Raw genomic sequence first — 115,343 nt, forward strand, 5'->3', positions numbered from 1 at the left:
CTTTTAAAGCCTTAGCTTCACTGGGTAAGACACTGGGAGCTTGGAAAGATGAAGTCGCCAGAATGTGGCGGTTTAGTAAATCAAATGGAATCACAGAAGGGTTTCATCGCAAAATGAAACTCATTCAGCGAAGAGCTTATGGGTTTAGAAATTTTGAAAATTATAGAGTGCGTGTTAAGGTGCTCTGCGGGTGATTAATAGCTGCCCCCTTAAATGGGAAAGAGCCCAAAATATAGGTTAAGGGTTAAGGTTTTGTGTTCTTGATTAGTGCCCCCGGATTTGGGGATGAGCCATATAGTTTCATAAAATCCGTCTACATTGTGTCTACATGAGATTTTCTATTTTTTTGAAAACTACCGTAACTACTTGATTTTATTGGTGGGCCCACTAGGACTTGAACCTAGGACCAACGGATTATGAGTCCGCTGCTCTAACCAACTGAGCTATGGGCCCGTGAAGGAGGTATTGTAATCGCTATTATAATAGAACTCCATATTTTTGTTACTTTTTTGCGTGAATAGGATGCTCTTAGTCAGAGCAGTCTATTCACTTATGGATTGGATTATTTATCAGGATTCATCACCTTCAAGGAAGCTGCGTAATTTTTCTGAACGTGAAGGATGGCGTAGTTTACGCAGTGCCTTGGCTTCAATTTGACGAATTCGCTCACGGGTAACGTCAAATTGTTTGCCAACCTCTTCCAGAGTGTGATCGGTATTCATTTCAATACCGAAGCGCATGCGTAATACTTTGGCTTCACGAGGTGTGAGTGTTTCCAGGATCTCAAGCGTGGCTTCACGCAGACCTTCTGAAGTCGCGCAGTCAATCGGGGATTCAATGTTATTGTCTTCAATGAAATCACCAAGATGAGAATCTTCATCATCGCCAACTGGGGTTTCCATCGAAATGGGCTCTTTGGCAATTTTTAGCACCTTGCGGATTTTATCTTCATTGAGATCCATTTTTTCTGCCAACTCTTCAGGGGTGGCTTCACGGCCTGTTTCCTGCAGAATTTGCCGGGAAATGCGATTTAATTTATTGATTGTCTCTATCATATGCACCGGAATACGAATGGTGCGTGCTTGATCCGCAATTGAGCGGGTAATCGCCTGACGAATCCACCAGGTTGCATAAGTCGAGAATTTATAGCCTCGTCGGTATTCAAACTTGTCTACCGCTTTCATCAAGCCGATATTTCCCTCTTGAATTAAGTCAAGGAATTGCAGGCCACGGTTGGTGTATTTTTTGGCGATGGAAATAACCAAACGTAAATTTGCTTCAACCATTTCTTTTTTGGCGCGTCGTGCCTTGGCTTCACCTATAGACATTTTACGATTAATGTCTTTGATTTCACTGATGGTTAAGCCAAACTCTTTTTCAAAATCGGCCAATCTTAATTGTATTTTCTTGATTTCTTCGGAATATTCTTCAAGGCGTTGCAAATCAAGCTTTTTCTCGTGTTTGGTCGTTAATCGTTCTAACCATTGAACGTCGGTTTCTTGTCCTGGAAATGTGTCAATAAATAATTTTCTTGGAATACGAGCTTTTTCAATGCAAATGCGCATGACATTGCGCTCAAATTCGCGGATGTTATTACGAAGTACACGAAAATGCCGGGTTAACTTGTCAACTTCGCGTGAAGTTAATTTTAGTTTTAAAAATGAGTCCGACATAACCTCTAATAATTCAATGGTTTGTTTTGAAGTGCGACCATGTTTTTTCAATGATGTCATCGCATTTTCAAAATTATGCTGTAATTCATCAAAATAAATCTTGGCCTGCTCAAGACTTGGTCCTTCATCGTCATCCGAAATATTGCCATCATCACCGTCATCGCTCTCATCTTCTATCAGGCTGGTATCAGGCTCAGCGTCTTCTTGTTGATTTTCATCCAGCATGGAACCAATATTAGAAGGTGGTGCTTCTTCATCTGCATCAGAAAAACCACTAATAATTTCACTTAAGCGGACTTCTTCTGCAAGAACCCGTTGATAGTCTTCCAACACCAACTCAACGGTTTCAGGGTAGTGGGCTAGCGATTTTAAGACTTGATAAATGCCTTCTTCTATTCGCTTGGCGATGCGAATTTCTCCTTCGCGTGTCAATAATTCGACTGTTCCCATTTCACGCATATACATGCGGACCGGATCTGTAGTACGGCCAGTTTCTTTGTCTACCGAGGCGAGGACTGCCGCCGCTTCCTCAACATCTTCTGGCGCTTCTTCCGTCGTTCCTAGGAGTGCTAGTTCATCTTCGCTGGGAGGTTGCTCGAATACCTTAATGTTCATACCTTCGAGCATGCTGATGATGACATCGAAATGTTCAGTATCGACGATGTTAGGTAATAAATCGTTAATTTGAGCATAGGTTAGGTAATTTTGATCCTTTCCCAAGCTGATGACTTTTGTAATCTGTGAGCGTTGTTGTTCTTGATCATTCATAATATTGGACATATTTTACAGAATTAAAAGCTAAAAAATTGGTTTAATTATAAACTGCCTTGGATAAACATACCAGTTATTCCAAATTTATGTTTTCATTATGCATATCTTTGTGTCGTTGTTTTAACATTTCTTGTAATTGTAGACGATCAGTTTCAGTTAAGCTCTGATTGCGGGCTTTTTCCAGTAATTTCTGGATTTTTTTTTCCTGATTTTGTTTTGCTAAAAAGAGCACAATATCCATAAATTCTTTTGCTTGAGCTTTTTCAGGAACTAGATGATCCCAAGCCGCTAATTTATTTAGAGCATCAAATACGGGTGTTTCACGCCACGATTCCACTAATGCCGCAGTGCTTATGCCTGGATTTTGAGCGACTCGATGAATCATTGCTTGTAACATTTCTTGCTTTGGTCCATCAAGAATAATCGAATGCAGCTGGTCAGCACAATTGTGGTATATCTCCGGGTGCTGTACAAGTAGGGCAATGGCAACACGTATTGGCGAGCGGGTAATATTGACCTTGGCATGGGGTATTGCCTCATTTTTTTTATTTTCAATTAATTGATGGATGCGATGAGGTTCGATACGAGTAAGCCGAGCCAATTCATCGATCATTAATTGTTGGTAGGGGCCTTCTCCCATTTTAAGTAAGTAAGATTTGGCTGCGTTTACAAGTTGACTTTTACCGGCAAGTGTTGTGGTATCCAGAGATTTTGTAATGGTCGAGAAGAAAAATTGGTTGAAAGGAATCGCCTTATCCATTTGTTTAAGGAAGCCTATTTTTCCTTCTTGACGCACTAGACTGTCTGGATCATGCCCTTCGGGTAAAAAGATAAAGCAAGTTTCAAGTCCAGCATTAAGATAAGGTAGGCTGCTTTCTACGGCGCGCCAAGCTGCTCGGCGGCCAGCATCATCTCCATCAAAACAAAAAATAATGCGCTTAGTATGTTTGCTTAATAGGTGGATATGATAAGCGCTTGTTGCTGTGCCAAGGGTTGCGACGGCATTGGAAATTCCATGCTGGGACAAGGCAATAACATCCATATACCCTTCAACAATAAGAATACTGTCCAGATTGGATTGATGACGAATCACTTGATATAAGCCATATAATTCACGATTTTTCTGAAAAAGAATGGTTTCAGGAGAGTTGAGATATTTGGGTTTTTGTTCAGGATCAATGGCTCGTCCTCCAAAACCAATGATGCGGCCATGAGGGTCATGAATAGGAAATGTGATGCGATGTCGATAGCGATCATAGGTCGAACCGTCTTCTTTTAAGATAAGCATTCCTGTCGTTATCAAATCTTTTTTATTGTATTTGAATTGTTTTTCAAGCGTATGCCATCCAGAGGGTGCATAGCCCAGTTGATATAAATGCGCTACTTCGCCACTAACTTTTCTATGCTTTAAGTACTCGATAGCAGGATGTCCAATGCTTTTTAGTGTTTGCTGATAATAATTGGCAACGTGATGCAGTAATTGATGAAGATTAGGCGACTGTTTTTTTGAGGTGTTATCTCCTTCACGGGGTACTTGCATGCCAAGGCGTGTGGCTAATGTCTCTACCGCCTCAACAAATCCTAATTGAAGGTAATTCATAACAAAGCTGATGGCATTGCCACTGGCACCACAGCCAAAGCAATGGTAAAACTGTTTTTTAGATATCACATTAAAGGATGGTGTTTTTTCATTATGAAAAGGACAGCAGGCGATATGGCTATTTCCCCGCTTTTTGAGAGAGACATAACCATCAATTAATTCGACAATATCTGTGCGATTAAGCAATTCATCAATAAATGGACGGGGGATTAAGCCACTCATAACAAGACTTTCTCCTGCAAAGAAAAGAAAATCAATAGCAGTCAGGAAAAACTAATGGAAACAGCATCAAACATCAGCGCAATGGCTTAATTAAAAAAGCTGAATGAGTAGTTTTAGCTAACTTAGTTTGGCTTTGATCGTTGCGCTCACTTGACCCATATCTGCACGACCTTGTAATTTAGGTTTTAATTGAGCCATAACCTTACCCATATCACTCATTTTTTGAGCGTCAACCGCTTTTAAAGCATCGTCAATGAGCTGATTGATCTCAGTCATGGTGAGTGGTTCAGGTAAGTAGCGTTCCACAATTTCAAGTTCAAATTGTTCCTGCTGTACTAAATCATCACGGCCTGCTGATGCAAACTGACTGATTGATTCCTTTCGTTGTTTTGCCAATTTATCCAGAATAACGAGCATTCTGGCATCATCAATCTGGATTCGTTCATCCACTTCTATTTGCTTTATGGCAGCCGTGATCAGACGCAAGGCTTCAAGCTGCCTTTTGTCCTTGGCACGCATAGCGTCCTTGAGATCATGATTGATTTGGTCTTTAATAGGCATGTTTACTTGCGTTTACGCTTACTGCTTAACTTAGACGAAACTTCCCGCGACATTTTCTTCAAATGGCGTTTTACAGCAGCGGCTTGCTTGCGTTTACGTTCAGCCGTTGGTTTTTCATAAAATTCTCGTCGACGCAATTCAGTTAAAATTCCTGCTTTTTCACAAGCACGCTTAAAGCGACGTAATGCGTATTCTGGATTTTCGCCTTCTTTCACGCGAACGGTAGGCATTCAATGGTCCCCAATTTATTTATACAATAGGCTGGCAATTCTAGTTGTATGAAGCGCTGTCGTCAAGTTTATTTGTTAATCAATAGCATCAATAGTGCAATCTATTTAAGATAGTTCTTAAATAAATCAGTAGCTAGTATAATGCCTGTGGTTTTTTATTGCTTTTATAAAATATAGGTGATGCATGCGGGTATTGGGGATTGAATCGTCTTGTGATGAAACTGGTGTGGCAATTTATGATTCAAAGCAAGGTTTATTGGCTCATACTCTGTATTCACAAATAAATATACATCGTGGTTTTGGGGGGGTCGTGCCAGAATTGGCATCGCGTGATCATGTAAAGCATCTGGTAGCTTTGGTTGATGGCGCATTATATCAGGCTAAATTAAATAAAACTCAACTGGATGCAGTGGCTTATACCGCTGGTCCTGGTTTAATTGGTGCCTTGCTTACTGGTGCTTGTTTTGCAAAAAGTTTTGCATTTGCTCTACAGATTCCTGCATTAGCAATTCATCATCTAGAAGCTCATTTGCTGGCCGCTAAAATGGATACGCCTGAGCTGCATTTTCCCTTTATCGTCCTTTTGGTCTCAGGAGGGCATACGCAGCTACTCGAGGCTCGTAGGTTAGGGGAATATCGGATATTGGGCGATACGCTCGATGATGCAGTGGGTGAGGCGTTTGATAAAACAGCAAAATTAATGGGAATTCCTTATCCTGGAGGAGCAGAACTTGCGGCACTTGCTGATCAGAGTAAGGATGACCAGGCATCAGTATTTTCTTCATTTCCACGCCCTATGACAGACCGACCTGGTTTGGATTTTAGTTTTAGCGGTCTTAAAACGCATGCATTAATAACTTGGAATAAAAGTCAAAAAGACAATAAGGCGCGTGCAGGTATTGCAAAGGCGTTTCAAGAGGCTGTTGTAGAAACGTTAGTCATAAAATGTCGCAGAGTACTTGAGCAGACTGCCTACCATCAGCTTGTTGTTGCCGGAGGCGTTGGCGCTAATCGCCATTTACGTGCTTCTCTTGAGCAATTAATGATGGATATGAATGGCAAAGTTTATTTTCCCCGTATGGAATATTGTACCGACAACGGGGCTATGGTGGCTTATGCTGGATGTCAACATTTATTGAATGGAAAACAGGATAATGGTTTGGACATTACGGTTCGGGCTCGTTGGCCATTAGCGGAAACGTCCTAAGCTACTTTTTCTCGGTTTGTGTTTGTTGTTGTTCAATGATGACTTCTGCATTTTCAATTGGTTTAGGCTCATCATTTTTTTGTGAATATTCAGCCGTATTAATTTCTTCAGTGGCGCGCCGCCGGAAAATGATTTGGGGTTCATTACCATCGATGAGCCTTGTAATATTACGGCGGTGTTTGTAGAGAATAAAAACAGCAATGAACATTAATGGAAGAAAGGCATCTGAATTGCCAACGGCAAACAGAGAATAAAAAGGTGCAAATGAGATGGCCATAATAGACGCAAGCGATGAGTAGCGACTGAAATTGGCAATGGTAAGCCATGTGGCAATGATCATTGTACCTAGAATAAAATGCAGTCCAAGAAATGCCCCTAATGCTGTGGCAACGCCTTTACCCCCTTTAAAATTGAAAAAAATGGGGTACATATGGCCAAGAACCGCTGCAAGACAGGTAAAGCTAACGGTAATAACACCGGCGCCCAGCAGTTTGGCAAGCAGCACTGGTAATAATCCTTTCAGCATGTCAGCAAACAAAACAATGATCGCATATTGTTTTCCGGCTATACGCAGCACATTTGTTGCGCCAGGATTTTGTGAACCTTCTGTGCGTGGGTCGGGAAGAGCAAAGAATTTACATACGATGACAGCGGAACATACAGAACCGACAAGATAACCAACAAGGGTAGTAAAAAGAAATAACAGCACTGTAACCATATTATCTCCATGTCATTTTTCCGAAATGGGAAAAACTTGTATTTTAAATTATATCAACTGGCAGTTCTGTTGCGTTGCGAGTATTATCCTAGAAAAAAAAAAATTTGTGAAGTCATTTTAAAGTATAGCTATAATTGAATTTGTTTAAAAAATTATTCTTTTTAATCGGGTAAAAATAACGCTTGCAGGTCATTGGTATAACGCCGTCCAAAAGGAGTGACTTGCCAATGGGTTTCATGCAATTGAATGAAACCTTGCGAATGAGCCTCCATAAGTTTTGAGTATAATGCATCAAGACTTAATCCAGTACGTTCTTTAAAAAGTGATAAAGAGATAGATTGTTGCAAACGCGTGGTATTGAGCATAAATTCAAACATACGATCGTCAGGCGTTACTTTTTCCAAGGCAGCACAGAAAGGTTTCTTGTTGGATAAGAAATCGTTGGGTTGACGCAGCTTACGTGTTCGATAGATAGTTCCATCGTCCAGGGAAATCTTACCATGGGCTCCGGCACCAATGCCAAAATAATCCCCATAAAGCCAATAATTAAGGTTATGTTGACAGGATTTTCCTGGCTGGCTAAACGCTGAAATTTCGTATCTTTCATAACCATTTGATTTTAATAATTTTAATCCTTCTTCTTCTAGAGTGTACGTGATTTCTTCCGTCGGTAGTTTGGGTGGGGCATTATAAAATACCGTATTGGGCTCAATGGTTAATTGGTACCAGGAGAGATGCTCCGGTTGATAGGAAAGAGCGGTTTGTAAATCATTGATTCCTTCTTTAAGGGTTTGATTAGGTAAACCGTGCATTAAATCGATATTAAGGTTATCAAAGCCTGCTTGACGCGCGCGTTCAATGGCAGTATGTGCTTGTTTATCATTGTGGATTCGGCCTAGCTGTTGTAAATGTCCAGCGTTAAAACTTTGTATTCCCAATGATAAACGATTTATTCCTAACTTGCGGTAATCATGAAAGCGTCGTTCATCGATTGTTCCAGGATTGGCTTCCAGAGTAATTTCAATGTTGCTTGCAAATACAAGGAGTTTTTGCACTTCATCAAATAATTTTTCATAGGCTTTAGCTGACAATAGGCTGGGTGTGCCGCCACCGATAAAAATTGAGTTAATGGTTCGACTGGGAAAATGAGTCAAGTCATGTTTCAGATCATCGATTAATGCACTAATGTATTGGTGTTCAGGTAAGTTTTTCGGGCTTTTATGGGAATTGAAATCACAATATGGGCATTTTCTTATGCACCAAGGGATATGAATATATAGAGATGAAGGCACCATAGATTTGCAAAATGGACTGGCGTGTTTAGACTAGCGATAGTATCATAAGCTGCCATTAACATCGACTCGATTACTAAGAGCTTGTTAAAAGAGCCTAACAATAACGCATTTTGCGTGAGTGTTTAAAAATATACTCTGTTGGATGAGTGTTTTAGAGCATGTTGTCATGAGAATTAGAGCAAACGAACATTAAGCGCGACTTGCAGCGCTTTATCTCATGACAGCACATTGCAGGTTAAAGGTTAGGATAGGTCCTAAGATAAGAACCTCAAAAAATGTGCAGTATCACGGCACAACGAAGAATCATAATAAGAATTTTTGAGAGGAAATAATATGAATAATAGAGTGAGGGTCGCAATCACGGGTGCTGCTGGACACATTGGCTATGCTTTGTTGTTTCGAATTGCATCGGGGCAAATGTTTGGTCCCAATACAGATATTGAACTGAATCTATTGGAATTAGAACAAGCTCTGCCTGCTCTGGAAGGTGTTGCCATGGAGCTTGAAGATTGTGCTTTTCCTTTATTGAAACATGTCGTATGCACGTCTGACTTAAAAAAAGGCATGGATGGTGTGAACTGGGCATTGCTGGTTGGTTCGGTTCCACGCAAACAAGGCATGGAGCGTTCAGATTTATTACAAGTGAATGGTGGTATTTTCATTAATCAAGGGCGAGCCATCAATGATTACGCCAGTGATGATGTTCATGTATTTGTCGTTGGTAATCCTTGCAACACCAATTGTCTGATTGCCAAGCATCATGCCAAGGATGTGCCGGATGATCGGTTTTATGCAATGACCACCTTGGACGAATTGCGTGCCCGTGCCCAGCTGGCAAAAAAAGCCGGTGTTGATATTACCGCAGTAAGCCAGATGACGATTTGGGGGAATCATTCTTCAACGCAATTTCCAGATTTTTATAATGCCAAGATTGATGGAATATCAGCCGCTAAGGTGATTGATGATGAACAGTGGTTGCAAGAAACGTTTGTCCCAACCGTTCAACAGCGAGGCGCTGCTGTTATAAAAGCTCGTGGCGCATCTTCTGCAGCATCAGCAGCCAACGCCATTGTCGTCGGTGTGAATCATTTAGTTAAAGATACACCTGCTGGCGAATCTTTTTCAATGGTGTGTAGTTCACAAGGGCAGTATGGTGTGGATGAAGGTTTGATGTTTTCTTTTCCATGCCGTCGCGAGCACGGTGTGGTGCGTCGCGTTGGCCTTGAGCATGGAGTAGTCAGTGTGGTCGAAGGGTTGACTTTTAATGACTATAGTCAAGCTCGTTTTGATGAAACTTTAAATGAGCTGCGTAGTGAGCGCGATGCAGTGAAATCTTTAGGGTTGCTTGATTAATTAAGCGTATTTCCCCCCATATTGCAAAGCAATATGGGGGGAAAACTCTATGGCCAGGAGGTCAACAAATTGCTAATTTGCCTTAAACACAAGTAAGGTCCAGCCATCCTGAATAAACGTGTTTTGCAAGGTAAACTGGTCTTGATAGCCTGTGATTACTTCAGATGTTTGTTCTTCCAAAATTCCCGATACAGCAAGAATCCCTTGTTTTTTAAGTAATTCATGGAATCGTGTTTTTAATGCAAGCAGAGGTGATAATAAAATATTTGCTATGAGTAAATCTGCTTGTGCGGTAAGCGATTCAGGAAAGCCTATGGTTAATCTTTCTTCGGCAATTAGATTTTTTTGAGCATTATTTCGTGTTGCTAGCAGTGCTTGTTCATCAATATCCACGGCATTTACGTGTTGGGCGCCAAGCTTCAATGCTGCCAGTGCCAAAATTCCGGAACCACATCCGTAATCAATCACGGAGCGATGATTAAGGATGGTCTGTTCTAGCCAGGTAAGACAGAGTGCTGTTGTTGGGTGAGTCCCTGTGCCAAAGGCTAAGCCTGGATCAAGAATTAAATTGGCAGCATTTGGGTCAGGAGACGTTGACCATGATGGACAAATCCATAAGCGTTTGCCAAAACGCAACGGTTTAAAATCACTCATCCAAGCCCGTTCCCAATCTTGTTCGGGTACGGGTTGTATGGTAGGAGATAAATGAGTATTGCTGGAGATTAATTGTTCTAATGCCAGATTTGCCTCATGAGCTTGAGCATACAATGCTTGGATAATGACGTTAGGCCATAAGGGAGTAGTGCCTAATTCAGGCTCTAGAATAGGATCATCTTGTTTATCTGTCAGTGTAATGGATAAAGCCCCACTTTCTTCTAGCAGTTCATTAAGGCTATCCACCTCATCACGGCGACATTCAATTTGCAGTTGCAGCACAGCTTATTCCTTTAACAATTTTTCTAAATAATGAATGTTTGTACCGCCTTTTATAAAACCTTTGTCATGCAAAATACGTTGATGAAGTTCAACATTGGTTTTGATTCCTTCAATGATAATTTCATCTAAGGCATTTCTCATGCGAGCAAATGCCTCATTGCGAGTTTCACCATAACTAATCAGCTTGCCTATCATGGAATCATAGTTGGGAGGTACGGTGTAACTGCTGTAAATATGGGAATCAAAGCGAATGCCGGGGCCTCCAGGTTGATGCAATAAACGAATTGTACCGGGTGAAGGCATAAACGTTTTAGAATCTTCGGCATTAATTCGGCATTCAACGGCATGCCCATGCCATTTGATATCATCTTGTTTTAGAATGAATGGCATATTACTGGCAATTTTGATTTGTTCCTTAATTAAATCAATGCCGGTAATGAGCTCGGTGACGGGGTGTTCAACCTGAATGCGGGTATTCATTTCAATAAAATAGAAACAGTCATCTTGGAATAGAAACTCAAACGTTCCGGCACCACGATAATGTAATTCACGACATGCATTAACAACGCGTTCGCCTATTTCTTTGCGTAAGGCGGATGTAATACCAGGAGCTGGTGCTTCCTCAATGACTTTCTGGTGACGTCGCTGCATTGAACAGTCACGTTCCCCCAGATGGACAGCATTGCCTTTCCCATCACCTAGTACTTGGAATTCAATGTGACGAGGATTTTCCAAAAATTTTTCCATATAGACCATAGGGTTGCCGAAGGCTGCTTTGGCTTCGCTGCGGGTGAGAGCTATCGCATTTAAGAGATTAGCTTCACTATGGACAACGCGCATACCACGACCACCACCGCCGCCTGCTGCTTTAATAATAACTGGATAGCCAATGTTGCGGGCCAGGGATAAATTCAACTGATCATCGTCTAATAACGGACCATCTGAACCTGGGACGCAGGGAACGCCGGCTTTTTTCATCGCATCGATTGCAGATACTTTGTCACCCATCAAACGAATGGTTTCAGGGCGCGGACCAATAAAACAAAAACCGCTTTGTTCGACAATTTCGGCAAAGTCGGCGTTTTCCGCAAGAAACCCATAGCCAGGATGGATGGCCACTGCATCGGTAATTTCGGCCGCTGAAATAATAGCAGGTATGTTTAAATAGCTTTTTTGAGAATTAGCAGGTCCAATACAGACGGTTTCATCGGCAAGGCGTACGTGCAGCAAGTCTTTATCCACTTCTGAATGCACGGCTACAGTCTGTATACCGAGCTCTTTACAGGCGCGCAAAATGCGAAGTGCTATTTCGCCGCGATTGGCGATAACAATTTTACTCAACATAAATCCAACCCCTTATTCGATGGTAAATAAAGGTTGGTCATATTCGACCGGTTCACCGTTGGCAACATGGATGGCAGTGATAGTACCGGCACGGTCAGCTTCGATTTCATTAAACATTTTCATCGCTTCTATGATACAAAGGGTATCCCCGGCTTTTACGGATTGACCAATGGTGACAAATGGGGCTGCGTCAGGGGATGGTGCCGTATACATGGTCCCTACCATCGGTGAGCGCACTTTATGGCCAGAGGTAGTAGCCTCAGCGGATTTTGATTCCGCTGCAGTAGAAGTCACTGGCGATGCCATTGGCTGAGGTATAGCTGTAGGCATGTTGAACGGTCTGACTTGCGGCACTTCTGGTGCATAGCTGTGGCGGCTAAGGCGTACTGATTCTTCACCTTCCTTGATTTCAATTTCAGAAATGCCGGTTTCTTCCAATAATTCAATAAGTTTCTTTATTTTACGTATATCCATTGCTAGGGACTCTCTTTACTTAGATTCATTTATTATGGCTTGTAGTGCCAGTGAATAACCATAAGGACCAAAACCACTGATGACTCCTTGGGCTATATCGGAAAAGTAGGAGTGGTGGCGAAAAGATTCGCGTGCATGTATATTACTGATATGCACTTCAATAAAAGGAATTTTTACAGCCAAAAGCGCATCACGGATTGCAATGCTGGTATGCGTATAAGCGGCTGGATTAATGATAATATAGCTTGCTTGTTCTTCCTGGGCTTGATGGATAGCATAAATAAGTTCTGATTCACTGTTGCTTTGTTTTGCCATTAATACAAAGCCATGTTTATCAGCTTGATGTTGAAGTTGCTCATTCAGTTGATTCAATGAGGTGTGGCCATAAACGGAGGGTTCGCGTAAACCTAATAAATTCAGGTTGGGGCCATGAAGGACAAGTATTTTTTTCATTAAAAGTGTAATTGCTTACAAGAGTGTCGAAATTTTGCCTGAAATTCAGGAGTATGTCCATATGTGCGAGGATATCGACATAATGTCAGCATGTTAGCTTCAAGTTCTCTGGACTTATAAACCTAAAAACATCAGATATGGTGACGATAGTAGCGAGGCAATTTCATGACAACCCATATTACCGATGTAACATTACGTGATGCACATCAATGTTTAATTGCAACCCGTTTGCGTACAGAAGATATGTTGCCTATTTGTAAGAAAATGGATCGTGTCGGTTTTTGGGCTATGGAGGTTTGGGGAGGAGCAACGTTTGATTCTTGTTTGCGTTTTCTTAAAGAAGATCCTTGGCAGCGATTACGACAGCTGCGCAAAGCAATTCCTAATACGCCGTTGTCTATGTTGTTGCGAGGGCAGAATTTGCTTGGATATCGTCATTATGCCGATGATGTTGTTCAGGAATTTGTACGATTGTCAGTGAAAAATGGTGTTGATGTATTCCGGGTGTTTGATGCGCTTAATGACGTTCGTAATTTGCAAGTTGCTATTAACGCAATTAAGAAATATAAGCGGCATGCACAAGGTGCAATTTCTTATACAATCAGTCCTGTACATACTTTGAAAAATTTTGTTGATTTAGGCAAAGCAATGGCTGATATGGGGTGTGATAGTATAGCAATTAAAGATATGGCTGGATTATTGACCCCTACAGCCACCGTCGAATTATATCAAGCTTTATCTGAGGCGACGAAATTACCTATCCATCTTCATAGTCACTCGACATCCGGTCTTGCCAGTATGTGTCTTTATCAGGGCGTTGTTTCGGGTTGTCAACATATTGACACGGCTATCTCTTCCTTTTCCGGTGGCGCTTCTCATCCGGCAACGGAGTCATTGGTCGCTGCATTAGCTGGTACTCCACAGGATACGGGTCTGGATTTAAATTTATTATTGGACATAAGGGATTATTTTCAGGAAATAAGAAAGAGATATCATCAGTTTGAAAGTGAAGCTCAGTGTATCGATCCTAGAGTGCAGTTATACCAGGTTCCTGGAGGAATGATTTCTAATTTGTATAATCAATTAAAAGAACAGCAGGCTTTAGATAAAATGGATGCGGTGCATGCTGAAATCCCTAAGGTTCGCCGTGATCTGGGATACCCACCCCTGGTAACGCCAACCTCACAAATTGTAGGTACGCAAGCTGTCTTGAATGTTCTCACAGGTGATCGCTATAAAACGATTACCAATGAAGTCAAATTATATTGTCAGGGAAAATACGGTGCAGCACCAGGAAAAATTAGTACCAACTTACGTAAAAAAGCTATTGGAAGAACTGAGGCAATTGATGTTAGGCCAGCTGATTTGCTGTCGCAGGAGCTGGGTCGTTTACGTCAAGAGATAGAGGATTTGGCTGAGAGTGAAGAAGATGTATTATCTTATGCGATGTTTCCTGAAATTGGTCGATTGTTTCTGGAAGAACGCAAGCATAATGCATTAAAGCCAGAACCCTTAATACTTGCTCCAGAGACGCAAAAGCAGAGAGGATTGTCGGAATTTGATATTGGTTTGCATGGTGAGAGTTACCATGTCAAAGTGGCTGGTTTTGGGGTAAGAGAGCAAACCAGGCAAGCTTTTTACTTATGGGTGGACGGGGTTCCAGAGGAAGTTATTGTTCATTATGTTGCATCTGATAAACCAGAAAATAGCGTTTCTTCATCTGCAAGAGAATTGGGGCCAGGGGATATAAGGGTTGCAATGCCGAGCGTTATTGTCAATATTCAGGTAAAGCCAGGGGATAAAGTGGTTGCTGGCCAAGTGTTGCTTGTGGTAGAGGCAATGAAGATGGAGACGGAAGTTCAGGCACCACAATCTGGTGTGATAAAAGACGTGCTTTGCCAGAAAGGCGAGCGAGTTACACCGGAACAAGTTTTAATTCACTTGTCTATAGACACTTGATGATGTTGCCATGCGACGTTTCCTGATTTGCCTCGTCACCACATAGAATATAGGTTCTATGCCTCGCATACAGTGTGAATAAGCCAATTTTAATCTGAAGACTCGCTTATTTGCTGGTTAGTGCTATGCTTTTCCTTGCTGTTGTTGTTTTTGTAGGTTGCTGGTTTGAAATAAACAACAAGAACGCTTGATAAATATAAGATATCGAAAGGCGTTTATAGCTTAAGGAGATAAGAAATGCACTGCCACGTTCGTTTAACCTCTGCAGCTTTTTGCCTTACAATGGTTTTGCCGTTGCCTCTGATAGCAGCACAGGCTGTTGTGCTGAATAAATCCTCGTTAGGAACATTGCAACAGAATTTTTCATTCATCTTTACGAAGGGCGCTCGTCCGCTATCTGCGGCAATGAATACATTAGAATTAGTCAAAGAACGTACTGATAAAAATCAAATCACCCATGTGCGCATGCAACAGCATTATGCCGGAGTTCCAGTATTTGGGGGGTATGGTATTCTTCATAGCGTACAACCTGCCAGAAATCTTTTAGGTGCTAATAATAAGATTACGATGAATGGTGTCATCTATAAGGGATTAGAGATTGAGTTAGGAAATCCTTCGCCCACCTTTATGCAAAATGCAAATGTTGTTTTACAACAGTTTAAAGAACAATACCAAAAGTTTCCTACAAGCGAAGAAGAAGTTATGCCAATGGTGTATATTAATGACAATCATCAAGCATTTTGGGCCTATAAAGTCAGTTTACTCGTGCAATACAGGGATAAAATACCAGCACGACCAACGGCTATTATAGATGCAACGACTCATACTCCTTTCATTCAATGGAATGATATCAAGACGGCTGCAATGGCCAATGCTAAAGGTGTGGGTTTTGGTGGTAATGAGCGCACTCGAAAATTCGAGTTTGGCAAAAATCTTCCTTACCTTGCTATCAAACGTGATAAGGCCGTTGGGATTTGTTACATGGAGAATCCTGGTGTAAAAGTAGTGGATATGCAACATTCTTATAGCAGTGTTAATAAACCAATGCAGTTTGCCTGTCGTCAGAGCGATCCATCTCGTCCAAATACGTATTGGACTGGCTATCAAGCGGATGGTTATGATTGGGAGAACGGTGCTTATTCACCGACCAATGATGCATTATACGCGGGCATGGTTATTAACCGGATGTATAAAAAATGGTTTGGCGTTGCTCCTTTAACTACAGCAGGAAAACCAATGCAATTGGTGATGCGTGTGCATTATGGGTCTGGTTATGAAAATGCGTTCTGGGACGGTAAGCAAATGACCTTTGGCGATGGCGATACCATGATGTATCCTTTGGTTTCTTTAGGCGTTAGTGCGCATGAAATTAGCCATGGTTTTACGGAACAACATTCCAATCTCGTCTATTTCGGTCAAGCCGGAGGCATGAACGAAGCATTTTCTGATATGGCAGCACAGGCGGCGGAGTATTACTCTAAGCGCAGGAACAGTTGGAAAATTGGGGCTGAAATTATGAAAAAAGATAGTGGTTATAGGGCATTACGCTTTATGGCAAAACCAAGTTTAGATGGTGCTTCAATTGACAAAGCCGATGAATACTATAGTGGTTTGGATGTTCACTATTCAAGCGGGGTATATAATCGTTTATTCTATCTTTTAGCGCATCAGCCTGATTGGAATACGCGCAAGGCATTTGATGTAATGGTCAAAGCCAATATGGATTACTGGACACCTTATTCATCCTTTGATGAAGGAAGTTGTGGGGTGATTAGTGCTGCTCAAGATCTTGGTTTACCCATCGAGCCAGTAAAAAAATCACTGGATATGGTGGCTATTGATTATCAGCAATGCGAAGATATTTCTTTCAGATCGCTGGCAGGCCAAGTTCTTACCAAGGGTGAAACCGCATGAAGTTTATTTACTTAAATCAAAATAATGGCCTATGCTAAAACAATATTGAATAATAAGGCCATCTATCTTTTAGTGGATGGCTTATCAATATTGAATTAGGTAGATTTTAATGCAGCATGCTAAGCAGACAGTATCGCTAATTACATATAATATTCATAAGGGTTTTGGCCTCGGTAAGGTACGTTTTTTGTTGCCAGAAATGAGGACAGCGATTGCTGCATTGAACCCTGATTTTGTGTTTCTTCAAGAAGTTCAAGGCGAACATCGACGTCGCGAAAAGCGCATCGAGGCATGGCCTGAGTCGCCACAATTTGAATACATCGCCGAGGAAATATGGCCGCACTATATTTATGCTAAAAACGCAGTTTATCAGTCGGGGCACCATGGCAATGCTATTTTGAGTAAATATCCTTTTGAGCGTTTCGAAAATATTAATTTATCGACAATAAACCGGGCTTCTAGGGGAATATTGCATAGTCAATTAATTTTGGATGATGCACAGAAAACTAAGATTCATTTGTTGTGTGTCCATTTAGGATTATTTAAAGCGGAACGCAAAGAGCAATGCAAGACATTAATGCTGCGTATTAGCGAAGCAGTCCCGGAAGATGAGCCTTTATTGATGGCCGGCGATTTTAATGATTGGCGTATGCATTTATCCAGACCATTAGCCAATGAGTTAGGCATTGAAGAAGCCTTTTTTTCCGTTGAGGGGCAGCATGCCCGTTCTTTTCCAGCAATAAGACCTTCTCTTTGCGTTGATAGAGTGTATTTTCGTGGAATGGACGTGTGTGAAGTTCAGTGTTTGCAGGGTAAGCCATGGCGAATGTTGTCTGATCATGTACCATTGTTCGCCCGCTTTTCCTTATTATCAGGCTCCAAGTCTAATTAATTTATAGATCTATGGGCATCGAGAGGTTGGGTTATGCCCAACCATCTGATGATTTTATTACTCCATCGTCTGCTGATATTCTCCTAAACAAGCCTTGCTATTTAAGCGGGCACGTTTAAGTAATGCTTTTTGAGCCTGTTCAATATTTTCTTGTTTTCCCCCCCACGCGTGCAAACAATCTTCCTGAAGTGCACGTCCATAGGAAAAACTTAATAGCCAAGGTTGTTTGCCGAAGCTGTTAAGGGCATTTAAATTTTCTGTTGCTTGTTGAGGAGTTTGCCCCCCTGAAAGAAAGTTGATGGAAGGCACGGCAGCAGGAACATGATTACGAAATACACCAAGTGTATAATCAGTAATTTCTTCTGGAGAACTAAATGGTTTAACTTCTTTGCCACAAGTAATCATACTGGGTTTTAAAATCATGCTTTCTAATTCTACTTGATGAATAAATAAGGCATGAAAAAGCTCATGTAATATGAGTTCTGAAGCTTCGGTACAATGCTCAATGCTATGATCGCCATCCATCAAAACTTCGGGTTCTACAATCGGTACAATCCCCACGGATTGGCAACAAGCTGCATAGCGGGCAAGAACTTCAGCACCAGCTTTAATGGCGGTGAGAGTGGGAGCAAACTCGGAAATAGAATAAACATTACGCCATTTGGCAAATCGGGCACCTTTCTCTTTAAAATGCAAGAGTCGCTCTCTTAAACCATCAAGTCCTTGGGTGATTTTTTCTCCTTCCGTATTAGCCAAGTCAACGAGACCTTTGTCTACTTTGATGCCAGGAACGATGCCTTTTTTGCTGAATAGTTCGACAATGGGAACCCCATGCTCGTCTGTATGTTGGAACGTTTCTTCAAATAAAATGACTGCATTGACGTATTTTTCTAAATCAGCTGTGGTTGCCAGCAGTAGGCGGTAATTGCGACGATTTTCCTCATTGTTGTCGGTATTGATGGTTGCAAATCGTTTGCCAATAGTGCTGTTGCTTTCATCGGCGGCTAAGATGCCTTTTCCTATTTGTAACAACTGCTCCATTGTTGCGGATAATTCTTCATAATGCATGATTTAGTAGTCTCCTGATAGAACAATGATAGATGACTGTGTTATTTGCCAGAAATGTATTTTTCCCGAATGATGTTTTGCATGGCAAACCCTTTTTCTTTGAGATAGGAAAATGATTCATCGATCATGCCGGGGTTTCCACATAAATAGATGATATCTTCTGTGGGATTAAGAGCTAAATCGTCAAATGAACTTTGTACATAGCCAATACGCTCATAAGTTTGTTTATTTTCCTGAGCTTCCCGACTTAGGTGTATGCGAAACTCAACTCGCGGAAATAATGTGACTAAAGTAAAGAATTCATCGCCATATAAAATATCTTCCCGCTTTTGTACGCCTTGCAGAATGATTATATTAAGTTCTGGATTTATTTGTAAACGGCGTTTTAATTCTGGAATCATGGCACGATAGGGTGTTATTCCCGTACTGGTGGCAACGAAAATATAGCGTTTTGGCATGTCGTCTTTCAAGATTAAACGACCAAAAGGGCCATTAATGTGAATGGTATCACCAGGTTTCAAATTAAAAAGCAATTCAGTGCCGGGACCGCCCTCAACATAACCTGCAGCAAATTCAATTCGATTATCCTGAGCAGGGGCATTTGCAACACTATAGCTACGGCGCAGTAATTTACCATCCCGTTCAAAATGGAGCGTGATAAATTGTCCCGGAAGGTAATGAAAAGCAGGTTCCTCACTGCTGCGAAAAATAAAATGCTTGACCTTAGGCGACAGCATAAATGCTTCTTCTAGGACGATAGGAAAGGTCTTCACCGACATAATAAATTTATCTGATACAAAAAAACTACTAATATAGGGGAAAAATTACACTTTGCAAGACTTATGATCTTCTTAATTCTCTTCATAACTACAAGATTAGCATAATTTCTCGGATTCATTTTAGATAAAATGCCGCATTAAGAGTTGATAAATAAGATAATTGTATTTCAGGCAGTCGCTTTTTTGTTCTATGCTGTGATAAGAAGCAATGATAAATTGGCTGCTCGCAGTTTCTTTGGTGATGGGTATATAATTAATCTATGAATGTTGATATTGTTGAAATGATTGGCAATCTCAGCCAATCACTTATACCAGTTCAAGCATTAGTTTCAGGCTTAGGTTATCTTCTTGGCCTATTATTTATGATAACTGCAATAGGGAAGTTGAGAAAAATAGGTGATGCTAGAGCACGTGGTGGTTCTCATGAAAAAATGTTTGTTCCTTTAGCGTATTTAATGGGGGGAACTGCGCTTATTTTTCTGCCTTCTGCCGTTACTGCATTATCCACGACAGCGTTTGGTTCGGGAAATACAGAATGGGGGTATTCTGACTATAATCCTTATGATATTTATAGCGCGATGCGGGTTGTCATACGAGTGGCGGGTTTGATATGGTTCGTGCGGGGTTGTGTTTTATTGGTTCATGCCAGCGAGCCGGGAGTGCAACATGGACCTAAGGGGCTAACCTTTCTTTGTGCCGGTGTTTTGGCAATAAACTTTGAAGGAACAGTAGGGGTTATCAATTACTTTATCAATAGACTAATCAGTTTAACTCAATCTTCAGTGAGTCTTGGTGGGGGATGAGCAAGTGATCTTAATTTTTTAGGAGTGGAGTCTATGAAACGGATATATTGGGGAGGGTTTTTAAGCCTGCTGTTTTTGTCAGCCGCGTTTGCAGCTAATGAACAAGTGCTTAAGCCTAGCTTGATCCTAAATCATCTTAAGGTAGCTGCTCCACACACGCAAGCTGGCGATGAACTTTATTTTGATATCACGGCGTTTTGGGCTGATAAGCCGAGAAAATATTATCAAGTTCCTAAACCGCCAAAATATTGGGCCTCGATCGAAAGTGATAAAATTAATTCTGTGTCTTTATGGTCTGAACCGGTCAAACCAGGTCAAGTAGTCATTCTCCTTATATCGCTTATGGATATTGATGTGCTACCCATGAATCCGGATGATATGCTTGGTATCATTCGAGTAAGATTAAAAAATGTAGATGGCGTCTTACATGCTACTTGGAGTATCCCAAACCGCTCTGTCGGTCCTGAGACCATCATGGGACAAACCGGTGATATTCAAAAGTTTGAATTGTCTGGAGCAAGTGGAAAATATGAAGTTTATTTATCATTAAAAAATCAAATAAACTGATAAGCAAAATAATTCCATGGGCTATTGCTCTTCTTCTCCACAAATTTTAAGATTATTTGCTTTTGCGAACTCTAAAATGGCTTGATAGATTTGGGGACTGGAGTCTTTAAGTTTAGGGTCTAATAGCACGCATTTGTATCCTTCATGGTTTACACTAGGTTGCAACAGTGGGGAGTAATGTATTCGGCTGTTTTTGAATGTTGCCATTGTTCCACTCATGCGTTCTGCCCAATCGCTAGGGCGAAAAGGCTTGCCATGAGTGGTAATGCCTTCGATGATGATTTTTTTATCTTTAGATTCTGACATTTTTGCTACATAATAAAAACAGTATGTTTAGTATAGCATCATCTGTGTTGCTACAAAAATGTTCATTTACTCATCTATAATGAGGCTTATAGTGAAACATAAAGAAAATCGTTCGGGAATTTATCTTTTACCCAACCTTTTAACGACAGCAAGCCTGTTTGCCGCATTTTATTCTATTGTTGCTTCACTGAAATTCCGTTATGAAACCGCGGTAATTGCAATATTTATTGGTATGATTGCAGATGGTTTAGATGGCAGAATTGCTCGTTTGACACATACCCAGACCGCATTTGGTGCTGAATATGATAGTTTATCGGATATGGTGACGTTTGGCGTAGCTCCTGCGTTGCTTTTGTACAGTTGGAGCCTGCATCAATTAGGTAAATTAGGATGGCTGATAGCATTTATTTATACGGCAGCCGTTGCTTTGCGTCTTGCACGATTTAATACACAAGTTGAAACTGCAGATAAACGCTATTTTCAAGGGCTTGCTTGTCCACCGGCAGCCGCTATCGTGTCTTCTTTTGTCTGGTTATGCCATCAAAACCATTGGGAATATTTTGGAGTTGCCATCATAACTGCATTTCTTGCAGTTATGGCCGCTATTTTGATGGTCAGTAACGTACGTTATCATAGCTTTAAGGAAATTGATTTTAAAGGTAAAGTCCCTTTTTTATATGTACTTGGCGTTGTTATTTTATTTGTCGCTATTGCCGCCTATCCAGCTTTAATTTTATTTCTTGGGTTTATGTTTTATGCGTTATCTGGCCCTTTGCAAACGTTGGCAGCATTACACCGCGTGCGAAAACAGCGTCGTCAAGTTGCAGATGCTAGGCGTGATAATTCGGGAAATAGCGATAAAACATAGAACCCACAAAACGGCTTTCTGGTTTCTTTATAGCTCGGAACTTATTCAGTCTCATCAAAACGATTGTTGACAAGCGCTACGATTGCTTTTGTCATTTCTTCTTCGTCTGGGCCATCGATCTGTAAAATAAGTTCGCTTCCTTTATTAGCAGCAAGCATCATAACACCCATGATGCTTTTTCCATTCACGGTTTGTGTGTCTTTAGTAACATCAATATGACTTTGAAATTTTGCGGCTGTGGACACAAATTTTGCTGAAGCACGCGCATGCAAGCCCAGTTTATTAATAATGGTTACTTTAGTTCTTATCATAGCCGCTACAATGTATCATGTGATTTTTGGTACTGCAACCCCGAAGAGCTTGCCTGCAAGTAGAGAATATAAAGCATCGCTGCTTTTTGCCTTGCGGCAAGCGTCTCTGAATTCAGGAATACTGAAATGTTTGATGATATGTCCTAAGATTTGCAAATGTTGATCATTTTGATTTTGTGGAACAACTAAGCCAAGAACCAAATCGATAGGCTGTTTATCTGTAGCACCAAAATCGACTGGGTTGAGTAATTTAAGAAAACAACCATAAGTTTGGTGAATGGTCTCAGACCGTATATGCGGAATAATGACGCCATTTCCGATGGTGGTGCTTCCCAGACTTTCCCTTTTCCAATAAGCATCGAATAAAACTTCGGTTTTCAGTTCAGGATCGTACTGGCTTAATATCTGACTTAATTTTAGTAAAACAGCGGTTTTACTTTGGGCCGTTGAATCTATGGATATACCGTTTGGGGAAAAAAGTTCACAAAATTGCATGGTTGAGGAAAGTAGCCATAAAAAGTTTCAATATTTTACTGTATGTTTATGAAAATAAACAATATGATCTTGTTCTTTATGTACGCCATAGAGAAAAAGTTCTCTATGGCGGTGGCTCATATAAAGCACTTCTTTTATGTTTGAATCTTTCTTTTGCATGAAAGCTGGTCCAATATTGGACTGTGAAAGAAATGATCGATGTGTCTCGTTTATTCACGATGTTTACGCATTTTTTCCTTATGTTTAATTAATTGTTTGTCTAATTTATCAACCAGACTATCAATTGCTGTGTACATGTCGTCAGATTCTGAACTTGCATGTAATTCACCTTTCGCTACTAATACGGTGGCTTCAGCGATTTGTCTTAGTTTTTCTACATCAAATACCACATTAATTGCTGTTATTCTATCAAAGTGTTTTTCTAGCTTGTCGAATTTTTCCTGCGTAAATGCTCGTAATGCAGGGGTAACATCCATTCGATGGCCTGTGAAGTTGATTTGCATAATATTCTCCTTCCATTATTAATACGAACTGCGAATTGATTTTCGTTTATGAGAGGGTGGAATTCCCATCTCTTCGCGATACTTGGCGACCGTACGACGTGCAATCTGGATACCTTGCGTGGCGATTTGTTTTGCAAGCATACTATCGCTTAAAGGAATTGCGGAATTTTCATGCTCGATTAATTTTTTTATGGCAGCACGAATTGCAATAGACGAACAGCCGCCTCCTTGCATGGTAAGAATATGATTCGAGAAAAAATATTTAAGCTCAAACATGCCTCGAGGTGTGTAAATATATTTTTGATCAGTGATTCTTGAGACGGTTGATTCATGCATATTGAGAGCCAAAGCCACTTCATTGAGAATCAGTGGTTTCATTGCTTCTTCGCCAAATTCTAAAAAATCCTGTTGATAGTCTACTATATAACAAGCCACTTTTAATAAAGTTTCTTGCCGGTTTTGTATACTTTTTAAAAACCAGCGCGCTTTTTGCAAATTATTTTTTAAGAATTTATCATCGGTGTTGTTTTTCCCCCGCTTGACCAGTGAAGCATATTGTGTATTGATGCTTAAATGAGGCAGTATGTTCTGATTCAAGATAACATGCCATCGAGTGCTTTTTTTTTCAACGATCAAATCTGGGATAACATATTCTGTATTCCCGGTGGGTATTGCACGGCCGGGTTTCGGATTCAGATGCTGAATAATATCTAGTATATTCTCCATTGCATATTTATTGATATGATAGATTTTCATGAGTTGCTGATAATGGTGGCGGCCAAGTAAATCAATATGATTCTCTATGATTTGTTTAGCAATCTTTACGTAGGGGGTTGTCTTGGGTAATTCATTTAATTGAATCAGCAATGTTTCAATAAGATTACTGGCTCCACAGCCAATTGGATCAAGATGTTGAATACGGTGTAAGACAACTTCAATTTCTTTCATGTCTAATGAATGAGAGCGACTGCTCAAACTGGTATGAAGATCAGCCAACGATAGAGTTAAGAATCCATTATCATCAATGGCATCAATAATAACTGTGGCAATCATCCTGTCTATATCCGTCATGGGACTCATATTTAATTGCCATCTTAAATAATCTTGCAAATCGGTTTTAGTGCCGCACATCTCTTCATACAGATAACTGTTTCCATTAAAGTGGTCGGTTTCTTTCTGCTTTACATGGAGAGATGACCATTGAGTCTCAAAGAATTCATCTTCTTTTTCCAGAATGTCCTCTTTTTCCAGCAGGACGTCTAGAGATTCATACTCCATTTCATTTGAAGTTGATTCCAGCATAGGATTTGATTCAAGTTGTTGTTGTATTTCATGCTGTAAATCAAGTGTAGAAAGTTTAAGTAATCGGATAGCTTGCTGAAGCTGGGGGGTAAGGATGAGCTGGTTTGTTAAACTCAGCTGCAGTGACGGCTTCATGTAAATCCTCTTTAATTTTAACGGTTATATTATCAGTTTAATCCATCCGAACCGATTATCCAGTTTATTCAGTGCATGGAATGCATTATTTTCAATCATTTTTATTAAAAATAATATAAAAATAAAAGATGATTAAGAATCTATCTTCAGAGTCGCAAACTGAGTCGATGCATTGGGTTTAGAGAACTGAGCAACTGCATAAAACCAACACATAGACTAAAATGGTAGGCTATGAGAGCAGGTTCTAAGAAATGATTTTGAGGGAAGTACAGAAAAATCTAGCTCCATCGACCGACGGAGCTAGATTCTAGAGATTATTTTACTTTTTTCTCTTTAAACAGTACATGTTTTCTTACAACGGGATCAAACATCATCAATTCCATTTTTTCAGGATGATTACGCGGATTTTTGGTCGTTGTTTTATAATAACCAGTACCTGCGGTTGATTCCATTTTAACTTTGACGGTCACGGCAGCCACAGCATTCCCCCTTTAAATTAAATTTTTTCGCCTTTGGCTCTAAGTTGATCAAGAACAGTTTTAATGCCCAACTTATCAATAATACGCATGCCTTTGGCACTGACTTTAAGAGTGATAAATCGATTCTCTTCTTCAATCCAGAAGCGATGGTTTTTAATATTAGGCAGGAAACGCCTTCTTGTTTTATTGTTGGCATGCGAAACATTATTCCCAGTAATTGGTCGCTTGCCAGTAACTTGGCATACTCTTGACATGGTTTACTCCAAAGTGCCCTGGCTTTAAAAAGCTGGCTTTGTTTAAAATCAGCAAATTGGCTGAATATGAATTACAGGTGGCGTTTTATAGCAAAAATTGGTCGAAGATGCAATGTATTGACGTGTTTTTTACTGATATACTTCGCGCGAACCACAAGTTTCGGTTAGTAATAAGAGCTTGTTTGCAAACCGTTCTAATTTAAATCAGGATTATTGATGCAAAGAACCATTAAAAGTTATGTGTTACGGGCTGGGCGAGTCAGTAATCGCCAGCAACAAGCCCTGGAAAAATGGTTAGGAGATTATGTCTTATCATGTGGCTCAACGTGGGATCTGGCAGAGGTATTTGGCCGAGAAGCCGAAACCATCGTTGAAATTGGGTTTGGCATGGGTTCTTCTTTATTAGCTATGGCAAAAGCGCGTCCAAACCTTAATTTTATTGGTATTGAGGTGCATAAGGCTGGTATAGGAAGTTTGGTTGCTGATTTACATGACCATTCAGTGAACAATATACGTATAGCACCATTTGATGCTGCTGAGGTTATTAAAACTTGCTTGCTGGACAATGAGTTGGCTGGTGTGCAAATTTTTTTCCCTGATCCTTGGCCTAAGAAGCGTCATCATAAAAGACGGTTAATTCAGCAGGATTTTATTCATCAACTCGTGAAGAAAATCAAAATAGGTGGATTTATACATTGTGCAACGGATTGGCAAGATTATGCAGAGCACATGCATACTGTTTTTATGGCTGCACCGAATTTGAAAAATCAACAAGAAGATGGAGGCTTTATTCCTAGGCCAGAAACTCGCCCCTTAACCAAATTTGAGGAAAGAGGTTATAAATTAGGCCATAAGGTATGGGATTTAGTATTTTTGCGTTGTAAATAACATTCATATGGAGGATGCAAGCTTTTTCCCGATATTTTACGTACATTTTGTGTAAAATTTTGATGTTTTTGCGAGATTCAGGTAAAATATAAGCCTGTGTTTTAATCCAGCTATATTTATGTTTGAAGCATATTTGGCATTGCTTGATACCATTAAACGAAAAAAATTTTCGCTTCTTGTTCATCAAGCAAGAAATGAAATTATAGCGACGCTGCGAAGTGAAAAATTCAGTGTCAGGATGCGTAAATATCTGGAAGAGATGAATGAAGAAGGTGAGCCATTTACCAATTTCTCTCTTGAACCAGGGCACGTTTCTCAAATTAAAAAAATAATCAATGCGCTTTATCATGCAGAAATCGCTTTGCAGGATTTGGAGTCTGTTAATCTCAGAGATGGCAATCGCAAGGTTGCTGATTTAGCCAAGTTATATAATCACACCATCCATCATATTTATCAGGCTTCTTATCTGATAACTCATATGGATGTTGATTTAAGTGAGATATTCAGCAAAGAATTTGCTGTATTGGTGCCTTTATTTGAAAAATTTCATGCTTATGCCAATAGTTATAAAGAAGAAACTCGCACGTTTTTAGGGGCTCTCAATTATCGCGAATTGTCACATAAAACAGGCATAATCAGCGGAATTGTGGTTGATCAATTGAAGCGACAGGATGGTCAGGTTGATTATGAATTCCTCACACAATTTACTGCCGTCTTGCCGGGGTATCTGGATCAATTAACCGCCTATATTCGACGTTTCTCAGAGCAAGTTACTACCCATGATCCAGTGTTTGACCAGAAAAAAATTGCGGAATTACAAAATCATGCACTGCTTTTATTAAATTCCCTTGATAATTTACGGGGAAATAACAACTTCTTCTTATCCTTGAGAGCACTGCATTATATTCATATTATTCGTCATACAATTACGTTGACGATGACTATTCTTGATCAAGCGGGGCATGCAAGTGAGACTTCGCAGGATGCAATTCGGGATAATTTGGCAAAGTTAAAATACAAATTATTACCCGAGCTATTTGGTTTCGTCGATAAAATTGAAGCTCAAGCGATGCTTGAGCCCGGTGTTTTATCGAAACCTTTGATGGCTCGTGTAACGCCTATGTTTCAATGGTTGATGGAGTATGTAAAAAAAGTTGTTGATTTTTCTCAAAAAGGAGAAGAGCTATTAACTATTGAAGATCCTAAATTTATTGCCTTAAGAGCAGAACAAACTTATCAACGGATTGCTGATGATGAGGAAAAATTGTTCATGCTGGCAGAGGCGAAAAAAGCCGCAAATGAATTTTTCAAAATCTTGAAAGATCCCAGCTATAAGAAAATGCGACTGGTGGATTTGCCGGATAAGATTAAAGAACAATTGATTTTCAAGTATAGATTGATGCAACCGTATATGGCGCGGGTCGATGCCGTCAAAAATAATGTGATCATCGCTGGTTTAACCCAAACTAAAGATTTCTTTACCACTTTTTCAGGTTGGCTAGGGCAATATTCCGATGGTATCGATGGGATTGTTGCACTAGAAGATGATTTAAATGCTGTTTTTGCAAAAGAGCGTATTTCTCGTTGGTTTCATCGCCAGTTAAATTTGGACATTATTGACTCAATCCAGCTCAATATGGATTCCTCGAAACTGTTTCCCTTCGCACCTAAATCTCGACCTTTGGCTGTGGACGAAGCGGTTATTTTGAGCGTAGATGAATCCAGTCCTTTGGTCTTTGAAGAAACCGATGGCAATAATCTGTTAATAAATCCGGATGCATTAACTTGCGAGCAAGCTCTAAAACTCTATCGATTTTATGAAATAAAAAGTACACAATGTGCAAATGCGCTAAAAGCATATCGTACATTTACTGAACTTTTAAGTATGCAAGATGATGCAACGTTTTTCGTAAAGCTTGACGTAAAACAAAAAAACCAACTCATTAACTTATACCGTCTATTTCAGCCATATCTCGTTCACCTTACGATGAATAAGAGAGAAGCAGACTATGATCAAAAAATGGTTCAGGCATTAACGGGAAACCCCTCCTTACGTACGACTATCCGTGTTGGTGATCTTCGCCGACTTGATGTTGCTATTCAAACGTGCTTTGTTGAAACAAATGAGCATTTTGAAGCTAAAAAACATGCCTGCGGATATTGGGCTGATTTATTATATCGAAAAGAAAATCGCGCTAAACCGCTGGTTCATGAAACAGGGGCAAACAGAGCACACTATGTTATTCGTCAGACTGAATACATACGCGTTCTGGCTGATTTCAGAAATTCTTTGCTGCAATTGACCCACGTATTTAATCATTCCGTTAGAGAGAAGTTGACGCCAGCGAAGGAAGGGCTGCCTTTTCCAGAATTGGAAGATATTCATAGCGCTTTAACCCAAAGCAGTCAGGTATTGATGCTGAAGCGGTTATTTAATGCCTTATATCACTTGGAGCAAACAGGCATTAATTTGAATGAGTTGAATGATAAAAGTACTGAAATTAATTATGTCCGACATATTCTCAAAGCCAGTTCCCATATTTATGAAATAATAAATCTTGGAAATGCATTACGTTCTGAACCTTATTTGGCTTTTATTGCACAGGATATTCTGCAAAATGTGCAGAAAAGCTATGTTGAACTGATGAAGCTTGCTAGGCCTTATATTTTTGAAACAGCAGACGAACAGCCGGATGAAAAGATACAGATTAATGGTAGTGTGCTTTATGCATTGAATGCCATGATGATTCTTCCGGAGCATATTGCGGTATTGCAAGGAGGAAAGGAGTTGCCGCTGGAAAGGATAAATGCCATCCAAAGACATGCTAAAAAAGTAACCGCCGATATTCAGCGAATTATTGTCCATTCTAATTCTTATGTCCGGTTATTTTTTGAAATACCAACGATGTATGGCTTGTTTAAGGAACTAAAAAGTAAGCTTTCCTTGATGGCATCTTCATCGCATGATGCGGTGCTTAATCATTTGGAAGATATGAGGAATGGATTACTTCCCCAAATTTTGATAGAAGCCGATCAATGGGAAGATAAGCTTGGATTAAATCCAGGTACTTTATCGCATTCAATTAAAGCCATATTGGATGAATTTTATCTTGGTTTGCTGGAGCCATTAGCGCTTCATTCCCGGCGTCATATTGCTTTGGCAACCAGTTTGGAACCGTTGGACAAGCGATTGGAAGCTGCACGGCAACGAGTGAACCAGGCAGAAATTGAACAAGCTAGACTCAGAGAAAAGCTTGAGAAATTAAAAAGATTGGCAGACGGCATTGTCCTTTATAAACGCTGTAAGGCAAGAGCTACAACAACGCTGGCAACCTTGCAACATCTTGAACGTTCGATGCAAGAAAGTTTTGTTGCTGTCTTGCCAATATTGCGACAGGAGACGGAATATTTTGATGTGAATTCCTTACCGGAAGAAGAGGATGGGGAAGTGCTGGACAAGGTATTAAATCAACGGGCACATGGTCCAGCCCTGCGGAATATTGAAGCATTGACTAAAGCCAATATCAGCCATTTTCAAGGATTGTACGCGTCTCACCAGCTTGCCATCGAAACAGCTAGAGAGAAATCAGTTTATTTGAATAAACAAAAGAAAATCCAGCAGGATTTCAATGCAAAATTTGTTGTAAATTATACAGAAAATGCTTTCGAACGTCATGCAGAAGCGTTGAGCTCCAGACCGTTTGGATTAGTTCATAGCAGCACGGAATATAAACAGAATCTTTTAAAATATCTTCAACGCATGAAAAAAGAAATTGTAGAGGTTGCGATACATGCTGAAGACATTAATAAAAAAATCAATGAACTATTGGCGGAAAAAATTAAACATTTTGAACAGGAAAATTATCAGAAATATTATCACTTGGAAGCCATTCGAGTAGCCATTGAGGAGTTTAAGATTTATCTTCATAGCACAAATATAGACTTGCAGAATAATAAAGCCATCTTTGAAGATATTGATACCTTAACAGAAAAAGGACAGTTGATTGAAAAATTGAATATCATAGCCAAAAATGAAAAGTTATCTGTTGAGGATAGAATAGAACAGCTTAAACAACAGACTGGCAATCCCGTTTTTAAAACAAAAATGCTTAAATATCATCACTATGATCAAGTTTGTTTCTCATGGTTAAAACAATGCGTTTTATCATTTTTGGAGTTGATTCATCTTTATACTCCTGGCTATAAAAAACAGCATAACAACCTTGTGAAGGCGGTTGATGAGCGTCCGGAAATAAGCCATTTAAGCACACGTTTCGGTTTGTTTTCTGCCCCACAGCGGCGTTATCACTTACCAGGAGAGTCAGCGGTAGAAGATGTACTGAGTGTGGTACCTGCTAGTAGTTTGGTATAATCGTTAACAAATTTGCGTCCCATAGTTCTTCCAGTCTATTTAGCTTACTGATTTGCTAAATAAATTTTTTATGAGCTGCTATTTGCAGTAAACTATATTACTCAAATTAATATTGTCTTGATGAATATAGAAATAGGTGCGAAATGCTGGATGTATGCTTTAGACTTGAGACTTTTTTATAAGTCTAAGCCTTATTACTTGCCTAATCGCACTGTACCCCATAAAATTCTACTTTTCTTTGCAAGGCGGGGGTAACAGCACATGGGGTGGAATGAGCCGGATAAGGACAAGAATAAAGATCCATGGAGTGGAAAAAATCAGCCGCCGGATCTGGATGAAGCGTTGAAACGTTTGCAGGACAAGCTTAAAAAAACATTCCTAGGTGGTTCTGGCAAATCTGATGGTGGGCGTTCTGGCACTAGCTCCGGCGGCGGTATTTTGATTGCCATTATTTTTTTAATTGCGTTCATACTGTGGGCTCTTTCTGGGATTTTTATTGTGGATCCTGCTGAAAAAGCAGCCATTCTTCGTTTTGGTAAATATGTAAAAACAGTTGGGCCTGGACCTCATTGGATTCCTCGAATCATTTCCTCAAAAGTGGTTGTTAATGTTGATCGTGTTTCTGACTACTCTTATTCAGCGCAAATGTTAACAAAAGATGAGAATCTCGTTTCAGTTGCTTTAGTGGTTCAATATCGTATTGGTGATCTTGAGGATTATTTATTTAATGTTGCTGATCCTATTGAAAGTCTACAACAAGCCACATCCAGTGCTCTCCGACAAGTTATAGGTCACACGACGCTGGATGAGATTATCACAGAAGGTCGCGAGGCATGGGGCAGTAATGTTCAAGAATCATTGATCAATATCCTTTCTGGCTATAAAACAGGGATTTTAGTCGTGAATGTTTCACCACAACCTGCTCGCGCGCCTGAAAATGTTCAGGATGCATTTGATGATGCAATTAAAGCTCAGGAAGATGAGAAGCGCTTTAAAGAGCAGGCCCGTGCCTATGAGGCACGGGTGGTGCCTATTGCTGAAGGAAATGCCATGCGGATTCTTGCGGAAGCCAAGGCCTATTCAGAGCAGGTTGTTTTGCGTGCAAAAGGTGAAACGGCAGAATTTCTGGAATTGTTACCAGAATATTTACGCTCACCTTTTGTAACTGGAGAGCGTATGTATTTAGAGGCAATGCAACAGGTATTATCCAGCAGCAGTAAAATTATTGTGGATGGCAAGTCTGGAAATTTATTGTATTTGCCATTAGAAAAGTTAATCGGACAATCTTTCTCTGGTAAAAATAACAATCATGAGTTGACTAAAAATGATAATTTGACAGAGCAAGACAGTGTGAGTACTTTGTTCGATGGCCGTGAAATCGTGCGGCCAACGGCGCGTCCGGGGAGGAATTATTGATGAATGCAATGAAAGCAATCCTAACCATCCTGGTTTTTATCTTATTACTGCTGATTTTTACCAGTGTGTTTACAATTACTCAAGGACAGCATGGAATCTTATTGCGCCTGGGACGATTGGTGGATGATCCCAAGACAAAGAATGTGAAAGTTTTGGCACCGGGGTTACATTTTAAGATACCTTTTATAGAATCGGTGCGTGTGTTTGATACACGTATACAGACATTGGATATTAAATCTTCGCGGATTGTTACCAAGGAGAAAAAGGATGTTTTGGTTGACTATTATGTAAAATGGAAAATTAATGATCTGGCTCACTATTTTAAGGCAACTGGAGGCAACCAATTTAAAGCAGAAACGCTGCTGGAGCAGCAGTTGAATACGTCTCTCCGTGCTCAATTTGGTAAACGAACAATTTCAGACGTTGTGTCGGGTGGTCGTGATGATGTGATGGTTGTGTTGCAGGAAAAAGCAGAGCAACAAGCCAATAAATTAGGAATTTATGTGGTTGATGTGCGCATTAAAGGCATAGAGTTGCCGGCAAGTACTAGTAATGCTATTTATCAGAGGATGCGGGCCGATATGCGAAAAATTGCCGAAAGGCATCGGGCAGATGGACAGGCTGCTGCTGAAGCAATTCAGGCTGCCGCAGATGCAAAAGTGACGGTATTAATCGCAAAAGCACGTAGTGAAGGGCAAAGCATACGTGCGCTTGGTCAAGCCAAGGCAGCTGCAATCTATTCACAAGCTTTTAGTAAAGATAAGGACTTTTTTGCACTTTACCGCAGCTTAAAGGCTTATGAAGGTAGTTTTAATAGCAAACAAGATATTTTGGTTTTAGACCAAAGCAATGTATTTTTTGAGTATTTTAAGCACGGATTGTCAAAAGGCAATAGTATTGAAGTCAGGAATTAACTATAATGCTTTTCTTGTAAAAAGGGTTAAGCGTACTTAACCCTTTTTTATTGGAGATGGGATCTGTGTTAATTAATTTTCTTTCAGCACTTGCTTTAGTATTTGTATTTGAAGGATTAATGCCATTTGCTTTTCCTGAAAGATGGAAAAAACTATTGTCAAGAATTACGGAACAGGATGAAAAAGTTATACGTATTTCTGGTTTTTTAAGTATGATGGTGGGCGTTATTTTACTTACAATCATACATCAATTCGTAAAATAAGAGTTTTATCATGGGTAAGAATGTTGTTGTTATCGGTACGCAATGGGGTGATGAAGGGAAAGGAAAAATTGTTGACCTTTTAACCCAGAATGCTCAAGTTGTTGTTCGCTATCAAGGCGGACATAACGCTGGACATACCTTGAAGATTAACGGAGAAAAGACTGTTTTGCGCCTTATTCCATCAGGTATGCTTCGTCCTTATGTTCAATGTTATATAGGCAATGGCGTTGTGCTGTCTCCCCAAGCATTGCTTGATGAAATTAGAGAGCTGGAACATAAAGGAATTGATGTGCGTAGTCGTTTGCATATCAGTCAAGCTTGTCCATTGATTTTACCTTCTCATATTGCTTTGGATAAGGCTCGGGAGTTGCATAAGGGAAAATCAGCAATCGGCACGACTGGCCGTGGTATTGGACCGGCTTATGAAGATAAAATAGCGCGCAGGGCTTTGAAAGTCAGTGATTTGCTTGATCAAGAACGCTTTGCAACTAAACTTTCTGAACTATTGGAATACCATAATTTTTTATTGACCAATTATTATCAGCAGCCAGCTATTGATGAGCAATTGTTATTGCAGGAATCCGCAGTTTGGGCGGAAGAACTCAAGTCATTGGTAACGGACGTCACTACCTGTTTGCATGAACATCGTAAAAAAGGCGATGCCATTTTATTTGAGGGAGCGCAAGGTGTTTATCTAGATATTGATCACGGTACCTATCCTTTTGTTACGTCTTCTAATACGTGCGTTGGCAGTGTCGTAAATGGCGCTGGATTTGGGCCGCGGTATTTGGATTATATATTGGGAATTACAAAAGCCTATACTACTCGTGTTGGCGGCGGTCCTTTCCCCACAGAGCTGCACGACGATATTGGACGTCGATTGGCTGAGCGGGGCAATGAATTTGGGGCAGTAACCGGACGCCCACGTCGCTGTGGCTGGTTTGATGCAGTTTTATTAAGACGCTCCATTGAACTTAATAGCCTTTCGGGCTTATGCATCACCAAGCTTGATGTATTGGATGGCTTGGAAACGGTTTGTATTGCCGTGGCTTATCGGGATGCTCAGGGCAAATTACTCACACGCCCTTCACCAGCGGCAGAGCATTTTGAGGGGTTGGAGCCTGTCTATGAAGAACTTCCGGGATGGAAGGAATCAACAGCGGATGTGACAGAATTATCACAGCTACCTGCCAATGCATTGGCTTATTTAAAACGTATTGAAGAATTGTTAGATATTCCTATTGATATGTTGTCGACCGGACCGGAACGTGATTCTACCATCATTTTGCGCGATCCTTTTTCCATTTAAGCACCTTTGTGTGTACCTGTCCCTCTTCATGAGGGACAAGCCATGTCTTAGCCTTCTTTGATAGCACCACAGGCTATGCGAGCACCGCCGCCGCCAAGCTCGGGCTTATCACTGTAATTATCTCCGCCCGCATGAATCATCACAGACGTGTTTTGAAGATCGCTGGTTTTTAAACGTGGTACCAAGGTGATTGTATTGGCTGTTCCATTTTTATTGACGTACAACACTGGCAAATCGCCTAAATGCCCTTGTCCATAAGGTCCTTGATGCGTGCCTGTTTTTTGTGGGTCAAAATGTCCGCCAGCCTCCATGCCTTTATCGCTGCAATCAGGATGTTGATGCAGATGGAACCCATGCAGGCCCGGCGGTAAATCTTTCAGATTTGGGGAAATCAGTAGACCGTATTCAGTGTCTTTAAAGACCACTTGTCCAAGTAACTGATGGCTACTGTCTGTAGTATAAATCTTGGCAGTAACTTCTGCAGCATAACTGGTGGTTATGCTTAACACAAAAGACGTAAAGATAACCGGTAGTTTTTTCATATTAATTCCCTATAATTCTTTTCCATGGCTAAGCATTATAGCATACAATTAATTTGGAATGTATGAATCATGCCTAGACCTATGCCTGGTCAGAGTATTCCATGTTTGATAAAATATTAAACTTTTTGTTTCTTCGGTGTCTAATCATGACGTCGTTTAAAATAAATTGCATGCTTGCTGCTACCATTGTATTGTGGTCTTCGGCATTTGTTGGCATACGCATCGGTTTAGTTTCTTTTACTCCAGGCTCGCTGGCCTTATTGCGCTTTCTTGTTGCGTCTATATGCATGCTATTCATTTATCCAAGCATACCATCGTATGGGAAAATACGATGGCGTGACCGGTTGCAACTTCTCTTATTGGGAACGGTTGGTATTGGTATTTATAATATTTGCCTCAATTATGGTGAGCTCAGCGTATCTGCTGGTGTGGCAAGTTTCATCATTGGATTAATGCCAATCATGACCTTGCTTTTGTCGATTGTTTTTCTCAAAGAGCGTCCAACGTTTAAGATGTATTTAGGAATTACTGTAAGTTTTTCAGGTCTTTTCTGCATGGGGCTTGCTGAGAAGGCGCATGCTTCAGCGGTTGGCCATGGCATACTGGCCATATTGCTGTCGGCGTTAACGGGCGCTGTATTTACGGTAAGACTTAAGCATTATCTTAACTATTATCACCCGATAAAAGTAGCTGCCTGGACAATATGGGGAGGAACGTTATTTTTGATGATGTTTACTCCTGTATTGCGGCACGAAATTCAAAGTGCATCGTTGAATGCGATCATCGCCAGTATCTATATGGGCATTTTTCCAGCTGCTCTCGCCTATATTGCCTGGAGTTATATTTTAAATTTCATGCCTGCCTCAAAAGCCGCCATTTATTTATATGCATTGCCGGTGGTTTCCACGCTTTTAGGTTTTACCTTGCTGAATGAGCAGCCTTCTTTTATTTCATTTACTGGCGGTTTGCTGGCTCTTACTGGGGCATTTCTGGCTTCTTATCAACGCCAGCATTTGCCTGCCGTTTTGCAAGAGAAGTCTGATAAAGAGATTTCCATGGAATGACGCCGATCATGCCACCCAAAGTAACTAGTACACAGGCGAGAAAAAGTTCAATAGAGGGTTTCGCCATTCCAAACAGAATTAAAAATAATATAGATAATATTGGATTTCCGTAAGATAAAATGGTCAACAGTTTAAAGTCACCCCGTTTGATGCCAAAATCCCAGAAAAAATAAGCTAGGCACTGCGTTGTCATGCCCATCATGATCAAAATTACCCATTGTTCCCATTGCGGTAAAATGGGGATTTCCAGATGAATATGAAGGAATAAAGAGCAAATTGCTCCAATGCCGCAATAAATTCCAATGATTTCTATTGGGGATTTGCCATAATGGCGGGCCATTAAAGTATAAGCTGACCATACTAAAGCATCGAGAAAGGCAAGGACATAACCGAATAAATATTGACGTTCAAATCCCTGATCATTCTGGCAAATTAAGATATAAATACCCGCAAATCCCATAGAGGCGGCAAGAAGATGACGAAAACTCAATTTTTCATCAGGTAAGAAACCAGTCAATAAAATAACAATAATAGGCCATAAGTAATTAATCAAATCAGCATGGGCAGCGGGGGCATGCTTAAAAGCAACGATGTAGAGTAAGTCATTACCATAAATACCAAGGAGGCCAACCGGCCATAAAAACCATGGTTGTTTTAATTTTGACCACTGGCGGTATAAAGTCAATTTGATGGAAGATAATAGAAAACTGACTGAAAATACGATGGCTAATGATTCAAATACAGGCAGTGATTTAATTTTTACTACGAAAGGAGCAGCTAGAGCCCAGAAAATAAGTGCACTGTAGCCTATTAGGGTAGGATATTGTTTGATTGGCATTCTGAAGCCGTATTCATTTGCATGAACAAGACATGTTAGCAATCGCATTCTTGATTATCAAATCTCGCATAATCCTTATTGATGGGTATATACTCATTTGTTTATTCTCTGACATGAAAACGATTATGGAATTATGTATTGATAATACCCCTTATAAAATGCTCTTTCAGCCATTGGATTTAGGGTTTACTCAGTTAAAAAATCGTCTTTTAATGGGGTCGATGCATACTGGGCTTGAAGAAGATAAGGAAAATTTGCAGCGATTGGCTGCATTTTACCGGGAGAGGGCACAGGGAGGCGTTGGCCTTATTGTAACAGGAGGATTTGCTCCAAACCGTTCTGGTCGCCTGGCGCCATTTTCAGCAAAGTTGACTTCCATAAAAGAACAACAACGTCATGAAATAGTGACGCATACGGTGCATGAATCAGGTGGAAAAATTGCTTTACAAATTTTGCATGCCGGTCGATATGGATACCATCCTTTCATTGTGGCTCCAAGCAGCATTAAATCGCCTATTAGTCCGTTTAAGCCTTGGGCGATGAGTAAACGTCGCATTTTAAAAACCATCAAGCATTATGCGCGATGCGCACGATTGGCAAAAGGTGCTGGTTATGATGGTGTGGAAATTATGGGGAGCGAAGGTTATCTAATCAATCAATTTATTGTGAAGCACACGAATCATCGCAGTGATGAGTGGGGCGGAGCATTTAGTGACCGTATCCGATTTCCTGTGGAAGTGGTTCGCCAAGTGCGTGAAGCGGTGGGTAATGATTTTATTATTATTTATCGTTTGTCCATGTTGGATTTGATTAGTAATGGCAGCAGCTGGGAGGAAGTCGTTGAATTGGCCAAAGCCATAGAGGGGGCTGGAGCAAGCATAATTAATACTGGCATTGGCTGGCATGAAGCACGTATTCCAACGATTGCAACGCTTGTGCCGCCAGCAGCCTTTACACAAGTAAGTAAACGTTTGAAGCCAGAAATCTCTATCCCTCTTGTGACCTCCAATAGAATTAATACACCAGAGTTGGCTAATGCGCTGTTAGAGGATGGTGTGGCCGATATGGTATCCATGGCAAGGCCTTTTCTTTCCGATCCATTATTTGTCGAAAAAGCCAGATTGGGCGACAGTAAGGCCATTAATGTATGTATTGCTTGTAATCAGGCGTGTCTTGACCAAGTATTTGTCAATAAAAAAGCGTCTTGCCTGGTGAATCCAAGGGCAGGAAATGAAACGGAGCTTGTTTATCAGACAGCAACACATCCTAAGAAAATTGCTGTGGTGGGCGGTGGGCCTGCCGGTCTTGCGTTTGCTGCAGTGGCTGCAGAACGAGGTCATCAGATCACGTTGTTTGAGAAAATGGATAAACTTGGTGGTCAGTTTAATTTAGCGACGAAAATCCCTGGAAAAGAAGTTTTTCAACATTCTATCAATTATTTTAGTCATCAGTTGGAACGGTTTCAGGTTGATGTTCATCTTAAGACTGAAGCTGAGCTTGATCATTTGGTGGCATTTGATGATATTGTTCTAGCTACTGGCGTAGAGCCTCGAATACCCAAGATACATGGCATCAATCATGAAAAAGTAATGACCTATATTGATGTGATTCAAGGTCGAAAAATTCCTGGGAGACGAGTGGCTGTTATGGGTGCAGGGGGGATAGGATTTGATGTTGCGGAATGGTTGACTCATAGACGACATGGTCAGGATCTTCAACCTTTTCTCGATGAATGGGGGATTGATATTACTGTTGAGCATCGGGGTGGGCTAAAAAAACCGAATATTCATCCAAGTCCACGCCAAGTTTATTTAGTTCAGCGCAAAAAAGAAAAAATGGGAAAACGTTTGGGTAAGACAACTGGTTGGATACATCGCTTAAGTCTAAAACACAAGCAAGTTCAAATGGTACCTGGTGTTACTTATGTGCGTATTGATGATGAAGGATTGCATGTGATCATGGATGAGAAGCCGCAGGTTTTGGCGGTTGATTCTATTATTATTTGCACAGGTCAAATTGAGTTGCGACCATTATTTGAACCATTGAAGCAGGCTGGGCGCTCAGTTCATTTAATTGGAGGTGCTTTCAAAGCGTTGGAATTGGATGCACGTCATGCCATTGATCAGGCATGTCGATTAGCTGCCTTGATTTAGAAATGGATTCCCGCTTGCGCGGGAATGACAAAAATATGAGCAGGTTAGTTATGATCGCCTATTATCTATCTAAAATGGCATGATCTTGCCTAGGATGGCTGTATTTTGCTTCTCGCCGGTTGAAAATAACAACTTCAATGTAACATGGTATGTGACATTTCTATTTTGCTGCGACACATAAAAATAAAATTAAAGTGCACAATGATGAAAATTTTGCTATTATAGTGAGCAATTTTTGCATTGTTTAGTCTATTTTTACATTATTTTGATTTCTAGGAAATTTATGACTCAAGAATTAACGACCTTCGCTTCGCTGGGATTATCGACTATTTTATTGCGAGCGTTGGATGATTTGCAATTTGTAACCCCTTCCCCTATTCAACAACAAACGATACCTTGGTTGTTACAAGGTCGTGATTTGGTTGGTTTGGCCCAAACCGGTACTGGTAAGACAGCGGCTTTCGCATTGCCTATCTTGCAATGTCTTGCTACGCATCAACTGGAAACACAAGCACTGATTATAGCCCCTACTCGGGAGTTAGCCATTCAAGTTGCAGAGCATTTTGAATCTTTAAGTGCACACCAATGCGGTATTCGGGTGGTTGTGCTTTGTGGAGGTCAAGATTATCGACCTCAATTGAAAAAACTGCGAGAAGGTGCACAAATTGTTGTAGGAACACCAGGTAGAGTGCTTGACCATCTTGAGCGTGGTACTCTGCAATTAGCAAACTTAAAGACTTTTGTATTGGATGAAGCCGATGAAATGCTACGCATGGGATTCATCGAGGACGTAGAAACCATTCTGGCAAAATTGCCTGCTAAGAAACAAATGGCTTTGTTTTCAGCAACGATGCCGACTCGTATCCGTCATATTGCCAGTCGTTATTTAAACGATCCTGTTTCTGTAGAGATTCGCACGGAAACGGCCACTGTAAAAAGCATTGAACAACGGTTTCTCTTTGCGTCTCAACATCAGAAGCCAGGGGCTCTACTACGCGTCCTTGCTGTTGAAGATCATCAAGGCGTTATTGTTTTTGTTCGAACCAAAAGTAGTGCCGATGAAATAGCCGAATTTCTCCAGCAACATGGCCATCATGCCATGGCGATTCATGGCGATCTGACACAAGCTTTGCGTGAGCGAATTATTGCTCAATTCAAGCAAGGTGCAATTGATATCTTGGTTGCGACGGACGTTGCTGCGCGTGGTTTAGATGTTGAACGTGTGACGCATGTTATTAACTATGATATTGCTCATGATTGTGAAACTTATGTTCACCGTATTGGTCGTACTGGGCGAGCAGGTCGCAGTGGGGTGACAATTTTATTTGTTACTCCAAAAGAAAGCAGAACACTTAATATTTTGGAGCGCCATATTCGTCAACGCATTGAAAAAATAAAAGTTCCAACGGACGAAATGATTCAGGCAGTCAGGCAGCAGCGTTTTTTATCGAAAATCAGCGTACGCCTGCATCATGAGCATTTGTCCGATTATTATCGAGTGATAGAGGATTTTATAAAGAAACATGATGTTTCCGCCGTCGATGTGGCAGCTGTTCTTGCCTTATTACTGAATCACGATAAGCCGTGGCAATCTGAATTGTCTCTTCCCAAACTGGAACAACAAGAGCATGGGGCAAAAAGAAAGCCTGTTGAATTCCGGAGTGAACGTAAAACAAGCAAATCGGAGAAGGGGCGAAGACGGTCCAATGATGAATACACGCAAGAATTGTTTCGACTTGATGTAGGGAAGGCTCATGGTGTAAAACCAGGCAATATTGTTGGCGCAATTGCAAATGAAGCTGGCCTGCAAAGCCGGTTTATTACGGGTTTAAAAATTCATGATTATTATTCAACGGTGCGATTGCCTAGTGGAATGCCTAAAGAGGTCATGCATGAGCTAAATAAGGCATGGGTTTGTGGCAGACAATTGAAATTGACTTCACTGGGAATGGATTAATTCAGCCGGAAATTAATCGGTCTTGATGATTCGACTCATTGATTGTGCTTCATCTTCAATACTATAATCATTCATTCCATGGATAAACCAAGAGTATGGCATGAAAATTTTGATTACTGCGTTTGCTTTATTGTTTTCTTCATTGATTTCAGCCACGCCGTTAAACAAAATAGTAGTCTTTGGCGATAGCTTGTCTGATAATGGCAATTTGCATGAATACATGAAGCGTCAGTTTCCTTCAGATCCACCTTACTTTCAAGGGCGCTTCAGTAATGGGCCCGTCTGGATTGAGTTATTGACGTCTGGTTATTTCCCAGATGATCTTCCTCCAAAATCCCCCGATGATCCTCCTCAACATCATCTCCAAAATTATGCGTTTGGAGGTGCGGGAGTTTTGGACGAAGAAGAGGATGATCCAGAATCTGCGCTATTTACGTTACGTCGTGAAATTGATAGTTATTTGCTTGCTCATCATGATAGAGCGGATGAAAATAGTTTATATGTAGTATGGATTGGTTCTAACAATTATTTAGCCATTCCAGAAGATTCAGAAAAAGCATTGAATACAGTGCTTGGAGGAATCCAAAGAGATATCAAGCGCTTGATTGAGAAAGGCGCGAGGAATATCCTTGTTGTCAATCTGCCAGATTTAGGTAAAACGCCTGCTGCGTATGACTTTAATGAAACGGAGCGTTTGTCTTATCTTTCCGAAGAGCATAACCGTCGATTGCGCAACAATGTATCCGAATTGGAAAGAGAGTATCCAGATGTGCGTTGGATATATTTGGACGTGGGTGAAATTTTCCATGATGCTATTACTTCACCGGAAAAATATGGGTTGTTTGCCAGCAAAATTGCAAGCACTTGCTATGATGTAGAAACGACTGATGAGCCTTCTTCTCAAACGATGTTAAAAATGGCATCCAAAGTGCAGGCACTTCATCATGGTGAGGGAAAAGATCCTTGTGAGGGATATTTATTCTTTGATCCAGTGCATCCTACCGCCTTGGCCCATCAGATTATGGCAGATATCTCAAAAACACTTCTGGATGAAAAAGGAGTTGAGTTCGGCTAACTCTTGTTTTTCCATTGCATGTCAAAGCTTAGGCAGAGAGTTCTCTGCCTTTCTTGCTGAAGCTCAAGAATGTGAAAAACTGCTATGCTAGTCATTCGAAGACGTCCACATTAACCCCATCCTTTGCTTGCGCAAATCTCTTCATACGCTTTGCGAATTTTCTGTGTTTTATCATTCGCCATTTTTATCATTTCTTCCGGTAAGCCTTTGGCAATTAGCTTATCTGGATGATTGCGGCTCATTAAGCGTCGATAGGCACGTTTTACTTCTTGTTTACTGGCGGTTGAGTTTATCTCAAGAATGGCATAGGCATACTCGAGGGTGTTTTTAGGAGAGGGTGTGTATGGTTGCTGTCTGTAAGAGGATTGATGATTAGAGTGTTGATGATTGGAACGATGGTTGAAATTCTCATAGAAACGGTATTGTTGTTGTAGCGGTGCAAAACCCAGATGGTTGAGGATAAGATTTATTAATTGAATCTTGTTGGCGGTTAGTCCGTCAATTTGGGCCGCTTGATATTGAATATCAATAAATAGTTTTAATAGTTCGGGATTATCTTGAGAAGCATTCTTTAGTAAAGTAAGCGTATATTTTAAATTGAAATTGCTTTTTTTACCTTCATTAAAAAAATGTTGTGCTGCTTTTTTTTGTTCGTGATTAAGACCCATTTGTTTCATTAAGGTTATGGCCATTTTTATTTCTTCTTCAGAAACGCGACCATCGGTTTTTGCGATATGCCCCATTGTGGAAAAGGTTGCTTCAAAAAAAATCTTCTGAACTTTTTTTCGCGTTTCTGCATAGTATTGCCAGTAAGGTCGGGAGAAATGTTGGGCAAGTCCCCGGTCAAAAAAATTACCGATAAGGATCCCAAATAAAGCACCGGCAGGGCCTGCCATTAAAAACCCAAAAAATGCGCCAATCAATTTTCCCCACCAGCTGTGGGTAGTGAATAATTGACGTAGATTCATTTTAAGCTCACGATTGTTAAGAGGTGACATTTCAAATACGTATTAAAGTGCATCAAAAAAAAACTTTTAGGTTTATTATTTTACAAAATAAATATAAAAAATACCATATTATAAAATAATAATTTTATATCATAATAGTAATTTTAGCTGTACTTCTTTGATATTGAGAGACAATAATTTTGAATTTTTTTTTACATTTAGTGGCGAGATCGCGGTACAATCTTTGATGTTTTCTCATAAAGAATAGGATTGCTGACATTTAATCCAAGCTTTGGGTAATCCGATTGTTTATGGAAGTATTATTTTCAATTAATAAAAGATCTTTCTTTGTATGCGCCGCTTTTATACATTTTTTCTTTACTTGCTGATTCCATTTTTAATCATCCGGCTTTATTGGAAAGGACGACGTCTGCCCCAGTATCGTCGACGTATTTCTGAACGTTTTCAATTGGGTGCTATTGAGCCATCTGAAGTGGATGTATGGATTCATGCTGTTTCTTTGGGAGAAGTAGTGGCAGTCACGCCAGTGATTGATGCTTTCTTGGAGAAAAAGTATCGGGTGATGGTAACTACAATGACGCCTACGGGGTCAGAACAGGTGAGCAAACGATTTGGACAGCGTGTTGCTCATCAATATCTTCCTTATGATTTGCCTTGGGCGTTGCGTCGTTTTTTTAAAAAAATAAATGCACGCATCGGTATTATTATGGAAACTGAATTATGGCCCAACGTCATTTTTGAAGCAAACAGAAGAAATCTGCCTTTATTGCTTGCCAATGCACGATTGTCGGATGATGCTTTTAAAAGCTATCAAAAAGTCAGGTTTTTCTTTAAGCCAATCTTGCAACAATTCACCGAAATTATGGCGCAAAGCGAAGAAGATGCAAGACGATACGTCGCATTAGGTGCACCTTCTCAGCACATGTCAGTACTTGGAAATCTGAAGTTTGACTTGCAAATAACCATTTCTAAAGACAAAAATTTCCCTCAATTTAAAGAAAAATGGGGGAAAGAGCGGGTGGTGTTTATTGCTGCCAGTACTCATGATAATGAGGAAGAGCAGTTATTAATTCGTCTGACTGAGCTGAAACAAGCAATTCCTTCACTGTTACTATTGATTGCGCCTCGCCATCCAGAGCGATTTCAAACGGTTTATAAATTAAGTAAGAAGCTTGGCTTTAATACGGCCTTGCGTAGTCAATTTTCTACTATTGATACGCATTCAGACGTCATTATATTGGATTCTTTAGGAGAGTTACTTGGCTTTTACCAATTAAGTGATTATGCGTTTGTTGGTGGCAGTCTCGTTCCCATTGGTGGCCATAATCTTTTGGAGCCAATTGCTATGCAAGTTCCTGTCTTTTCTGGTCCTTATGTCTCTAATGCCAAGGCCATCAGTCGGGATTTATGTGTTGCAGAAGCAATTCAGCTGGTTAAAGATGCCGATGAGCTTATGCAATCGATTTGCAACATGCATGCCCACCAGGCAATCAAGGAACGACAGGTTAGTAATGCAAACGCCGTGCTTCGTGCCAATCGGGGATCAGTAGCGCGTCTTATGAAAAAGATTGAAGCGATTTTAAGTCATTCAGACAAATCCATTTAATTATGGCCATGCAGGCATGTCTCTAACATGCCTGCGATCTATGGCTTGAAGACCAGAGTAATCAATTCCCTTGATTTTGTCGTTCTTTAATTTCAGACAGTGTTTTGCAATCGATGCATAAAGTCGCTGTGGGCCGAGCTTCCAGACGACGTAAGCCAATTTCGATACCACAGGCTTCACAATAGCCAAAATCGTCGTCATTCAGCCTTTCTAAAGCGTCTTCAATCTTTTTAATTAATTTTCTTTCACGATCGCGGGTACGTAATTCGAGACTGAATTCTTCCTCCTGGCTGGCGCGATCAGAAGGATCAGGAAAATTCGCAGCTTCATCCTTCATATGGGTTACTGTGCGGTCAACTTCTTCCATTAGAGATTGACGCCATGCCAGCAAAATTTTTTCTATATGTGCCAGCTGGTGTTTGTTCATGTATTCTTCGCCCTCTACTTCTTGATAAGGGGCAATGCCCATGCTACTTACTGCATCACTTTTCACGTTATGCTCACTCTCATTGTTTAAATCAATTAATTGCTCTGGCATATCAGCCTCCTGCTGCCGTGCATCCTGTCAACGAGCCCTTTGCCACTTGGCTTTTAATCCAGGCAAACAACCTATATCGAGTCTATGATAGTTCCAAGGATCTTGTTACTCCACTGAAAACCGCTAGGTATACCAAAAAACATGTTATTCATCAACTATAGCTTATTTAAAGTACAGATGCTTAACCATCAGTCCTGGCTATTTTACTTTTTAAACCATCCACCACTTACCCTGTCATTTCCTTGCATATCCTGCCAACATTGGACTTTATCATAACCTAATTGCGTTAATTTTGTTGTAACTTCGAGTTTTTGATCATATCCATGCTCTAACAGTAACAAACCATTCGGCTGCAAATGAGAGATGCTTTTCTGAATTAAGTGATTAAGTGCATCTAGGCCTTTGATTCCACTTACTAAGGCTTGATGCGGTTCGAAACGAACATCGCCTTGGGTAAGATGCGGATCTTGTTCAGCAATATAAGGCGGATTGGATACAATGGCGTCAAATAAATAGGGAGGAATCGTTGCAAACCAGTCTGAGCAAAAAAATCTTATATTTGTTAGGTCAAACATTGAGGCATTTGTATGCGCAATATGAATGGCGCTTGAGGAAATATCAGCAGCAATGATTTGCCAATTAGGCCGTTCTGAAGCAAGTGCTAGAGCAATTGCTCCGCTGCCTGTGCCTAAATCAAGAATCAAGGCTTGTGTTTTATTAGCAAGCAAGGTTAATGTTAATTCGACAAGTAATTCGGTCTCAGGTCTTGGAATCAAGGTATCTTTATTGACTTGTATTGGCAATGACCAAAATTCACGAATGCCTGTCAAGTAGGCAACAGGCGTGCCCATCTTACGTTGAGAGATTAATTGCTGGTAAGTTTGCCATTGGGATGCACTGAGTAAAACTTCAGGATAGGCATAGATAAAAGTACGTGGTTTAGTCAGGGTATGGGATAATAAAATTTCTGCCTCTAAACGGGCTGAAGGATTGTCTTTAGACAGACAATTTATTGCATGCTGCAGCGCGGTTTGAATATTGATTATCTCGGTGGTCGCTTGTTTTTTCACTCGATGTCTTCAAAAATGTAGATAGTATTTTATAGGTTTTATATGGCTTGAGGATACGCCCTAATAATCATGATTACCTAATTCAGCAAGTAATTCAGCATGATATTCTCGTTTTAAATGATCTATGATAACGGATAAATCACCAGCTATGATTTCCTGAAGTTGGTAGAGGGTAAGATTGATGCGGTGATCCGTTAATCGGCCTTGAGGAAAATTATAAGTACGGATGCGTTCAGAGCGATCGCCACTACCGACCATTAACTTACGTGTTTCTGCTTGTTGCTTGCGTTGTTTGCTTTGTTCAGCATCCAGAAGCCTGGTTTTCAATAATGCCATTGCTTTAGCGCGATTCTTGTGCTGAGAACGTTCATCTTGACATTCTACCACCAAACCGGTCGGCAGGTGGGTAATACGGATAGCCGAGTCGGTCTTATTGACGTGCTGACCACCAGCGCCGGAGGAGCGATAGGTATCAATGCGTAAATCATCGTGGTTAATTTCGATGTCATCAATTTCTTCTACTTCTGGCAATATGGCAACGGTACAGGCCGACGTGTGTACTCGTCCCTGTGATTCTGTTTCTGGTACTCGCTGGACTCGATGAGTGCCTGATTCAAATTTTAACTGGGCATAGACGCTATGGCCGCTTACTCGGGCAATCACTTCCTTAAAACCACCGTGTTCACCGTGGCTGGCACTAATAATTTCCACATGCCATCCTTGTGTTTCAGCATAACGACTGTACATGCGGAATAAATCTCCAGCAAAAATGGCGGCTTCATCTCCTCCTGTACCGGCTCGTACCTCAAGATAAACATTACGTTCATCTTCTGGATCTTTAGGAATGAGATGCCATTGCAGTTCTTCTTCCAATGATTCTGTCTTTGCTTCTGCTGCTTTTATTTCTTCGGCAGCCATTTCGGCGAGCTCTTTATCTTCACCTTCCAACAAGCTCTGTAATGAATAAAGCTCTTCTCGAGCTTGTTGATATTGTTGATAACAGGCAGCTATTGGTTCAAGCTGCGAATATTCTTTTGAAAGCATTTTAAATTGGTTTTGATCAGCAATAACACTTGCTTCTGATAACAGACGTCCAATTTCCTGAAAACGTTCATACATTTGTTCCAGTTTTGATTCAAGTGACTTTTTCATAGGAAGGGAGGTTGGTTGAGGTATTAAATAAATACTGCACAAGATCGAGTAAATCTTGGCGATTATCCCAAGCCGCTTGTCGCAAACCGACGGTAGGCGCGTGAGTTAATTTTTTGACCAAACGTTCACTAAATTCCGATAATATGGTGTATTGACAATGGCCGGCCGCTAGTTTTTGCATGGCTCTCTGCAGTTCCTGCTGTGCCATTTCTTGCATTTGACTGCGATAATTACAGATGATTTCCTTGGCTCTCAGTGAACGGTGCCAGCGAATATAATTTTCTAATTCGAAATCTATTAATCGCTCTGCTTGTAACGCAGCATTGCGACGTTCATCCATTCCTTTTTCAGTCATGGTTTTCAAGTCATCAATATTATAAAGATCCACCCCAGGCAGTTCTTTTATATTTACTTCTATATCGCGAGGGACAGCTAAATCCAGAAAGAACATAGGCATTTGATGACGATTATTCATTGCTTGTTCAACCAGATTTTTAGTAATAAAAGGCAAAGGACATGCCGTTGCAGAAATGACTACATCTGCTTGTGGCAAGTATTGTGGAATGTCGCTGATGGTCAATGCTTTACCGGTGAATGTTTGTGCGAGCAATTTGGCATTTTCGTGGCTGCGGCTGGCAACCATAAAATGCGATGCGCCCTGTTTATGTAAGTACTTGGCCACTAAGGATGCTATTTCACCCGAACCGATGATAAATACATTCAATGAATTAAAATCAACAAATCGTTGGCCAATTAATTGTACAGCGGCAAACGCAATAGATACTGGATTGTTACCAATGCCACTGAGATTTCTTATGCGTTTACTGGCATTGAATACATATTGGAAAACTTGACGCAAGCTACTTTTTATTGTGCCAGCATGACATGCATGCTGATAGGCTTGCTTCATTTGGCCAAGGATTTGAGGCTCACCTAACATCATGGAATCCAAACCACTGGCAACCCGTAAGGTATGACGAATGCCGTGGTGTTCATGGTGTATGTAAAAGTGAGGAGCGATAACATCGAGCGATACTTCTTGCTCTTTCGCCAACCAAGGCAAAATACTTAGGGGATCGTTGGTATCACAATAGATCTCGGTGCGGTTGCAGGTGGATAGAATGGCTGCTTCATTAACGGCAGGTAAACCCACGAGCCTGTTGAGCACAGTGTTTTGCGTAGACACTGGCAGCGCAACTTTTTCACGCACATCAATGGGTGCTGTTTTATGGTTTAGTCCGCAGGCTACAAACACTGGAGTTTATGGAGGTCATGTTTAATATACAATATAGGAATTGTATACTATTGGTTATTAGTTTTGTAGACTTAATCCTTTATTCAGTTGATTTGCTTAGAGCCTGTTAACAAGCGCTTAGTCATATCCTGTTGCACCCATCGAATAAATCCTAAAGTCCTTTCGATTTCAGCCGTTAAACTAGTTAGTCATTTTTTGTACAGGCTCATCCTGATAAGGGGGATATATGGAAATTATTTTTCAGGGCAAGCATGATGGAGATGAGGCAGCGAAAAGCTTATTGAATGTCATTCGTATGTTCAAAGAGCGTTATCACATCAGCCAATTCAGAGAAATGCATTTGACCGTGACGCTTGTTGATGAATCTGGAGAAGATGTGGAATTGGTTGACAGTGACACTGAAGAGGTTTATCGAACGTTTGAAGTTTATCGCGAAGGAGGCGAGTTGACTAGACGGCCCGGCCTGCCTGTGCTGAAATTAGTCGTTGATAATACTCGTTAATGGAGTAATTGTGCATATTGTATTGTCTTTACTGGCGATTGTCTTAGGATTGCTGTTGGTGGTTGGCTTGCATGAAGCTGGACATGCCTTGGCTGCTCGTGCATATGGTGTGAAAATCAGACGTATTTCAATTGGTTTTGGCAGGCCATTATTAAAATGGCAGAGCAAAAAAGGTTACGAATGGATATGGGCTTTGTGGCCTTTGGGCGGTTATGTGCAGTTACTTAATTCTCGTATTGAAGCCGTGCCAGTTCAAAATTATCCCTATTGTTTTGATAAAAAACCGATATGGATGCGGGTTATCATTTTATTATCTGGTGGTTTGGCAAATCTTGTGGCCGCGTGGATTGCTTTGTTAATATTTTTCATGATTGGATATCAGCAAACGGCTCCTGTTATTGCTTCGGTTTCTTCCTCAAGCATTGCTGCTGTAGCTGGATTGCAGGCCGAGGATCGGTTGTTCAGTATCGCTGGAAAAGAAACACCTTCCTGGCAGCAGGCTGGCATGCAATTCATTATGAATTTAGGGAAACCAGACGTCCAAGTTGTTGTAGAAAATAGCTCAGGGATAAAACGCTTAACAACATTAAATTTGAATCAATGGCAATATACTCATCAACATAATGCATTGTTAACTGGGATTGGTATTATTCCTGATTTGTCGAATGACCATCAGGAGCAAGTCCCTGGCAGGTCATTTTTAGAGGCCAGTTGCCAATCATTGATGCAAATCATACAGTTGCTGGTTTTTTTTCTAGTAGTATTGAAACAATTGGTATCAGGTGTTCTTCCTTTTGCTGTATTGCTTGGGCCAATCGGTATTTTTACAGAAATGGTCGTTTCATTCTTTGAAGGGTTAGCGGTGTTTTTATATTTTATTGCAACGATGAGTTTGGCCGTAGGATTAATTAATTTATTTCCTATTCCTGGTCTTGATGGGGGCTCTATTGTCTATGCGCTTGTAGAAGGAGTTCGGGGAAGGCCAATTTCCATTGCTCTTGAAGTGTTATTTCATCGTCTGGCCTTTATTATTTTTTGTGTCCTAATGGTGCATCTGGTGATGAATGATTTGCAACGTTATGTGCAGGGATCGTAAATACTTAATTTTATGGCAGATTAGGTTCTTCACTTACCATGATTCAAAGATCTGGTGCTAACTCAGGTGGAAAAGCTCGCGTGGGGAGCCTCTTCGGCTTCTGTCGCTAATCTTGTTTCTTCTTCCAAACGAGCTAGTGCTTTTTTCGCAAAGCGAGTTTGTTTTTCTCCATAACTTTCTGGCTCGACGAAGTATCGAAAAGGGTCACTGGCAACCAGTTCTCTTGCCTGGCAAGGCTTATAAAATGTCGTGGCTTTCGTCTCAGGCGTTAGTTCCAGCACACAATGCCTATTAATAAAAGAAGGAGTATAGGCATGGTCACAATATAACGCTTCCTCATAAGCTTCGACGACGGCCCCATTTTGATATAAAACAGCGGCATCTTCAGGGTTGACATAAATCGGTGTGTAAGTATCGTCGTCTGTTTTTCTATAAACATTGGATACTTTTGCACATGCATTCTGTCCTACAAATCCTATTATCTTTTTTTCAGGAAGCAAAAAGCTTAACATCCTGGCTGGTGAGTTAAAATAAATGGAGCTTTCTGCATTGTAATATTCATTCGCCGTAAAACAACCACTTAAAACAATATGATTAATCGTACTACCTGTGACTCTTTCTACCTGTCGGACAAATCGTGCAAAATTTAGCGTGGCCAATAATTCGGCGTTGGCACTTCTTGGGCCTGCAAATAGCCAACCAGGAGCGCCATGAGATTCAAGCCATAATGTAATTGATTCTGGTGGCTTTCCTCCTGTTCTGATAGCGATTTGTAGTTGTTCCTCATTCGCTAAGCCGTCGATTGAATCTGGGAAAGGCAATTTTTTAGCAGTATTTATTTTTCCGTAGCCAAGTTCAGATACAAATTTGATAGCAGCATCAAAATCGACTGATGTTCCTACTTCATCGTCATGAGGGGAGTGTACAACGAGTGCGACTGGTTTTTTTTCCCCGTTAATCCTGCTGTTTTAGGATGTAGGATTTTGTAGATTTCTTTCCCCATGGTCATTGTCCATCGTAAAATTAAAATTGATTCGGGCCTAAGTGTATCTTGCTTTTCTTAAGTCAATATTAACTGACGTCCTTATTTTTAAGCATGATGAATATATTAATTGCTATTTGATTTATTTTTGATATTATTATTTTTTTATTTCTTTTAGATTAATGATGCTTGCTTCAAACAATAAAACTCCAAACCAGACTGATGTTTATCTTAGTGACGTATTGTTCTTTGTGCGTTATGTTCCCGAAGCTATGGCCTGCACAGTTAAACACGCTGCCATTGGTGCATTGTTGGGGTGGGGAATCAGTTATGCTTGTTCATCCAGTTTACAGGCCTTTGCTGCACAACATCATGATGCCGTAGATATAACCAGGAATCATGTGCCTGATGGTGAGCAATTTCTTGGAATGTCGCGCCAAGCACAGTTCAACAAAGTGACTCCACCCATTTCAGACATCCTGCCTTTCTATGCAAGTGGTGTAGGCGCTTGTGCCGGTTTTTTCTATGGATTAAATAAAAAGTATCGAGAATATCCTGAGCGACTAAGGCAGGAGCGAGAGTCAAGAGAGGCTTCGCTTCACATCGTCTGAGTGGTTTCCTTATTTTTTTCATTCTTGCATAATGCTGGTCGCAAATGATTATGCTTGATTTTATTCTGATGTTGCTCTGGCGCAACACCAAACATCGACATGAGCCGCTCCTTGTTTTTTTAAAACGCCTGCGAGTTCGTTAGCCGTACTGCCTGTTGTTAATAAATCATCCACTAGAGTAATATGACGATAACGAATAGTTTTTGTTGTAAAAGAACCACGTAAGTTTTGCCGTCTCTGTTTGCCATCAAGACCTGCTTGAGACGCTGTGTTTCGTATTTTTTTACAGAGAAATAACTCATAAGGGAGCCTTAGATGAGCAGCGAGGTATTTTGTGAGCTCGTTTGCTTGGTTGTAACCTCTTTCTCGCAGTCGGCGGGGATGCATGGGAACAGGAATCAGGCATTGGGTGTTATGTAGGTCAGGGAGATTGTTTAACATTAAATCCGCGATGAACGCATTTAGATAAAGTCCCTCATAATATTTAAATTCATGCAATAACGTTCGCAGTGGTTCCTCAAAACGATAGCTGGCAATGACTCGATCAAATTTGGGTTTTTTTCGAATGCACTGACCACAGAGTAAAAATTTATCATCTAGCAATGGCATGGCGCAGATATGGCAGGCGGGACCTAAGGGAATAAAAAGTTCTAGGCAAGACTCGCAGATTGCTCTACGGTTTTGATGATACTGATTACATAATGAGCAAATAGAAGGTGGTCTTAGTATTTGTGCTATACTTATTTTTTTCTGACTCATGCGAGTTCATCCTTGATTGGCTTTTATCATAGCTCAGAAAATCCATGACATTGCTACGTATAGCAGATATATAAGTACAAAGCACACCAAATATCCATTAATACATCATGAATTTGAAATCCGAAATTTGCAATGCATTTAACATTCATGCAACAGAATATGAGCAGGCTGCCAAGATACAGCTAGAAATTGGCGAGCGCCTTTTTGAGCGATTACACTATTTGAAAATTACTCCGCGCTATGTTCTTGATTTAGGTTGTGGAACCGGGGTTTTTACTCAGCGTTTAAGAAAGCAATATCCACAAGCACAAGTAATAGGGTTTGATTTAGCTTACGCGATGCTAATGCAGGCAAAGTCGAAGCAGAAATGGCGGAAAAAATGGCCATTAGTGAATGGAGATATGATGGCCATGCCTTTCGTTTCTGGATTTTTTGATTTGGTCTTTGCTAATCAAGTGTTACATTGGGCGCAACCTCTATCCTCTGTTATTGGTGAATTAAATCGGGTTATGAATTCACAGGGATGTTTGATGTTTTCTACTTTAGGCCCTGATACGTTTCAAGAACTAAGATATTCTTGGGCTAAAGTGAATCAATATGCTCATACTAATGAATTTTTAGATATGCATGATCTTGGTGACTGTTTGCTGACCGAACAGTTCATTGATCCAGTGGTCGACATGGAGATGCTGACGGCACATTATACGTCTTTATCTCGTCTTGTTAGAAGCCTTAAATCTCAAGGGGTACGTAATATTAATCAGGCACGGAATCAAGGTTTGACTGGTCGACATGCGTGGCATAAATTTGAAGAGGCTTTTAGCGCTTTACGGACGGAAACTGGCAAATTTCCATTAACTTACGAGATTGTGTACGGTCATGCATGGAAGGGAGCACAACGACGTATGGATAATGGAGTAGAAACCACATTCTCTGTGGAGCGATTGCGAAAGACTGTAAAAAAATAATATTTGTAGCACTTTGATCTCATGACGACACGTTCTAAGGTGCTCAGTTGAGGAGAAAGTATGGAATTTGTCAGCCGTTACACATCACATCAACCTGACGATCAGGGCATGGTGCAATATTCGGCCGCAGAGCATCGTATTTGGCGCCTGTTATTCGACCGACAATGCAAATTGCTGGCAGGGCGGGCATGCAATGAATTTTTAAATGGATTAAAAAGTCTTGCCCTCACTGCAGACTCTATTCCGCAGCTACCCACGCTGACTCAGCGTTTGCAGGCATTGACTGGATGGCAAGTTGTTCCAGTTGCCGCTTTAATTTCCGCTCGTGAATTTTTTGAATTATTAGCGAGACGCCAGTTTCCAGCAGCGACTTTTATTCGGGTTGAAGAGGAGCTGGATTATGTGAAAGAACCAGATATTTTTCATGAACTTTATGGTCATTGTCCGATGCTGACTGATCCGGTATACGCTGATTTTATGCATGATTATGCCAAAACAGTGTTGCAGTTTCCCGAAGAGGATTGGCCGCTTTTGCAACGGTTATTTTGGTTTACAGTGGAGTTTGGTTTGATTAAGACTGCCCAAGGCATTAGAGCCTATGGAGGGGGTATATTATCTTCGATTAGTGAAACCGTTTATAGTGTTGAAAGTGATACAGCCATGCGGGTCTTATTTGAACCGGTTGCCGCATTCCGGATGCCTTATCGAATCGATAGGCTTCAACCCGTTTATTTTGTGATTGATGACTATCAACAACTTTATGACTTCGTTAAATCCGATGTGGGTAAATTACTTCAACGTGCGCGTGAACTAGGTGAATATCCTCCCTTTTTTCCAGTTAATAAAGATAATCCGAATATTCATATTCATGCCTGTTAGAGCGTTCAATCATTATTCGTTTTGTGTCGTAAGAGCAAAGATTAATAGGTTCCTGTACTTTGGATATGAGCATTATATTCGCTACCATTGTAATGAATGGTTACTCTTGTTAATATTTCTGCACCTTTTGTGTTCATTGACTGTTCTGTCAGGAGCATCACTTGATAAAAGTACTCATTGTTGATGACCATGCTTTGGTGAGAATGGGTATTCGACGATTACTGGAAGATCTGCCCGACGTAGACGTTGTCGGTGAAGCTGAAAGTGGTGAAATTGCTTTAGTATTGGTGAAAACACAGAAACCGGATGTTGTATTGCTCGATATGAAAATGCCTGGCATCGATGGTTGGGAAGTCACTAGGCGTCTTAAGAAATCCAATCCTCAGGTGAAGGTTATTGCGGTAACGGCAATGTGCGCTGAGCCATTACCCACGCGAGTATTGCAATTGGGTGCCATGGGATATTTGACTAAGGAATCAGGTGCGGAAGAAATGGCTGCAGCAATCCGGAAGGTGTACAAAGGTGAAAAATATCTAAGTGCTGAAATTGCCCAGAAAATGGCGATTAATAGTCTGCAGGCTCATCAGGAATCTCCGTTTGATTTGCTGTCTGAGCGAGAAATGCAGGTTATGTTAATGATAACAAGTGGTATGACAGTTCAAGATATTGCTGATCGGTTATTTCTAAGCAGTAAGACGATTAATGGTTATCGTTACCGTATCTTTGAAAAGTTGATGATAAAAAATGATGTTGAACTCACTTATCTGGCGATGAAACATCGAGTCATAGAACAACCAGACGATTCGTTAAAGGATAATTAATTATTCTATGTGTCAGGATGAGATTATTCATTTATCCCTTAGGCTGCATGGGTCTATTAAATAAAACTATCTTCGAATATGGAATTCATACAAAGCTGATTATTTTAGACGTATACTTTAAATAATGATCTAAAAAGGTTAAATGTGCTACGCTTTTATGAATAATCCCCCCTCACCGCATCATTTAAAGAATTTTCTTGCTCATTTGACAACCGAGCCAGGTGTTTATCGGATGCTTGATGCCGAAGGAAATGTGCTTTACGTTGGCAAAGCTGGCAATATAAAAAAACGAGTCAGTCATTATTTCAGTAAAGCAAATACGGGTGCAAAAACCCGTTCTCTGGTTAATCAGATAGCGGCAATAGAAGTCAGTATCACGCGTAGTGAAACGGAAGCATTTCTTCTTGAAAGCAGTTTAATTAAATCATTGCGCCCTAAATACAATGTGTTACTACGTGACGATAAATCGTATCCATTTCTCCATGTCACTGGTCAACATGATTATCCGCGCATGGAAATTATGCGCTGTAAAAATAAGCCCAAGAAAGGTGATTTTTTTGGCCCATATCCCAGTGTGACGGCGGTAAAAGAAACATTAAGTACCATCCAGAAAGTATTCAAAATCCGTAATTGCAGCGACAGCACCTTTAATAATCGTACACGGCCTTGTCTACAATATCAAATTAAACGGTGCAGCGCACCCTGTGTGGCTTATATATCCGAACGTGAATACCGACAATCGGTGGTTGATGCAATGCACTTTTTACAAGGTAGAAGGCGAGATATGCTTATCGAGCTGGAAAGCCGCATGGAAGAGGCTGCGAATCGCCTCGAATTTGAAGAAGCAGCTCGGCTTAGAGATCAAATTAAGAATCTGAGATTGGTACAGGAACAACAAGGCATGGTGCAATTGCAAGGTGAGGCGGATGTGATTGTCCTTGAAGCGCATCCTGGATTCGCATGCATTCAATGGGTGTCTGTGCGAGATGGCCAAATCATTGGTAGTCAGAGTTTTTTCCCTTCTGTACCTGAGCAGGCCCTAGAGGGTGAATATGAAGAAGCCGATTTATGGCAACAAGTTTTCACTGCGTTTATAACTCATTTCTATGTTGGTACGCCAGAAAGAATTCCTTCACTGATTCTGACAAATCATAAAATTCATGATCAACAAGCTCTGCAAACTTTGTTGAGCTCATTACGTGGTAAAGTATGCCGAATTCAGAGTAGACCGCGAGGAATAAAAGCTCGTTGGGTAGATTTTGCTTGCAACAATTTAGGAGTGGCTATCATGGAGAGAGCTGCTTCTGCCACGATGATGGCCAAACGATATGAAGCGTTACAGACAGTATTGAATATGTCCACGAACATTATTCGTATGGAATGTTTTGATGTGAGTCATACGCAAGGTGAAGCCACGGTTGCGTCTTGTGTTGTTTTTGATATAAATGGTCCATGTAAAAGCGAGTATCGCCGTTTCAATATAACAGGTATTCCTCCTGGTGATGACTACAAGGCATTGGAGCAGGCTATTCGTCGACGATTCAAAAAATTGGTGGCTGAACAAGCTCTGCCAAGCGTCTTGATTGTTGATGGTGGTAAGGGTCAAGTCACTGTAGCGGTGCGTGTCCTTCATGAGTTAAATATAAAAGACGTAAAATTATTGGGGGTCGCTAAAGAGCCATCACGCAAGGCAGGTTGGGAACAAATTATTCTTGCAGATGAATCGCAGGAAATGGTTTTATCACCTGATTCTCCAGCATTACATTTAATCCAATACATTCGTGATGAAGCACATCGTTTTGCTATTATGCTTCATCGCAAAAAAAGACAAAAAGCGGGTTTTGCCTCATCACTGGAGTCCATCGCTGGAATTGGTGACAAACGTCGTCAGGCTTTACTAAGACGATTTGGCGGCCTGCGTGAATTAGCCAGAGCACCCATTGATGAAATAGTCAAAGTGCAGGGAATCAGTGAAAGCCTTGCGACACGTATCTATCAGCATTTCCATTCTTAAATATTTTTACTTTAATCACTGAATTTAGCTAAACTTTTTCTGGAAACAGACGAAAATAAAGGTATGAACAACCTCATTATAGAGAAATTTCCTTGTATGAATGACAGAGAGGGAATTAGATCATGAACAAGAAAAAACTGGTCGTTGCAACAATGTTAACGTTTGTGGCGGTGGTTGCAAACTCAGCAGATAAGCCGCTTTATTATGGCACAGCGCTTTGCCAATATCCTCAATACGAATGCATTAAAGTAGGCCGCGGCCAAAGCTGGGAAAAGTTATTTCCTGATGAAACGCAACGTGATTTGGTTCAGCGACTTAATCGCAGTTACAATTATTTATGGCCTGGAAAGGAAATTGTTGTTCCCAAGAATCTTGATAAAGTCACCTTATTTGATCTGTCGCCTTTTCCACTAAAAATTCATCCACAAGAGAAAGTTAAACAAATTATTGTTGATCAGGATAAACTGGCTTGGGGCGCTTATGATGAAGATGGCCGGCTCGTTAAATGGGGCCCTATTTCTTCCGGCAGTGATAAATGTTCAGATAACAGCAGCCCAACTTGTCGGACTAAAACCGGTATCTATCGAATTTTTAGCAAGGAAAATGAACGCTGCAAATCAAATGTTTTTCCCATAGGACGCGGTGGGGCGAAAATGCCTTATTGCATGTATTTTCATAAAGGACTTGCCTTGCATGGCTCTGATGACATTCCAGGCTACCGCGCCAGTCATGGTTGTGTTCGGATGTTTACCAGAGATGCAAAATGGTTGAATCAAGAATTTGTAGAATTGTCGAGTGAACGTAATGAATTTTTAGGAACAAAAGTTGTAGTACGTCCAATCACTGGTGCTGGGAAACAATAATGAACATAACTTCGATAATGAAACTAAATTTTTTACAAATGGCCTCCATTATTTTATTAATGGCTGGGGTAATCTCGGCTAATGCTTCTTCTAAAGAGAAAGACGAATCTAAGAATCCCTTGGGATGTCGCGATGTTGGTTATCAGTTCCAACTAAAAATACTGGATATTTTTCCGGCCGAGGCAGGTGAGCGAAATTCATTGTACTTTATCTTTAATAAATTGGATAAGCCGATTAATCTTTATCAGATGCGTAATTTGGAAAGCTCACGTAGTGTTTATTTGAATCATGTGATTCGGCCTAAGCAATGGGCAGTATTGTCGACTTGTGAAAAACAACTTAAATACATTTGTACTGTTGATGATAGTAAATCACAATACGGTAAGATAGTGGATTGCGAACAAAGTGTACAAGTGTGTGAATACGCTCGAGTTAGATTCGGACTTAACAACCGGGGAAATCATTGGTTAGTGAACAGCAACACCAAAGGTGGGGCTGTGCGAGAAGTAGTGCATTACGGCATTATCCCGCAATAGCACTAACGATAGATTGATAAAAATGGCATTTTATCGTGGCACAATAATAAGGGGAATCAAATGAAATCGCTTATGCCATGGTTTTGTCTGGTTGCTGCTACTGGGGCAGCATTTGCAAATGATGATTTGAATGCTTATCGTCAAGGTCATTATATGCAGGCTGCAATGAAGCTTGGTGATGCTTCCGGAAAGGATCCTGTGGTTGATTATTACATGGGTCGCATGCGTTTATATGGGTATGGCCAATTAAAAAATAATACATTGGCATTACGACATTTCAAACAGTCTGCTGAAAAAGGATTTCTGCCGGCACAAAAAATCATGGCTAATTATGCTTTGCTGGAAGAAGATAACCCTGAGCAGGCACTTTATTGGTTTAAAAAAGCAGCAGATGCTGGTGATACCCAGGCGCAAATGTATTGTGCTGCTGCCTACCTGTATGGTTTTGGGGCGAAAAAAAATCCTGGCATGGCTAGAAAGTACTATATTGATGCGGCAAAAAATGGCAATAGTATTGCTCAATTTACTTTGGCAGACTATTTTCTTGCAAGCCGTCATCCGAAAAATAAAAGCCTTGGCTTAATTTGGTTAAACAAGTCGGTTGAACAAGGTAATCCTGAGGCACAATTAAAACTTGGAGAATTATATGCAAGCGGCAATCAGGTTAGCCGTGATTTGGATAAGGCCAAGGAGCTCATTGAATTAGCGGCCGCTCAGGATTATCTGCCAGCATTCTACACGATGGGGAAAATGGCTTATCAGCAAAAGGATTTGATGCAGGCAAAAGAGTGGTATACCAAAGCGGCAGACCGCAACTACATTCCAGCCCAAATTGCGCTGGCCAAATTATATTTGGAAAAAGACAGTCCTTTTCATGATGTTCATACCGGTTTTTTGTGGCTGCTAAAAGCCGCTCAAAACCATTCCACCGAAGCACAGCTTGCATTGGCCAAATTGTATGAAGAGGGAACGGTTGTAACGAAAGATGAGAATCTGGCAAAAGAATGGCGAGAAAAAGCCAAAGAGTCTGAAAAAGAAACGCCAGCGGATGTCAAAAGAAAAGTGGTTGCGTGGCTTAGTAACGGTAAGGCTTCCACGTTTGCGGCCAGCGGTTATCGTTTAGGAGGTATCTACAGTGCTTGGTATAATCCGGATGCATTAAAAGAAAATAATTACAATCAATCGCCGCAGATGATATCCATCGATCGCAATTCGCTTTATAAACCCAATTTCGTGATGGCTGAACCTAATGAGATTCTCATTAGTGAATATTATGATGCTTTGGCAGATTCTTCTGGCCAATTGGAATATTCAGACATTATCTTCCCTCGGTATCCAATGGGCCATAAGAACTATTTGGAATCAGGTGAGCCGCTTGTGCCTGATAGTCCGGTAATTGCTCAACAAGATAAACAAATACTCTATCCTCTGAGTCATGAAGATAAGGCATTTGATGATATGGACTTTATGACGCTGGCAGATGCTAATAAAAATGATGATAAGAGTGTGTACGAGCGGCTCTATGGAAAAGCGATTTTGGGCAATTCTAATGCCCAGTTTATATTGGGTCAGATGTATGAGCATGGGATTGAAGTCAAACAAGATGTTCAGGAAGCGATTAGATACTATCAATTGGCAGCAGCACAAAAAGATTTGCGTGCTGAATATAACCTGGGTCTTTTATATCTTGAGGGTAAAAAAATAGAGCCCAATTATCAACAAGGTTTATCCTGGTTAAGAGACGCGGCATTTAAAGGTAATGCACCGGCGCAATATGTGCTGGCTCGTCTGAATGAGCAGGGTTTCAGAGATTCAAATGGTAAAGAAGTGATCAAACCTAATTGGGATGAGGCCGTTGCCATGTATTATCTTGCTGCCTCTAATGATTATGGTTCAGCCCAGTTTCGTCTGGCGGAAATTCTCATTCGAGAAAAACATAAGGAAATGAGCGTTACTGAAAAAGCAAAAAGAAATCACCTGGTTAAGACTCTATATCAAGATGCAGTGGCCAGAGGGGTGAAACAAGCTGCTTTACCACTGGCTTTTTTCAATGCAATGGATAAGGATGTCAATAAGCAAACGGAAGCTTTTGATGTCGCAAAACTTGAGGCAGTCAAAGGAAACGGACAGGCGGCATTATTGCTGGGGATTATGTACGATCGCGGTATTGGTGCCGCAGTAAATCCCAGTGAGGCCATCTATTGGTATCAACAGGCTTCGATGAATCCAGTCAGTGCTTTTATTCTTGGAACTTATTATAGTCAGGGAAAAAATATTAGTGAGGATAGGGAAAAAGGAAAAGCGTTGCTGCAACAATCTGCTGATGCTGGTTTTTCTTATGCTAATCTTAATCTGGCAGTCTTAAAGCAGCAATCGGGAGAAGCATTTTTATCAGAATTGGACACAGCTCGTGCCTTAGGAAACAGCACTGCAGGCTTACTGTTAGCCGATTACTATTTGTCGCTTGCTGATGATGATACGAAAATGAAACAGGCACGGGATATTTATCATCATTTTGCCGAAAATGGCGATAAACTGGCGCAGTTAAAATTGGCTTTTATGTATGAGCAGGGATTGGGTGGTCCGGTGGATGCGGTGAGTGCTAAGGATTGGTATAGCAAGGCTGTGGAGCAAAATCAGCCTGTTGCACAATATTTACTTGGACGGCTCTATCATCTTGGCAAATTAACACCCTATCCAGATTATACAGAAGCTAAAAAATGGTATGAAAGTGCCCAAATAAATTATCCGCCTGCTGCGGTTGCCGCAGGGTTTATTTATGACACAGTAGATGATGATTATCAGCAAGCCTTACAAAAATATGAGATTGCCGCTTCGCAGGGTGAACCCGTTGCTCAGTTTGACTTGGGATTAATTTATGAACAAGGCAAAGGACGTCCCATTGATTTTGAGAGAGCCAAGGAATTTTATATCCAGGCAGCAAATCAGGGACATACTCAGGCCATGGTGCAATTAGCTGGTTTGTACTTCAATGGGTTGGTGGGGCCGCGTGATGAACAGCAGGCATTACATTGGTATAACATTGCCGCGGAAGCTGGCGATCATGAAGCTTTATATCAATTGGGATTGCTCTCTGAAACGGGTGTTGCAGTGAAACTTGATTTTACGGAAGCAGTCAATTATTACCAACAGTCGGCAGCCAAAGGCAATACAAAAGCCACACTCGCTCTTGCTCGCATGTATCAATATGGTTTGGGCATTGAAAAGAATAATCAGCAAGCGGCAGAACTTTATAAAAAATTGGCATCACTTGATAATCCTTATGCTCAATATCAGTTAGCAACCTTTTATTATGAAGGTACAGCAGGTGAGCGTTTACCTGAGCAGGGAAAACAATTACTACAGCAGGCGCAAAAAAATGGTAGCCAACAAGCAAAAAAGGTATTGCAATGGCTGGATGCTCAGGCGCAAGAGCGTTTAAGCTATATTGAACCTATTTCGTTCAATCAAGCCGTGGGTGTGTCTGGTCAGCCGGTTGATTTAATGTACCTGGATGCATTGAATGAGTGGAATCGTGGGGATGAGGAGTTATCCAGAAAGATTCTGAACCAAATTATGACGCAGTTTCCTCACTATGTCCCGGCAAAGCGAGTTTATGAGCAATTATCCCAGCAGGCAACAGCTGGCATTTTTAAGTCATGAAATAGTTCGGCTCATCGATTGGTTTGAGTTGCATGCCTGATGCAGATGGTTTTGTCTCAGTAATCAGAGGATTTTATTAAGTAGGGAGATGTTATGGCTAAGGTATCCATTGGGAATTATTTATTAATGCGTCTTACTGAGCTTGGTATTGAAGATGTTTTTGGTGTTCCGGGAGACTACAATCTTACCTTGTTGGATCACATTGTAAATTTCAAGTCATTACGTTGGTTAGGTAATTGTAACGAGCTAAATGCTGCTTATGCGGCGGATGGTTATGCGCGAATTAAAGGCGCAGCGGCGATTGTGACCACGTTTGGTGTAGGAGAATTGAGTGCTATTAATGGCATTGCTGGTAGTTATGCTGAGTATTTACCCGTGGTTAATATTGTTGGTGCGCCTGCAACCACCACCCAAAGACAACGCGCTATTATGCATCATACGTTTGGTACGGGTGATTTTAGTATTTTCATCGATATGTTTGAAAAAATATCGGCAGCAGTTGTTATTTTAGATTCTCCTGAAAAAGCGGGAAAGCAAATTGACGATGCCCTAGAAATTTGTTGGGTTAAAAAGCAACCCGTTTATATTAGTTTACCAAGCAATATGGTGGAAGTTGAAATTGAGGCTCCCCAAAAACGCTTGCATTTGACATATCCTGATTCTAATCCGGATGCTCTTGCTGAGCTGGTTGCAAGAGCGGCAAAATTAATACGTGATGCAAAATCACCGGTAATTTTGGCTGATTTATGTGCCGTCCGCCATAATATGAAGGCGATGATTCATGAATTACTCGATCAAACTAGTATTCCCTTTGCAACCATGAATATGGGGAAAGGGATTATTAATGAGTCACACAACAGTTTTATGGGGTCTTATAGTGGCGACTATAGTACTCCAGGTGTGCAAGAAAGAGTAGAAAAGGCTGATTGTATTATATCTTTTGGTACAGTTTTGTCAGATTTTAATACCGGAGGTTTTACTTGTAAGATTGATGCAAATGCAACCATTGAAATTCATAGCAATTATGTGAAGATTCATCATTCAGTTTATCCAGATGTTTATTTTAATGTTGTGATTCCTGCATTGATTCAAGCATTAAAAGGGTATAAGCATACAGAAAAAATCAATAATCCTAACATTTCTCCCTACCAGCCAAGTGATGAAAAAATTACGCAAAAACGTTTCTGGACCAATATGGCGCATTATTTTAAGAAAAATGACATTATTCTTGCTGAAACCGGTACCAGCATGTTTGGATTATTAGAGACATCGCTTCCTGATGATACAACGTTTATTTCACAACCATTATGGGGATCGATTGGCTATACAGTGGGGGCATTATTAGGTGCGGCAATTGCGGATCCTGCACGTCGGACGTTGTTGTTTGTTGGTGATGGTTCTTTTCAATTAACGGCGCAAGAAATATCAACCGTCATTAGACATAAATTAACGCCAATTGTTTTTTTAATTAATAATGATGGTTATACCATTGAGCGGGTTATTCATGGCCCGGAAATGATATACAACAATATTCAATCTTGGAATTATGCTGAATTACCAAAGATTTTTGGCCGGAATGTTTTTTCCGCTAAAGTTAGTACGGAAAATGAGCTTGCAAGTGTGCTTACACAAATAGAATCCCATCATGATAAAATGAGTTTTATTGAAGTGATGATGAGTAAAGAGGATTGTCCTGAAAATCTGCGTAAATTAGGTAAGGCGTGCGAAGTAAAAAACAAAGTCTAATCTCCACAAAACCTGGTTACCGCTGGTGCGTTAACCAGGCTACAATTCATCCAATCGGTAGCCTGGATAGTGCGAGCAATATCCGGGAATAACCTCTAATAAAACCCGGTTATCGCTCGCGTTAACTAGCCTACAAAGAAGAAGTGATGTGTTGTGATAATTCTTATAAGAAATAACAATACCGCCTTGATTTTTTGGCAAAAAGGCCTATATCTATAAATACCTCTGAACTTCATTTTTGCCATTTGAGCATTTTTGGAATTTATTGCTGGTTTTAATAAATGCTGATGTGGTAGTACGAATTCTGAGTAGCTTTTAGATTATATAACAAGGAGGAAAAACATGAGTCTTATCAAACGTGATCCACAACAATGGCCAAGAGATTATTTCAACACGATGTTGAATCAATTTTTACGTCCTTTTAATTTTGAAGAAGGGGCCGATGTAGAAACAACCTTGTGGAGCCCTGCTGTTGATATTAAGGAAAAGAAAGATAAATACATCGTTGTAGCAGATATTCCAGGTGTCGAGAAAGATGATATTCATATATCACTTGAAAACAATACTCTAACGATAAAAGGGGAACGGCGTAGCGAGAAAAAAGAAGAAAAAGAAGGTTATTCGCGAATTGAGCGAGTTCATGGCCAATTCTATCGCAGGTTCGTTCTACCCGATACAACGGATGAGTCTAAGATTCAGGCGAAATATAAAAAGGGCGTATTGGAAGTAATTATTCCTAAGAAAGAAAATGCCAAGGCAAAAAAGATAGACGTGCGTGTTGAAGATTAGAATTTCCGTCAGTGAACCGAACCGAAGAATCCGGTTCGGTTGTTCGGACTTAGAGCAACGGAAACGCTGGGTAATTACGCCGCCATCGCTTTTACGCGAGCACTGAGGCGGCTTTTAATGCGAGCGGCTTTATTCTTATGAATTAAACCCTTACCGGCCGCTTTATCAATAATAGGTTGAGCTTTGGAATAAGCAGTTTTTGCTGCATCTTTATCGCCGGATTCTACTGCTTTTAGAACATTTTTAACAAAAGTCCGGTACATGGAACGGGCACTGGCGTTATGTTGGCGTCGTTTGATATTTTGACGCGCACGTTTAATAGCTGACTTAATATTTGCCACTTACAAATCTCCGCTGAATCACATATAACAAAAAAGACTTTTATCATGCTTAATTTGAGAGAAATTGTCAAGATGTATATCCTTTATTATAAAAATTTAGCGGATGCATCGAACATTAACGATCGGGGATGCTCGGAGATGAAGTTGCCTTATCTCCGGATTCGGTTTTAATAAGCAGTGGTTCTGCGAGGGTAAATAGTGCAATTATATTAAGGACTCTGTTGCCATATATCCTTTCTATGACTGGTCGACGAAAGAAGAATCGTTCATGTTCTGCTGCTTTACTGTAACTGCCAGCATGTCGAATAAGATGTTCTAATAATGATGCAAGATTGCTGTCTTTGAGTTCGCTTTGATGCGCCTGGTATTCATCACCAAGTTCAAATACCAGTTTTTCCAATTTATACTTTGTATCTACGCTTAATAACTTTGTAAGATACTTTCCAAGGAAGGAAATTAATATAGGATTAGATGTTTTTGCTACAATATCTGCCAATAAGACTTCAAGAGCAGCACGATAAGCTAGAATGGAGTGTTGTTTGCGTTCAGCTATGGTTTTAAAAAAGGCATCTTTGGAAGGATGCGTTTTGGGAAAGTGTTGCATTTTTCTTCTTTGTGCTTGTAAATACGTTGTCCAATGGTGTTGCGTTTCAGGATCCAGCCAGGGTGGAGGTACTTTTACCAATCGCCCGGATTCTTTGTCAGTGCGCCAAAATTGCACATTATCTTTTAAATCTCCATAAAAACGTGCAATGAATTTTAATTCTGATTCTGTCACAGAGGTATCGGCGCGATTTCGATGACCACTTGAAAAATGCTCCATCTTTAAATCATCAAGAATATAGTGCACTTGCCTGTCATTTCTTTGGGCCCACAATAATCCTAATTTACAAATGATCTTATGTTCTGACCATCCCATAAAAAAAGGTTGATCATCTGTGGGATAGAGTGAAGGAGAAATGGCATGCAAAAAATCTTCAAAAAAGATCAGTTCTTTTTTACTGGCGCCATGCATATTATTTTTGTTGATCACCCAATCTGAAAAAGGATTGATAATAAGCAGTTGGTGATGGCTTTGTTGCTTTAAGACGATTTTAAGAGCTTCTTCTACGGGATTTCGTCCCTTATCACTCGGTAAGCCGTGGCTTAACCCATAGAGCAAATCACCAGGTTGAAATTCGTCAGCAAGTTCGCCAAGAAAAATTTTTTGACGACTGATTTCAGGATCTGCTCTCGTGATTTGTTGAGTGGTTGTAATATCATCAGGTTGTTGGTTTTTTGTGATGTCTATGGTAATGGAGGTAAATTCGCGAATTTGTTGTTGAATGAACAAACTCGTTTGGTAACCGATGTCATTTTCACTTAAATTCACCTCGGTGATTGTCGGATGTTCCAGGAGCGTTTGAAGCAGTAATAATGCTCCTTCATTGGATATGAAATTATTATCCAATTTTATTTTTTTTAAATGATGACAAGTGCGAAAAAGCACTAAAAGAAAGGGGATGTCAGTGTCTCTTAAGCGGCAATGACTAAGATCAATTTCCTCAATGTTTGGATTACGTTGTAATATAATCCCTAAAAATAAGGCTTGATCGCCTTTTTCCCAATGCTCAAATTTAACTTTGGTAATGCTTACATCGCTTTGTTCTGCAAAAAAAACTTGGCCTTCATAGTATTCGTTGTTTATATGAATACATTCTTCATCGTAAGAAAGTGTTTCTTGTAAATGAGAAACAAGGGATCTTGTTTCAGGCTCGGCTTTTGCTATCGTCAAAACGCCCTCTATTATTTTGAAGCGTTTCATCCGTTGTTCTCGTAACGTTCAATATATGTAATATTTTAGACCATAAGTTAAAAATATAACCAATTTGATTTTTTTATTGTTATTTAATGACTGAAATACTTGAGAAGAAATACCTTCAGCTTGCAGGCGGCTAATGGCATGATAGGTTGTGTAACGTTAATTCGTGTAAGTTGACCCGTTTGGGTATATCATAAGCCAATTTACTTCAGTAATTTCCGTTATGTCTGCGACAGAAACCATGTTACCAAAACGACAAAGTTTATTACGTTCCACTTCCCTCGTGTCAGCATTAACTTTCTTATCGCGGATGATGGGGTTCGCTCGAGATATGATCCTTGCGAATTTATTTGGTGCTCAAGCAGGGATGGATGCTTTTTTTGTTGCTTTTAAAATCCCAAATTTTATGCGCCGCTTATTTGCAGAAGGTGCTTTTTCCCAAGCCTTTGTACCAGTACTTGCTGAATATCAAAAAACAAGAAGTGTGGATGATGTTCGTATTTTTCTTGCGCGCATTGCTGGTAGCCTGAGCGCCGTACTTTCCCTGGTGACATTAATTGGCGTCATCGCTTCTCCTTATATTGTTTTTTTGTTTGCTCCCGGTTTTGGTGAAGATTCTGCACGCTCGTTGTTAGCTGCAGAAATGTTAAGATTGACATTTCCTTACCTCATGTTGGTTTCATTAACGGCCATGGCAGGCGCGATATTAAACACTTATGGCTATTTCGGGGTACCTGCTTTTACACCCGTGTTGCTTAATATTTGTATGATTGTTGCAGCCGTTTGGTTAAGCCCGCATTTTTCCCAACCGGTGATTGCATTGGCCTGGGGAGTATTAATAGCAGGCATCGTGCAATTAATATTTCAATTGCCTTTCTTATATCATCGCCGTTTATTGGTCAAACCCAGTCTAATCATGAACGATTCCGGGGTAAGAAGAGTTTTGAAGTTGATGGTTCCGGCTTTATTCGGTGTTTCTATTGCACAAATCAATTTATTAGTGGATACCATTTTCGCTTCATTTCTAAAGGTAGGTAGTGTTTCCTGGTTATTTTTTACTGACCGTTTAACGGATTTTCCTCTTGGTGTGTTTGGTGTTGCTATCGCTACGGTTATTTTACCGCATTTATCACGTCGTCATGCAGAGCAGAGTGTATCTCAGTTTTCACAGGCACTGGATTGGGGGTTACGTTTATTACTTTTGATAGGCATTCCTTCTGGTTTAGGTCTGGCTTTGTTTGCCATGCCGTTAATTGCTAGTTGTTTTGCTTATGGCGAATTTTCTGTGATGGATGTTTTGGAAACTCAAAAAAGTTTGTTTACGTTGGCACTGGGTGTGCCGGTCTTTATGATGGTTAAAGTCTTGGCTTCTGGTTTTTATGCACAACAAAATATCAAAACACCGGTCAAAGTGGGAGCGTTGGCTATGGTGGTTAATACATTATTGTGTGCGTTATTGATTGGACCATTGGCACATGCAGGATTAACCTTGGCCTCAACCATTGCCGGATATGTAAATTGCGGCATACTGTTGATCTTATTATTACGTAAAGAAATTTATCAACCATCTCCCGGTTGGAAGCGTTTTCTTCTGCAATTGTTAAGCGCCAATATAGCCATCAGTGTTTATCTTTTGTGGGCGGCTGGCGATGTGTCATTTTGGATGGCTAAGCCACTGCTTGCTCGCATAAGCCTATTGTTGGCCCATGTATTGGTAGCTGTATTCATTTATTTACTATGTTTGGGTTTTTGTGGGGTGCGGCCTGCGCAGTTTCGTGGCCAGATAAAGGAGTAAGCATGCAAGCAGAAATGTTTTATAGTACTGATGCCGAAAACAGTTTGCCAATCGTCTTAATGTCTAAAGTAGACTATGCCCAACATTTAGATGATTTATCTGAGTTTGAGCAAAATTGCTTAACTACACAGCAATTTAAAGGTGGCCTTGGCGACGTCGCTATGATCTCGAATGTGGATGGCATGGCAGTAAAAGCCTATATGGGCATGGGTGATGATTCTCAAGCTAAAGCGATTGCCCACGGCGCGACCCAACTGCCAGTTGGAAATTACCACATCAAACAACCTTTATCCAAAACGGCGCAACTGGCTTGGTCTTTGGCACAATACCAATTTGACCAATATAAGACAGCGAAGGCATCGCCAAGCGTTTTATTGGTAGAAAAAGATAGTCTTTCTTCTGTCTTAGCTGAAGCTTCTGCTGTGTTTTTAGTACGTGATTTAATCAATCGACCGACGAATGATTTAGGACCTGAACAATTGGCAGAAGTGTTTTCCAATTTAGCGCATGAACATGGTGCGGAATTTCAGCAATGGGTTGGCGACGAGTTACTTGCGAATAATTTTCCTGCCATATATACAGTAGGACGCGCAGCTGCTGCAGCACCACGGCTATTATCATTATGCTGGGGCAATGAAAGCCACCCGCGGGTGACATTGGTCGGCAAGGGCGTTTGTTTTGACACAGGAGGACTGGATATTAAACCACCGGTTGCCATGCGTTTAATGAAAAAAGACATGGGTGGCGCAGCACACGTGATTGGTTTGGCACAATGGCTCATGGCTTATAAGTTGCCCATTCGCCTGCAAGTGCTTATCCCTGCCGTTGAAAATTCCATCGGTACTCATTCTTATCGGCCAGGTGATGTACTGACCATGCGAAATGGACTTACCGTCGAAGTAGATAATACCGATGCGGAAGGACGGCTAGTATTGGCCGATGCTTTAGTAAAAGCTTGTGAAGACAAGCCGGAGGTATTATTCAATTTTGCAACCTTAACGGGTGCTGCTCGTGTTGCAGTTGGTACTGAAATGGCCGCGATGTTTACCAATAATGATGCATTGGCACAAGCCATCATAACCACTGCGAATGAAGTGGATGACCCTGTCTGGCGTATGCCACTATTTCCGGGGTATGCGAATATGCTTGATTCTGCCATTGCTGATTTAGCGAATGGCAGTGCTTCTCCTTATGCTGGTGCAATTACTGCCGCGTTGTTTTTACAACGTTTTATTGATGGACAAATTCCTTGGGCACATTTTGACATCATGGCGTGGAATGTTACCAGCAAACCTGGTAAGCCGGAAGGTGGGGAAGCTATGGCGATGCGTGCTGTTGCCCATTATTTGTTTCATCGCTATGGTTGACCTGAGCGCCATGTAGATATGAATTCTTATTCAGAATTCATATCTACATAGAACGCATGAGTGGATGTTGGGGCGTCGGCGTCGGCCTTTCCGCATCAGAAACGATAGAAGCAGCAGGGATTGTTTGGTGTCCAAATAGAGTATGCTGCCTATGGGTTGCATACTCCATCATGCTAAACTGGCAATGCTTATATAATTTATCCATATAGGGAGAGTGAATCTGATCTTGCTGTGCTTGCCGATAGGTCATTATGGCCATTTGGTTGTCGCCTCGATATAAACAAAGCTCCATAAACGCGGACCGGACGTAGTCGTTTGCACAATGGTGATTCAAGGCGGTTTGATAAAAGTGCTGGCTTAGCTGGTATAATCCGAAGCGTTCTCCTAAGAGGTTAATTATCTTGGAGATGGAGTATTGGTTTAAAACCAAGCCATTGCTACAAAAAGCATATAACAGCAAAACAGCCTCGCTAGGTGAGTGAGATTGTTCCAGTGCACTCATTAATTTCTGATTTTCTGCACGATATTTTCCATCCACATCCATGGTTGCCTTAATCGCCATTTTATTGAATAAAACAGAAAGATATCGTTCAAATTGTTCCGTTCCTTCAGCTTTTTGCAGAATGGTTGCCAAAGCATTTTGGACGTTACCGATGACTCTATGTTGAGTATTACGTAAGGGGATATGGAGATCATTCCATGTTCTTCCTACTTGATGCCAGACCATCAGAAAATCGATCGTATTTTCCAAGTCAAATTCGCCTAAGTTCCGTATTAGAGCCCGCATTACACGGTTTTGGAAGGTATCTACGGTACGTTGCTGACTATTAGTGATCGGAATATTAAGAGTAGCCCAAGTGTTACCCATGTTACTCCAAAAGCGCAAGAAATTGATGGTTTCATGAGCGTTAAAAAGTGGTAAGTTTATGAGTATCATCTTGAGAAGGTATTGTTGTAAGTTTCCTACGATTCTTTGATCGCCATCCATAACAGGAATATTCAAAGCTTCCCAATTTTTCCCAAGGTTTCCCCAAGCCCAAAGGAAGACAGTCAAATCATTGGTCGTGAACGATAAGAGGTTGCGAATTAAAGCATTGATGAGCAGAGCTTGAAAACTCCCTCTAATCTTATGCTGACTATCCAATAATGGCATTGCAAAGTCATCCCATGAACGATCCAATTTTGCCAGTCCCCAAAATAAGCTTGCTGTCTCATGTGCATTCATAGATGGAAGATGGACGGCAATCGCATTCAGCAGATGGCGTTGGAAGTTTCCTATGATTCTCTGGTGCTCATCGACAATTGAGACATCAAGTTCATCCCATGTTCTTTTCAGTTTTACCCAAGCCCAAATAAAATTAATGGTATTTTCTCTCGTGAAATGGGGGATATTACAAATCATTGCCTGCATCAAGAGTGATTGTAGATTTCCTACGACGTGTTGATGGATATCCGTGAGTGGAATGTTTAAATCGTCCCAGGTTTTTCCTATAGAAGCCCACGTCTGCATGAAAGAAACGATCTGATCATGATTAAAAGAAGGTGCATTGCTGATGATAGCTTGCATGATACGTTGCTGAATATTCCCAACGATTCTTTGTCGTTCATCGACGATGGGAATATTAAGATCTTCCCAGGAGTTACCTAATTTTACCCACGCTTGAATAAATTTTAAGGTGGCTTGTGCGTCAAATAAGGTTACATCGTCGGTCAGCATTCTCAATCCTGTGGCGATTAGATCGTTGGTATTAGGATGTGGTTGATTTAACATATGATGTTCCTTTTTAATTCTAGATGTCTTTATTTGAGTCATATGGAAATGTAATGTATCAGTATTTAAAAACCTAGGCAATGAATAAATCTTAAGTTGGTCAATTTTTAATTAATAGGATGAGTATGTATGTCGCATTGTTGGTGACGGTAAGCTCGGTAATGATTGCGACTGATTTCTTTCGCCGCATCATCGGGTGGCACGATTTCTATAATGCGGCGAAATCGTGCAAAAAAAGGAGGAATCATGGTTGCCATATTGAGAAGGATATCATTGAATCCGCGTGGTTCTGAGGTTAATTCATAGCCAATTTGTATGGATGGCGGGGGTTCTGGACCTTCTCCTTGGAGGTTATGGGGAATGAAGCTATCGTCTTTAAACGTCCACAAAAGCTCATCAAGCCGTTCAGCATCTTGCCGATTTTCACAAAAAACAAATACTCGATGGCCACGAAGATATGCTTTTTCCAACAAACGGCAGGCAAGCATCCAGTTTGCATAAGGTTGCTTGTTATTTAATAAATAAAAATCAATGCGAATTGGCGACATGGCGTAATAATTCTACTAGTAATGGCACAGGCCGGCCGGTGGCGTTACGTTTTTTGCCAGAAATCCAGGCGGTGCCTGCAATATCTAAATGCGCCCAGCGATATTTTTCAGCGAATCGAGAAAGAAAACAAGCCGCTGTGATGCTGCCGGCTGTGCGGTCAAAAGAAGCATTTACCATATCGGCGATGGGACTATCAATGGCTTCCTGATAATCGTCATCCAAGGGGAGGCGCCAAGCTTTATCCCGACTGTTGTCAGCAGCGGTTTCAATCAGTTGTGCCAGCTTATCATCTTTAGTCATAAAGCCGGTGTACACATTCCCCAAAGCAATCAACATGGCCCCAGTCAAGGTGGCTATATCAATGACAAGATCAGGCTTGAAACGTTCGGCATAGGTTAATGCATCGGCTAATACGAGGCGACCTTCAGCATCCGTATTTATGATTTCAATGGTTTGTTGTGAAAGGCTTGTGATAATGTCTCCTGGTTTAACGGCTGTTCCGCTAGGCATGTTTTCTGCACTTGCAACGAGTCCTATAACATTAATTGGCAGGTTTAACAAGGCACAGGCTTTGAGGGTTCCAAATACACTGGCAGCACCAGCCATATCATATTTCATTTCGGTCATCGCTTCACCAGGTTTTAAGGTTAAGCCGCCAGAATCAAAGGTAATTCCTTTCCCAATAAGGACAACCGGCGATGTGTCACCGGCCCCCAGATAATGCATCTCAATTAATTTAGGTGGTTCTTTGCTGCCTTGCGCTACGGCTAACAATGCCCCCATTCCCAGTTGATGCATTTCATTTTTTTCAATAATTTTTGTATGCAGCGTTTCATATTGTTTGGCAAGTTCTATGGCTTGCTCACCAAGGTAAGTAGGCGTGCAGATATTGGCAGGATAGTTGGCAAGCGTACGAGAAAGGCGTATTCCTTCCGCAATTGCTCGAGCCTCATGAATCGCATTTTCGCTTGCTTCTGGAAGAAAAAAACTAAGTGTTTCAAGGCGACGAGGTTTTTTATTTTTGCTTTTAAAATCAAGTAATTGATAGCATTGCGCATCCGTTTTCAACAGCATTTGCTGCATTTGCCAGTCAGGTGACTGTTTTTTAAGTGGTGGCATATAGATGGTTGCTTGAGAAAATGGTTGGTTGATTAAAATGCTAATAATATCCCGGATACGCTTATCTAGAATGTCTGTTGAAAATTGTTCTTTATGACCGCAGTGAATGAGTAATAAGCTGTGGCCGTTCATATCGGTTTGCCATGCTGTATCACCGTTTTCCATTAACCTGCTGGCAAGCCGCTGTAAAATGTCCTGATACGTTTTGTCAAAATGGTTAGTGAAATCAGGTAAGCTGCTGTCGCCAAAGATACCAATGACCAGGCATTCACAGGTTTCGAATGAAAAGCGCTTGGTTAATTGATAATTCATGTTATTCCTTATAAACAGATAAGAGAGAAAAACTGTGTTCTTAAAAGGTATTGAGTTTACTATAATTTGCTTCTCTTAGTAAAAAGTGTTAGGGCATAAAAATCGCATTTTCATCGGTGATGGGTATATAATGGCGAAGATTAGTCCACTCTTGTTAAGAGGCAAAAAACCGCGTGCTCATTTTTCGTTATCTGGCCAAAGAAGTATTTATCACCTTAGCATCGCTGACTACTATTTTATTATTGATTTTCATGAGCAATCAGTTCATGCGTTATTTGAGCCGTGCAGCTAGTGGGCAAATTCCAGCCATGTTTATCATGAAGCTCATGATGCTGGAACTTCCTAACCTGATGGGCCTATTGCTTCCTCTTGGCTTCTACGTGGCTATTTTAATTGCTTATGGTCGTTTATATGCTGAAAGTGAAATGACGGTATTGCAAGCTTGTGGTTACGGACCACAGCAATTGTTGAAACACAGCATGATTATGGCGTCCGTCGTGACGCTTATTGTTCTGGTTATTATGGTATGGGCTAGTCCAGTTATTGCGGTTGAGCGGGCAAAAGTACTCCGTACTTCTGGCGTACAAACGTTGATACAAACGATTGTCCCTGGGCGATTTCGCGAAATCCAACATGGAGAACGAGTATTTTATGTCGAGAAAATGAATGCCTCACATACGGTTGCGCAGAATGTTTTTATGGCTCAGCTTACTGAGAAAGAAGGCAAGCAGCAATGGGATATTTTATGGGCAGATAAAGCGTTTGCGGAAATGGATGAAAAAACATCAGAAGATTATATCATTTTCCAGGATGGTAAAGCCTATCAAGGCGTTCCTGGGCAGGCAGATTATCAGGTTGCTGAATTTGAGCGTTATCAGGCACGACTGCCTCATCCAGTAGTAGCTATAAAGGAGGACGTTCGTACGGCTAAAACAGCAAGTCTCTGGCCATGGAAGAATCCTGATTTACGCAAGGCTGCCGAATTACAGTGGCGTTTGTCCGTGCCTATTATGGTGTTAACCTTGACTTTGGTTGCAGTGCCGCTCAGTCGAGTGAATCCTCGTGCTGGGAAATATGCTAAATTATTGCCGGCCATTGTTCTTTATATCATTTATGCCAATTTTATGTTCATTGCCCGGGATTGGCTGATGGCTGGTAAAATCCCTATCTGGTTGGGTATGTGGTGGTTACATCTAACCGTAGCATTGATGGGAGGACTGCTTATCTGGCGAAATCGGGTCAAATTCTCATGAAACTGAAATTATTAGACCGCTACATTGCCAAAACTGTGCTGTCTGCGATTTTCTTGGTAACACTCATGCTGGCTGGTTTGCAACTATTTATTTTGTTTGTAAATCAGCTGGATGATCTTGGAAAAGCGCATTATGACATTATTCAGGCGGCATTTTTTGTGCTTCTGCAAATGCCCTATCAGGTGTATTTATTTTTCCCGATGGCAAGCTTACTTGGCAGTTTAATTGGCCTTGGTATTATGGCAAATCACCGTGAGCTTGTAGTGATGCGAGCGGCTGGCATGTCTATCGGGCAGGTAACGGCGGCCGTACTAAAAGCATCCTTAGTGATTATTGTTATTGTGACCATAACGGGTGAAACGATCATCCCTCGTTTAGCGTCTCTTGCCAATGATAAGAAATTGCAAGCAATGAGCGATGGACAGGCTTTACGTACGGCAAAAGGAATGTGGCTACGTAATCAGAACGATTTTATTACGATTGGCGAAGTATTACCCAACTTTGTTTTGCGACAAGTGTACCAATTTCATTTTGATGAAACACATCATTTACGTCTCGCTCGTAAAATAGAGCAGTTAAATTTTAATCATGGCACATGGTATGCGTCTGGTGTTTCAGAATCAATGATTGAAGGGAGGCAAATCCAGACAAAGCAGCATGATAAAATGCTTTGGGATGTGTCACTTAGACCTAACATTTTACGAGTTGGCAGCAATGAGCCCGATGAAATGACATTATGGGAGCTGCGGCAGTATTTACGTATACAGAAAATGAATCATCAAACAGCACTGAATTATCAGTTAGCCTATTGGCAGCGGTTGCTCCAGCCATTAACAACGATGGTCATGATGGTTTTAGCCATTCCTTTTATTTTCGGTCCACTACGTTCTTCTACTATGGGTTCAAAATTACTAGCAGGGGCAACGGCAGGTTTTGGTTTCCATATGATTAATCGAATTTTTGGTCCTGTAAGCCAGGTATTTCAATGGCCAGTAGAAATTGCAGCGTTTGGTCCGACATTTCTTTTTATGATGTTGGGGCTGTATTTGATGCGTCGGGTAAAATAATGTTTATTCGACATTTTATTGAAGCATTGTTTAATCCATTTTTTGTTATTTTTCTCTCATTGCTCGTTTTTGTAGGCTTGCTTTTTAGGAAAGGTGACTGCCGTTTTGTACGTATTGGTTTGACAGTGGTCATGGCTGGTTTCTTTATCGCCAGTACTGGGTGGTTACCGCGGTTTCTCACCCATCAATTGGAAAGCCAATATCCAGTCGTCACGAAAGCGAATCCCGCAATTCGTTGGATTGTGGTTCTAGGTGGTGGCCAAGCACAATACAAAACTTCTCAAGATCATAACTTGCTTTATTCTGCAAGCATTCGCCGCTTGATGGAGGCGGTGCGTCTTTATCGGCAATTGCCTGGAGCGAAACTATTATTGTCTGGCGGGGAATATGGTGGTAAAACAGCGGAAGCTTTACGATTGGCGGCTTTGACGAGCTGGTTTGCCATTCCGCAGGAGGATGTGATTTTAGAGTCTGGTTCGATGAATACAGAAGAACAGGCTAGGGCAATTAAACTGTGGGTCAACAACAGCCCATTTTATTTAGTGACTTCAGCCATTCATATGCCACGAGCCATGGCCTTGTGCCGTACTCAGGGATTGAAATCTATCGCGGCACCCACAGACTTTACTTATTATTGGTACGATGAGCGTTGGCAAAAGACTTACTTACCTAATCCGAATAATCTGGTTTATCTAAATATTGCATGGCATGAGATGTTAGGCAGAGCATGGGCCTGGTTAACAGGACAATCTACGCTTTTTTAGCCTCTTCATCTAACCATTGAGATAAGACCTGGATGATTTTGCGTGCTTGCTCTTCACTGGAAATATTAAATTTTGATTTTTGCCAATATTGGTTATTGCGTTTTTGATAACGTCGAATGGAGTATTTTACTGGCCCATAGTCCTGATTTTTATGATCCCAATCCTGGTATTGGAAAAGTATGGTCGTCCAGGCGCCTTTAGAGAGGATATACTTGTTTAATTCTTTAACAGTTTGAACGCCGTTTTCACTGTAAGACATTGTTAAATCTTCAATGGTATCACTCATGAGTTATTTCCAATATTAGTAGCTGAGTTTTGATAAGATTTTTTCCAGTACGCTCCTGTTTTTGTTGTTGCTCAGAAAATCCCTCCCAACCCCCTAAAGAGGAAGTTAAAAGCAACTGACGCAAAAATACACTTTTTCAAAGGATAAAATTAAAAAAACAGTGCAGCAAACTTAATTGATGGATTGTAGTGTGCCGTTAACAAAAGTCAAGCTCATGGGTTGCTGATACTGATCAGCTTGATATACCCAGACTTCCGGGTTTGCACTTGCTGGGACAGGTTGATTAATGTAAGTGTTATTAACCATGGCTGGATTTCCGCAGGCTGAATAAACACTGTTTTCATCGGCGCCAATTTGAATGCTGGTGCCACCGCAAAGATTCATTGCATTGGTGTTAGAGCCATTAATTCTAACGCTGCTTACTTTTTGATTAATGATGTCCACTTCAAGACTGATTCCTGTTGAGCCACTGGGAAGTGACCATTGATCAAAGATTGGATTTAAGGTGGGATAGACGCTGCCCGTATTAAGATTCGTATAAAGCAGTTGTTTTACGGGTATTCGTTGCGATACACTTCGGCCGCCTGAGCGTTTACTGAGAGGTTGGCCACATGCAGAAACGACCTGAGCCGCCGTCATACCAACATTAATATAACCATGATTTTGAGGGCAATAGACGGATTGTTGTTGTTCAGCCATTGAGGCTAATGGAAATGAAATGCCAAGCAATAAAAGTAATTTTGATCTCATTTTTGCTTCCACCCTTATGCCATTATCCTAAATTATAGACCTGCTTACCTGAATTTGCTGTCGCCTATGAGCAGACATTCATTAAATTAAGCGAAGCGGTAATAGGCCACTAATGAATAAGGTAATTATTTTTAGAATAATCATCATAATAAAAGGAGAAAAATCAAAACCGGAAATATCAGGTATGATACGACGACCGAGCCGAAACAAAGGTTCTGTAAGAAGATATAAAATATCGGCAACAGGATGATGCCATCCTGGATTAATCCAGCTCATGATGACTCGAATAATAATAGCATAAAAAAGCAGGTTGCATGGTTGTATGATCAAGTCGGCCAACGTAAATGCCAATATATAAATTACTGGCATCATAATTCCTAAAAAAAGTAATCCCATCAGAACAAATTTCATCAGTTCTATGATAATCAGAACCGTAAAAGCAGCCCAGTCATATCGTGGTGGCAGGCGTTTTTGAGGAAAAAGACGTTCAAGCGGGGTGATAATTGGGTTGGTGAGGGCAAAAATGGCTTGGCTTACCGGATGCAGGGCACTGACACGAAGGTATCGTAAGGCGATGCGAGCCCATAAAAAGAAGGTTAATAGACTGAAAAACAGAGAGAACAGGAAATGTCCTACATTCGCTAATCCGGTCATATTATCCTCTTAAACATGATTAATCGTTTTCAATTGACAGGCTCTTTCAAAAGCGGCATTCATCGCTGAAAGAACCAGCTTATCTAATCCTTGCTTGGTAAACACATCAACTGCTGCAGCGGTTGTACCACCCGGAGAAGTTACCTGCTGCCTTAATGTTGCAAGATTCATTTGATTTTCAGTTGCCAAGCTTAGCGCACCTTCAAAGGTTTGTAACGTAAAAATTTTCGCGATACCTTCATCAAGACCTAGCGAAACAGCGGCTTTAATCATTGCTTCCATGAATAAAAAGATATAAGCCGGACCACTGCCGGATAGGGCAGTAAATGAGTCGATTTGTTGTTCATTAGTGACCCATGTTGATACGCCAATGCTGGAAAAAATGGTTTCCGCCAATTCTGCTTGTTTATTGTTAACAAATTCATTGGCAATCATAGGGGTTGCTGCTTTACCTACAGCAGCAGCTATATTGGGCATGGCTCGCACAATCGCGATAGGTTTATTAGTTTGGCTTGCAAACCAAGGCAGACTGATGCCGGCAGCAATCGAAATCATTAAGCAATTTGCCGGAATTGCATGTTTGATCTGGGCGAATACGGCAGGCATTTGCAGAGGTTTGACCGCCAATATAAGAAGATCGACGCTTGGAATGATGGCTAAATTATCATAATGAGTATGAATACCATGTTCATCGATCCCAATCGTCAATGAGGGTGCTGCAGCTCGAAGCTGATTGTCTTTATTTTTTAATAAACCATGGGCAATGGCTTTTGCCATATTACCAAAACCGATAAATCCTATATTCATTGACGCTCACCAAAGATAGTTTGTCCAATACGCACCATCGTACTTCCAGCGCGTATCGCGATTTGAAAATCCTGACTCATACCCATGGATAAAGTATCCATGTTTATAGGCAGCTGTTCATTTAATGAATGCAGCAAAGTAGTTAATTTCTGAAACATTAAATAGAGTTGCTGCTCATCATCACTTCGTTTAGGAATGAGCATTAAGCCACGTAAATGCAAACGAGGCAATAATAAAATAGCGGATGCCAGTTCTGTCGCTTGTTCAGAAGAAATACCGGCTTTTTTTTCATCATCCATGTTGATTTGAATACAAGCATTTAATGCAGGCAGAGTGTCTGGGCGTGCATCATTTAGCTGTTGCGCAATAGATAGACGGGAAATGCTGTGAACCCAACTGAAATGACGAGCAATGTTTTGACATTTATTGCTTTGAATTGGGCCAATAAAATGCCATGTTATTGGAAGTTTTTCAAGTCTATTGATTTTAACTTGTGCTTCTTGTAAATAATTTTCACCAAAATCCCGCACACCTGCTATAAAGGCTTGTTCGATTGCGTCAGTTGGTTGTCCTTTGCTTACGGCAAGTAACTTGACTGTGCCAGGCGGGCGGGCGCATTCTGCCTCCGCCTGGTGAATTTGGTGAGTCACATGAAGTATGCGTTCAGCAATCGTCATGTTGTTAACCGCCTATCATCGTTTCCCACATGCCAAAGAGGATGGCTGAGATAGCAATAATCCCCATTAAGGTGACAAATCCGTTCGATAGAGGTTGCCGATATTTTTTCATGGCTGGTACTTTTGCTATGGCGTACATTGGCATTAAAAATAAAATAATAGCAATAATTGGTCCACCAAGGGTTTCAATCATGGTCAAAATATTGGGATTTATAGTAGCAATTATCCAGCAACTAAGAATGATAAATAAGTCGATGAGATACTTCAGTGTTTTAGACGTGATGGCGTTATTATGACGATTTATGGTTTTGAGGAGTAAACCTTGCAACCCTTCACTTGCTCCCAGATAGTGGCCGAGAAAAGATTTTGCAATCGCAATAAAAGCAATAAAAGGTGCCATATAAGCAATGAGAGGGGTTTGGAAATGGTTAGCAAGATAGGACAGAATGGAGATATTTTGCTGTTTCGCCTGAGCTAAATCCTGGGGGGAGAGACTAAAGACACAGCTGAATACAAAAAACATAACGGTGCTGATCATAATTAGGTGCGTGTATTTTAAAATACCTCGGCTTTTCTCTTCGGCTTGTTCGCCGAATCGTTGTTTCTGATTGACTGCAAAGGAGGAAATAATAGGTGAGTGATTAAATGAAAATACCATGACTGGTATAATCAGCCAAAGAGTTCTTAACAGACTATGCGAACCAGTGGTGGAAAATCCGTTATTGTATTGCAGAATGGCGTCGTTCCAGTGAGGAATTAAGTACATTGAAAGTAATAATAAAATGCTAATGAATGGGTAAACTAAAACGCTCATCGCTTTTATAATCATCTGTTGGCCAAATCGAATGATGGCCATTAAGCTTGTAATGAGGATGAAAGCAAGCATTGCTCGAGGTGGAGCATTCATATGCATCTGGTTGGCAATAAAGCTTTGTGTGGTGTTGGTGATAGCTACACTGTACATCAGTAAAATAGGATAAATGGAGAAAAAGTAGAGCAAGGTAATGAATCGACCGGCACGTGCGCCAAAATGCTGGTCAACTACGTCCGTGATGTCATTTTTGGCCGAGGAGCCAGAGAGCACAAATCGGCATAAGGCTCGATGAGAATAATAGGTCATTGGAAAAGCCAATATTGCCATGACTATTAAAGGAACAAGACCGTTTAGGCCTGCATCAATGGGAAGAAATAGTGTGCCTGCGCCAATTGCAGTGCCATAAAGACTCAGCATCCACATAACATTTTGTTTGCGCTCGTCCGAGAGTTGAAGCTGCGGGGCAGCTTCTGTGATAACAGCATTAGGGAGCATTCTGTTTTCCTCAATAATATAGATTATAAATTTGTTTTACGCTTCCCTTTAGTTCTGTATGCTATCCTTACACAAACACCAAATTAGCAATAAAGCATATTTTTAACATTATTGCGAGTATTTTGAACTTATTTCCCTTAATAAGTTAGTTAATAATGTTGATGCCATTTTAGCGTCAATCGCCCAGCTAAATGTATTAAATTAAATCACTAAGTATATATTTTTTGCTTCTTTAAGGCAATGCTTTTCATGGTTTAACGTTTATTTGCGGCAAATTCTTTCAGTTGCTGATTGACTTGTCCTAGGCTAATCTTCAAAGGAGACAATTCGTTTAGTAGGAAGTTAAAGCATGGATATTACAGAATTATTAGGGTTTTCAGTAAAAAATAATTCTTCTGATTTACACCTGTCTGCGGGTATGCCCCCCATGATTCGGGTGGATGGTGATTTGCGTAAAATTAATGTTCCAGCTTTGGAACATAAAGACGTCATTAAAATTGTGTATGACATCATGAATGACAAGCAACGTAAGGAATATGAAGAACATCTGGAGACTGATTTTTCCTTTGAAATTGCCAACCTTGCTCGATTCAGGGTAAATGCATTCAATCAATCACGTGGTGCCGCCGCAGTGTTTCGAACGATTCCTTCTAAAATTCTTACATTGGACGACTTGAATTTGCCGGGAGTATTTACCGATATGGCTTCCTATCCCAAGGGATTGGTGTTGGTCACTGGCCCGACTGGTTCTGGAAAAAGTACGACATTAGCCGCTATGATCAATTACATTAATAGCAACCGCTATGATCATATTTTGACAGTGGAAGATCCCATAGAATTTATACACCAAAGCAATAAATGCTTAGTGAATCAACGGGAAGTCCACCGCGATACTTACAGTTTTAATGCGGCTTTACGTTCCGCATTACGCGAAGATCCTGATGTGATTCTTGTAGGAGAGCTGCGTGACTTGGAAACCATACGTCTTGCAATGACGGCTGCCGAAACTGGACATTTAGTATTTGGTACGTTGCATACTAATTCTGCGACCAAAACAATAAATCGTATCGTTGATGTATTTCCAGGCGATGAAAAGGCGATGATACGCTCCATGCTATCTGAATCATTGCAAGCCGTGGTAGCCCAAACATTATTAAAGAAAACAGGAGGAGGGCGTGTGGCGGCATTGGAAATTATGATTTGCAATGCCGCTATCCGCAATTTAATTCGTGAAGATAAAGTTGCTCAAATGTATTCAGCTATTCAGACTGGTCAAGCGCAGGGAATGTTTACACTTGATCAGCATCTGACAAGATTGGTAAGCGACAATACCATTAATCGTAACATTGCTCGTGAAGTGGCGCTTAATAAAACGCTTTTTTAGTAGACGTGCTCTACTAAGCACTTTTTTGTCTCTGAATCAACTCAGTAATCCCTACTTCAGCCAGCGTCAGCATTTCATTCAGCTGGGCGCGGCTGAAACTTCCATCTTCTGCCGTCCCTTGAACTTCAATGAAGTGACCTTGTTCATTCATGACCACATTCATGTCGGTTTCTGCCAAGACGTCTTCAGCATAATCCAGATCAAGCACTGGCTGACCCCGATAAATACCAACGGATACAGCGGAAACATAAGTAAATACGGGAGGTTTGCGTAGTTTTTCACGAGTGACCATCCAGTCCAGGGCGTCTTTCATGGCAACACAAGCGCCAGTAATCGCAGCGGTACGGGTGCCGCCATCGGCTTGGATAACATCACAGTCAAGCGTAATCGTATGTTCACCTATGGTTTTTAAATCAATGCAAGTACGTAGAGAGCGTCCTATAAGGCGTTGGATTTCCAAGGTTCTGCCACCTTGCTTCCCTTTAGCGGCTTCTCGTTCGGTCCGGCTATGAGTGGCGCGGGGTAACATCCCGTACTCGGCAGTAACCCATCCCTGATTTTTCCCTTTGAGAAATCGCGGCACACCTTCAATAACAGAGGCCGTGCATAAAACACGGGTTTGTCCAAATTCAACGAGCACGGAGCCTTCCGCGTGATGCGTGAAATGACGGGTGATTTTAATTGGTCTTAATTGATTCGGTTCACGATGACTAGGACGCATGATGAAATCCTTGCAAAAATCAGCGATTATATTCATATTTACCGAGATTTTCGAGTTTTTATTAAATTTCAATCTAAAATGCATCCGTATGGAATGCAGGCTATTGGGTTTGCATTTGTACAAATTTCGGGTATAGTCGCGCAACATTTATTGCGCCGGAATTCAGATGATGCATAGTATGACAGCGTTTGCCAGGTCACAAAATCACATTGGTTCCACGATGATATGTTGGGAATTAAAATCGGTTAATCATCGTTACCTTGAAGCATCGTTTCGCTTGCCTGAAGCGTTTCGATTTCTAGACACTGATTTGAGACAGCAGTTACGAAGTCAGATCAATCGTGGTAAGTTGGAATGTCAACTGAAATTAAGTAATGCAGGTGATGGACAACAGAACTTAGCGATTAATGAGGATCTGATGAAAGCACTGTTGGCGGCTGGGGAAAAGCTGGCGGTAAACCAGCAGATAGCAAATGATTTAACCGCGGGTTGGATTCTTTCCTGGCCAGGCATGGTTCAATTGAGTCAACCTGATGTAGAAACGTTACATCAAGAAATAGAGCGTTTATTTGCAGAAGCCTTACAACAGCTTTTGCATGCTAGAGCAGCTGAAGGACAAGTGTTACAGGATTTTATAAAAACACGATTGCATCTGCTGAACAATGAGATTAGAAAAACCCGTGAATTGGTGACTTCTCTTCCTTCTCAAACACGAGAGAAATTGATAGCTCGCCTGCAGGGTCTGCAGCTTGAGGTTTCTGAATCTAGGTTTGAGCAAGAAATTGCATTGATATTAACACGTCTTGATGTCAGTGAAGAATTAGATAGGCTACAAACTCATGCTAATGAAGTTGCGCGAGTTCTAAAGAATGATGAGGCGATAGGGCGGCGGCTTGATTTTCTGATGCAGGAATTAAACCGGGAAGCAAATACCCTTGGTTCTAAGTCCGATTCTGCTAAGTTAACACAGCATGCCGTCGAAATGAAAGTATTAATAGAGCAAATGCGAGAACAAATTCAGAACGTAGAGTAAACATCATGATCAATGAATACCCTGGAAGCCTGTTTATTGTTGCGGCTCCTTCTGGAGGAGGGAAAACCAGTCTGGTAAAAAAACTGATCAGTAATGTATCGAATATAGAAGTCTCTATTTCACATACGACACGAAAAAAAAGACCTGGAGAAGAAGAGGGAATTGATTATTATTTTGTTAAGGAAGAGGACTTTGCACATAAGATTGCAGGAGGAGATTTTGTTGAGTATGCGCGAGTCTTTAACCATTATTATGGAACATCAAAGGCGCAAATTTATAATCGTTTGCGTGCTGGTAAGGATGTGGTTTTAGATATTGACTGGCAGGGCGCTCAACAAATCAAGCAACTTTTTGTCGATGCAGTAAGTATTTTTGTTGTTCCTCCCTCTTTAGCCATTTTAAAACAGCGTTTAATGGCAAGGCGACAAGATGATGAACAAGTGATCAAAGGCCGCATGCAACGTGCACAAAGTGAGCTCAGTCATTATTCTGAGTTTGATTACCTCATTGTCAATGATGATTTTAATAAAGCATCCAGTGAATTGCAGGCGATTGTTATTGCTCACCGATTGCGTATGGGTTGCCAAACCCAGAAGCAGAGAAAATTACTTTCTTTCTTGCTTGCACCGCAGTAGAATATATGCCCATTGTCTAATATCCCATGCTATGGGTTATGAGTGTATACTTTTATTTATGGGGGACCAATTATGGCACGGGTTACCGTTGAAGATTGTTTGGAACACGTAAACAACCGATTTGAATTGGTGATGCTGGCGTCCAAACGAGCCCGCGAAATAGCAGTGCGTGGCGCTCAACCGCTGGTAGAGTGGGAAAATGATAAACCAACCGTAGTTGCATTGCGTGAGATTGCTGAAGGTTTAATTACTCGAGAAATATTGGATAAAGAATAGATTGAGTGCATAAAATTATAATGCTTTGGATTGTTTGTCCATCGGTAGGATATTTTATGCATTACCTTAATTTCAGGGTAAAAGTCCATTCATCACTTTAGACGCATTCAATCATGACCTGTTCTGCAGGGCAGACTCGCCTATTGATTCTCCATACGATAATATTTCTAAACTATAAAGTTGGTGAATGCGTTTATCAAAAGAGATTAATGTTTTTGTAAGTTCTGAAAGCGCATGGGTTGGGATGTGTCCTGAGCATTTTTTCGAAGCAAGGTATAACGTATGGCGGAAACGCAGGAGTGTCGTGTGAATTATTTTAAGGATTTGCATGAAGAGCTGAAATGCTATCTTGAATCAGAGCAGATAGAAAAATGCCGCCAAGCTTATCAAATCGCCAATAAAGCACATCAAGGCCAAATGCGTCGTTCCGGCGAGCCTTACATTACGCATCCTGTTGCCGCAGCGTTGATCCTTGCACGAATGCGTCTCGATTACCAGACCATTATGGCCACCTTGTTACATGACGTGGTTGAAGATACGGCATTGGGTAAAACGGACTTAATTGAACAGTTTGGGCCAGAGATAACGGCTTTAGTTGATGGTGTCACCAAATTAACCAAAATTAAATTTGAATCACGCGCTGAAGCGCAAGCCGAAAATTTTCGCAAAATGGTCTTAGCCATGGTTAAGGATATACGTGTCATTATCGTTAAATTGGCAGATCGGCTTCATAACATGAGGACATTGGGTGTCATGCCCAGGCCAAAGAAAAAACGTATTGCCATTGAAACCTTGGAAATTTATGCGCCCATTGCCAACCGTTTGGGGATGCATGCCATGTATACGGAATTGGAAGATCTCGGATTTAGTGCTTTATATCCCATGCGTTATCGTGCAATCAAATCGGCGGTAGAAAAAGCGCGTGGTAACCGGCGAGAATTGACGCAAAAAATTGAACGTGATTTGCAGCAAGCACTTGAGAAATTGGAGATTCCCTACGAGCATGTGTTTGGGCGAGAGAAGCATTTATACAGCATTTATCGCAAAATGCGCCATAAAAAAGCTTCATTTGCGGAAATTACTGATGTGTTTGCATTCCGTGTCATTACAGAGGATATTGATTCTTGTTATCGTGTGTTAGGCGCTTTGCATCAAACGTATAAACCGGTTCCCCAGCGATTTAAAGATTATATTGGCATTCCCAAAGTGAACGGTTATCAATCTTTACACACCACACTTTTTGGTCCTTATGGTATTCCACTTGAAGTTCAGATACGCACCCATGACATGAATAATGTCGCTGAAAATGGGGTGGCGGCACATTGGATCTATAAATCCTCTGGATTAGAAGTCAACGAAGCTCAATTGCGTGCTCGTGACTGGGTGCAACGCTTGCTGGAAATGCAACGCAGCACAGGAAATTCACTGGAGTTTATTGAAAACGTCAAGATAGACTTATTCCCGGACGAGGTGTATGTTTTTACTCCAAAAGGCGATATTATGGAACTTCCCAAGGGAGCGACACCGGTTGATTTTGCCTATACGGTTCATTCGGATGTTGGTAATAGTTGTGTGGCCGCAAAAGTGAATCGTCGCTTGGTACCGCTTAGTATTCCATTAACCAATGGACAAACGGTAGAAGTCATTACAGCACCAGGCGCTCATCCCAACCCTTCGTGGTTGAATTTTGTCGTAACAGGTAAAGCCCGCAGTAATATTCGCAGCTTCCTGAAAAGCCAGCAACACGTGGAATCGGTCATATTGGGTCAAAGGCTTCTGGAACAATCATTTGCCGAATTAGACAGTGATTTTACGAAAATTCCTCAGGAATCTCTGCAAGCATTACTAAGTGATTTGAATTATAAAGTACTGGATGATTTACTTTATGCAATTGGTATTGGCAATCAGATGCCGATGGTCATTGCCAAGCGTCTGGTCGTTGCACAAGAACATGGTGATTTAATAAAATCCAGCAAAAGCAGGCCTTTGGCCATCAAAGGGACAGAAGGAATGGTTGTGCATTTTGCTGAATGTTGCCAACCGATCCCCGGGGATAATATCGTAGGGCGTTTTCAGCAAGGGCGAGGCATTTTAGTCCACACCAGTAACTGTCCGATTATTAATCAGATAAGAACGAATCCTGAACAATTTATTTCTTTACGTTGGGATGAGGATGTTCAAGGTGAATTCTGGGTGGATATCACCGTTGAAGTTGCAAATCAACGTGGCGTGCTTGCTGCACTTGCAACTGCTATTTCCGAGGCAGAATCCAATATTGGTAATATTAATGTCGATCCTCGCGATGGCCGTCATAATGCCGTTACTTTTTCGCTGAGTGTGCAGAATAGGACCCATTTAGCGAGAGTTATGCGACGTTTGCGGGCAAATAACATGGTCATGCGGCTTTATCGGAATAAACAAGGGGAATAAAATCATGCAGTCTATTCATAGTGAATTGGCACCGGCGGCCATAGGAACATACAGTCAGGCGGTAAAATGTGGAGAAGTCGTCTATCTTTCCGGGCAAATACCACTTGATCCAAAAACCATGCAATTGTGCAGTGAAGAGGTTCGATTACAAATCATCCAAGTGCTTGAAAATTTGTCCTCTGTATGTCAAGCGGCTGGCGGAAGTCTTGCTGATATTGTTAAATTGTCGGTTTATCTCGTTGATTTAAATCATTTCCCTTTAATTAATGAGGCAATGACTCACTATTTTTCAGAACCCTATCCAGCAAGAGTAGCCATTGGAGTTGCTGCTTTGCCACGCGGCGCACAAGTGGAGATGGATGCTATTATGAATTTATCGGATCGTTAAGTACAGCGAATATTATTAATCAATATGAGTATTTTCTCCTTTCATAATGTAAGTTTAAACATTGCGGGTAAACAAATTCTTGAACAAGTGACCTGGCAGATTCATGCTCAGGATCGTATCGCACTGGTAGGACGTAATGGCGCAGGCAAATCAACCTTATTGAAGTTATTATTAGGAGACATCGTCCATGACAGCGGTCAACTTCAACATCAGAAAGGATTACGTATTGCCGGATTGACCCAAGAAGTTCCCTTGAATGATGAGAAATCCGTTTATCACGTTTTGGTTCAGGGACTTGGTGAAGTGGGTGAGGCGCTGGCGAAATTTCATGCGTGTTCATCCCGCGATGATTTGCAGGCGTTTGCAGCGTGCCAGCAACGGCTTGATCATTTGCAAGCTTGGGATTTATTGCCGCAAGTGGACGCAATGGTCAGTCGGTTAGGAATCGATAAAAATGCTCGAATGAACGCACTTTCAGGCGGAATGAAGCGCCGAGTGTTATTGGCTGCTGCCTTGATAGCGGCGCCTGATCTCTTGATTCTTGATGAGCCGACCAATCATTTGGATATTGAGGCAATTGAATGGCTGGAATCTTTTCTGAAAGCTTATGCTGGCACGCTATTGGTGGTGACTCATGACCGTGCATTTCTTAATCAGGTAGCAAATTGCATTGTGGAAATCGATCGCGGTCAATTGCGCCATTTTGATTGCAGCTATGAGGCATACTTAGATCGCCGTGAAGCCATGCGGTTGCATGAGCAAAGGCAACAGGATTTGTTTGACAAACGACTGAATGAAGAAGAAGCCTGGTTGAGGCAAGGAATCAAGGCTAGACGTACTCGTAATGAAGGGCGGGTACGAGCTTTAAAAGCCATGCGTGAAGTGCATCGCCAAAGACGGACAGAAACCGGCAAAATGAGCACACTGGATCTTGATGTAGCTCGTTCAGGTAATCTTGTCATTGAAGCAAAAAATCTTCATTATACGCTTGAAAGTAAGACAATGCTGCGAGATTTTTCCTTCTTATTAACTCGCGGCGATAAAGTTGGCATCATTGGTCCTAATGGGTGCGGTAAAACCACCTTGGTGCGTTTGTTATTAGGTGAAGTGGTGCCTGATTCCGGACAAATACGATATGGAACTTCTCTGGCGATTGCCTATTTTGATCAATTACGTCGTCATTTGGATGAGCAAAAAACGGTGATGCAAAACGTCGGGGATGGAGCCGATTATGTTACCATCCAGGGTCAGCAAAAGCATGTTGCTTCCTATTTGAGCGAGTTTTTATTTCCTTCTGAAAGTTTTCATCGGCCAGTATCTTCCTTATCAGGAGGAGAACGCAATCGCCTGTTATTGGCAAAATTATTTGCAAAGCCAGTCAATCTTTTGGTGATGGATGAGCCTACTAATGATTTAGATATCGAAACACTGGAATTATTGGAAACCATGTTGGTTGATTATCCTGGCACTCTACTGTTAATTAGCCACGATAGAGCATTTATCAATCAAGTAGTTACCAGTGTTCTCGTGTATGAAGAGGAAGGACGGTTTACCGAATACCTCGGTGGTTACGATGATTATCGTGTTAACGCTATAAAACAGCAGGAAACACTTAAAAAGAATCCAATCAGCCGGCGAAATAATCTAAATAAACTTAGTTTTAACGAACAACGTGAACTAACGCAGATGCCTCTACGGATTGAATCTCTGGAACAATCGATAGAAGCGTTGCAGGCTGAGATGACCAATCCCGAATTTTATCAGCAAGACAGTCAGGCAATCGGGGATGTCCATAAGCAATTAACCGCGTATGAAATGACTCTGTCTGAACTGTATAAACGTTGGGAAGCGTTGGAAAATAAAAGAGGTTGATCATGTTATTTACCCTGGCACTAATTATTTTGGGTACAACAATTGTCGTCTTTTTTTCACAAGAGTTTGCCGGTGCATTTAAAAAAATATTCGTGATTCCTGGTGTTCATTTTTTTCTGCCACTTGTCCTTGCATCTTGGGTGGTCGAGTCATTTGAGCCTTGGGTTGCCTGGCTATTATTAAATTTTAAGGAGGTATTGTTTTATCTCATTTATCAAATTGCTGAATGGATGCCATGGGAAGGGCATGCTGTTATGCTGGCGCAAATCTTAATTTTATTCTTATTGCCCATGATTCCGATGGGGATATTACTCGCTTGGGCAAAGATCAGAAAAATGCATGAACCTTGGCCTTATACTTATCCTGTTTGTATCGTGCTCTGGATTATTGTCTTGATTTTATTAACAGCCTATCCGCCTTATCGATTTTATTGAGTTAGGGCGTACGAAAACCCCAATCTCTGTGTTAAAAATAAATTTTGATTTAATCTAGGGTCTGTTTACATTGCATTTTGCCTTGACCTTGGGGTTTTTCGTAAATCCTGTGAGTGTCGAAAGAAGTCTAAAGCGTGGTCACAACATGCCGCCCTAGGGTACGATGGGTTTTTTCTGGGCGGATCGATAACGCTCTTGCAGTTCAACGTCGATGTAACGATCTGTGGTTGCACTGGAGCTATGTCCTGCATCATCGCGTACATGTTCGCGCGGCCGGATTTTGACATCTTCTGAAATACCCGTATGTCTTAACCAGTGTACAGTGGCATCTGCGAGACTATCTGCCTCTTCCTGATGATTTTTAAGGCGTAGCTGTTCGGCCGCTATGTCAAAACATCGTTGAACAAGACGGCGTAGTGGTGCTGTGTCGCTCATGGGTCCATGGCCACGTAATCTGGGAATTAATGGGGAATTATCGGCAGGCGAAGGCAAGGGTGATAAGCCTAAAAAGGTACGCCAGCGTATAAGACTATTTAGCATAGCGTCGCTGACGGCAATTTGTCGCTCCTTATTGCCTTTCCCTACGGTGGTAAACCACCAGAAACCATTGCTGTCTTTGGTAAAATGATTCATGGCTGGAATCCAGCGATCGTTGGCGGCTAATTCTGAAATCCGTAAGTACATCCCGTAAAGCATGCTAAGAATGAAATGGGTACGTTCATGTTTTTCCGGCTCTTTTGCAGCTAAGTGTTCTGCCGCTTGCAATACAGCCTCCCATTGCAGCAAACTTAAGCGGCGTATCGGCGCGGTTTGTTGGCGTTTGCGGATGAATTTACTTTTTTGACGCATGAGCGCCACAGGATTGGAGACTAAATATTCTTCGGCAATTAGAAAATTAAATAATGTGCTTAAAATGGCAAAAATCTCTTGTATGGCACCTTGGGATAAATTAAATCGTGCTTCGGCGGGTGTTTCGCCTCGTTTTCTTGCTGATTTACTTAGCGTGATCACAAAAGGTCGCCACTCTGGATTAGGGCGGCGTTTGCCCTCTTGTTTAATAAATCGAGGAACTTTTTTTGCACCAATCCAATGCGTGGGTGGATTTTGGCAAAAACGGATAAATTGTTCAACATCATCGCGTTTTAATTGTGGTAGGGTTAAATCTTTAATTTGCCAACACCACTGCAATAGTCGTTCTGTTTCGCGACGGTAACTGTTGAATGTGCCTAAACTTCCGTTATAACTTTTGAGAAAATTGAGTGTATGATTAAAATCCTGTTGGAATTTGGGGTTAGGAAGAATCGCATAGTCGCTGTTTTTGTTTAAATGATCAATTGTGTCAAATAATGGCAAAAGTTGTATTTTCATGGTTAGGTTGCTAGAAAATTTGAATCTTAATCCTAACGTAAATGTGAATTTGTTCACAAGTCATTTGGAAGCGGTGTTGTTTGTCCGTTGGCAGCGATTTTCTATGAACTTAAGTTTTTATAGCATTCACTTATTGACCTCCAAAGCTGCTGGGAGTATCATTTGCGCTCTGTCCTTAGGATGGGTTCACGGGGTGTAGCGCAGCCTGGTAGCGCGCCTGCTTTGGGAGCAGGATGTCGGGAGTTCGAATCTCTCCACCCCGACCAAAGTACCCTTCTTATGGAAGGGCGCTGGTTTGGACCATTGTATTTTGCGCCCGTAGCTCATCTGGATAGAGCATCGGCCTTCTAAGCCGAGGGTAGCAGGTTCGAATCCTGCCGGGCGTGCCATACGTCAAGCGGAATTTTTTATAATTTTTATGGTGGGCGTAGCTCAGTTGGTAGAGCCCCGGGTTGTGATCCCGGTTGTCGTGGGTTCGAGTCCCATCGCTCACCCCAGAAACTCATTTAATATAAATTAATAAATTGTCTTTTTCTCATTTTATCTTGAGTCTTTACAAGATAGTGCTACTGTTTAATAATTCCACCCTGTTTGCGAAAGTGGCGGAACTGGTAGACGCGCTGGATTTAGGTTCCAGTGGGGTAACCCGTGAGAGTTCGAGTCTCTCCTTTCGTACCATATTGTATAAAATAATTTCCAAGAGGTGACTACATGCAAGTTTCTGTTGAGACCTTGAAAGGTTTGGAGCGTAAAGTGACTGTTTCGGTACCGACCGAAAAAGTAGAGGAAGAAGTGAGCCTGCGTCTCAGGAATCTTGCTCGTAAGGTGAAAATGGATGGTTTTCGTCCAGGAAAAGTGCCGTTGCACGTGGTGAATAAGCGTTATGCGGATTCCGTTCGCGAGGAAGTGGCAAGAGATATGGTGCAATCGACGTTGTATGAAGCGCTGAAAGAGAATAATTTGACGCCTGCTGGTTATCCATCGGTTGAGCCAGAGCAACTTGAGTCGGGGAAAGATTTTCGCTATACGGCGGTGTTTGAAGTCTATCCTGAAATTCAGGTGCATGAATTAGGGCAAGAAGAAATAGAAGTTGCTCGTTGTACTGTGAAAGACAGCGATGTTGATCATATGCTGGAAAAGTTGCGTGAGCAGAATAAAGAGTGGCATCCAGTGTCTCGTCCAATTGCAAATGGAGACAAGGCAGTAATTGATTTTGAAGGATTTCTTGATGACAAGCCGTTTGAAGGGGGGCATGCAAATGACTATGAGGTAGTTATTGGCTCAGGCGCTATGATTCCTGGCTTTGAAGAGCAATTGATTGGTGCAGAGGAAGGTAAAGCGTTTGATATTCATGTAAACTTCCCTGAAGATTATGGCCATAAAGATTTGGCTGGCAGGGAAGCAAGGTTCAACATTAAGATTAAGCAGGTCATGGAAGGAAAATTACCGGAATTGAATGCTGAGTTTGCTGAGAAATTCAACATCAAGGAAGGCGGCATTGACGCCCTGAAAAAAGATATTCAAGACAATATGGAACGTGAGTTGGATCGCCGCCTCAGTGCGATGAACCGAGAAAAAATCTTTGATAAGCTTTTGGAAAAAAATCCAATAGAATTGCCTATGGCCTTGATTGAACAAGAGATAGAGCATTTAAAGCATGAAATGTTTCATCGAATTTTTGGTCCAGAACATACAGAAAATGAAAAAATACCGGATTTTCCAAGAAGCCTATTCGAAACGCAGGCAAAACGGCGCGTACACTTAGGTTTGTTGTTTTCTGAGTACGTTAAAAAACACGAACTGATGGTGAATCAGGAACGAGTCAATGCCATGATCGATAAATTTGCTAGCGCTTATGATGATCCAGATGAGTTACGTCGTTGGTATCAAGGTGATAAAGAGCGGTTGGCAGAAGTCGAAGCGCTGGTTATGGAAGAGATGGTTTCTGAAAAAATTGCTGAGGATGCAAAAGTGATTGCAAAAGAAATGGAGTATGAGGAAGTCATGAATCCTAAAAAGGATAGCGAAGAGAAAGGAGCATAAGCATGCGGGGAGAGGCAGAAAATAGAATAAAAAACGCCAGTGGTCTTGTTCCTATGGTCATCGAGCAAACCTCCAGAGGTGAGCGTTCCTATGATATTTATTCCAGGCTTTTGAAAGAACGCATCATTTTCCTTCTGGGTGAAGTAGAAGACCATATGGCGAACCTGGTGGTGGCGCAGTTGCTATTTCTGGAATCTGAAAATCCAGATAAAGATATTTCGCTTTATATTAATTCACCGGGTGGTGTGGTGACAGCAGGTCTTGCTATTTATGATACCATGCAATTTATCAAGCCGGATGTGAGCACATTATGCATTGGCCAGGCAGCGAGTGCAGCTGCCTTGCTCTTGTGTGCTGGTGCAGAGAATAAGCGTTATTGTCTGCCTAATGCCCGAGTAATGATTCATCAACCTTTGGGTGGGTACCGCGGCCAGGCTACAGATATTGAAATTCATGCTCGTGAAACACTAGCAGTGCGTGAGCGTTTAAACAGCATCATGGCACAGCATACCAAAAAAACACCCGATCAAATCATGCGTGATACAGAACGTGATAATTTCATGAATGCGCAACAGGCAGCGGAATATGGTTTAATTGATAGCGTGCTGTATGAACGTGATTCTGTGCGTGCAGCAGAAGGCAATCTGGATAAATAAGTGTGTGGTTTCTATATTCTTATTTTGTTTTCTGACTGGCGATATGTTTCAAATTGACTAAAATTTTACTAGAGAATGAGTAATTCATTAGTAAAAAGGGGTTTGTAGATGAGTAAAAGCAGCACTGGAGATAAGGTTTTATACTGTTCTTTTTGTGGAAAGAGTCAGCATGAAGTTAAGAAATTGATCGCGGGACCTTCCGTTTTTGTGTGTGATGAATGCGTTGAATTATGTAATGACATCATTCGAGAAGAAGCTCAGGACACTCAGGAAGAGTCTGCTACTCATTTACCTACTCCAAAAGAAATTTCGTCATTTCTTGATGAGTATGTGATTGGGCAGTCTCATGCTAAAAAAGTGCTGTCTGTCGCTGTATATAATCATTACAAGCGCATGCAGCATAAACCAGAAGATGGTATTGAACTTGGCAAAAGTAATATTTTACTGATTGGCCCAACGGGAAGTGGTAAAACGTTGTTGGCACAGACTTTGGCAAGGTTATTGAATGTACCATTTACTTTGGCAGATGCAACGACGTTAACAGAAGCTGGCTATGTAGGGGAAGATGTAGAAAATATCATCCAAAAATTGTTGCAGAAATGCGATTATGATATTGAGAAGGCGCAAAAGGGAATTGTCTACATTGATGAGATAGATAAAATTTCACGCAAATCGGATAACCCTTCTATTACTCGTGATGTGTCAGGAGAAGGTGTTCAACAGGCTTTATTAAAACTGATTGAAGGAACCATCGCTTCTGTTCCGCCACAAGGAGGGCGTAAACATCCGCAGCAAGAATTTTTACAAGTGGATACTTCAAATATCTTGTTTATATGTGGTGGCGCATTTGCTGGATTGGATAAAATAATCCAAGAGCGCAGTGATAAATCAAGCATTGGTTTTTCTGCACAATTAAAACATAAAAAAGATAAAGGTGATCTTCAGGCAGTTTTAGGCGCCTTAGAGTCAGAAGATTTGGTCAAGTATGGACTGATTCCTGAATTTGTGGGACGCTTGCCTGTCGTAGCTACATTGCATGAGCTCGATGAAGAAGCGTTAATTGATATTCTGACTCGCCCTAAAAATGCTTTAACCAAGCAATTTCATGCTTTATTTAAGATGGAAGAGGTAGAGCTGGAATTCCGTGAGGAAGCGCTGCGATTGATTGCCAGAAAAGCGTTGGAAAGAAAAATTGGTGCTCGTGGTTTGCGATCAATACTTGAAAATATTCTTTTAGACACCATGTATGATTTACCTTCGCTTGAAGGGGTGACAAAAGTGGTTGTGGATGAAGCGGTTGTCAACAATACTGGCAAGCCCATACTGATATATGAAGGTGAGGATGTCAAACAATCCGCTGCTGGGGGCGCAGAATAAAATCGTTATGATCTGGTTTCCTTTAGAATCTGTCTTCAGAGTCGCTAGACTGAGGTTAAAAGACTTGATTTTAGAGCGCCGTAGCACAACACATACATATTGTAGTATGTGAGCCAGGGCGCAGAAAATCCAGGCTTTTAGCCCTGTAGAGTTGGACTATGAAGACAGATTCTTAGTTTTCCCCTATTGAGAAGGCATGGATGCATAAACGATACTCACGCCCTTTTTTTAAAGAGTCCATAACTCTAACCTTTTGGATTAAGATGCTATCCATGTATAACGGTCATTTATAGGTAAGGGAACATAATGTCAAATGAAAAAGAACTGGTGCCTGCTGATAATGATAATAATGAAGCATTAAATTTACCTGTGTTGCCACTTAGAGATGTGGTGATTTATCCGCATATGGTTATTCCACTCTTTGTGGGCAGGGAAAAATCAATTAAAGCGCTTGAAGCAGCCATGTTAAATAATAAACAGATTTTTCTGGTTGCGCAGCGCCGATCAGCCAATGATGATCCACACCCTAATGATTTATTTGATGTAGGTACTATTTCCAGCGTCTTACAATTGTTGAAGCTTCCTGATGGTACGGTAAAAGTTTTGGTAGAAGGAGAGCAGCGCGCAAAAGTCAGTGCCTATTCATTGGATGAGGGCTATATGACTGCCTCGCTAGAGGTGATTGAGGAAATAAGTGAAGCGCTCAAAGCACAGGAAATTGAGATTTTAATGCGCTCGCTCATGTCGCAATTTGAGCAGTACATAAAATTAAATAAGAAAATTCCTCCCGAAGTGTTAGGTTCCATTGCAGGCATTGAAGAGCCTGGCCGTCTTGCAGATACGATTGCTGCCCATTTGACACTTAAGGTAGAAGATAAACAGGATTTACTGGAAACCGTAGACGTTGGGACTCGTCTTGAGCGATTAATGGCGGCCATTGAAGCAGAAATTGATTTGCTGCATGTCGAGAAACGCGTTCGTGGTCGTGTTAAGCGCCAAATGGAAAAGAGTCAGCGTGAATATTATCTAAATGAGCAAATCAAGGCCATTCAAAAAGAGCTTGGAGAAATTGGTGAAGAAGGCAGTGAAATTGAGCAGCTTGAAAAGTCCATCAATAAAGCTGGTATGCCGAAGGAAGCAAAGGAAAAAGCACTTTCCGAACTGCATAAGCTAAAACTAATGTCGCCTATGTCTGCAGAAGCAACGGTGATTCGTAATTACCTGGATTGGATGCTCTGCGTTCCTTGGAAAAAGAAAAATAAAATACAATACGATTTGAAAAAAGCTGAGCAGCTATTGGATAAAGATCATTATGGTCTGGAAAAAGTAAAAGAACGTATCATTGAGTATTTAGCGGTGCAGCAGCGCGTAAAACGCCTGAAAGGGCCTATTCTTTGTCTGGTAGGACCTCCTGGGGTGGGTAAGACATCCCTTGGGCAATCGATTGCTAATGCGACGGGCCGGACTTTTATCCGTATTGCCCTGGGTGGTGTGCGCGATGAAGCGGAGATCCGCGGGCATCGTAGAACTTACATCGGTTCCATGCCAGGCAAAATTATTCAGAAACTATGCAAAGCAGGTGTAAAAAATCCGCTGATTATGCTCGATGAAGTGGATAAGATGGCGATGGATTTTAGAGGCGATCCCGCTTCGGCATTGCTTGAAGTGCTTGATCCAGAACAAAACCACACCTTTAATGATCATTATTTGGAAGTGAATTATGATCTGAGTGATGTCATGTTTATCGCAACGGCAAATTCGCTCGAAATTCCAGCGCCATTACTGGATCGCATGGAAGTCATTCGCCTTGCTGGCTACACCGAAGACGAGAAAGTGAATATTGCACAAAATTATCTAGTGCCAAAGCAAATGAAACTTAATGGGTTGGCGAAAGATGAGATTGTGATTAGTGAAAATGCCATCCATGAAATCATTCGTCATTATACTCGTGAAGCAGGGGTCCGTAATCTTGAACGAGATATCGCCAATATTTGTCGCAAGGTTGTAAAAGATATTCTGACTCAGAAACGAATAAAAAAAGTGAACGTTGGTCGTAATAACATTGAAAAATTCCTCGGCGTGAAAAAGTTTCGCTATGGTCTGGCGGAAGAATATGATCAAGTTGGACAAGTCACCGGTCTTGCATGGACTAGTGTCGGGGGTGAGTTGTTAACCATTGAAGCCTCGATGATGCCTGGTAAAGGCAAGACAATTCATACAGGACAACTAGGCGAAGTCATGCAAGAATCAATTCATGCAGCGATGACGGTGGTGAGAAGTCGTGCGGTGCTGTTTGGTTTAGCGGATGATTTTTATGAGAAGCATGATTTTCATATTCATGTACCGGAAGGGGCAACGCCTAAAGATGGTCCCAGTGCAGGCATCGGAATGTGTACAGCGTTAGTATCCGTTATTACCCAAATTCCAGTGCGTGCTGATGTGGCGATGACGGGTGAGATTACACTTCGAGGACAAGTGTTGCCAATTGGTGGATTGAAAGAGAAGCTATTGGCTGCTCATCGTGGTGGTATAAAACATGTTATTATTCCGGAAGAAAACAAAAAGGATTTGTCTGAAATACCAGATAATGTCCTTAGAAAATTGACTGTTCATCCAGTCAAGACCATTGAGCAAGTGCTGCAAATTGCCTTGCAACGTAGTCCTTTGGTGAACAAGGCTTCTTCTATGTTGGTGTCAACTGAGCAAGGTGCTAAAAAAATTGAAAATAAGGATTTACACGCTTGAGAATAACAGGTATATTTCATCCGATGCCCGTTACTGGCGGGCTTTCAAGGATGTAATAGCTTGACTAGAGTAGATGAATCTGATTTAATCAGCTCCGTATAAGGATGAATAACAGCAAAGGGGAAAAGATGAATAAAAGTGAATTGGTTGAAGCCATCGCTAATGGTTCAGGCGTAACAAAAGCAGATGCTAGTCGAGTACTTGATGTATTTATGGCAACTGTGACAGATGTTCTGAAAAAAGGCGATCAAGTTGTTTTGCCAGGGTTCGGATCTTTTTCAACTGGTAACCGCTCTGCAAGAACGGGCCGCAATCCGCAGACCGGTCAGACCATCCAAATTAAAGCTTCAAGAGTTGCCAAGTTTAAAGCTGGTAAATCGTTGAAGGAAGCAGTACAAAAAGCGTAGTAATTACCCGGGTGCTTAGCTCAGCTGGGAGAGCATCGCCCTTACAAGGCGAGGGTCGCAGGTTCGATCCCTGCAGCACCCACCAAGAATTGGAGTGGTAGTTCAGCTGGTTAGAATACCGGCCTGTCACGCCGGGGGTCGCGGGTTCGAGTCCCGTCCACTCCGCCAGCATAACGCGCCTAACGGCGCGTTTTTTTTAGGGTTTATATGGACATTTCTTTCACTCAGTGATGGTAAGATGGATTTATTTCGACATTGAGTAGCATGATTATTACATCTTCTTGCGAATACAATCATTAGGGAACGCCTTACATGTTGCAGAAGTTAAATGAACGCATTCAGGGCATTGTTGCATGGGTAATCATTATCCTTATTGCAGTGACGTTTGCTTTATTTGGAGTCGACTATTATATGCAATCTCGTCAGGACACCAATGTCCAGGTTGAGGTAAATGGTCAGCCGATTACCAAGCAGGCATTTGAATTAAATTATCGGCGTGCTCGTCAAATGCGTGATTCTACGCACATGACTGCATCAGGTGAAAACCAGTTTAAAAAGCAGGTCTTGGATGAAATGATTGTTAATCAGGTGAGTGTTCAAGCGGCTCGTCAACATGGCTTTGAGGTAAGTACAGAACAAGCAAATGCCGCTATTTTAGGTATTCCCCAGTTTTATGAAGATGGTCGTTTCTCGGCTGATCGTTATCAACAAGCACTAAGCGGTGCGTTATTTACTCCAGAATCATTTCAACATGAAGTTCGTCAAGGGATGTTGCTCAATCAGCAGCGGTTTGCTCTGATTGGTACGGCTTTTGCGTTACCTAGTGAAGTTAAGCAATTTGTAAAATTGTATATGCAGACGCGAGATTATGATTATTTAACGATTCTTGCTTCGCCATTTAAGAAAGAAATTAATGCATCAGATGAAGAAGTATCGGCTTATTATCACAAACATCAAAAGGAATTTTTAACGCCGGAAAAAGTACTGATTTCTTATGTGCAATTATCCATGCAAGACATCAAGGCAACTATTAAATTGTCTGATGAACAACTCATGCGGTACTATGAAGAAAACCAGCATAATTATTTAACGCCCGCGGAGTGGCAGGTAGCACACATTCTCTTTGCCGTTCCAGTAGGTGCGACGACTACTGAACAACAGCAGGTGAAAGAACAAGCAGAAAAAACCTATAAGATATTACAAATGAAACCAGAACTTTTTGAACAAAAAGTTGCGCAATTATCTGAGGATAGAATTTCTGCCATGAAAAAAGGCGTATTACCTCCAATTGTAGGTGGTCAATCCGAGCTGGATAAATCTTTAGTCAATTTAACGGAACCTGGGCAAATATCGCCGCCAATTCAGACTCGTCATGGATATGAACTATTTAAAGTGCTAACGTATAAACCAGCCAAGGTAAAACCCTATGCGGATGTTAAAGCAGAGATTAGAGAGCAATTAGCCGCTGAACTTGCTCAAACAGAATATGCTAAGGTATTAGAGGAATTGAGCGACTTAAGTTACCAAACGCCAGATTCTTTGCTTCCTGTCTCAGAGAATCTTCACCTACCGATTAAAACAGCAGGACCATTCTCACGTCGTGGTAGCGATAATGCACTCACGCAAAATAAAGCGATTATTCAGGCTGCATTTAGTCATGATGTCTTAGAGTTAGGGAATAATAGTGAACCTATTCAAATTGATAATAACAGCGTTGTCGTGCTAAGAGTTGATAAACATATTCCAACTCAAGAAAAATCACTGGCTGAAGTAAAATCCTATATTGTAAATAAATTAATGGATGAGAAAGCACAATTAAAAGCAAAAAAACTCGGACAAACGTTGATGGCTGCAAAAAAAGATCAGGCACAGCAAGAGCGGCTGATTGAAGAAAATCAGCTGAAATGGCAGGAAGTGGTACAAGCGACACGTGAGACGGATAAGGCTGCCAGTGCCATTAACGAAATGGCTTTTAATTTGCAACGTGTTGGCGCTGAGACAGGGCGTAATCTTGAGAATGGAAATTATGTGATCGTCCGTTTGAAAAAAATTAATGATGGTGAACTGCAACGACTTGATAAAGAACAGATAGCAAGCATCACTCAGCAGCTGGAAGCGAATTATGGCGTGATGGATTATGATTTATATATTAATGGGTTACTAAGTAAAGCCAAAATTGTAAATCATTAATTCTTTAAGCCGCTTCTTTAGCGGCAAAAACAATTGGTTGTCGATTTTTCGTTTAGATCATATAATGCGCAGGTACTTGGAGCCCTAGGAGCATTTGATGCCTGCGAAAAAATTAACCGATCGCCAGTTGGCGGAATTATATTTTGGCCTTGCGCGTCATTATGATGATTGCGTTAAGCGCCAACCTCCGATGCAACCTGATGAAATCTATAATGAGCTTTATAATGGTATCTATTACACATTAAATTATTCTGATAGCCCATTACGCCAGTTAGAAGCAGCCGAACATCAAAAAGCTTACACAGTATTAAATACTTTTTTTTATGCTTGTCCGCAATATAGGGGATTACCATCAGAACAGCGCCTACCAGGATTCTTTCAGAGCGGTAGTGCACCAAGGGTTGTTATTCATCACCATCATCATTATTCTCGTTATTATAGTTCGAGTAACGACGTGCTCTTTACGTGGTTGTTGCTAAATTCATTAACTCCTCGGCCTTATTATTACCCTTATCCTCATCGCCGACCTGGTTATTATCCTTCTCATTCGCACCATCATCCTCATGCAAGCGAAAGAAAAAAAGACGAAGGCAGTGTGTTGGCACTGTTATTAGTTATTGCGTTAGCATTACTCGCGGCCGCATTGGCCTTTGTAGCTTTGTATTATATACTTAGTCAAGCAATGGACAGCATTGAGCGCTTTTGTTATAGCGAAGGCTGGCTGCAAGCTGGTTTGAACCTGATGGGCATGGTTGCCGGCGGTGTTGCGGCAAGCTTATTGACGACCGCTTTATTGACAGCACCCCTGACGTCACTGGCTTTAGCGGCAGGCATTGCTAATCCAGTGGGGTTAGTGATTTTTGGTGTGATTACTCTAACACTTGTGGGCGCAGCCGCGGGTGGTTTCCTTACCGATAAAATTCAGCAATATTTCATTAAAAAATCCAATGAGGATGCCTTGGATCCACAAGATCCGCATCGATTTTCGTTAACTGGGGCGGAAGAAAAGAAATTAGTAGAAAAAGGCATTGATCCTGTTAAGGTAAAATGTGCCATAGTTGCACTGCGGGCAAAAATGGAAGATAAACCGGTTCCTTCTCTGTTAAATCGATTGTTCAGTGATCGCGGTCAAATGATTCAGGAGATTCTAAATCAAGTCAGAAAATTAAAAAGCGGTAAGCTAAAAGAAATACAGGTGGGTGAGATGCATTTTAATTGCAGAAGCGATGCATTTACCCAGACAGCTGTTCCTGTTGTTCGTGAACCGCGGCTGTATCAGCCTGCTCCATTGCCGCCCCGCTACACCACGTTTGTATCACCAGTTCCTTCTGCACCTCCAGCTTCATCGCTGGAACCGGAGCTTAGGGGATTTTAGCCTTGGCCAGGCTAGATCGCCTGGCAAAAAACTAAAAACATCTAACCTTATTCGCCCAAATCGGCCATTGATACGGCATGATAGCCCGCATCCACATGCACCACTTCGCCGGTAATGCCAGACGCCATGGGTGAACACAAAAAAGCGGCCGTGTTGCCGACTTCTTCTGTGGTGATGTTTCGTCTAAGTGGTGTAATACTGGCGTAAGCGTTTTGAATTTTACGAAAATCTTTGATGCCGGCTGCCGCAAGCGTTTTAATAGGTCCTGCCGAAACGGCGTTTACTCGAAGGCCGCGAGGTCCAAGGCTGGCTGCAAGATAGCGAACGGCTGCTTCAAGACTTGCTTTCGCAATGCCCATGACGTTGTAATTTGGCACGGCTTTTTCTGCACCAAAATAACTTAAGGTCAGCAGAGCGCCCTCAGTGCCTTGCATCATTGGCAAAGCAGCTTTTGCCAAGCCTACTAAACTGTAAGCACTGATGTCATGAGCAATCCGGAAGCCATCGCGATTGGCATGCTCAATAAAATCACCGCTGATTTGATCGGCCGGCGCATAAGCCACAGAATGAATCAGAATATCCAGTTTATCCCAATGGGTTCCTAGTTGTTCAAATACGGCTTGAATCTCAAGATCACTAGCCACGTCACAAGGAAAGGTGAGGCTGGAATTAAATTCTGCCGCCATTTTCTCCACCCGTTCCTTTAATTTTTCATTTTGATAAGTGAATGCAAGTTCTGCTCCTTGCTCATGAAATGCTTTAGCAATGCCATAGGCAATGGAGCGATTACTGGCCAGACCAACAATTAACGCTTTTTTTCCGCTTAAAAATCCCACGTTTACCTCCTTTCTAAGTCATTTGGTATGTGTTGCCAGCAGCTCGCGCATTTTTGCCTGGATCATATCAATGGCAATGCGGTTTTCTCCACCTCGAGGAACGATTAAATCTGCATAACGGCTTGATGGTTCGATAAATTGTAAATACATGGGCCGCACAGTTGTTTCATATTGATGCAGCACGGATTCAAATGAGCGATGGCGCTCAACCACATCACGCCGTAAGCGACGGCTTAAGCATACATCTAATGGCGCTGACATAAAAATACGGATGTCCATGATTTCACGTAAGGCCTTATCACTGAATAATAAAATGCCTTCTAGAACGATGATAGTATGGCGACCAATAAAACGTGTTTCTGCCAAGCGGATGTGCTTGGAATGAGAATAAATTGGAATTTCTACTGATTCTCCTTGCTGTAAGCGGCGTAAATGTTCGCACAACAAGGCATGATCAAAGGAATCTGGATGATCATAATTGATTGTTTCACGTTCAACGAACGGGAGGTGGCTATTGTCTTTATAGTAAGAATCTTCGGAAATGACTACGACTTGATCAGAACCTAACTCATTTACAATTGTGTTGGCCAACAAACTTTTACCGGAAGCTGAAGGACCGGCAATTCCTATGATGATCGCTTGTTTACTCATGGTCTTATGATTCAAAATTTAGTGCAAATAGTAAGGGTTTATGACGATAAATTCAATCCACAAACATCATTTTAAATTGATTCCATCCGGTTGAGTCGTCTAAGCAAAAGATAGACGGCGCCTGTGCCGCCGTCCTGCGGGATGGTACTGTGAAACGCCATCACTTGCGGCATTTGCCGCAACCAATGATTTACATAACTTTTTAACACAGGTGGTTCTCCATAATGACCTCCTTTCCCATGAATAATCAAAAGACAGCGGTTCTCAAGTTGGTAATGTTTCATGATAAAATGACCTAATGAAGCTTTGGCAGATTCTATCGACAACCCGTGTAAATCCAAATGGGCTTGCCAGCGAATTTGTCCTTTCTTTAATTGTGCAAAGCGTTTACGAGAAAAGCTTGGTTCGCAATAAGACAATATGGCATTCGTAGTCATTGGTTCACTGTATTGACTTGAGAGATAAATGGAGCAAGATAATGGTTCCTCGGCCGGCTTTTTGGGCGCGTATGGGATAACCGCACGATGTTTTATTGTACGATTCGTGGAGGGGTTCAGTGGTTTAACGTTATGCATTGCCTGACGAAACAATGCTTTTTCTTCATCAGACAAGTAATCTTTAGACATGGCTGTATAGACAATATAAGTGTTGATATAAGTATAGTGCTTAGGCAGATACTATGTTATTTTTTTAAAGCTGATTATATCTTGCCTTTCACATCATAATCTCTTGTGCGGGTAATTTTTTGTAGGGATTTAATGGATGTATTACAGGAGTTTCATACTATGGCAATGAAATTTGGTGTGGACGATAAAGTTCATCAGGACGCCGGAAAAACAAAGTTTAATCATGGGGAAACCATTGCATTAGGTATTTTATTTTCATTATTAAGTTTTTTATGTTTGTCATTTATGGGCGCACTTGCTAAAGCGGTTTCTTCCTATGCTTCAACGGCTGTTGTTGTTTTTATTCAGAATTTTGTAAGTGTCATTTTAATTCTTCCTTTTATTTTGTATAGCGGCATTCGTCAACTGAAGACTCAACGAATTGGCATGCATTTTTTTAGAGCATTTACTGGTTCGGCGGCATGGTATTGCTTATTTTTAGCGATACCAGTGATTTCATTAACCAATGCAACCTTGTTGCTCTACAGCGCACCACTTTGGATGCCAGTATTAGGCTTTTTCTTTTTTAAGGAAGAGGTTGGCTCAAAAGTCTGGTCAGGTGTTTTAGTTGGGTTTATCGGAGTTATTTTGGTATTACAACCAGGAAAGGATTTTTTTCATCCTCAAGATTTTATCGCATTGATTGGTGCTATTTTAATGTCATTCGCTTTATTTTCAGTTCGCTGGTTGCGAGCGACCGAGCCAGTTATAAGAATCCTATTTTATTATTTTTCTTTATCTACGCTTATATTTTTACCTTTGGCTTTGTTATATTGGCGAATGCCTACCACGTTATTACCCTGGTGTTATTTGATCGCTATCGGCATCATGATGGCATTATCACAACTGTTTATCACAATGGCTTATAAACATGCCTCTGCGGTTCGTTTAAGTCCCTATATTTATTCTGTGATCATTTTTTCTGCGCTACTCGACTGGTTTATCTGGGGGAATACGCCGAATAGATGGGAAATCGGAGGCATTGTGTTGGTTATTGTGGGCGGCATTACTGCCTCATTAGAAAGTAAAAAAAGCTCGGAACTTACGAAAAACCCCAAGGTCAAGGCAAAAAGAAATTTTGATGAGAAAGTTTAGACTAACTAAGTGACTGAATCAAAATTTCTTTTTAACGTAGAGATGGGAGTTTTTTGTAAGTTCTGAAAGGAAATTTTCTTTAGTATTCATATAATGATACAATACAACACTTGAACATATTTCTAGTTTTATTCTCAAAGGTTTCTCATTATGCGCATAAATCATGTGTGTAATGGTTAAAAAATTAAATAGATTTATTTAAGTTCTTCTTAAGCGAATTATCATGCATCAATCGAAGTCATTATCTTCTATGCTGTCTTTGTTTTTAGTGTTGTTTATTGATGGCATGGGGTTGGGTTTATTATTTCCCATCCTGAATACAATCCTCATTGACCCGCAAGCAGGTTTCCTTTCTCAGGATATCAGCATCGGCTTACGTGATTTTTTTTACGGCCTAACCATTGGCATTTTCATGATTTGCTGGTTTTTCGGCGCGGCTATTTTGGGTGATCTTTCAGATAGCGTGGGGCGTAAAAAATCGTTAATGATTTGTTTGATAGGTTCTTTCTTAGGGTATCTAATATCGGCCATTGCTATTTTGACTCACAGTTTTGCCTTGCTGTTGGCAGGGCGTATCATCGCTGGATTTACGGCAGGAAGTCAGCCAATTGCTCAAGCTGCTATTGTGGATGTGAGCACGGAAGAGCAAAAAGCTCGCAATATTGGCTTGATTTTGCTGGCCGTTTCACTCGGTTTTGTATTTGGTCCCATTTTTGGTGGCTTATTATCAAATGAGCAATTGGTTTCATGGTTTAATTTTGAAACACCAATGTATTTTTCTGCCGCATTGTCTTTATTTAATGCACTGTTTTTACAGTTTACGTTTAAAGAAACGTTTGTTAAAGCCCAGGATAAAATTCAGATACGCTGGCATCATGCAGTAAATGTTTTTATTTCGGCATTTAAGCATCCATCCATTAAAACATACTCGATTGTTTTATTGGTTATGATATTTGGCTGGTCAAATTATTTTTCATTTATTTCACTTTACTTACTACAAACGTATCATTATTCGGCCATGCAAAATTCTTTTTTTCTTGCAGTCATGGGTGTTGGCTTTAGCATTGGTTGTGGTTATATCGTTGACTTTTGTACTCAGCGTTTTTCCTTTGATGGAATCGTCGTATATGGGCTGCTGCTGACTGCCACCTTCGTTATGGTGACACTGCTTAGCAGTCAGCAATGGATTGCCTGGGGCGCTACCTTATTGATAGGCATGAGTCTGTCTGTGGCTTACTCTGTCTTGTTAACCCTATTTTCCAATCAGGTGAATGACGAGCAGCAAGGATGGGTCATGGGGGTTACAGGGTCAATTATGGCGCTTTGTTTTGGTTTGACTTCGATTTTTACTGGAATCATTGCCCACGTGGGGGCGGTATTACCAATGGTGCTGGCTATTTTAGGGTTGGCTGGAAGTGCTGTGATCCTATTCCTGTCGCAAAAAAATGGGTTGCAACGTGCATTGCAGCCGTGAAAAGGATAGTCTGCTCTTAGAACCTGTCTTCAGAGTCGCTAGGCTTTTAGCCCTGCGTAGTTAGACTATGAAGACAGGTTCTAAGTAGAAAGATAGGAATTTCGTGCCAGTTGGCCCAGTGCATGAACATAAGCCAGTAAATTCAAGATTTGCTTATTGGCAGGTTCGCCGGCATAAAGCAACTTATTCTCCATGAGATCCAGTTCACTCTCTATGTGCTGAATTAAATGTTTTCTATGGTCAAGATTGGTTTCTTCGTAGAGTTCTTTAACCAAGGATTCGTAAGACTTAAGATTAATGTTTAATGTTATACCAGTTGCATGGGCTTCCGCCTGATTGATGGCGGTATCCACTTGCGTAATAATGGCTTGAATAAATACCAACTTTGCAAATTGTTCTTTAAGCGATGCAAGAAGGGCTTGTTTTTTTGGGTTTAAATGTTCATAAGTAAGTAATTCAAGCAGGCTGCGGCAAGTCCAAAATAAAGCAGTTGGATCATGAAGTGCCGCCTTTGAATCAGGCATCAGAATTTGCCGTGAATTGTAGAGCAATAATCGGTTTAATTTTTGTAAACGTCCTTGCAGCATGGTTATGGCATCCGTACGCCAAAGACTGTTTGCGACGATAAAACTGGCAATAATGCCAATGATAATGCCGCCAAGACGCTCTAGTGGGGGAGCTAAATAGATGGGGGGTCCACCTCCCTGGGCTAAAGTAATAACCAAAGCAATATTTGCTTGTAAGCCGATGTATGCGTATTTTGGATATTTAAATGAACAATAACTAAATGCCCATATCAAGAAAAACAAAAGGACAATAAAGTCATATAAATTCAGTGGGATGATGAACAAAACAGTCAGTGCGGCTCCACCACCTAATAGGCAGCCAAATAAGCGGTAAATACTAATATTTTTCATTTCAAAAATATTCTTGCGGATTGAGATCACAATGCTGCTGATGATCCCATTTATTCCTCCTGGCCATTGACTAATTAACCATATTAGCATGGCCAATGTAACGGACAGACCAGCTTTAATGTTATGTTTTATGATGTCTGGATCGGTTTGTAATCGTTTGGTTCTGCTGTATACCCTTCTTTTAGAGAGGCCAACGACGGATTGATTAATCAATAATGCATTCAGATAACCTAAAACTTCCTTCATTTGTTCGAGAAATTGGCGGAGTTGATAATAAAATTTAATATTGCCTTTTATTTTCGGATGGTGGTCTAGGAGCGCCGCGTCTAAAGCGGTAAGCGCTTGGTGGGTTAACAGGATATTAGCTTGACCTTCATTGTGGAAAAATGCAGTTTTTAGTGTATTTAAATCTTGCTGCAGCGCATTAAACACCGCCGAAATTGGCAAATCCTGGCAGACAGAAATAGAGCTTGGTGATTCATGACGTTGAGAATAAACAAAATAGTTGAAATGGCGGGCAAGATGGCGCAGTAAATCAATGAAAGCACGTCGTTTGTCTAGTATCGTTCTGGTTATTCCGGCTTCATGACGCATAAAATTAATCATTTCAGCGGCTTTATTCAATTCTTTTTTTAACGTCAAATTGGTTTTGGAAATCAACACAAGCGAGTCAGAGCCATGACATACAAGCTGCTTTATCTCGTCTATTTCTTTTGCAAAACAAGTAAAAATGATAGCCGTTTGTTGCAGAAAGCTGTCGTGAATATGATTTGGAAAAAGAAGGTAGGCGCCGAAGGCTGCGACAACGACACCTAATAGAATCTCGGCCGAACGCCAAATCGCAATATAAAAGGCATTATCGGGGTTGATGGTTAATTGTGTTATAACAATAAATGCAGTTAGGCCAAAGAGCAAGAAGGCATAAGCATACCGGCTGATATTGAAATAATACACTGAAAAGAACACCAGCAGAAAACAGGTGAGTAAATATAATAAAAAGCTGTTTGCAATATAGGCAGCAAGATAAAATCCAAAAAAAGCACCGACAACTGTGCCGGCCATTCTCATCAATGCTTTATCAATGATGTTTCCTGTATAGAGATTTGAAACAATAATAACCGTCATTCCTGCCCAATAAGGGGTATCCAAATGCAGTTTAAAAGCCAGTAATACAGCGGCCAGCGCACTGATAGACGTGCGTAATGCAGCCCTATTTTCAATAGTCTTTGGAATGAAGGGGAAATTGATCATGGTTATCGATAGGTTGTGGTGGTAGCATTTGCTCCAATCCGCAAAGGGTATTTTTCATCAATTTCGTCGAAAAAAATTCTTACAGGAAATCGCTGGGCTATTTTAATCCAGTCTTCAGTAGCCTCCATATAAGTCAAGGTGGATGGTGCGACTTCTCCGGCCTGTACGCGATTGATTCCCCAACCAATGCTTTCCACGTGACCATGGAATGTTTTTCCGGGGTACATGTCGAGCGTAATTTTGGCTTTATCGCCAATCTTGATAAGCCGGATGGCTGTTTCACGGTAGCGGCTGACTACCCACCAATATTTTGTTTCTACTAAAGCAAATAATCCTTGACCTTTTTTAATGTATTGGCCATGCCGTATATTAAAGTTTGTGATGTAGCCATTTTCCGGAGCATAGAGTGTTGTATGATGGTAGAGATAATGAGCCTTAGAATAGGCGGCTTTGGCGGCTAATACTTCATTGATATCGAGGTTTTCCTGAGCAATTTTTAATTCTTGTGCAGCAGCCATCACTACTGCAGCTTGTTCCTGCATTTTTGCTTGCATGTCTAAAAGTTTTATCTCGGCAAGGTCGCCTTTACTTTGCAGTTTTTGATAACGTTTCACGTGATCTTCGCTTAAACGAAGCATCACCTGGCTTTGTTTGAATCGTTCTTCGGCAACGTTGATGGCAAATTTATCATTTTTATATTTAATCTTAGCCATGTTTAAATCTGCCTTGGTTTTTTGCATGGCATACAGATAAGGGCGTGGATCAATTTCCAGCAATTTATCTCCTTTTTTCACCTGCTGATTATCTTTTATGTAAATCTTGCTGATAGGGCCGGAAACCAAAGCGGCCATGTTCACGACGTGGGCGGACACATAAGCATCATCCGTATGGGTGTTATAATAAGCAAAATAACGATAGGCAAGATATGCGATGGTAATAACTGTGAGTGAAATAACATGAGGCCAATATCTAAAAGAAACGAGTTTTGAACGATCCATTTCGATGGCCCTTTCATGCAAGTAAGTATTTGGTTCGTAAGTCCTGTGTTAATTTTTATAACAGACCTGATAAATAAAAACAATTGCTTCTTATCCATCATCGAGTCACTATAACGACAAATTGGTTGAACTGATGTACAATTTATGACTCAATCCACTCATGGAGATTCCATGGCTGTTTCTTTTTCCACCGTAACTCAGAATTTTCAAACCATCATTGATTTTTTACGTTTTGCTCTGTCTAAGGCGCATGTGGAAGCCTTGTATTATGGGCATGGCACTGATAATGCTTGGGATGATATGCATGCGTTGGTGCTTGACAGTTTGTCATTGCCTTTTGATGTGGATCCCATGCTGCTGCAAGCGCGGTTGACCGATGAAGAAAAAGCATGGTTATGTCGGCAGTTAGAACGGCGAATTAGAGAACGCATACCAGTGCCTTATTTGACGCATAAAGCTTATTTTTGTGATTTGGAATTTTATGTGGATGAACGGGTTCTAATTCCTCGTTCACCCATTGCTGAGTTGATTGATTGTCAGTTTTCTCCGTGGGTTAAAGAGGAAAAAGTAGACCGAATTCTTGATTTATGTACAGGAAGTGGATGCATTGCCATTGCTTGTTGCTACGCTTTTCCGCATGCTTTAGTGGATGCGGTGGATGTTTCTGCTGATGCTTTGGAAGTGGCTAAGATTAATAGTGAACGCCATGACGTTCAGGATGTTTTGACTTTGATTCAATCGGATTGTTTTGAGGACGTGCCACACCATACCTATGATCTGATTATAAGTAACCCTCCCTACGTTGGGCGGGAAGAAATGGAACGATTACCAGATGAATATCGACATGAGCCAAAACTGGCGCTGGAAACGGAAAATAATGGCTTGGCAATTGCTGAAAAAATTCTTCATCATGCCCATGCTTATTTAAGTGATCACGGCGTTTTGGTGGTGGAAGTAGGTAATAGTCAAGAAGCATTAATGGCTGCCTATCCTGATGTTCCTTTTACCTGGCTTGAATTCGAACGAGGGGGGCATGGGGTTTTTCTCTTGACCAAAGCACAATTAAACGATTATTTTGCAAACTTATGAGTGGAAATACATTTGGTAAATTGTTTACGGTCACGACGTTTGGCGAAAGCCATGGACCAGCTATTGGCTGCATTGTGGATGGCTGTCCTCCGAATTTCCCGCTTGATGAATCCGATATTCAGCCTTTTCTGGATAAACGTAAACCAGGCCAATCAAAATATACAACGCAAAGACGGGAAGACGATCGGGTTAAAATCTTATCAGGTGTATTTGAAGGACGTACAACGGGTACTCCTATTGCTTTATTAATTCATAATCACGATCAACGTAGCCGTGATTATGAAGATATTAAACATCTTTTTCGCCCGGGACATGCCGATTTTACCTATCATAAGAAATATGGTCATCGTGATTATCGTGGAGGAGGGCGTTCTTCAGCACGTGAAACAGCGGCTCGTGTGGCAGCCGGCGCAATCGCCCGCCTCTATTTGAAGCGTAACCTGAATCTTGAAATTGCAGGCTATTTGCAACAAATGGGGTCCATTTCTCTTGATTTTGCAGAAAAAGCGGCCATTAATGGCAATCCTTTTTTTTGCCCCAATCAACATCAGGTAGATGAACTGGCCGCTTATATCGATCAGTTGCGGCGTGCTGGTGATTCGGTAGGCGCACGTATTACGATTCTGGCGTCTGGCGTACCGGTGGGTCTTGGTGACCCGGTGTTTGATAAACTGGATGCGACATTAGCTTACGCCATGATGTCTATCAATGCAGTAAAAGGGGTTGAAATTGGTGCAGGGTTTGATGCGGTAACACAATTAGGAAGCGAACATCGCGATGAAATGTCTTATCAAGGTTTTTTAAGTAACCATGCCGGTGGGATCTTGGGCGGTATTTCCACTGGACAAACCCTAAGAGTCAGCCTTGCATTAAAGCCAACGTCCAGCATCATCAAGCCAGGAAAGACCATCACGGTGGACGGTAAAGACGTTGAAGTGATCACGAAAGGACGGCATGATCCGTGTGTTGGCATTCGTGCAGTGCCTATTGCTGAGGCCATGATGGCTTTAGTGTTGATGGATCATTTTTTAAGACACAAAGCACAAACTATGGAATATCCTGAAAAAAGCACATAGATTAGGGTCTGGCTTTTTTCCAGAAATATAACTTAACATGGCGTCGTTGCGTAGAGAGAATTTAAAAATTGACACAACACGCTCGTTCAAAATGAGGCCATCATGAGCAGAAAATTAAATATAGCGGTGGTTGGGGCAACCGGTGCAGTAGGAGAAACGTTGCTCAAGGTTTTACAAGAGCGTCATTTTCCTGTTGCCAATCTTTATCTCTTAGCCAGTTCACGCTCCGCTGGTAAAAGTATGGAATATGATGGACAGGTGCTTGACGTAGAAGACTTGGCCAATTTTGATTTTACCGACGCTGATATCGCTCTATTTTCAGCAGGCGGCTCTGTATCGAAAGAATTTGCGCCGATTGCCGCTGCTGCTGGCTGTGTGGTGGTCGATAATACCTCATGCTTTCGTTACGAGGATGATATTCCATTAGTGGTGCCTGAAGTCAATGCCCACTGCATTGCAGAATACACTCAGCGTGGCATTATTGCCAATCCAAATTGCTCAACCATTCAAATGGTCGTGGCATTGAAGCCATTGCATGACGCAGTCGGTATCGCTCGCATTAATGTAGCGACTTATCAGGCAGTTTCTGGTACGGGTAAAAAAGCGATTCATGAGTTAACGACGCAGCTTGGTGAATTATTAAATGGTCGACCCATTAAACCGTCGGTTTATCCACAACAAATTGCTTTTAATGTTTTGCCTCATATTGATGAATTTCAGAATAATGGCTATACCCGCGAAGAAATGAAAATGGTGTGGGAAACCCGAAAAATTCTGGAAGATGAGAGTATTCTTGTGAATCCAACAACGGTTCGTGTACCTGTATTATATGGTCATTCGGAGGCCATTCATCTTGAGTTAAAATCGCCTTTAGATGCAGAGGAAGCGCGTCAATTACTTGCAAAAGCTCCTGGGGTCAAAGTGATAGATAATCCGGCCAAATTACAATATCCTACCCCCATGAAACATGCTATTGGTCATGACGAAGTGTTTGTTGGCCGTATTCGTCAGGATATTTCCCACCCCAATGGCTTGAATTTATGGGTAGTGGCTGACAATATTCGTAAAGGGGCAGCGACCAATGCGATACAAATCGCTGAAATTCTGCAGCAAGAGTATTTATGATTTATACTTGGAGTTATGAATAAGCGAAAACGATCGAATCAATTAAAAGAATCCTTATACTTGAAAAAGCCTCAGCTCGATGAAACCTGGCCAGATGAATCTGATCAGTCTGGAGGATCGGATCAATCAGACGATTCAGGACGTTCAGGCAGTTCCGGTGGGGGTCGCAGGCGTCGCAGTAAAGACTGGCCTGATTCGGGGGATTCTACTTCTTATTTGGTCGATGAAACCCGTGCCATGGAACGTGAACGCCGTTTGCAAGAACAGCAGGGTCATCGTCATCTAGCACGGGTGAATGCACGTGAGCATCATGATGAAGAGCAACAGGTTGCACCTGAAGGTGAATTGCAAAATTCGATCATGCAAAATCCATGGTTGGATAGCCAGCGTTTTGATGGTGTCGATCCGAATTTGAACCCCGAACCCCCCCTGAATACTGAAGCGCGACGTGAATATGATAATCAGCGGCGTGAGCAGGAAATGGAAAAACAACTGCGTTTGGGTAATATGCCTAAGTTTACCAATGCACCTAAGCCTCAAGGTCCCTAAATGACCATTGCGAATGACATCATCAGTTGTCGTATGCCGGATTTTGATCATTATCTGCGTGCTGGTGAATCGCTGGATGATATTGATGAATATGGTTTTACGCCGCTGATTGAAACTGCGATAACCCGCCAGTCTGCTATTGCTGAGCAGTTGCTCGCGCGTGGAGTAGATATTAATAAGCCCGATGTGACTGGGCGTACTGCCTTACATTGGGCTGTAGATAATAATGATTTAAAATTATCTCGCTTATTACTGCAAAACGGCGCCAACCCAAATGTCTATACCCATTCTGGCTTATCGGTTTTAGTGTATCCCGTTTTACGTGGGCAAAGTCAATTGAAGCATCTGCTCTATCAGTTTGGGGCAAAACTTGATTTTGCCCTTGATTTTATTTATGGCAAATTACTTGGCCATCGTTTTGAATTGCAGGGTGACGTTGATATTGTCAATGCTCAAGAAGAATTTATTGAACTTGATTACGAAGGATTCATTCTTGAGTTTACGGTTGCCGTTGTGAAAGATGCATTACGGCGTTTTACCAGTAGTTATTCAACTCGACATCTGCGCCATCATTTTCCCT

General features: G+C 41.2%; 104 protein-coding genes, 7 tRNA genes and 1 pseudogene (1 of these 112 running past the window's edge). 65 read left to right on the plus strand and 47 right to left on the minus strand.

The genetic code is table 11. The features are described 5' to 3' along the window. Positions 1-194, plus strand: a 194-nt coding sequence (locus tag E1O52_RS00005) for a transposase (RefSeq protein WP_165474655.1), incomplete at its 5' end; no start/stop codon positions are given. A gap of 182 nt (positions 195-376) precedes the next feature. Here the strand turns inward: E1O52_RS00005 and E1O52_RS00010 are convergent. From E1O52_RS00010 to rpsU, 5 genes are all read right to left on the minus strand, one after another. Continuing rightward, positions 377-453 (minus strand) — tRNA-Ile (locus tag E1O52_RS00010). A gap of 116 nt (positions 454-569) precedes the next feature. Continuing rightward, the gene (gene rpoD / locus E1O52_RS00015; protein WP_165474656.1) at positions 570-2,441 is read right to left on the minus strand and encodes an RNA polymerase sigma factor RpoD; all 1,872 of its coding nucleotides are present in this window, start codon (positions 2,439-2,441) and stop codon (positions 570-572) included. 76 nt (positions 2,442-2,517) lie between these two features. After that, positions 2,518-4,266, minus strand: a complete 1,749-nt coding sequence (gene dnaG, locus E1O52_RS00020) for a DNA primase (protein ID WP_133126705.1) — start codon at positions 4,264-4,266, stop codon at positions 2,518-2,520. A gap of 117 nt (positions 4,267-4,383) precedes the next feature. Next, the gene (locus E1O52_RS00025; RefSeq protein WP_133126706.1) at positions 4,384-4,827 is read right to left on the minus strand and encodes a GatB/YqeY domain-containing protein; all 444 of its coding nucleotides are present in this window, start codon (positions 4,825-4,827) and stop codon (positions 4,384-4,386) included. Between the two features lie 2 nt (positions 4,828-4,829). Further along, positions 4,830-5,057 carry a 30S ribosomal protein S21 gene (gene rpsU, locus E1O52_RS00030; RefSeq protein WP_133126707.1) on the minus strand — a complete coding sequence of 76 codons (228 nt, stop codon included), beginning with the start codon at positions 5,055-5,057 and terminating at the stop codon, positions 4,830-4,832. A gap of 184 nt (positions 5,058-5,241) precedes the next feature. Here rpsU and tsaD point away from each other — a divergent pair, with 184 nt between their 5' ends. Beyond that, positions 5,242-6,264 (plus strand): tRNA (adenosine(37)-N6)-threonylcarbamoyltransferase complex transferase subunit TsaD, encoded by a 1,023-nt coding sequence (tsaD, locus tag E1O52_RS00035; RefSeq protein WP_133126708.1) that lies wholly within the window; start codon positions 5,242-5,244, stop codon positions 6,262-6,264. Between the two features lies 1 nt (position 6,265). Here the strand turns inward: tsaD and plsY are convergent, their stop codons facing one another. Both plsY and hemW read right to left on the minus strand, forming a co-directional pair. Beyond that, on the minus strand, positions 6,266-6,982 hold the full coding sequence (gene plsY, locus E1O52_RS00040; protein ID WP_133126709.1) for a glycerol-3-phosphate 1-O-acyltransferase PlsY: 717 nt from the start codon (positions 6,980-6,982) through the stop codon (positions 6,266-6,268). 161 nt (positions 6,983-7,143) lie between these two features. Beyond that, complete coding sequence (hemW, locus tag E1O52_RS00045; protein WP_133126710.1) at positions 7,144-8,277, minus strand: radical SAM family heme chaperone HemW; 1,134 nt, start codon at positions 8,275-8,277, stop codon at positions 7,144-7,146. 333 nt (positions 8,278-8,610) lie between these two features. Here hemW and E1O52_RS00050 point away from each other — a divergent pair, with 333 nt between their 5' ends. Beyond that, positions 8,611-9,630 carry a malate dehydrogenase gene (locus tag E1O52_RS00050; protein WP_133126711.1) on the plus strand — a complete coding sequence of 340 codons (1,020 nt, stop codon included), beginning with the start codon at positions 8,611-8,613 and terminating at the stop codon, positions 9,628-9,630. 72 nt (positions 9,631-9,702) lie between these two features. Here the strand turns inward: E1O52_RS00050 and prmA are convergent, their stop codons facing one another. Genes prmA through aroQ form a run of 4 tightly spaced genes read right to left on the minus strand, consistent with a single transcriptional unit; the run spans position 9,703 to position 12,837 of the window. Then, on the minus strand, positions 9,703-10,566 hold the full coding sequence (gene prmA, locus E1O52_RS00055) for a 50S ribosomal protein L11 methyltransferase (RefSeq protein WP_133126712.1): 864 nt from the start codon (positions 10,564-10,566) through the stop codon (positions 9,703-9,705). A 3-nt stretch (positions 10,567-10,569) separates the two neighbouring features. Beyond that, the gene (gene accC, locus E1O52_RS00060) at positions 10,570-11,910 is read right to left on the minus strand and encodes an acetyl-CoA carboxylase biotin carboxylase subunit (protein WP_133126713.1); all 1,341 of its coding nucleotides are present in this window, start codon (positions 11,908-11,910) and stop codon (positions 10,570-10,572) included. A 12-nt stretch (positions 11,911-11,922) separates the two neighbouring features. Next, positions 11,923-12,384, minus strand: a complete 462-nt coding sequence (gene accB, locus E1O52_RS00065) for an acetyl-CoA carboxylase biotin carboxyl carrier protein (RefSeq protein ID WP_133126714.1) — start codon at positions 12,382-12,384, stop codon at positions 11,923-11,925. Positions 12,385-12,399: 15 nt separating this feature from the next. Further along, positions 12,400-12,837, minus strand: coding sequence for a type II 3-dehydroquinate dehydratase (gene aroQ, locus E1O52_RS00070; RefSeq protein WP_133126715.1), 438 nt, complete (start codon positions 12,835-12,837; stop codon positions 12,400-12,402). 165 nt (positions 12,838-13,002) lie between these two features. Between aroQ and oadA the strand changes: the two genes are divergently transcribed. The 3 genes from oadA (at position 13,003) to E1O52_RS00085 (ending at position 17,602) form a co-directional block, all read left to right on the plus strand. Next, positions 13,003-14,796 carry a sodium-extruding oxaloacetate decarboxylase subunit alpha gene (gene oadA / locus E1O52_RS00075; RefSeq protein ID WP_133126716.1) on the plus strand — a complete coding sequence of 598 codons (1,794 nt, stop codon included), beginning with the start codon at positions 13,003-13,005 and terminating at the stop codon, positions 14,794-14,796. Between the two features lie 237 nt (positions 14,797-15,033). Then, on the plus strand, positions 15,034-16,710 hold the full coding sequence (gene proA / locus E1O52_RS00080) for a zinc metalloprotease ProA (protein ID WP_133126717.1): 1,677 nt from the start codon (positions 15,034-15,036) through the stop codon (positions 16,708-16,710). 109 nt (positions 16,711-16,819) lie between these two features. Continuing rightward, positions 16,820-17,602, plus strand: coding sequence for an endonuclease/exonuclease/phosphatase family protein (locus tag E1O52_RS00085; protein ID WP_133126718.1), 783 nt, complete (start codon positions 16,820-16,822; stop codon positions 17,600-17,602). A 57-nt stretch (positions 17,603-17,659) separates the two neighbouring features. Here E1O52_RS00085 and E1O52_RS00090 read toward each other — a convergent pair whose 3' ends face one another. After that, positions 17,660-18,670, minus strand: coding sequence for a class I fructose-bisphosphate aldolase (locus E1O52_RS00090; RefSeq protein ID WP_133126719.1), 1,011 nt, complete (start codon positions 18,668-18,670; stop codon positions 17,660-17,662). A gap of 41 nt (positions 18,671-18,711) precedes the next feature. Continuing rightward, complete coding sequence (locus E1O52_RS00095) at positions 18,712-19,449, minus strand: ferredoxin--NADP reductase (protein ID WP_133126720.1); 738 nt, start codon at positions 19,447-19,449, stop codon at positions 18,712-18,714. A gap of 260 nt (positions 19,450-19,709) precedes the next feature. On the opposite strand from E1O52_RS00095, the gene E1O52_RS00100 reads away from it, so the two are divergent. Beyond that, a complete protein-coding gene (locus E1O52_RS00100; protein WP_133126721.1) occupies positions 19,710-20,252 on the plus strand; it encodes a type IV secretion protein IcmC in 543 nt (180 codons plus the stop codon). Between the two features lie 33 nt (positions 20,253-20,285). Beyond that, a complete protein-coding gene (locus E1O52_RS00105; protein WP_133126722.1) occupies positions 20,286-20,819 on the plus strand; it encodes a carbohydrate-binding protein in 534 nt (177 codons plus the stop codon). 21 nt (positions 20,820-20,840) lie between these two features. Here the strand turns inward: E1O52_RS00105 and E1O52_RS00110 are convergent, their stop codons facing one another. Continuing rightward, positions 20,841-21,125: a DUF3579 domain-containing protein gene (locus E1O52_RS00110; protein ID WP_133126723.1), complete on the minus strand. Its 285-nt coding sequence runs from the start codon at positions 21,123-21,125 to the stop codon at positions 20,841-20,843. A 91-nt stretch (positions 21,126-21,216) separates the two neighbouring features. Between E1O52_RS00110 and pssA the strand changes: the two genes are divergently transcribed. Continuing rightward, the gene (gene pssA, locus E1O52_RS00115; RefSeq protein ID WP_423202685.1) at positions 21,217-21,993 is read left to right on the plus strand and encodes a CDP-diacylglycerol--serine O-phosphatidyltransferase; all 777 of its coding nucleotides are present in this window, start codon (positions 21,217-21,219) and stop codon (positions 21,991-21,993) included. Positions 21,994-22,034: 41 nt separating this feature from the next. Here the strand turns inward: pssA and E1O52_RS00120 are convergent, their stop codons facing one another. The 6 genes from E1O52_RS00120 to rpmB form a co-directional block, all read right to left on the minus strand. Next, on the minus strand, positions 22,035-22,304 hold the full coding sequence (locus tag E1O52_RS00120) for an HPr family phosphocarrier protein (RefSeq protein ID WP_133126725.1): 270 nt from the start codon (positions 22,302-22,304) through the stop codon (positions 22,035-22,037). A gap of 15 nt (positions 22,305-22,319) precedes the next feature. Continuing rightward, a complete protein-coding gene (locus E1O52_RS00125) occupies positions 22,320-22,799 on the minus strand; it encodes a PTS sugar transporter subunit IIA (protein WP_133126726.1) in 480 nt (159 codons plus the stop codon). 209 nt (positions 22,800-23,008) lie between these two features. Beyond that, complete coding sequence (gene hpf, locus E1O52_RS00130) at positions 23,009-23,302, minus strand: ribosome hibernation promoting factor (protein ID WP_133126727.1); 294 nt, start codon at positions 23,300-23,302, stop codon at positions 23,009-23,011. 18 nt (positions 23,303-23,320) lie between these two features. Further along, positions 23,321-24,739 (minus strand): RNA polymerase factor sigma-54, encoded by a 1,419-nt coding sequence (locus E1O52_RS00135; RefSeq protein WP_133126728.1) that lies wholly within the window; start codon positions 24,737-24,739, stop codon positions 23,321-23,323. A 314-nt stretch (positions 24,740-25,053) separates the two neighbouring features. Next, complete coding sequence (rpmG, locus tag E1O52_RS00140) at positions 25,054-25,218, minus strand: 50S ribosomal protein L33 (RefSeq protein ID WP_133126729.1); 165 nt, start codon at positions 25,216-25,218, stop codon at positions 25,054-25,056. Positions 25,219-25,235: 17 nt separating this feature from the next. Beyond that, complete coding sequence (rpmB, locus tag E1O52_RS00145) at positions 25,236-25,472, minus strand: 50S ribosomal protein L28 (RefSeq protein ID WP_133126730.1); 237 nt, start codon at positions 25,470-25,472, stop codon at positions 25,236-25,238. A 216-nt stretch (positions 25,473-25,688) separates the two neighbouring features. Here rpmB and trmB point away from each other — a divergent pair, with 216 nt between their 5' ends. The 6 genes from trmB to E1O52_RS00175 all read left to right on the plus strand — a co-directional run bounded on the left by trmB (position 25,689) and on the right by E1O52_RS00175 (position 34,634). Further along, entirely contained in the window at positions 25,689-26,360 is a 672-nt protein-coding gene (gene trmB / locus E1O52_RS00150) for a tRNA (guanosine(46)-N7)-methyltransferase TrmB (RefSeq protein ID WP_133126731.1), read from the plus strand. 118 nt (positions 26,361-26,478) lie between these two features. Beyond that, a complete protein-coding gene (locus E1O52_RS00155) occupies positions 26,479-30,732 on the plus strand; it encodes a hypothetical protein (RefSeq protein WP_133126732.1) in 4,254 nt (1,417 codons plus the stop codon). A gap of 261 nt (positions 30,733-30,993) precedes the next feature. Then, entirely contained in the window at positions 30,994-32,148 is a 1,155-nt protein-coding gene (gene hflK / locus E1O52_RS00160) for an FtsH protease activity modulator HflK (protein WP_133126733.1), read from the plus strand. Beyond that, positions 32,148-33,062, plus strand: a complete 915-nt coding sequence (gene hflC, locus E1O52_RS00165) for a protease modulator HflC (RefSeq protein WP_133126734.1) — start codon at positions 32,148-32,150, stop codon at positions 33,060-33,062. The genes hflK and hflC overlap by 1 nt, the downstream gene beginning before the upstream one ends. Positions 33,063-33,118: 56 nt before the next feature. Further along, complete coding sequence (locus tag E1O52_RS00170) at positions 33,119-33,325, plus strand: DUF2065 domain-containing protein (protein ID WP_133126735.1); 207 nt, start codon at positions 33,119-33,121, stop codon at positions 33,323-33,325. 10 nt (positions 33,326-33,335) lie between these two features. After that, a complete protein-coding gene (locus tag E1O52_RS00175) occupies positions 33,336-34,634 on the plus strand; it encodes an adenylosuccinate synthase (protein ID WP_133126736.1) in 1,299 nt (432 codons plus the stop codon). Between the two features lie 47 nt (positions 34,635-34,681). Here the strand turns inward: E1O52_RS00175 and E1O52_RS00180 are convergent, their stop codons facing one another. Beyond that, positions 34,682-35,176 (minus strand): superoxide dismutase family protein, encoded by a 495-nt coding sequence (locus E1O52_RS00180; RefSeq protein ID WP_133126737.1) that lies wholly within the window; start codon positions 35,174-35,176, stop codon positions 34,682-34,684. A 146-nt stretch (positions 35,177-35,322) separates the two neighbouring features. Between E1O52_RS00180 and E1O52_RS00185 the strand changes: the two genes are divergently transcribed. Further along, positions 35,323-36,240: a DMT family transporter gene (locus E1O52_RS00185; RefSeq protein ID WP_133126738.1), complete on the plus strand. Its 918-nt coding sequence runs from the start codon at positions 35,323-35,325 to the stop codon at positions 36,238-36,240. Here the strand turns inward: E1O52_RS00185 and E1O52_RS00190 are convergent. Then, on the minus strand, positions 36,152-37,126 hold the full coding sequence (locus E1O52_RS00190; protein ID WP_133126739.1) for a DMT family transporter: 975 nt from the start codon (positions 37,124-37,126) through the stop codon (positions 36,152-36,154). The two genes, E1O52_RS00185 and E1O52_RS00190, sit on opposite strands and share 89 nt — an antisense overlap. 77 nt (positions 37,127-37,203) lie before the next feature. Between E1O52_RS00190 and E1O52_RS00195 the strand changes: the two genes are divergently transcribed. The 3 genes from E1O52_RS00195 to plaA all read left to right on the plus strand — a co-directional run bounded on the left by E1O52_RS00195 (position 37,204) and on the right by plaA (position 42,263). Continuing rightward, on the plus strand, positions 37,204-39,231 hold the full coding sequence (locus tag E1O52_RS00195; RefSeq protein WP_133126740.1) for an NADPH-dependent 2,4-dienoyl-CoA reductase: 2,028 nt from the start codon (positions 37,204-37,206) through the stop codon (positions 39,229-39,231). 283 nt (positions 39,232-39,514) lie between these two features. Beyond that, a complete protein-coding gene (locus tag E1O52_RS00200; protein ID WP_133126741.1) occupies positions 39,515-41,188 on the plus strand; it encodes a DEAD/DEAH box helicase in 1,674 nt (557 codons plus the stop codon). A gap of 100 nt (positions 41,189-41,288) precedes the next feature. Beyond that, entirely contained in the window at positions 41,289-42,263 is a 975-nt protein-coding gene (plaA, locus tag E1O52_RS00205; protein ID WP_133126742.1) for a GDSL family lysophospholipase PlaA, read from the plus strand. Between the two features lie 110 nt (positions 42,264-42,373). Here the strand turns inward: plaA and djlA are convergent, their stop codons facing one another. After that, positions 42,374-43,231 (minus strand): co-chaperone DjlA, encoded by an 858-nt coding sequence (gene djlA / locus E1O52_RS00210; RefSeq protein WP_133126743.1) that lies wholly within the window; start codon positions 43,229-43,231, stop codon positions 42,374-42,376. A gap of 331 nt (positions 43,232-43,562) precedes the next feature. Here djlA and waaA point away from each other — a divergent pair, with 331 nt between their 5' ends. After that, positions 43,563-44,837 (plus strand): lipid IV(A) 3-deoxy-D-manno-octulosonic acid transferase, encoded by a 1,275-nt coding sequence (waaA, locus tag E1O52_RS00215; protein WP_133126744.1) that lies wholly within the window; start codon positions 43,563-43,565, stop codon positions 44,835-44,837. A gap of 61 nt (positions 44,838-44,898) precedes the next feature. Here waaA and dksA read toward each other — a convergent pair whose 3' ends face one another. From dksA to hemA, 4 genes are all read right to left on the minus strand, one after another. Beyond that, on the minus strand, positions 44,899-45,375 hold the full coding sequence (dksA, locus tag E1O52_RS00220) for an RNA polymerase-binding protein DksA (protein ID WP_133126745.1): 477 nt from the start codon (positions 45,373-45,375) through the stop codon (positions 44,899-44,901). A 203-nt stretch (positions 45,376-45,578) separates the two neighbouring features. After that, on the minus strand, positions 45,579-46,421 hold the full coding sequence (prmC, locus tag E1O52_RS00225) for a peptide chain release factor N(5)-glutamine methyltransferase (RefSeq protein ID WP_133126958.1): 843 nt from the start codon (positions 46,419-46,421) through the stop codon (positions 45,579-45,581). Positions 46,422-46,505: 84 nt separating this feature from the next. Further along, a complete protein-coding gene (prfA, locus tag E1O52_RS00230) occupies positions 46,506-47,597 on the minus strand; it encodes a peptide chain release factor 1 (RefSeq protein ID WP_133126746.1) in 1,092 nt (363 codons plus the stop codon). Then, complete coding sequence (gene hemA / locus E1O52_RS00235; protein ID WP_133126747.1) at positions 47,581-48,852, minus strand: glutamyl-tRNA reductase; 1,272 nt, start codon at positions 48,850-48,852, stop codon at positions 47,581-47,583. The genes prfA and hemA overlap by 17 nt, the downstream gene beginning before the upstream one ends. A 226-nt stretch (positions 48,853-49,078) precedes the next feature. Between hemA and E1O52_RS00240 the strand changes: the two genes are divergently transcribed. Beyond that, on the plus strand, positions 49,079-49,354 hold the full coding sequence (locus E1O52_RS00240; protein ID WP_133126748.1) for a hypothetical protein: 276 nt from the start codon (positions 49,079-49,081) through the stop codon (positions 49,352-49,354). 16 nt (positions 49,355-49,370) lie between these two features. Beyond that, the gene (locus E1O52_RS00245) at positions 49,371-50,450 is read left to right on the plus strand and encodes a M50 family metallopeptidase (RefSeq protein ID WP_133126959.1); all 1,080 of its coding nucleotides are present in this window, start codon (positions 49,371-49,373) and stop codon (positions 50,448-50,450) included. Positions 50,451-50,512: 62 nt separating this feature from the next. Here E1O52_RS00245 and E1O52_RS00250 read toward each other — a convergent pair whose 3' ends face one another. Next, on the minus strand, positions 50,513-51,271 hold the full coding sequence (locus tag E1O52_RS00250; RefSeq protein ID WP_133126749.1) for a hypothetical protein: 759 nt from the start codon (positions 51,269-51,271) through the stop codon (positions 50,513-50,515). A 343-nt stretch (positions 51,272-51,614) separates the two neighbouring features. Between E1O52_RS00250 and E1O52_RS00255 the strand changes: the two genes are divergently transcribed. Then, complete coding sequence (locus E1O52_RS00255; RefSeq protein ID WP_133126750.1) at positions 51,615-52,043, plus strand: hypothetical protein; 429 nt, start codon at positions 51,615-51,617, stop codon at positions 52,041-52,043. A gap of 60 nt (positions 52,044-52,103) precedes the next feature. On the opposite strand, the gene E1O52_RS00260 is transcribed toward E1O52_RS00255, so the two are convergent. Then, entirely contained in the window at positions 52,104-52,802 is a 699-nt protein-coding gene (locus tag E1O52_RS00260; RefSeq protein WP_207384149.1) for a ComF family protein, read from the minus strand. Between the two features lie 107 nt (positions 52,803-52,909). On the opposite strand from E1O52_RS00260, the gene bioC reads away from it, so the two are divergent. The 9 genes from bioC (at position 52,910) to E1O52_RS00305 (ending at position 65,081) form a co-directional block, all read left to right on the plus strand. Next, positions 52,910-53,770, plus strand: a complete 861-nt coding sequence (gene bioC, locus E1O52_RS00265) for a malonyl-ACP O-methyltransferase BioC (RefSeq protein WP_133126751.1) — start codon at positions 52,910-52,912, stop codon at positions 53,768-53,770. A gap of 60 nt (positions 53,771-53,830) precedes the next feature. Next, positions 53,831-54,649, plus strand: coding sequence for a phenylalanine 4-monooxygenase (phhA, locus tag E1O52_RS00270; protein ID WP_133126752.1), 819 nt, complete (start codon positions 53,831-53,833; stop codon positions 54,647-54,649). 161 nt (positions 54,650-54,810) lie between these two features. Then, positions 54,811-55,470 carry a two-component system response regulator LetA gene (letA, locus tag E1O52_RS00275; RefSeq protein WP_133126753.1) on the plus strand — a complete coding sequence of 220 codons (660 nt, stop codon included), beginning with the start codon at positions 54,811-54,813 and terminating at the stop codon, positions 55,468-55,470. Positions 55,471-55,627: 157 nt separating this feature from the next. Continuing rightward, complete coding sequence (uvrC, locus tag E1O52_RS00280; protein WP_133126754.1) at positions 55,628-57,484, plus strand: excinuclease ABC subunit UvrC; 1,857 nt, start codon at positions 55,628-55,630, stop codon at positions 57,482-57,484. 152 nt (positions 57,485-57,636) lie between these two features. Beyond that, entirely contained in the window at positions 57,637-58,347 is a 711-nt protein-coding gene (locus E1O52_RS00285) for a L,D-transpeptidase (RefSeq protein ID WP_242602123.1), read from the plus strand. Further along, positions 58,347-58,883: an endopeptidase IV gene (locus E1O52_RS00290; protein ID WP_242602115.1), complete on the plus strand. Its 537-nt coding sequence runs from the start codon at positions 58,347-58,349 to the stop codon at positions 58,881-58,883. Before E1O52_RS00285 ends, E1O52_RS00290 begins: the two co-directional genes overlap by 1 nt. 60 nt (positions 58,884-58,943) lie before the next feature. Beyond that, positions 58,944-62,546 carry a tetratricopeptide repeat protein gene (locus tag E1O52_RS00295; protein WP_133126756.1) on the plus strand — a complete coding sequence of 1,201 codons (3,603 nt, stop codon included), beginning with the start codon at positions 58,944-58,946 and terminating at the stop codon, positions 62,544-62,546. A 93-nt stretch (positions 62,547-62,639) separates the two neighbouring features. Next, on the plus strand, positions 62,640-64,292 hold the full coding sequence (locus tag E1O52_RS00300; RefSeq protein WP_133126757.1) for an alpha-keto acid decarboxylase family protein: 1,653 nt from the start codon (positions 62,640-62,642) through the stop codon (positions 64,290-64,292). Between the two features lie 342 nt (positions 64,293-64,634). Further along, positions 64,635-65,081, plus strand: a complete 447-nt coding sequence (locus E1O52_RS00305) for an Hsp20/alpha crystallin family protein (RefSeq protein ID WP_133126758.1) — start codon at positions 64,635-64,637, stop codon at positions 65,079-65,081. 74 nt (positions 65,082-65,155) lie between these two features. On the opposite strand, the gene rpsT is transcribed toward E1O52_RS00305, so the two are convergent. Both rpsT and E1O52_RS00315 read right to left on the minus strand, forming a co-directional pair. Then, positions 65,156-65,422, minus strand: coding sequence for a 30S ribosomal protein S20 (gene rpsT / locus E1O52_RS00310; RefSeq protein ID WP_133126759.1), 267 nt, complete (start codon positions 65,420-65,422; stop codon positions 65,156-65,158). A 115-nt stretch (positions 65,423-65,537) separates the two neighbouring features. Then, entirely contained in the window at positions 65,538-67,226 is a 1,689-nt protein-coding gene (locus E1O52_RS00315) for a leucine-rich repeat domain-containing protein (protein WP_133126760.1), read from the minus strand. Positions 67,227-67,446: 220 nt separating this feature from the next. Here E1O52_RS00315 and murJ point away from each other — a divergent pair, with 220 nt between their 5' ends. Both murJ and E1O52_RS00325 read left to right on the plus strand, forming a co-directional pair. Beyond that, complete coding sequence (gene murJ / locus E1O52_RS00320; RefSeq protein ID WP_133126761.1) at positions 67,447-69,018, plus strand: murein biosynthesis integral membrane protein MurJ; 1,572 nt, start codon at positions 67,447-67,449, stop codon at positions 69,016-69,018. A 2-nt stretch (positions 69,019-69,020) separates the two neighbouring features. After that, positions 69,021-70,385 (plus strand): leucyl aminopeptidase family protein, encoded by a 1,365-nt coding sequence (locus E1O52_RS00325; protein WP_133126762.1) that lies wholly within the window; start codon positions 69,021-69,023, stop codon positions 70,383-70,385. A 43-nt stretch (positions 70,386-70,428) separates the two neighbouring features. Here E1O52_RS00325 and E1O52_RS00330 read toward each other — a convergent pair whose 3' ends face one another. The 3 genes from E1O52_RS00330 to E1O52_RS00340 all read right to left on the minus strand — a co-directional run bounded on the left by E1O52_RS00330 (position 70,429) and on the right by E1O52_RS00340 (position 74,136). Next, the gene (locus tag E1O52_RS00330; RefSeq protein WP_133126763.1) at positions 70,429-72,156 is read right to left on the minus strand and encodes a hypothetical protein; all 1,728 of its coding nucleotides are present in this window, start codon (positions 72,154-72,156) and stop codon (positions 70,429-70,431) included. A gap of 107 nt (positions 72,157-72,263) precedes the next feature. Then, on the minus strand, positions 72,264-72,704 hold the full coding sequence (locus E1O52_RS00335; protein ID WP_133126764.1) for a DNA polymerase III subunit chi: 441 nt from the start codon (positions 72,702-72,704) through the stop codon (positions 72,264-72,266). After that, entirely contained in the window at positions 72,685-74,136 is a 1,452-nt protein-coding gene (locus E1O52_RS00340) for a leucyl aminopeptidase (RefSeq protein WP_133126765.1), read from the minus strand. Before E1O52_RS00340 ends, E1O52_RS00335 begins: the two co-directional genes overlap by 20 nt. 173 nt (positions 74,137-74,309) lie before the next feature. On the opposite strand from E1O52_RS00340, the gene lptF reads away from it, so the two are divergent. The 3 genes from lptF to E1O52_RS00355 are packed head-to-tail and all read left to right on the plus strand — an operon-like array spanning position 74,310 to position 77,220. After that, a complete protein-coding gene (gene lptF / locus E1O52_RS00345; protein ID WP_133126766.1) occupies positions 74,310-75,389 on the plus strand; it encodes an LPS export ABC transporter permease LptF in 1,080 nt (359 codons plus the stop codon). Next, the gene (lptG, locus tag E1O52_RS00350; RefSeq protein ID WP_133126767.1) at positions 75,386-76,456 is read left to right on the plus strand and encodes an LPS export ABC transporter permease LptG; all 1,071 of its coding nucleotides are present in this window, start codon (positions 75,386-75,388) and stop codon (positions 76,454-76,456) included. The genes lptF and lptG overlap by 4 nt, the downstream gene beginning before the upstream one ends. Further along, entirely contained in the window at positions 76,456-77,220 is a 765-nt protein-coding gene (locus tag E1O52_RS00355; RefSeq protein ID WP_242602116.1) for a YdcF family protein, read from the plus strand. Before lptG ends, E1O52_RS00355 begins: the two co-directional genes overlap by 1 nt. Here the strand turns inward: E1O52_RS00355 and E1O52_RS00360 are convergent. The 6 genes from E1O52_RS00360 to E1O52_RS00385 all read right to left on the minus strand — a co-directional run bounded on the left by E1O52_RS00360 (position 77,207) and on the right by E1O52_RS00385 (position 81,703). Then, complete coding sequence (locus tag E1O52_RS00360) at positions 77,207-77,506, minus strand: hypothetical protein (RefSeq protein WP_133126768.1); 300 nt, start codon at positions 77,504-77,506, stop codon at positions 77,207-77,209. The genes E1O52_RS00355 and E1O52_RS00360 overlap by 14 nt on opposite strands. A 171-nt stretch (positions 77,507-77,677) precedes the next feature. Beyond that, positions 77,678-78,256, minus strand: coding sequence for a DUF2845 domain-containing protein (locus E1O52_RS00365; protein ID WP_133126769.1), 579 nt, complete (start codon positions 78,254-78,256; stop codon positions 77,678-77,680). 81 nt (positions 78,257-78,337) lie between these two features. After that, entirely contained in the window at positions 78,338-78,910 is a 573-nt protein-coding gene (locus tag E1O52_RS00370) for a YggT family protein (RefSeq protein ID WP_133126770.1), read from the minus strand. 9 nt (positions 78,911-78,919) lie between these two features. Beyond that, on the minus strand, positions 78,920-79,717 hold the full coding sequence (proC, locus tag E1O52_RS00375) for a pyrroline-5-carboxylate reductase (RefSeq protein ID WP_133126771.1): 798 nt from the start codon (positions 79,715-79,717) through the stop codon (positions 78,920-78,922). Then, the gene (locus E1O52_RS00380; RefSeq protein WP_133126772.1) at positions 79,714-80,394 is read right to left on the minus strand and encodes a YggS family pyridoxal phosphate-dependent enzyme; all 681 of its coding nucleotides are present in this window, start codon (positions 80,392-80,394) and stop codon (positions 79,714-79,716) included. The genes proC and E1O52_RS00380 overlap by 4 nt, the downstream gene beginning before the upstream one ends. A 4-nt stretch (positions 80,395-80,398) precedes the next feature. Continuing rightward, the gene (locus tag E1O52_RS00385) at positions 80,399-81,703 is read right to left on the minus strand and encodes a serine/threonine transporter (RefSeq protein ID WP_133126773.1); all 1,305 of its coding nucleotides are present in this window, start codon (positions 81,701-81,703) and stop codon (positions 80,399-80,401) included. 349 nt (positions 81,704-82,052) lie between these two features. On the opposite strand from E1O52_RS00385, the gene E1O52_RS00390 reads away from it, so the two are divergent. Continuing rightward, positions 82,053-83,087, plus strand: coding sequence for a type IV pilus twitching motility protein PilT (locus E1O52_RS00390; protein WP_133126774.1), 1,035 nt, complete (start codon positions 82,053-82,055; stop codon positions 83,085-83,087). Between the two features lie 13 nt (positions 83,088-83,100). Here the strand turns inward: E1O52_RS00390 and rph are convergent, their stop codons facing one another. After that, positions 83,101-83,808 (minus strand): ribonuclease PH, encoded by a 708-nt coding sequence (gene rph / locus E1O52_RS00395; protein WP_133126775.1) that lies wholly within the window; start codon positions 83,806-83,808, stop codon positions 83,101-83,103. A 166-nt stretch (positions 83,809-83,974) separates the two neighbouring features. Here rph and E1O52_RS00400 point away from each other — a divergent pair, with 166 nt between their 5' ends. From E1O52_RS00400 to E1O52_RS00430, 7 genes are all read left to right on the plus strand, one after another. Next, the gene (locus E1O52_RS00400) at positions 83,975-84,841 is read left to right on the plus strand and encodes a YicC/YloC family endoribonuclease (protein WP_133126776.1); all 867 of its coding nucleotides are present in this window, start codon (positions 83,975-83,977) and stop codon (positions 84,839-84,841) included. Between the two features lie 5 nt (positions 84,842-84,846). Next, positions 84,847-85,476, plus strand: a complete 630-nt coding sequence (gene gmk, locus E1O52_RS00405; RefSeq protein WP_133126777.1) for a guanylate kinase — start codon at positions 84,847-84,849, stop codon at positions 85,474-85,476. Between the two features lie 72 nt (positions 85,477-85,548). After that, complete coding sequence (gene rpoZ / locus E1O52_RS00410) at positions 85,549-85,752, plus strand: DNA-directed RNA polymerase subunit omega (protein ID WP_133126778.1); 204 nt, start codon at positions 85,549-85,551, stop codon at positions 85,750-85,752. A gap of 306 nt (positions 85,753-86,058) precedes the next feature. Beyond that, positions 86,059-88,182 (plus strand): bifunctional GTP diphosphokinase/guanosine-3',5'-bis pyrophosphate 3'-pyrophosphohydrolase, encoded by a 2,124-nt coding sequence (spoT, locus tag E1O52_RS00415; RefSeq protein ID WP_165474657.1) that lies wholly within the window; start codon positions 86,059-86,061, stop codon positions 88,180-88,182. 4 nt (positions 88,183-88,186) lie between these two features. Then, a complete protein-coding gene (locus tag E1O52_RS00420) occupies positions 88,187-88,570 on the plus strand; it encodes a RidA family protein (RefSeq protein ID WP_133126780.1) in 384 nt (127 codons plus the stop codon). A gap of 24 nt (positions 88,571-88,594) precedes the next feature. Next, positions 88,595-90,442: an ATP-binding cassette domain-containing protein gene (locus E1O52_RS00425; protein ID WP_133126781.1), complete on the plus strand. Its 1,848-nt coding sequence runs from the start codon at positions 88,595-88,597 to the stop codon at positions 90,440-90,442. A gap of 2 nt (positions 90,443-90,444) precedes the next feature. Further along, positions 90,445-90,876, plus strand: coding sequence for a hypothetical protein (locus E1O52_RS00430; protein WP_133126782.1), 432 nt, complete (start codon positions 90,445-90,447; stop codon positions 90,874-90,876). A 153-nt stretch (positions 90,877-91,029) separates the two neighbouring features. Here E1O52_RS00430 and E1O52_RS00435 read toward each other — a convergent pair whose 3' ends face one another. After that, a complete protein-coding gene (locus E1O52_RS00435; protein WP_133126783.1) occupies positions 91,030-92,244 on the minus strand; it encodes a tyrosine-type recombinase/integrase in 1,215 nt (404 codons plus the stop codon). Positions 92,245-92,433: 189 nt separating this feature from the next. On the opposite strand from E1O52_RS00435, the gene E1O52_RS00440 reads away from it, so the two are divergent. The 13 genes from E1O52_RS00440 to E1O52_RS00500 all read left to right on the plus strand — a co-directional run bounded on the left by E1O52_RS00440 (position 92,434) and on the right by E1O52_RS00500 (position 103,037). After that, positions 92,434-92,510, plus strand: a tRNA-Pro gene (locus tag E1O52_RS00440). Between the two features lie 46 nt (positions 92,511-92,556). Next, a tRNA-Arg gene (locus tag E1O52_RS00445) sits at positions 92,557-92,633 on the plus strand. Positions 92,634-92,665: 32 nt separating this feature from the next. Next, positions 92,666-92,741 (plus strand) — tRNA-His (locus tag E1O52_RS00450). Between the two features lie 96 nt (positions 92,742-92,837). Continuing rightward, positions 92,838-92,922: transfer RNA gene (locus tag E1O52_RS00455), tRNA-Leu, on the plus strand. A gap of 33 nt (positions 92,923-92,955) precedes the next feature. After that, positions 92,956-94,287, plus strand: a complete 1,332-nt coding sequence (gene tig, locus E1O52_RS00460; RefSeq protein ID WP_133126784.1) for a trigger factor — start codon at positions 92,956-92,958, stop codon at positions 94,285-94,287. A 2-nt stretch (positions 94,288-94,289) separates the two neighbouring features. Beyond that, complete coding sequence (clpP, locus tag E1O52_RS00465; RefSeq protein WP_133126785.1) at positions 94,290-94,943, plus strand: ATP-dependent Clp endopeptidase proteolytic subunit ClpP; 654 nt, start codon at positions 94,290-94,292, stop codon at positions 94,941-94,943. A 108-nt stretch (positions 94,944-95,051) separates the two neighbouring features. After that, positions 95,052-96,320 (plus strand): ATP-dependent Clp protease ATP-binding subunit ClpX, encoded by a 1,269-nt coding sequence (gene clpX / locus E1O52_RS00470; RefSeq protein WP_133126786.1) that lies wholly within the window; start codon positions 95,052-95,054, stop codon positions 96,318-96,320. Between the two features lie 306 nt (positions 96,321-96,626). Beyond that, positions 96,627-99,065 carry an endopeptidase La gene (gene lon, locus E1O52_RS00475; protein WP_133126787.1) on the plus strand — a complete coding sequence of 813 codons (2,439 nt, stop codon included), beginning with the start codon at positions 96,627-96,629 and terminating at the stop codon, positions 99,063-99,065. A 104-nt stretch (positions 99,066-99,169) separates the two neighbouring features. Then, a complete protein-coding gene (locus tag E1O52_RS00480; protein ID WP_133126788.1) occupies positions 99,170-99,472 on the plus strand; it encodes an HU family DNA-binding protein in 303 nt (100 codons plus the stop codon). Positions 99,473-99,481: 9 nt separating this feature from the next. Continuing rightward, positions 99,482-99,557 (plus strand) — tRNA-Val (locus E1O52_RS00485). A 6-nt stretch (positions 99,558-99,563) separates the two neighbouring features. Continuing rightward, positions 99,564-99,640, plus strand: a tRNA-Asp gene (locus E1O52_RS00490). A 144-nt stretch (positions 99,641-99,784) separates the two neighbouring features. Continuing rightward, positions 99,785-101,662: a SurA N-terminal domain-containing protein gene (locus E1O52_RS00495; RefSeq protein ID WP_133126789.1), complete on the plus strand. Its 1,878-nt coding sequence runs from the start codon at positions 99,785-99,787 to the stop codon at positions 101,660-101,662. A 97-nt stretch (positions 101,663-101,759) separates the two neighbouring features. Then, positions 101,760-103,037, plus strand: a complete 1,278-nt coding sequence (locus E1O52_RS00500; RefSeq protein ID WP_133126790.1) for a hypothetical protein — start codon at positions 101,760-101,762, stop codon at positions 103,035-103,037. Between the two features lie 47 nt (positions 103,038-103,084). On the opposite strand, the gene E1O52_RS00505 is transcribed toward E1O52_RS00500, so the two are convergent. From E1O52_RS00505 to E1O52_RS00515, 3 genes are all read right to left on the minus strand, one after another. Continuing rightward, the gene (locus E1O52_RS00505; RefSeq protein WP_133126791.1) at positions 103,085-103,873 is read right to left on the minus strand and encodes an enoyl-ACP reductase FabI; all 789 of its coding nucleotides are present in this window, start codon (positions 103,871-103,873) and stop codon (positions 103,085-103,087) included. Between the two features lie 18 nt (positions 103,874-103,891). Then, a complete protein-coding gene (udk, locus tag E1O52_RS00510) occupies positions 103,892-104,524 on the minus strand; it encodes a uridine kinase (RefSeq protein ID WP_133126792.1) in 633 nt (210 codons plus the stop codon). Positions 104,525-104,595: 71 nt separating this feature from the next. Beyond that, positions 104,596-105,150, minus strand: coding sequence for a Smr/MutS family protein (locus E1O52_RS00515; RefSeq protein WP_133126793.1), 555 nt, complete (start codon positions 105,148-105,150; stop codon positions 104,596-104,598). 159 nt (positions 105,151-105,309) lie between these two features. On the opposite strand from E1O52_RS00515, the gene E1O52_RS00520 reads away from it, so the two are divergent. Further along, positions 105,310-106,284 (plus strand): DMT family transporter, encoded by a 975-nt coding sequence (locus E1O52_RS00520; protein WP_165474659.1) that lies wholly within the window; start codon positions 105,310-105,312, stop codon positions 106,282-106,284. Between the two features lie 223 nt (positions 106,285-106,507). Continuing rightward, positions 106,508-107,758, plus strand: coding sequence for an MFS transporter (locus tag E1O52_RS00525; RefSeq protein WP_133126795.1), 1,251 nt, complete (start codon positions 106,508-106,510; stop codon positions 107,756-107,758). Between the two features lie 80 nt (positions 107,759-107,838). Here the strand turns inward: E1O52_RS00525 and E1O52_RS00530 are convergent, their stop codons facing one another. After that, positions 107,839-109,926, minus strand: a complete 2,088-nt coding sequence (locus E1O52_RS00530) for an FUSC family protein (RefSeq protein WP_133126796.1) — start codon at positions 109,924-109,926, stop codon at positions 107,839-107,841. A gap of 2 nt (positions 109,927-109,928) precedes the next feature. Further along, the gene (locus tag E1O52_RS00535; protein WP_133126797.1) at positions 109,929-110,924 is read right to left on the minus strand and encodes an HlyD family secretion protein; all 996 of its coding nucleotides are present in this window, start codon (positions 110,922-110,924) and stop codon (positions 109,929-109,931) included. 171 nt (positions 110,925-111,095) lie between these two features. On the opposite strand from E1O52_RS00535, the gene prmB reads away from it, so the two are divergent. From prmB to ankH, 5 genes and pseudogenes are all read left to right on the plus strand, one after another. Beyond that, entirely contained in the window at positions 111,096-112,013 is a 918-nt protein-coding gene (gene prmB, locus E1O52_RS00540) for a 50S ribosomal protein L3 N(5)-glutamine methyltransferase (protein ID WP_133126798.1), read from the plus strand. Next, a complete protein-coding gene (gene aroC, locus E1O52_RS00545) occupies positions 112,010-113,089 on the plus strand; it encodes a chorismate synthase (protein ID WP_133126799.1) in 1,080 nt (359 codons plus the stop codon). The genes prmB and aroC overlap by 4 nt, the downstream gene beginning before the upstream one ends. 102 nt (positions 113,090-113,191) lie before the next feature. Beyond that, positions 113,192-114,214: an aspartate-semialdehyde dehydrogenase gene (locus E1O52_RS00550; protein WP_133126800.1), complete on the plus strand. Its 1,023-nt coding sequence runs from the start codon at positions 113,192-113,194 to the stop codon at positions 114,212-114,214. Between the two features lie 216 nt (positions 114,215-114,430). Next, positions 114,431-114,763: pseudogene (locus tag E1O52_RS00555) on the plus strand (Smr/MutS family protein); the annotation flags it as partial. Next, on the plus strand, positions 114,764-115,343 hold the 5' portion of the coding sequence (ankH, locus tag E1O52_RS00560; protein WP_133126801.1) for a Dot/Icm T4SS effector AnkH/LegA3. 842 nt of this gene lie beyond the right edge of the window; 580 of the gene's 1,422 nt are visible here — the first part of the coding sequence; it begins with the start codon at positions 114,764-114,766; the stop codon falls past the right edge of the window.

It is taken from the genome of Legionella nagasakiensis, assembly GCF_900639915.1.
GTDB classification, from domain to species: domain Bacteria; phylum Pseudomonadota; class Gammaproteobacteria; order Legionellales; family Legionellaceae; genus Legionella_A; species Legionella_A nagasakiensis.

Excerpts from the sequence above, each read along its gene's own strand:
- rpoD (WP_165474656.1), bottom strand. The coding sequence starts at position 2,441 with ATGAATGATCAAGAACAACAACGCTCACAGATTACAAAAGTCATCAGC.
- dnaG (WP_133126705.1), bottom strand. The coding sequence starts at position 4,266 with ATGAGTGGCTTAATCCCCCGTCCATTTATTGATGAATTGCTTAATCGC.
- E1O52_RS00025 (WP_133126706.1), bottom strand. The coding sequence starts at position 4,827 with ATGCCTATTAAAGACCAAATCAATCATGATCTCAAGGACGCTATGCGT.
- rpsU (WP_133126707.1), bottom strand. The coding sequence starts at position 5,057 with ATGCCTACCGTTCGCGTGAAAGAAGGCGAAAATCCAGAATACGCATTA.
- tsaD (WP_133126708.1), top strand. The coding sequence starts at position 5,242 with ATGCGGGTATTGGGGATTGAATCGTCTTGTGATGAAACTGGTGTGGCA.
- plsY (WP_133126709.1), bottom strand. The coding sequence starts at position 6,982 with ATGGTTACAGTGCTGTTATTTCTTTTTACTACCCTTGTTGGTTATCTT.
- hemW (WP_133126710.1), bottom strand. The coding sequence starts at position 8,277 with ATGGTGCCTTCATCTCTATATATTCATATCCCTTGGTGCATAAGAAAA.
- E1O52_RS00050 (WP_133126711.1), top strand. The coding sequence starts at position 8,611 with ATGAATAATAGAGTGAGGGTCGCAATCACGGGTGCTGCTGGACACATT.
- accC (WP_133126713.1), bottom strand. The coding sequence starts at position 11,910 with ATGTTGAGTAAAATTGTTATCGCCAATCGCGGCGAAATAGCACTTCGC.
- accB (WP_133126714.1), bottom strand. The coding sequence starts at position 12,384 with ATGGATATACGTAAAATAAAGAAACTTATTGAATTATTGGAAGAAACC.
- aroQ (WP_133126715.1), bottom strand. The coding sequence starts at position 12,837 with ATGAAAAAAATACTTGTCCTTCATGGCCCCAACCTGAATTTATTAGGT.
- oadA (WP_133126716.1), top strand. The coding sequence starts at position 13,003 with ATGACAACCCATATTACCGATGTAACATTACGTGATGCACATCAATGT.
- proA (WP_133126717.1), top strand. The coding sequence starts at position 15,034 with ATGCACTGCCACGTTCGTTTAACCTCTGCAGCTTTTTGCCTTACAATG.
- E1O52_RS00085 (WP_133126718.1), top strand. The coding sequence starts at position 16,820 with ATGCAGCATGCTAAGCAGACAGTATCGCTAATTACATATAATATTCAT.
- E1O52_RS00090 (WP_133126719.1), bottom strand. The coding sequence starts at position 18,670 with ATGCATTATGAAGAATTATCCGCAACAATGGAGCAGTTGTTACAAATA.
- E1O52_RS00095 (WP_133126720.1), bottom strand. The coding sequence starts at position 19,449 with ATGTCGGTGAAGACCTTTCCTATCGTCCTAGAAGAAGCATTTATGCTG.
- E1O52_RS00100 (WP_133126721.1), top strand. The coding sequence starts at position 19,710 with ATGAATGTTGATATTGTTGAAATGATTGGCAATCTCAGCCAATCACTT.
- E1O52_RS00105 (WP_133126722.1), top strand. The coding sequence starts at position 20,286 with ATGAAACGGATATATTGGGGAGGGTTTTTAAGCCTGCTGTTTTTGTCA.
- E1O52_RS00110 (WP_133126723.1), bottom strand. The coding sequence starts at position 21,125 with ATGTCAGAATCTAAAGATAAAAAAATCATCATCGAAGGCATTACCACT.
- E1O52_RS00120 (WP_133126725.1), bottom strand. The coding sequence starts at position 22,304 with ATGATAAGAACTAAAGTAACCATTATTAATAAACTGGGCTTGCATGCG.
- E1O52_RS00125 (WP_133126726.1), bottom strand. The coding sequence starts at position 22,799 with ATGCAATTTTGTGAACTTTTTTCCCCAAACGGTATATCCATAGATTCA.
- hpf (WP_133126727.1), bottom strand. The coding sequence starts at position 23,302 with ATGCAAATCAACTTCACAGGCCATCGAATGGATGTTACCCCTGCATTA.
- E1O52_RS00135 (WP_133126728.1), bottom strand. The coding sequence starts at position 24,739 with ATGAAGCCGTCACTGCAGCTGAGTTTAACAAACCAGCTCATCCTTACC.
- rpmB (WP_133126730.1), bottom strand. The coding sequence starts at position 25,472 with ATGTCAAGAGTATGCCAAGTTACTGGCAAGCGACCAATTACTGGGAAT.
- trmB (WP_133126731.1), top strand. The coding sequence starts at position 25,689 with ATGCAAAGAACCATTAAAAGTTATGTGTTACGGGCTGGGCGAGTCAGT.
- E1O52_RS00155 (WP_133126732.1), top strand. The coding sequence starts at position 26,479 with ATGTTTGAAGCATATTTGGCATTGCTTGATACCATTAAACGAAAAAAA.
- hflK (WP_133126733.1), top strand. The coding sequence starts at position 30,994 with ATGGGGTGGAATGAGCCGGATAAGGACAAGAATAAAGATCCATGGAGT.
- hflC (WP_133126734.1), top strand. The coding sequence starts at position 32,148 with ATGAATGCAATGAAAGCAATCCTAACCATCCTGGTTTTTATCTTATTA.
- E1O52_RS00170 (WP_133126735.1), top strand. The coding sequence starts at position 33,119 with ATGGGATCTGTGTTAATTAATTTTCTTTCAGCACTTGCTTTAGTATTT.
- E1O52_RS00175 (WP_133126736.1), top strand. The coding sequence starts at position 33,336 with ATGGGTAAGAATGTTGTTGTTATCGGTACGCAATGGGGTGATGAAGGG.
- E1O52_RS00180 (WP_133126737.1), bottom strand. The coding sequence starts at position 35,176 with ATGAAAAAACTACCGGTTATCTTTACGTCTTTTGTGTTAAGCATAACC.
- E1O52_RS00185 (WP_133126738.1), top strand. The coding sequence starts at position 35,323 with ATGACGTCGTTTAAAATAAATTGCATGCTTGCTGCTACCATTGTATTG.
- E1O52_RS00190 (WP_133126739.1), bottom strand. The coding sequence starts at position 37,126 with ATGCGATTGCTAACATGTCTTGTTCATGCAAATGAATACGGCTTCAGA.
- E1O52_RS00195 (WP_133126740.1), top strand. The coding sequence starts at position 37,204 with ATGGAATTATGTATTGATAATACCCCTTATAAAATGCTCTTTCAGCCA.
- E1O52_RS00200 (WP_133126741.1), top strand. The coding sequence starts at position 39,515 with ATGACTCAAGAATTAACGACCTTCGCTTCGCTGGGATTATCGACTATT.
- plaA (WP_133126742.1), top strand. The coding sequence starts at position 41,289 with ATGAAAATTTTGATTACTGCGTTTGCTTTATTGTTTTCTTCATTGATT.
- djlA (WP_133126743.1), bottom strand. The coding sequence starts at position 43,231 with ATGAATCTACGTCAATTATTCACTACCCACAGCTGGTGGGGAAAATTG.
- waaA (WP_133126744.1), top strand. The coding sequence starts at position 43,563 with ATGCGCCGCTTTTATACATTTTTTCTTTACTTGCTGATTCCATTTTTA.
- dksA (WP_133126745.1), bottom strand. The coding sequence starts at position 45,375 with ATGCCAGAGCAATTAATTGATTTAAACAATGAGAGTGAGCATAACGTG.
- prfA (WP_133126746.1), bottom strand. The coding sequence starts at position 47,597 with ATGAAAAAGTCACTTGAATCAAAACTGGAACAAATGTATGAACGTTTT.
- E1O52_RS00240 (WP_133126748.1), top strand. The coding sequence starts at position 49,079 with ATGGAAATTATTTTTCAGGGCAAGCATGATGGAGATGAGGCAGCGAAA.
- E1O52_RS00255 (WP_133126750.1), top strand. The coding sequence starts at position 51,615 with ATGATGCTTGCTTCAAACAATAAAACTCCAAACCAGACTGATGTTTAT.
- E1O52_RS00260 (WP_207384149.1), bottom strand. The coding sequence starts at position 52,802 with ATGAGTCAGAAAAAAATAAGTATAGCACAAATACTAAGACCACCTTCT.
- bioC (WP_133126751.1), top strand. The coding sequence starts at position 52,910 with ATGAATTTGAAATCCGAAATTTGCAATGCATTTAACATTCATGCAACA.
- phhA (WP_133126752.1), top strand. The coding sequence starts at position 53,831 with ATGGAATTTGTCAGCCGTTACACATCACATCAACCTGACGATCAGGGC.
- uvrC (WP_133126754.1), top strand. The coding sequence starts at position 55,628 with ATGAATAATCCCCCCTCACCGCATCATTTAAAGAATTTTCTTGCTCAT.
- E1O52_RS00285 (WP_242602123.1), top strand. The coding sequence starts at position 57,637 with ATGTTAACGTTTGTGGCGGTGGTTGCAAACTCAGCAGATAAGCCGCTT.
- E1O52_RS00290 (WP_242602115.1), top strand. The coding sequence starts at position 58,347 with ATGAACATAACTTCGATAATGAAACTAAATTTTTTACAAATGGCCTCC.
- E1O52_RS00295 (WP_133126756.1), top strand. The coding sequence starts at position 58,944 with ATGAAATCGCTTATGCCATGGTTTTGTCTGGTTGCTGCTACTGGGGCA.
- E1O52_RS00300 (WP_133126757.1), top strand. The coding sequence starts at position 62,640 with ATGGCTAAGGTATCCATTGGGAATTATTTATTAATGCGTCTTACTGAG.
- E1O52_RS00305 (WP_133126758.1), top strand. The coding sequence starts at position 64,635 with ATGAGTCTTATCAAACGTGATCCACAACAATGGCCAAGAGATTATTTC.
- E1O52_RS00315 (WP_133126760.1), bottom strand. The coding sequence starts at position 67,226 with ATGAAACGCTTCAAAATAATAGAGGGCGTTTTGACGATAGCAAAAGCC.
- murJ (WP_133126761.1), top strand. The coding sequence starts at position 67,447 with ATGTCTGCGACAGAAACCATGTTACCAAAACGACAAAGTTTATTACGT.
- E1O52_RS00325 (WP_133126762.1), top strand. The coding sequence starts at position 69,021 with ATGCAAGCAGAAATGTTTTATAGTACTGATGCCGAAAACAGTTTGCCA.
- E1O52_RS00330 (WP_133126763.1), bottom strand. The coding sequence starts at position 72,156 with ATGTTAAATCAACCACATCCTAATACCAACGATCTAATCGCCACAGGA.
- E1O52_RS00335 (WP_133126764.1), bottom strand. The coding sequence starts at position 72,704 with ATGTCGCCAATTCGCATTGATTTTTATTTATTAAATAACAAGCAACCT.
- E1O52_RS00340 (WP_133126765.1), bottom strand. The coding sequence starts at position 74,136 with ATGAATTATCAATTAACCAAGCGCTTTTCATTCGAAACCTGTGAATGC.
- lptG (WP_133126767.1), top strand. The coding sequence starts at position 75,386 with ATGAAACTGAAATTATTAGACCGCTACATTGCCAAAACTGTGCTGTCT.
- E1O52_RS00355 (WP_242602116.1), top strand. The coding sequence starts at position 76,456 with ATGTTTATTCGACATTTTATTGAAGCATTGTTTAATCCATTTTTTGTT.
- E1O52_RS00360 (WP_133126768.1), bottom strand. The coding sequence starts at position 77,506 with ATGAGTGATACCATTGAAGATTTAACAATGTCTTACAGTGAAAACGGC.
- E1O52_RS00365 (WP_133126769.1), bottom strand. The coding sequence starts at position 78,256 with ATGAGATCAAAATTACTTTTATTGCTTGGCATTTCATTTCCATTAGCC.
- E1O52_RS00370 (WP_133126770.1), bottom strand. The coding sequence starts at position 78,910 with ATGACCGGATTAGCGAATGTAGGACATTTCCTGTTCTCTCTGTTTTTC.
- proC (WP_133126771.1), bottom strand. The coding sequence starts at position 79,717 with ATGAATATAGGATTTATCGGTTTTGGTAATATGGCAAAAGCCATTGCC.
- E1O52_RS00380 (WP_133126772.1), bottom strand. The coding sequence starts at position 80,394 with ATGACGATTGCTGAACGCATACTTCATGTGACTCACCAAATTCACCAG.
- E1O52_RS00385 (WP_133126773.1), bottom strand. The coding sequence starts at position 81,703 with ATGCTCCCTAATGCTGTTATCACAGAAGCTGCCCCGCAGCTTCAACTC.
- E1O52_RS00390 (WP_133126774.1), top strand. The coding sequence starts at position 82,053 with ATGGATATTACAGAATTATTAGGGTTTTCAGTAAAAAATAATTCTTCT.
- rph (WP_133126775.1), bottom strand. The coding sequence starts at position 83,808 with ATGCGTCCTAGTCATCGTGAACCGAATCAATTAAGACCAATTAAAATC.
- E1O52_RS00400 (WP_133126776.1), top strand. The coding sequence starts at position 83,975 with ATGATGCATAGTATGACAGCGTTTGCCAGGTCACAAAATCACATTGGT.
- gmk (WP_133126777.1), top strand. The coding sequence starts at position 84,847 with ATGATCAATGAATACCCTGGAAGCCTGTTTATTGTTGCGGCTCCTTCT.
- rpoZ (WP_133126778.1), top strand. The coding sequence starts at position 85,549 with ATGGCACGGGTTACCGTTGAAGATTGTTTGGAACACGTAAACAACCGA.
- E1O52_RS00420 (WP_133126780.1), top strand. The coding sequence starts at position 88,187 with ATGCAGTCTATTCATAGTGAATTGGCACCGGCGGCCATAGGAACATAC.
- E1O52_RS00425 (WP_133126781.1), top strand. The coding sequence starts at position 88,595 with ATGAGTATTTTCTCCTTTCATAATGTAAGTTTAAACATTGCGGGTAAA.
- E1O52_RS00430 (WP_133126782.1), top strand. The coding sequence starts at position 90,445 with ATGTTATTTACCCTGGCACTAATTATTTTGGGTACAACAATTGTCGTC.
- E1O52_RS00435 (WP_133126783.1), bottom strand. The coding sequence starts at position 92,244 with ATGAAAATACAACTTTTGCCATTATTTGACACAATTGATCATTTAAAC.
- tig (WP_133126784.1), top strand. The coding sequence starts at position 92,956 with ATGCAAGTTTCTGTTGAGACCTTGAAAGGTTTGGAGCGTAAAGTGACT.
- clpP (WP_133126785.1), top strand. The coding sequence starts at position 94,290 with ATGCGGGGAGAGGCAGAAAATAGAATAAAAAACGCCAGTGGTCTTGTT.
- clpX (WP_133126786.1), top strand. The coding sequence starts at position 95,052 with ATGAGTAAAAGCAGCACTGGAGATAAGGTTTTATACTGTTCTTTTTGT.
- lon (WP_133126787.1), top strand. The coding sequence starts at position 96,627 with ATGTCAAATGAAAAAGAACTGGTGCCTGCTGATAATGATAATAATGAA.
- E1O52_RS00480 (WP_133126788.1), top strand. The coding sequence starts at position 99,170 with ATGAATAACAGCAAAGGGGAAAAGATGAATAAAAGTGAATTGGTTGAA.
- E1O52_RS00495 (WP_133126789.1), top strand. The coding sequence starts at position 99,785 with ATGTTGCAGAAGTTAAATGAACGCATTCAGGGCATTGTTGCATGGGTA.
- E1O52_RS00500 (WP_133126790.1), top strand. The coding sequence starts at position 101,760 with ATGCCTGCGAAAAAATTAACCGATCGCCAGTTGGCGGAATTATATTTT.
- udk (WP_133126792.1), bottom strand. The coding sequence starts at position 104,524 with ATGAGTAAACAAGCGATCATCATAGGAATTGCCGGTCCTTCAGCTTCC.
- E1O52_RS00515 (WP_133126793.1), bottom strand. The coding sequence starts at position 105,150 with ATGTCTAAAGATTACTTGTCTGATGAAGAAAAAGCATTGTTTCGTCAG.
- E1O52_RS00520 (WP_165474659.1), top strand. The coding sequence starts at position 105,310 with ATGGCAATGAAATTTGGTGTGGACGATAAAGTTCATCAGGACGCCGGA.
- E1O52_RS00525 (WP_133126795.1), top strand. The coding sequence starts at position 106,508 with ATGCATCAATCGAAGTCATTATCTTCTATGCTGTCTTTGTTTTTAGTG.
- E1O52_RS00530 (WP_133126796.1), bottom strand. The coding sequence starts at position 109,926 with ATGATCAATTTCCCCTTCATTCCAAAGACTATTGAAAATAGGGCTGCA.
- E1O52_RS00535 (WP_133126797.1), bottom strand. The coding sequence starts at position 110,924 with ATGGATCGTTCAAAACTCGTTTCTTTTAGATATTGGCCTCATGTTATT.
- prmB (WP_133126798.1), top strand. The coding sequence starts at position 111,096 with ATGGCTGTTTCTTTTTCCACCGTAACTCAGAATTTTCAAACCATCATT.
- aroC (WP_133126799.1), top strand. The coding sequence starts at position 112,010 with ATGAGTGGAAATACATTTGGTAAATTGTTTACGGTCACGACGTTTGGC.
- E1O52_RS00550 (WP_133126800.1), top strand. The coding sequence starts at position 113,192 with ATGAGCAGAAAATTAAATATAGCGGTGGTTGGGGCAACCGGTGCAGTA.